General features: G+C 69.9%; 101 protein-coding genes and 2 tRNA genes (1 of these 103 only partly in view). 44 read left to right on the forward strand and 59 right to left on the reverse strand.

The features are described from left to right. Positions 1-45: 45 nt before the first annotated feature. From CVO96_RS00005 to CVO96_RS00020, 4 genes are all read right to left on the reverse strand, one after another. Positions 46-1,446 carry a hypothetical protein gene (locus CVO96_RS00005; RefSeq protein ID WP_103308944.1) on the reverse strand — a complete coding sequence of 467 codons (1,401 nt, stop codon included), beginning with the start codon at positions 1,444-1,446 and terminating at the stop codon, positions 46-48. Further along, the gene (gene nudC, locus CVO96_RS00010) at positions 1,443-2,360 is read right to left on the reverse strand and encodes an NAD(+) diphosphatase (protein WP_103308947.1); all 918 of its coding nucleotides are present in this window, start codon (positions 2,358-2,360) and stop codon (positions 1,443-1,445) included. The genes CVO96_RS00005 and nudC overlap by 4 nt, the downstream gene beginning before the upstream one ends. Further along, the gene (locus CVO96_RS00015) at positions 2,357-3,484 is read right to left on the reverse strand and encodes a vWA domain-containing protein (RefSeq protein ID WP_103308950.1); all 1,128 of its coding nucleotides are present in this window, start codon (positions 3,482-3,484) and stop codon (positions 2,357-2,359) included. The genes nudC and CVO96_RS00015 overlap by 4 nt, the downstream gene beginning before the upstream one ends. Positions 3,485-3,578: 94 nt before the next feature. Continuing rightward, entirely contained in the window at positions 3,579-4,601 is a 1,023-nt protein-coding gene (locus CVO96_RS00020; protein ID WP_103313196.1) for an ATP-binding protein, read from the reverse strand. A 339-nt stretch (positions 4,602-4,940) separates the two neighbouring features. Here CVO96_RS00020 and CVO96_RS00025 point away from each other — a divergent pair, with 339 nt between their 5' ends. From CVO96_RS00025 to CVO96_RS00035, 3 genes are all read left to right on the forward strand, one after another. Further along, a complete protein-coding gene (locus CVO96_RS00025) occupies positions 4,941-8,210 on the forward strand; it encodes a heterodisulfide reductase-related iron-sulfur binding cluster (RefSeq protein ID WP_103308953.1) in 3,270 nt (1,089 codons plus the stop codon). A gap of 99 nt (positions 8,211-8,309) precedes the next feature. Next, entirely contained in the window at positions 8,310-9,155 is an 846-nt protein-coding gene (locus tag CVO96_RS00030) for a DegV family protein (protein ID WP_103308955.1), read from the forward strand. 19 nt (positions 9,156-9,174) lie between these two features. After that, positions 9,175-10,392 (forward strand): serine hydrolase, encoded by a 1,218-nt coding sequence (locus CVO96_RS00035; RefSeq protein WP_243398078.1) that lies wholly within the window; start codon positions 9,175-9,177, stop codon positions 10,390-10,392. Between the two features lie 117 nt (positions 10,393-10,509). Here the strand turns inward: CVO96_RS00035 and CVO96_RS00040 are convergent, their stop codons facing one another. Then, a complete protein-coding gene (locus tag CVO96_RS00040; protein ID WP_103308957.1) occupies positions 10,510-11,520 on the reverse strand; it encodes a DHH family phosphoesterase in 1,011 nt (336 codons plus the stop codon). 87 nt (positions 11,521-11,607) lie between these two features. On the opposite strand from CVO96_RS00040, the gene CVO96_RS00045 reads away from it, so the two are divergent. The 3 genes from CVO96_RS00045 (at position 11,608) to aceA (ending at position 14,706) form a co-directional block, all read left to right on the forward strand. Continuing rightward, positions 11,608-12,270, forward strand: coding sequence for a hypothetical protein (locus tag CVO96_RS00045; protein WP_103313198.1), 663 nt, complete (start codon positions 11,608-11,610; stop codon positions 12,268-12,270). Positions 12,271-12,405: 135 nt separating this feature from the next. After that, a complete protein-coding gene (locus tag CVO96_RS00050) occupies positions 12,406-13,050 on the forward strand; it encodes an HAD family hydrolase (protein ID WP_103308960.1) in 645 nt (214 codons plus the stop codon). Between the two features lie 291 nt (positions 13,051-13,341). After that, a complete protein-coding gene (gene aceA, locus CVO96_RS00055) occupies positions 13,342-14,706 on the forward strand; it encodes an isocitrate lyase (protein WP_103308962.1) in 1,365 nt (454 codons plus the stop codon). 407 nt (positions 14,707-15,113) lie between these two features. Here aceA and cdd read toward each other — a convergent pair whose 3' ends face one another. Both cdd and CVO96_RS00065 read right to left on the reverse strand, forming a co-directional pair. Continuing rightward, positions 15,114-15,551: a cytidine deaminase gene (cdd, locus tag CVO96_RS00060; RefSeq protein WP_243398079.1), complete on the reverse strand. Its 438-nt coding sequence runs from the start codon at positions 15,549-15,551 to the stop codon at positions 15,114-15,116. Then, complete coding sequence (locus CVO96_RS00065; protein ID WP_103308967.1) at positions 15,544-16,884, reverse strand: hemolysin family protein; 1,341 nt, start codon at positions 16,882-16,884, stop codon at positions 15,544-15,546. The genes cdd and CVO96_RS00065 overlap by 8 nt, the downstream gene beginning before the upstream one ends. 589 nt (positions 16,885-17,473) lie before the next feature. Between CVO96_RS00065 and CVO96_RS00070 the strand changes: the two genes are divergently transcribed. Continuing rightward, positions 17,474-18,481 carry an MDR family oxidoreductase gene (locus CVO96_RS00070; protein WP_103308969.1) on the forward strand — a complete coding sequence of 336 codons (1,008 nt, stop codon included), beginning with the start codon at positions 17,474-17,476 and terminating at the stop codon, positions 18,479-18,481. 19 nt (positions 18,482-18,500) lie between these two features. Here the strand turns inward: CVO96_RS00070 and CVO96_RS00075 are convergent, their stop codons facing one another. Further along, the gene (locus tag CVO96_RS00075) at positions 18,501-20,675 is read right to left on the reverse strand and encodes a S8 family serine peptidase (RefSeq protein ID WP_243398080.1); all 2,175 of its coding nucleotides are present in this window, start codon (positions 20,673-20,675) and stop codon (positions 18,501-18,503) included. Positions 20,676-20,774: 99 nt separating this feature from the next. Here CVO96_RS00075 and CVO96_RS00080 point away from each other — a divergent pair, with 99 nt between their 5' ends. Next, a complete protein-coding gene (locus tag CVO96_RS00080) occupies positions 20,775-21,290 on the forward strand; it encodes a metal-binding protein (protein WP_103308971.1) in 516 nt (171 codons plus the stop codon). Positions 21,291-21,752: 462 nt separating this feature from the next. Here the strand turns inward: CVO96_RS00080 and CVO96_RS00085 are convergent, their stop codons facing one another. After that, positions 21,753-22,553, reverse strand: coding sequence for a YkgJ family cysteine cluster protein (locus tag CVO96_RS00085; protein WP_103308973.1), 801 nt, complete (start codon positions 22,551-22,553; stop codon positions 21,753-21,755). 33 nt (positions 22,554-22,586) lie between these two features. On the opposite strand from CVO96_RS00085, the gene CVO96_RS00090 reads away from it, so the two are divergent. From CVO96_RS00090 to CVO96_RS00115, 6 genes are all read left to right on the forward strand, one after another. Then, the gene (locus CVO96_RS00090; protein WP_103308976.1) at positions 22,587-23,612 is read left to right on the forward strand and encodes an HD-GYP domain-containing protein; all 1,026 of its coding nucleotides are present in this window, start codon (positions 22,587-22,589) and stop codon (positions 23,610-23,612) included. A 40-nt stretch (positions 23,613-23,652) separates the two neighbouring features. Next, complete coding sequence (locus tag CVO96_RS00095; RefSeq protein WP_243398081.1) at positions 23,653-24,501, forward strand: aminoglycoside phosphotransferase family protein; 849 nt, start codon at positions 23,653-23,655, stop codon at positions 24,499-24,501. A 31-nt stretch (positions 24,502-24,532) separates the two neighbouring features. Continuing rightward, positions 24,533-25,156 (forward strand): uracil phosphoribosyltransferase, encoded by a 624-nt coding sequence (gene upp, locus CVO96_RS00100; RefSeq protein ID WP_103308979.1) that lies wholly within the window; start codon positions 24,533-24,535, stop codon positions 25,154-25,156. An 81-nt stretch (positions 25,157-25,237) separates the two neighbouring features. Beyond that, on the forward strand, positions 25,238-26,401 hold the full coding sequence (locus tag CVO96_RS00105) for a glycosyltransferase family 4 protein (protein ID WP_103308981.1): 1,164 nt from the start codon (positions 25,238-25,240) through the stop codon (positions 26,399-26,401). Continuing rightward, on the forward strand, positions 26,398-27,552 hold the full coding sequence (gene wecB / locus CVO96_RS00110; protein WP_103308983.1) for a non-hydrolyzing UDP-N-acetylglucosamine 2-epimerase: 1,155 nt from the start codon (positions 26,398-26,400) through the stop codon (positions 27,550-27,552). Before CVO96_RS00105 ends, wecB begins: the two co-directional genes overlap by 4 nt. Positions 27,553-27,571: 19 nt before the next feature. Next, positions 27,572-28,498, forward strand: a complete 927-nt coding sequence (locus tag CVO96_RS00115) for a diacylglycerol/lipid kinase family protein (protein WP_103308986.1) — start codon at positions 27,572-27,574, stop codon at positions 28,496-28,498. A gap of 138 nt (positions 28,499-28,636) precedes the next feature. Here CVO96_RS00115 and asnS read toward each other — a convergent pair whose 3' ends face one another. The 6 genes from asnS to CVO96_RS00145 form a co-directional block, all read right to left on the reverse strand. Further along, positions 28,637-29,980: an asparagine--tRNA ligase gene (gene asnS / locus CVO96_RS00120; protein ID WP_103308989.1), complete on the reverse strand. Its 1,344-nt coding sequence runs from the start codon at positions 29,978-29,980 to the stop codon at positions 28,637-28,639. 135 nt (positions 29,981-30,115) lie between these two features. Next, positions 30,116-30,871 carry a triose-phosphate isomerase gene (gene tpiA, locus CVO96_RS00125; RefSeq protein WP_103308992.1) on the reverse strand — a complete coding sequence of 252 codons (756 nt, stop codon included), beginning with the start codon at positions 30,869-30,871 and terminating at the stop codon, positions 30,116-30,118. Between the two features lie 111 nt (positions 30,872-30,982). Continuing rightward, a complete protein-coding gene (locus CVO96_RS00130; RefSeq protein ID WP_103308995.1) occupies positions 30,983-31,342 on the reverse strand; it encodes an Imm51 family immunity protein in 360 nt (119 codons plus the stop codon). Next, positions 31,342-32,514, reverse strand: a complete 1,173-nt coding sequence (locus CVO96_RS00135) for a phosphoglycerate kinase (protein WP_103308997.1) — start codon at positions 32,512-32,514, stop codon at positions 31,342-31,344. The genes CVO96_RS00130 and CVO96_RS00135 overlap by 1 nt, the downstream gene beginning before the upstream one ends. Positions 32,515-32,603: 89 nt before the next feature. Continuing rightward, positions 32,604-33,596, reverse strand: a complete 993-nt coding sequence (gap, locus tag CVO96_RS00140) for a type I glyceraldehyde-3-phosphate dehydrogenase (protein ID WP_103309000.1) — start codon at positions 33,594-33,596, stop codon at positions 32,604-32,606. 250 nt (positions 33,597-33,846) lie between these two features. Further along, entirely contained in the window at positions 33,847-34,401 is a 555-nt protein-coding gene (locus CVO96_RS00145) for a YceI family protein (protein ID WP_103309003.1), read from the reverse strand. A gap of 401 nt (positions 34,402-34,802) precedes the next feature. Here CVO96_RS00145 and CVO96_RS00150 point away from each other — a divergent pair, with 401 nt between their 5' ends. After that, positions 34,803-36,239: an aspartate kinase gene (locus CVO96_RS00150; protein ID WP_103309006.1), complete on the forward strand. Its 1,437-nt coding sequence runs from the start codon at positions 34,803-34,805 to the stop codon at positions 36,237-36,239. A 52-nt stretch (positions 36,240-36,291) separates the two neighbouring features. Here the strand turns inward: CVO96_RS00150 and CVO96_RS00155 are convergent, their stop codons facing one another. After that, entirely contained in the window at positions 36,292-36,972 is a 681-nt protein-coding gene (locus CVO96_RS00155) for a phosphatase PAP2 family protein (protein ID WP_103309009.1), read from the reverse strand. Between the two features lie 256 nt (positions 36,973-37,228). Here CVO96_RS00155 and CVO96_RS20940 point away from each other — a divergent pair, with 256 nt between their 5' ends. Further along, positions 37,229-37,405 carry a hypothetical protein gene (locus CVO96_RS20940; RefSeq protein WP_165795158.1) on the forward strand — a complete coding sequence of 59 codons (177 nt, stop codon included), beginning with the start codon at positions 37,229-37,231 and terminating at the stop codon, positions 37,403-37,405. A 124-nt stretch (positions 37,406-37,529) separates the two neighbouring features. On the opposite strand, the gene uvrC is transcribed toward CVO96_RS20940, so the two are convergent. The 6 genes from uvrC to CVO96_RS00185 form a co-directional block, all read right to left on the reverse strand. After that, on the reverse strand, positions 37,530-39,383 hold the full coding sequence (gene uvrC / locus CVO96_RS00160; RefSeq protein WP_103309011.1) for an excinuclease ABC subunit UvrC: 1,854 nt from the start codon (positions 39,381-39,383) through the stop codon (positions 37,530-37,532). 159 nt (positions 39,384-39,542) lie between these two features. Next, positions 39,543-40,748 carry a Gfo/Idh/MocA family protein gene (locus CVO96_RS00165; protein WP_103309014.1) on the reverse strand — a complete coding sequence of 402 codons (1,206 nt, stop codon included), beginning with the start codon at positions 40,746-40,748 and terminating at the stop codon, positions 39,543-39,545. After that, a complete protein-coding gene (locus CVO96_RS00170) occupies positions 40,745-41,812 on the reverse strand; it encodes a dipeptide epimerase (protein WP_103313201.1) in 1,068 nt (355 codons plus the stop codon). The genes CVO96_RS00165 and CVO96_RS00170 overlap by 4 nt, the downstream gene beginning before the upstream one ends. Beyond that, on the reverse strand, positions 41,809-42,708 hold the full coding sequence (locus tag CVO96_RS00175) for a C40 family peptidase (RefSeq protein WP_103309017.1): 900 nt from the start codon (positions 42,706-42,708) through the stop codon (positions 41,809-41,811). The genes CVO96_RS00170 and CVO96_RS00175 overlap by 4 nt, the downstream gene beginning before the upstream one ends. Positions 42,709-42,744: 36 nt before the next feature. Beyond that, positions 42,745-43,758 (reverse strand): dipeptidase, encoded by a 1,014-nt coding sequence (locus CVO96_RS00180; protein ID WP_243398082.1) that lies wholly within the window; start codon positions 43,756-43,758, stop codon positions 42,745-42,747. Beyond that, complete coding sequence (locus tag CVO96_RS00185; protein ID WP_103309020.1) at positions 43,755-44,471, reverse strand: HAD family hydrolase; 717 nt, start codon at positions 44,469-44,471, stop codon at positions 43,755-43,757. Before CVO96_RS00185 ends, CVO96_RS00180 begins: the two co-directional genes overlap by 4 nt. Positions 44,472-44,660: 189 nt before the next feature. On the opposite strand from CVO96_RS00185, the gene CVO96_RS00190 reads away from it, so the two are divergent. Next, entirely contained in the window at positions 44,661-45,809 is a 1,149-nt protein-coding gene (locus CVO96_RS00190) for an alanine--glyoxylate aminotransferase family protein (protein WP_103309022.1), read from the forward strand. 174 nt (positions 45,810-45,983) lie between these two features. Here the strand turns inward: CVO96_RS00190 and CVO96_RS00195 are convergent, their stop codons facing one another. After that, the gene (locus CVO96_RS00195; RefSeq protein WP_103309024.1) at positions 45,984-46,688 is read right to left on the reverse strand and encodes a metallophosphoesterase family protein; all 705 of its coding nucleotides are present in this window, start codon (positions 46,686-46,688) and stop codon (positions 45,984-45,986) included. Positions 46,689-46,743: 55 nt separating this feature from the next. Here CVO96_RS00195 and lnt point away from each other — a divergent pair, with 55 nt between their 5' ends. Next, positions 46,744-48,249, forward strand: a complete 1,506-nt coding sequence (gene lnt / locus CVO96_RS00200; RefSeq protein ID WP_103309027.1) for an apolipoprotein N-acyltransferase — start codon at positions 46,744-46,746, stop codon at positions 48,247-48,249. Positions 48,250-48,260: 11 nt separating this feature from the next. Here the strand turns inward: lnt and CVO96_RS00205 are convergent, their stop codons facing one another. Next, positions 48,261-49,307 carry a tyrosine-type recombinase/integrase gene (locus CVO96_RS00205; RefSeq protein ID WP_103309029.1) on the reverse strand — a complete coding sequence of 349 codons (1,047 nt, stop codon included), beginning with the start codon at positions 49,305-49,307 and terminating at the stop codon, positions 48,261-48,263. A 142-nt stretch (positions 49,308-49,449) separates the two neighbouring features. On the opposite strand from CVO96_RS00205, the gene CVO96_RS21680 reads away from it, so the two are divergent. Beyond that, positions 49,450-49,758, forward strand: coding sequence for an HNH endonuclease (locus tag CVO96_RS21680; RefSeq protein WP_112778671.1), 309 nt, complete (start codon positions 49,450-49,452; stop codon positions 49,756-49,758). A 127-nt stretch (positions 49,759-49,885) separates the two neighbouring features. Here the strand turns inward: CVO96_RS21680 and CVO96_RS00215 are convergent, their stop codons facing one another. Next, positions 49,886-50,887, reverse strand: a complete 1,002-nt coding sequence (locus CVO96_RS00215) for a diacylglycerol/lipid kinase family protein (RefSeq protein ID WP_243398084.1) — start codon at positions 50,885-50,887, stop codon at positions 49,886-49,888. A 142-nt stretch (positions 50,888-51,029) separates the two neighbouring features. On the opposite strand from CVO96_RS00215, the gene CVO96_RS00220 reads away from it, so the two are divergent. From CVO96_RS00220 to aspS, 3 genes are all read left to right on the forward strand, one after another. Next, entirely contained in the window at positions 51,030-51,302 is a 273-nt protein-coding gene (locus CVO96_RS00220) for an IPT/TIG domain-containing protein (protein WP_341476150.1), read from the forward strand. A gap of 145 nt (positions 51,303-51,447) precedes the next feature. After that, positions 51,448-52,800, forward strand: coding sequence for a histidine--tRNA ligase (gene hisS / locus CVO96_RS00225; RefSeq protein WP_103309038.1), 1,353 nt, complete (start codon positions 51,448-51,450; stop codon positions 52,798-52,800). Continuing rightward, positions 52,797-54,536, forward strand: coding sequence for an aspartate--tRNA ligase (aspS, locus tag CVO96_RS00230; RefSeq protein WP_103309041.1), 1,740 nt, complete (start codon positions 52,797-52,799; stop codon positions 54,534-54,536). The genes hisS and aspS overlap by 4 nt, the downstream gene beginning before the upstream one ends. Positions 54,537-54,664: 128 nt before the next feature. Here aspS and CVO96_RS00235 read toward each other — a convergent pair whose 3' ends face one another. From CVO96_RS00235 to rho, 7 genes are all read right to left on the reverse strand, one after another. Then, on the reverse strand, positions 54,665-55,414 hold the full coding sequence (locus tag CVO96_RS00235) for an alpha/beta fold hydrolase (RefSeq protein WP_103309044.1): 750 nt from the start codon (positions 55,412-55,414) through the stop codon (positions 54,665-54,667). After that, positions 55,411-56,136, reverse strand: a complete 726-nt coding sequence (locus CVO96_RS00240; protein ID WP_243398085.1) for an alpha/beta fold hydrolase — start codon at positions 56,134-56,136, stop codon at positions 55,411-55,413. The genes CVO96_RS00235 and CVO96_RS00240 overlap by 4 nt, the downstream gene beginning before the upstream one ends. 158 nt (positions 56,137-56,294) lie before the next feature. Beyond that, positions 56,295-56,900, reverse strand: coding sequence for a pyridoxal 5'-phosphate synthase glutaminase subunit PdxT (pdxT, locus tag CVO96_RS00245; RefSeq protein ID WP_103313204.1), 606 nt, complete (start codon positions 56,898-56,900; stop codon positions 56,295-56,297). Between the two features lie 43 nt (positions 56,901-56,943). Beyond that, positions 56,944-57,834, reverse strand: a complete 891-nt coding sequence (gene pdxS / locus CVO96_RS00250; RefSeq protein ID WP_103309050.1) for a pyridoxal 5'-phosphate synthase lyase subunit PdxS — start codon at positions 57,832-57,834, stop codon at positions 56,944-56,946. A gap of 140 nt (positions 57,835-57,974) precedes the next feature. After that, on the reverse strand, positions 57,975-58,382 hold the full coding sequence (locus tag CVO96_RS00255) for a response regulator (protein ID WP_103309052.1): 408 nt from the start codon (positions 58,380-58,382) through the stop codon (positions 57,975-57,977). A 54-nt stretch (positions 58,383-58,436) separates the two neighbouring features. Next, a complete protein-coding gene (locus CVO96_RS00260) occupies positions 58,437-59,855 on the reverse strand; it encodes a peptidoglycan DD-metalloendopeptidase family protein (RefSeq protein ID WP_243398086.1) in 1,419 nt (472 codons plus the stop codon). A gap of 29 nt (positions 59,856-59,884) precedes the next feature. Next, on the reverse strand, positions 59,885-61,162 hold the full coding sequence (rho, locus tag CVO96_RS00265; protein ID WP_103309054.1) for a transcription termination factor Rho: 1,278 nt from the start codon (positions 61,160-61,162) through the stop codon (positions 59,885-59,887). A 714-nt stretch (positions 61,163-61,876) separates the two neighbouring features. Between rho and CVO96_RS00270 the strand changes: the two genes are divergently transcribed. From CVO96_RS00270 to CVO96_RS00280, 3 genes are read left to right on the forward strand one after another with little or no spacing between them, the layout of a single operon-like run. Further along, complete coding sequence (locus CVO96_RS00270) at positions 61,877-62,206, forward strand: DHCW motif cupin fold protein (protein WP_243398087.1); 330 nt, start codon at positions 61,877-61,879, stop codon at positions 62,204-62,206. A 49-nt stretch (positions 62,207-62,255) separates the two neighbouring features. Further along, on the forward strand, positions 62,256-65,471 hold the full coding sequence (gene ileS, locus CVO96_RS00275; protein ID WP_279326984.1) for an isoleucine--tRNA ligase: 3,216 nt from the start codon (positions 62,256-62,258) through the stop codon (positions 65,469-65,471). Continuing rightward, entirely contained in the window at positions 65,471-65,830 is a 360-nt protein-coding gene (locus CVO96_RS00280) for a tRNA-binding protein (RefSeq protein WP_103309058.1), read from the forward strand. Before ileS ends, CVO96_RS00280 begins: the two co-directional genes overlap by 1 nt. A gap of 68 nt (positions 65,831-65,898) precedes the next feature. Here CVO96_RS00280 and CVO96_RS00285 read toward each other — a convergent pair whose 3' ends face one another. Further along, positions 65,899-66,741: a DegV family protein gene (locus CVO96_RS00285; protein WP_103309062.1), complete on the reverse strand. Its 843-nt coding sequence runs from the start codon at positions 66,739-66,741 to the stop codon at positions 65,899-65,901. Between the two features lie 220 nt (positions 66,742-66,961). Between CVO96_RS00285 and bshA the strand changes: the two genes are divergently transcribed. Next, positions 66,962-68,083, forward strand: a complete 1,122-nt coding sequence (gene bshA / locus CVO96_RS00290) for an N-acetyl-alpha-D-glucosaminyl L-malate synthase BshA (RefSeq protein WP_103309064.1) — start codon at positions 66,962-66,964, stop codon at positions 68,081-68,083. A 542-nt stretch (positions 68,084-68,625) separates the two neighbouring features. On the opposite strand, the gene CVO96_RS00295 is transcribed toward bshA, so the two are convergent. The 3 genes from CVO96_RS00295 to sucC form a co-directional block, all read right to left on the reverse strand. Further along, entirely contained in the window at positions 68,626-69,192 is a 567-nt protein-coding gene (locus tag CVO96_RS00295; protein WP_103309068.1) for a hypothetical protein, read from the reverse strand. Between the two features lie 122 nt (positions 69,193-69,314). Next, a complete protein-coding gene (gene sucD, locus CVO96_RS00300; protein ID WP_103309072.1) occupies positions 69,315-70,220 on the reverse strand; it encodes a succinate--CoA ligase subunit alpha in 906 nt (301 codons plus the stop codon). Continuing rightward, positions 70,220-71,380 carry an ADP-forming succinate--CoA ligase subunit beta gene (sucC, locus tag CVO96_RS00305; RefSeq protein WP_103309074.1) on the reverse strand — a complete coding sequence of 387 codons (1,161 nt, stop codon included), beginning with the start codon at positions 71,378-71,380 and terminating at the stop codon, positions 70,220-70,222. Before sucC ends, sucD begins: the two co-directional genes overlap by 1 nt. A gap of 226 nt (positions 71,381-71,606) precedes the next feature. Between sucC and CVO96_RS00310 the strand changes: the two genes are divergently transcribed. The 4 genes from CVO96_RS00310 (at position 71,607) to CVO96_RS00325 (ending at position 74,466) form a co-directional block, all read left to right on the forward strand. Beyond that, a complete protein-coding gene (locus CVO96_RS00310; RefSeq protein WP_103309079.1) occupies positions 71,607-72,656 on the forward strand; it encodes a M24 family metallopeptidase in 1,050 nt (349 codons plus the stop codon). Further along, positions 72,653-73,147 carry a septal ring lytic transglycosylase RlpA family protein gene (locus tag CVO96_RS00315; RefSeq protein ID WP_243398088.1) on the forward strand — a complete coding sequence of 165 codons (495 nt, stop codon included), beginning with the start codon at positions 72,653-72,655 and terminating at the stop codon, positions 73,145-73,147. Before CVO96_RS00310 ends, CVO96_RS00315 begins: the two co-directional genes overlap by 4 nt. Positions 73,148-73,296: 149 nt before the next feature. Continuing rightward, positions 73,297-73,764: a type III secretion system chaperone family protein gene (locus CVO96_RS00320; RefSeq protein WP_103309084.1), complete on the forward strand. Its 468-nt coding sequence runs from the start codon at positions 73,297-73,299 to the stop codon at positions 73,762-73,764. 168 nt (positions 73,765-73,932) lie between these two features. Further along, positions 73,933-74,466, forward strand: a complete 534-nt coding sequence (locus tag CVO96_RS00325) for a hypothetical protein (RefSeq protein ID WP_103309086.1) — start codon at positions 73,933-73,935, stop codon at positions 74,464-74,466. A 166-nt stretch (positions 74,467-74,632) separates the two neighbouring features. On the opposite strand, the gene pepF is transcribed toward CVO96_RS00325, so the two are convergent. After that, a complete protein-coding gene (gene pepF, locus CVO96_RS00330; RefSeq protein ID WP_103309088.1) occupies positions 74,633-76,441 on the reverse strand; it encodes an oligoendopeptidase F in 1,809 nt (602 codons plus the stop codon). A 189-nt stretch (positions 76,442-76,630) separates the two neighbouring features. Between pepF and CVO96_RS00335 the strand changes: the two genes are divergently transcribed. Beyond that, complete coding sequence (locus CVO96_RS00335) at positions 76,631-77,872, forward strand: sugar efflux transporter (RefSeq protein ID WP_103309090.1); 1,242 nt, start codon at positions 76,631-76,633, stop codon at positions 77,870-77,872. A gap of 43 nt (positions 77,873-77,915) precedes the next feature. Here CVO96_RS00335 and CVO96_RS00340 read toward each other — a convergent pair whose 3' ends face one another. The 7 genes from CVO96_RS00340 to CVO96_RS00370 form a co-directional block, all read right to left on the reverse strand. Then, the gene (locus tag CVO96_RS00340; protein ID WP_165795159.1) at positions 77,916-79,718 is read right to left on the reverse strand and encodes a diguanylate cyclase; all 1,803 of its coding nucleotides are present in this window, start codon (positions 79,716-79,718) and stop codon (positions 77,916-77,918) included. A gap of 607 nt (positions 79,719-80,325) precedes the next feature. After that, entirely contained in the window at positions 80,326-81,126 is an 801-nt protein-coding gene (gene trpA / locus CVO96_RS00345) for a tryptophan synthase subunit alpha (protein WP_103309094.1), read from the reverse strand. Continuing rightward, entirely contained in the window at positions 81,123-82,406 is a 1,284-nt protein-coding gene (trpB, locus tag CVO96_RS00350; RefSeq protein WP_103309096.1) for a tryptophan synthase subunit beta, read from the reverse strand. The genes trpA and trpB overlap by 4 nt, the downstream gene beginning before the upstream one ends. Positions 82,407-82,465: 59 nt before the next feature. After that, positions 82,466-83,356: a tRNA glutamyl-Q(34) synthetase GluQRS gene (gene gluQRS / locus CVO96_RS00355; RefSeq protein WP_103309098.1), complete on the reverse strand. Its 891-nt coding sequence runs from the start codon at positions 83,354-83,356 to the stop codon at positions 82,466-82,468. A 133-nt stretch (positions 83,357-83,489) separates the two neighbouring features. Continuing rightward, positions 83,490-83,984, reverse strand: coding sequence for a hypothetical protein (locus tag CVO96_RS00360; RefSeq protein WP_133161714.1), 495 nt, complete (start codon positions 83,982-83,984; stop codon positions 83,490-83,492). Next, the gene (locus CVO96_RS00365; protein WP_103309102.1) at positions 83,981-84,253 is read right to left on the reverse strand and encodes a hypothetical protein; all 273 of its coding nucleotides are present in this window, start codon (positions 84,251-84,253) and stop codon (positions 83,981-83,983) included. Before CVO96_RS00365 ends, CVO96_RS00360 begins: the two co-directional genes overlap by 4 nt. A 1-nt stretch (position 84,254) precedes the next feature. Then, positions 84,255-84,908, reverse strand: coding sequence for a ParA family protein (locus tag CVO96_RS00370; protein ID WP_103313207.1), 654 nt, complete (start codon positions 84,906-84,908; stop codon positions 84,255-84,257). A gap of 68 nt (positions 84,909-84,976) precedes the next feature. On the opposite strand from CVO96_RS00370, the gene CVO96_RS00375 reads away from it, so the two are divergent. After that, positions 84,977-85,207 carry a hypothetical protein gene (locus CVO96_RS00375; protein WP_103309104.1) on the forward strand — a complete coding sequence of 77 codons (231 nt, stop codon included), beginning with the start codon at positions 84,977-84,979 and terminating at the stop codon, positions 85,205-85,207. A gap of 255 nt (positions 85,208-85,462) precedes the next feature. Then, the gene (locus CVO96_RS00380) at positions 85,463-86,293 is read left to right on the forward strand and encodes a PIG-L deacetylase family protein (RefSeq protein ID WP_103309106.1); all 831 of its coding nucleotides are present in this window, start codon (positions 85,463-85,465) and stop codon (positions 86,291-86,293) included. Between the two features lie 146 nt (positions 86,294-86,439). On the opposite strand, the gene CVO96_RS00385 is transcribed toward CVO96_RS00380, so the two are convergent. The 4 genes from CVO96_RS00385 to CVO96_RS00400 all read right to left on the reverse strand — a co-directional run bounded on the left by CVO96_RS00385 (position 86,440) and on the right by CVO96_RS00400 (position 90,775). Continuing rightward, positions 86,440-87,084 (reverse strand): type 1 glutamine amidotransferase family protein, encoded by a 645-nt coding sequence (locus CVO96_RS00385; protein WP_243398089.1) that lies wholly within the window; start codon positions 87,082-87,084, stop codon positions 86,440-86,442. Beyond that, positions 87,081-87,278 (reverse strand): hypothetical protein, encoded by a 198-nt coding sequence (locus tag CVO96_RS00390; RefSeq protein ID WP_103309108.1) that lies wholly within the window; start codon positions 87,276-87,278, stop codon positions 87,081-87,083. The genes CVO96_RS00385 and CVO96_RS00390 overlap by 4 nt, the downstream gene beginning before the upstream one ends. A 10-nt stretch (positions 87,279-87,288) precedes the next feature. Next, positions 87,289-87,690 carry a DUF3208 domain-containing protein gene (locus tag CVO96_RS00395; protein WP_103309110.1) on the reverse strand — a complete coding sequence of 134 codons (402 nt, stop codon included), beginning with the start codon at positions 87,688-87,690 and terminating at the stop codon, positions 87,289-87,291. A gap of 115 nt (positions 87,691-87,805) precedes the next feature. Further along, a complete protein-coding gene (locus CVO96_RS00400; RefSeq protein WP_243398090.1) occupies positions 87,806-90,775 on the reverse strand; it encodes an AAA family ATPase in 2,970 nt (989 codons plus the stop codon). A gap of 167 nt (positions 90,776-90,942) precedes the next feature. Between CVO96_RS00400 and CVO96_RS00405 the strand changes: the two genes are divergently transcribed. After that, entirely contained in the window at positions 90,943-91,647 is a 705-nt protein-coding gene (locus tag CVO96_RS00405; RefSeq protein ID WP_103309112.1) for a tetratricopeptide repeat protein, read from the forward strand. Between the two features lie 79 nt (positions 91,648-91,726). On the opposite strand, the gene CVO96_RS00410 is transcribed toward CVO96_RS00405, so the two are convergent. Further along, on the reverse strand, positions 91,727-92,107 hold the full coding sequence (locus tag CVO96_RS00410; RefSeq protein WP_103309114.1) for a hypothetical protein: 381 nt from the start codon (positions 92,105-92,107) through the stop codon (positions 91,727-91,729). A gap of 121 nt (positions 92,108-92,228) precedes the next feature. Here CVO96_RS00410 and CVO96_RS00415 point away from each other — a divergent pair, with 121 nt between their 5' ends. The 3 genes from CVO96_RS00415 (at position 92,229) to CVO96_RS00425 (ending at position 94,441) form a co-directional block, all read left to right on the forward strand. Continuing rightward, positions 92,229-93,116, forward strand: a complete 888-nt coding sequence (locus tag CVO96_RS00415) for a PhzF family phenazine biosynthesis isomerase (protein ID WP_103309116.1) — start codon at positions 92,229-92,231, stop codon at positions 93,114-93,116. Positions 93,117-93,178: 62 nt separating this feature from the next. Then, positions 93,179-93,973, forward strand: a complete 795-nt coding sequence (locus CVO96_RS00420) for a Cof-type HAD-IIB family hydrolase (protein WP_103309118.1) — start codon at positions 93,179-93,181, stop codon at positions 93,971-93,973. Positions 93,974-94,021: 48 nt separating this feature from the next. Then, the gene (locus CVO96_RS00425) at positions 94,022-94,441 is read left to right on the forward strand and encodes a DUF1622 domain-containing protein (protein WP_103309120.1); all 420 of its coding nucleotides are present in this window, start codon (positions 94,022-94,024) and stop codon (positions 94,439-94,441) included. Here the strand turns inward: CVO96_RS00425 and recQ are convergent. The 3 genes from recQ to CVO96_RS00440 form a co-directional block, all read right to left on the reverse strand. After that, entirely contained in the window at positions 94,422-96,629 is a 2,208-nt protein-coding gene (gene recQ / locus CVO96_RS00430) for a DNA helicase RecQ (protein WP_103309122.1), read from the reverse strand. The genes CVO96_RS00425 and recQ overlap by 20 nt on opposite strands. Positions 96,630-97,184: 555 nt before the next feature. After that, complete coding sequence (locus tag CVO96_RS00435) at positions 97,185-98,141, reverse strand: hypothetical protein (RefSeq protein ID WP_243398091.1); 957 nt, start codon at positions 98,139-98,141, stop codon at positions 97,185-97,187. A 99-nt stretch (positions 98,142-98,240) separates the two neighbouring features. Continuing rightward, positions 98,241-98,771 (reverse strand): GNAT family N-acetyltransferase, encoded by a 531-nt coding sequence (locus tag CVO96_RS00440; protein ID WP_103309124.1) that lies wholly within the window; start codon positions 98,769-98,771, stop codon positions 98,241-98,243. 108 nt (positions 98,772-98,879) lie between these two features. On the opposite strand from CVO96_RS00440, the gene CVO96_RS00445 reads away from it, so the two are divergent. Beyond that, on the forward strand, positions 98,880-99,305 hold the full coding sequence (locus CVO96_RS00445) for a GNAT family N-acetyltransferase (RefSeq protein ID WP_103309126.1): 426 nt from the start codon (positions 98,880-98,882) through the stop codon (positions 99,303-99,305). A 57-nt stretch (positions 99,306-99,362) separates the two neighbouring features. Here CVO96_RS00445 and typA read toward each other — a convergent pair whose 3' ends face one another. Continuing rightward, complete coding sequence (gene typA / locus CVO96_RS00450) at positions 99,363-101,144, reverse strand: translational GTPase TypA (protein ID WP_103309128.1); 1,782 nt, start codon at positions 101,142-101,144, stop codon at positions 99,363-99,365. A 280-nt stretch (positions 101,145-101,424) separates the two neighbouring features. After that, the gene (locus tag CVO96_RS00455) at positions 101,425-103,662 is read right to left on the reverse strand and encodes an ATP-dependent Clp protease ATP-binding subunit (protein WP_103309130.1); all 2,238 of its coding nucleotides are present in this window, start codon (positions 103,660-103,662) and stop codon (positions 101,425-101,427) included. A 253-nt stretch (positions 103,663-103,915) separates the two neighbouring features. Here CVO96_RS00455 and CVO96_RS00460 point away from each other — a divergent pair, with 253 nt between their 5' ends. Beyond that, positions 103,916-104,338, forward strand: a complete 423-nt coding sequence (locus tag CVO96_RS00460; RefSeq protein ID WP_103309132.1) for a carboxymuconolactone decarboxylase family protein — start codon at positions 103,916-103,918, stop codon at positions 104,336-104,338. Here the strand turns inward: CVO96_RS00460 and CVO96_RS00465 are convergent. Continuing rightward, positions 104,335-105,003, reverse strand: coding sequence for a hypothetical protein (locus CVO96_RS00465; RefSeq protein WP_103309134.1), 669 nt, complete (start codon positions 105,001-105,003; stop codon positions 104,335-104,337). The genes CVO96_RS00460 and CVO96_RS00465 overlap by 4 nt on opposite strands. A gap of 243 nt (positions 105,004-105,246) precedes the next feature. Here CVO96_RS00465 and CVO96_RS00470 point away from each other — a divergent pair, with 243 nt between their 5' ends. From CVO96_RS00470 to CVO96_RS00480, 3 genes are all read left to right on the forward strand, one after another. Beyond that, on the forward strand, positions 105,247-106,008 hold the full coding sequence (locus CVO96_RS00470; protein WP_103309136.1) for an electron transfer flavoprotein subunit beta/FixA family protein: 762 nt from the start codon (positions 105,247-105,249) through the stop codon (positions 106,006-106,008). Next, on the forward strand, positions 106,005-106,955 hold the full coding sequence (locus tag CVO96_RS00475; RefSeq protein ID WP_103309139.1) for an electron transfer flavoprotein subunit alpha/FixB family protein: 951 nt from the start codon (positions 106,005-106,007) through the stop codon (positions 106,953-106,955). The genes CVO96_RS00470 and CVO96_RS00475 overlap by 4 nt, the downstream gene beginning before the upstream one ends. A 197-nt stretch (positions 106,956-107,152) precedes the next feature. Continuing rightward, a complete protein-coding gene (locus CVO96_RS00480; RefSeq protein ID WP_103309142.1) occupies positions 107,153-107,914 on the forward strand; it encodes an SDR family NAD(P)-dependent oxidoreductase in 762 nt (253 codons plus the stop codon). Between the two features lie 53 nt (positions 107,915-107,967). On the opposite strand, the gene CVO96_RS00485 is transcribed toward CVO96_RS00480, so the two are convergent. Then, a tRNA-Met gene (locus tag CVO96_RS00485) sits at positions 107,968-108,044 on the reverse strand. 301 nt (positions 108,045-108,345) lie between these two features. Between CVO96_RS00485 and CVO96_RS00490 the strand changes: the two genes are divergently transcribed. Further along, positions 108,346-109,950: an NPCBM/NEW2 domain-containing protein gene (locus tag CVO96_RS00490; protein WP_243398092.1), complete on the forward strand. Its 1,605-nt coding sequence runs from the start codon at positions 108,346-108,348 to the stop codon at positions 109,948-109,950. Between the two features lie 315 nt (positions 109,951-110,265). Here the strand turns inward: CVO96_RS00490 and CVO96_RS00495 are convergent. From CVO96_RS00495 to CVO96_RS00505, 3 genes are all read right to left on the reverse strand, one after another. Next, positions 110,266-110,341, reverse strand: a tRNA-Ala gene (locus tag CVO96_RS00495). A gap of 79 nt (positions 110,342-110,420) precedes the next feature. Further along, positions 110,421-111,095 carry a TrmB family transcriptional regulator gene (locus CVO96_RS00500; protein WP_103309148.1) on the reverse strand — a complete coding sequence of 225 codons (675 nt, stop codon included), beginning with the start codon at positions 111,093-111,095 and terminating at the stop codon, positions 110,421-110,423. 37 nt (positions 111,096-111,132) lie between these two features. Then, positions 111,133-112,311 carry a class I SAM-dependent rRNA methyltransferase gene (locus CVO96_RS00505; RefSeq protein ID WP_103309150.1) on the reverse strand — a complete coding sequence of 393 codons (1,179 nt, stop codon included), beginning with the start codon at positions 112,309-112,311 and terminating at the stop codon, positions 111,133-111,135. A gap of 262 nt (positions 112,312-112,573) precedes the next feature. Between CVO96_RS00505 and CVO96_RS00510 the strand changes: the two genes are divergently transcribed. Next, positions 112,574-112,848, forward strand: partial view of a hypothetical protein gene (locus tag CVO96_RS00510; RefSeq protein WP_103309152.1) — the 5' portion only. Its footprint extends 277 nt past the window's final position; the window shows 275 of its 552 coding nt (coding positions 1-275); the start codon lies at positions 112,574-112,576; the stop codon falls past the right edge of the window.

A 112,848-nucleotide genomic window follows, 5' to 3' on the forward strand; every position in this document is an offset into this window, starting at 1 on the left:
CGCTGAATTTCAGGCCCCCCAGCGGCGGGCGGATGTCGGCGCCCGTCATGGGGCCGCCCCGACCTCGGCGCGCACGCTGGCGTCGGCATCCCAGCGCAGCTGTTCCTGCAGCCCGGGCGGCAGGTCGCCCCGGCCCGCGACCGCGAGGCGCACGCCGTCGTCGGGGTCGCTCGCCAGCGCCGTCAGCAGCCCGGCGGGCAGGCCGGGATGTCTCGCGGCGGCGCGGCGCACCCCGGCGTTGGCATCGCGCGCCAGCCGCGTCAGGGTGGCCGGCCCGGGATCGGTGGCGTAGGCCACGGCGCGGCGCACCTCGGCGCTGGGGTCGCCGGCCAGCACGCCCAGGCGCGCCTCGCCCAGATCGGGCCGCACCGCCAGCACCGTGCGGACGGTCGTGTCCTCGTCGCTCAGGAGCACTTCCAGCACGGCGGGGGCGAGCCCCTCGGCACTGGCCACGTGCAGGCGGATGTCCTGTTCGGGGGCGCGGGCCAGGATCAGCACCGCTTCCTCGGGCAGATCGGGGCGTTCCAGCACGGCGCGGCGCACGGCCTCGGACTCGTCGGCGGCCAGGCGGGCCAGCAGCGCCGGCGAGGCGTCCGGGCGGCGGGCCAGGGCGGCGCGCACATCCGGATCGGCGTCGTGCTCGGCGCGTTGCAGCCACGCGGGGGGCACAGTCCAGGCCTGCAGCGCGGCGGCGCGCACCAGGGGCGCCTCGTGGATGGCCAGCCAGCTCCGCACCCCCGCGGGCAGATCGACCCGCCGCGCCAGGGTGGCGAGCACGTCCGGGTCGCCGTCGGCGGCCAGGGTGATCATGCAGTCCAGCGGCAGATCCAGCCGCCGCGCCACCCCCGAGCGCACCAGCCCGTGGCCGTCCACCACCAGCGCGCGCAGCACGTCGCCGGGCAGGTCGTCCCGGATGGCCACGGCCTTGCGGACGTCGTAGTCGTCGTCGGTGGCGAGTTGCCGCACCAGAGCGCCTGGCAGCACGGCCCGGCGCGCCACCGCCTCGCGGATCTGCCAGCCGGCGTCCTGGGCCAGGGCGCGCACCCGCTCGTCCGGCAGCCCCGGCCTCGCGGCCAGCACGGTGCGCACCGTGTAGTCCTCGTGGCGCATGGCGCTGTCGAGCACCCAGTCGGGCACCTCCGGCAGGCCCAGCAGGGCCACCATGGCGTCGGCCGGGAAGGCGCCCAGCAGGTTGGGGCGGGCCAGCCGCATCAGGGGCAGCCCCGCGTTCGCCAGCACCTCGCGCGGGTAGTCGGCGGCGAGCGGGCCCAGCACCTCGACCGGCGTGTTGGGATGCCGCGCCACCAGGGCGCGCACCCGGGCGTCCGGGTGGGCGCTCAGGCCCGAGAGGGTGTCGGCGGTGGCGCGCGGCGAGGCCGCCGCTTCCAGCGCCTCCTCCACCCCCAGGATGGTCAGCGTGCGCGGGTCGAGTTCAGACGATGTCATGGCCCCGATGATGGCCCCGCCGATGCTGTGGCGTCCAGGGCGCGGCTCACCGCCTCGTCGATCAGCCGCCGCGCGATGCTGAAGGCGGGCGGCAGGGGGGGCAGGGCCGTGACCGGAAACCACGCCGCGTCCTCGATCTCGCCGGGCTGCGGCACGATCTCGCCGCCCGCGTGTTCGGCGGTGAAGCCGATCATCAGCGAGTGGGGAAAGGGCCAGGGCTGGCTGTGGTCGTAGCGCAGATCCGTGATCCGCACGCCGACCTCCTCCAGCACCTCGCGGTGGCACGCCGTCTCCAGCGTCTCCGAGGGCTCCACGAAACCGGCCAGCGCGGAATACATGCCCGGCGGAAACTGCGGCCCACGCGCCAGCAGCAGTTCGCGCCCCGCTCCCCGGCCCCGCCCGATTAGCACCATGACCACCGGGGCCACGCGCGGGTAGACGGTCAGGCCGCACTCTGGGCAGGTGCGCGATAATTCACTGGATGCATGGCGCGTTTGCTGGCCACAACGTCCACAAAACCTGTTTGTGAGATTGAACTCGGCAATTTGGTAGGCGTAGCCCGCCAATCCAAACTCCTTTTCTGAGAGAACACCTAATGCCTCACGCATGGAGAGGGTTTTCCAGCCTTCCGGTTGAAGAATTGAATGCCACTTCTCTAAATGAAAGGGGACGCTTTTGGGAACATACTTCCAGGTTCGGTCGGTCGGGACGCCAACACACACGGTGCGTCCGTTCAAATTTCCCAGGGTCAGTATTTCGCATTCCCAGGGAATAGGGCTTTTCCCAGTTGGCAGTTTATTTTCTGTAGTCAGTAAAAGGCGTGAGCCGGAAAAATAGAAAATAAGTTGATCGTTTCCTGCGGCGTTTGATGAACGCACGAACCCCTTAGGCGTGCTTGTCGCCCGGCCGCTCATTCCTCCAGCCTCAGCACTTCGCCGAACGGGAAGCCCTCATCCTCCAGCCCGCCCGGAGGCACCACCCACAGCGTCGAGACGGACGGGGCGACGGGCGGGAAGTCGCCGTAGCCGTCGGTGAGGTAGATCAACACGTCCGGCTCGTGGGCGTCCAGCAGCGCGAACACGGGGCGGAAGTCCGTGCCGCCGCCCCCCTGTGGCGGCGGAATCTCGCTTCCCGCCGACAGCTCGTGGGGGCCATACGCCTCGGTATCGGCGTAATAGAGCGTGGCCTTCACATGTGGATAGGCGCCCAGCACGCCCTGTACTTCGCCCACCAGCGCTTTCACGGCCTGGTCGTCCACGCTGCCCGAGGTGTCCACCGCGATCAGCGCGCTGAGACTCTCGTCGTCCAGCGCCTCCAGGTAAAGGCCGCGCCCGACGAAGCGGCGGTCGAAGCCGCCGAAATCGACCGGCGTGCGCGCCAGGAAGCGCCACAGGTGCGCCCGCCAGTCCAGCCGCGCGGGCGCGAGCCGCATCAGTTCCCGGTGCATCCCCAGCGGGTCGTCGCCCTTGCCGGCCATCGCCTCGACGCTGCGGGCCTGGGCCAGCGCCTGCTGCCACTGGCGCGCCGCCTGGGCGCTGGGTTTGCCGTTCTTCGGCGGGGCGTCGCCCGGTGGCCCGTCCAGCAGGTCGCCTTCGTCCTCGTCGCCGTCCCCCTCGGCCTCGCCGTCCAGCGAGGTGTAGACCTCCTCGACGCTCAGCTTCTCCAGGTGCTCGTCGCGGCGGGAACTGGGCGGGGTGGGCAGGCCGGCGGCGTCCACCATGCCGTTCACGATCAGGTCAGCCGAGCGGTTCCAGCGCTTCTTCTCGCGGGGCCCGCGCCGCTGGGTGTGCGAGAGCGCCGCGTGCAGCACCTCGTGCAGCAGCAGCCCGTCCAGCACATCGGGCGCCAGGCTGGCCGCGACCTCCGGGTTCACGTACACCCGCTCGCCGTCCGTGCCCGCCGCCGCCACCTCCCGCGAGGGCACGATCTCGGCGTGCAGCAGCAGCGTGGCGAAGAACGCCGACTTGCCCCGGATGCGCACCCGCGAGCCGGAGATCAGGCGCTGGAACTCGGGGGTCGGGGTCAGGGGGCCGGACATGGGGCCTCCTGCGGGGAGAGTTGATGGTTGATGGTTGATGGAAAGGGATTTTGAACTTCTCTATCAACTATCAACCATCGACCATCCACACCCCTCACCCCTCCGCCAGGCTCAGCGTGCCCTGTACCAGCGCGGCGAGGCGTTCGTCGCGGCCCACCAGGCCGGCCAGGTCGCCCAGCTGGCCGATGGCCTGGAACTTGCTGACCAGCGTTGAGACGTACAGCTGCAGCCATTCCGGCCCGGCGGCGCCGCCCAGCCACGTGAAGGCGTGGAAAGCCTCCTCGGCGTCGGCGGCGCGGGCGGCCAGACCGACCACGGCGGCGTAGCGCACGCTGGGTTCGTCGGGCAGCCTGAGGCCCGCGCCCTGGCCCTGCAGTACGATGCCCAGGTCGGGCAACTGCTCGTACAGCCGCACGAAGGCGCTGAACTCGGCCCCGGCAGCCTCGCCGATGGCGGGCGCGGCGTCCAGGCCGGCGCGGTGCAGGCTCGCCGCCATCTCCCAGGCGCGCGGGCTGGGCCAGGCGGGCTGCAGCGGGTCGAGGCGCCAGAGCAGTTCGGGCCGGAAGGTCAAGAAGGCGATCACGTGCTCGTGCAGGCCGCGGCCCAGCGCGTAGGATCGCCAGGAGTCGAAGTCGGGGCGCACCGCCAGGTGCAGGAAGCGGTTGGCGAGCGGCGCGGGCATGTCGAACACGGAGGCGCGGTCTTCCTTGCGGTTGCCGGCGGCCCACACGAACCAGCCGTCGGGCAGGATGTACGAGCCCACCCGGCGATCCAGGATCAGCTGCTGGGCCATGCCCTGCATGGTGGGCGGCGCCATGTTGACCTCGTCCAGAAACAGGACGCCGTGGCCGCCGCGCGGCAGGAACTCGGGCGGATACCAGCGGCTCACGCCGCCGCCCTGGCCGTCGGCCTCGGGCACCGGCAGGCCGCGAAGATCCGTGGGCGCGAGCTGCGAGAGCCGCACGTCCACGAAGTCCAGGCCGTGGCGCCCCGCCACCTGGGCCACCACGCTGCTCTTGCCCACGCCGGGCGGCCCCCAGATCATGGTGCTGAGTTTTAGCTCACCCGTCACCAGGGCGCTCAGGTACGTCTGCAGTTCGGTCGGGGTCAGGCTCAACTTCATTCACTCCTTGGTGGCGCGGTGGTGCCTCGGCTGGCTGTCGTCGCGCCGGGGGTCGATATGGCCCCCGGTCAGGCCGCCTTCAGAGGTACGAGGGTAGCGTGCCCACGTTCCTCCTGCCGCGTCTGTAAAGGGTGTACCGGGTGGGGAAGACCTCGCCGGAGGCGTATGCTGGCCCCACTTCTTCCCGTGCTGGACAGGGCTGCCGGAAGGACACCCGCCACCGGCCGACCCCGCTATACTTGAACTCAGTCTAAAGTTCTTCGTCTGCGTCCAGCCCCCGTCTCTGTTTCCTGCCCGGCCCCGTGCCACCCTCACCCCCGGAGGACTCGCGCCTTGCTGCCCCTACCCCACAAGATCACCTTCTTCCTGTTTGCCCTGGCGGCCGGTCTGTTCGGCCTATGGGGGTTTGTCCGCCTGTACCGCCGGATCCGCCGTGGCGCGCCCGCCAGCGAGGCCCGCTTCGACCGGCCCGCAGCGCGCCTGCTGTACGCCCTGCGTACCTCCCTGACCCAGGAGCGCACCTTCCGCCGCCGCACGGTGATCTCCACGCTGCACGCCTTCATCTTCTACGGCTTCGTGTACTACCTGCTGGTCAACGTCATCGACGGGCTGGAAGGCTACCTGAACTTCCACATCGATTCGGCCGCCAACCCGCTGTTCGCGCTGTACAACGTGCTGGCCGATGTCATGAGCTTCCTGGTGCTGGTCGGGGTGATCAGCCTGGTCGTCCGCCGCCTGTTCCTGCCCAGTCGGCGCGACTTCCGCTTCACCGAGAAGACCCTGCTCCACCCGCTGCTCCGGCAGAACTACATGCTGCGCGACGGCCTGATCGTCTCGGCCTTCATCACCTTCCACGTGGGCAGCCGCGTCATCGGCAACGCCGCCAAGATGGCCCAGGAGGGCGGCGACGCCTTCCAGCCCTTCAGCACGCTGATGGGCACCGTGTTCTTCGGCGGTCTGTCCGAGGCCACGCTGCAGGGCTGGCGCATCTTCGGTTACTGGGGCGCGCTGGGTTCGGTGCTGGCCTTCCTGGCCTATTTCCCCTACACCAAGCACATCCACATCTTCATGGCGCCGCTGAACTACGTGCTCAAGCGGCCGGTCGGCTCGGGCGTGCTGCCGCCCATGAAGGGCCTGGAAGCGGCCATGGAGTCCTACGAGCCCAGACTGGGCGTGGAAAAGCTGGAGGAGCTGGAGTGGCCGAGACTCCTCGACGCTTACGCCTGCATCCAGTGCAACCGCTGCCAGGACGTGTGCCCGGCCAACGCCACCGGCAAGGCGCTCTCGCCGGCCGCGCTGGAGATCAACAAGCGCATGGAGCTGAACGTGATCGCGGCGCACCCCAGCCCGTTCACCCTGAAGCCCGCGCCCTTCGAGGGCGGCGCCTCCACGGCCCACCCGCTGCTGGAATTCGCCATCAACGAGGAGTCGGTGTGGGCCTGCACGACCTGCGGCGCCTGCATGCAGGTCTGCCCGGTGCAGGACGAACAGATGCTCGACATCATCGACATCCGGCGCCATCAGGTCATGGTGGCCGGCGAGTTCCCGCCGCAGCTGCAGACCGCCTTCCGGGGCATGGAGCGCGCCAGCAACCCCTGGGGCATCTCCCGCGACAAGCGCCTGGAATGGGCCGAGGGCCTGAAAGTCCCCACCATCGACGAGAACCCCGAGCCCGACGTCATCTACTGGGTGGGCTGCGCGGCCGCCTACGATCCCGGCGCCCAGAAGGTGGCCCGCTCCTTCGTGCAGCTGCTGGACAAGGCCGGCGTGAACTACGCCGTGCTGGGCAAGAAGGAAGCGTGTACGGGCGACTCTGCGCGCCGCTCGGGCAACGAGTTCCTGTACCAGACGCTGGCGCAGGAGAACGTCGAGACGCTGAATGCCGTGCGCCCCAAGCTGATCGTGGCGACCTGCCCGCACTGCATGAACGCCATCGGGCACGAGTACAAGCAGCTCGGCGGGGACTACAAGACCATCCACCACACCGAGTACCTGGAAACGCTGGTCGCGGCGGGCCGGCTGCCAATGGCACAGCTCTCCGAGCACGTGACCTACCACGACCCCTGTTACCTGGGCCGCCACAACGGCGTGTACGACGCCCCCCGCACTCTGATCACGCAGATGGCCGGCGAGGTGCTGGAGCTGGAGCGCAGCCGCGAGAACTCGTTCTGCTGCGGGGCGGGCGGCGCCCAGTTCTGGAAGGAGGAGGAGGAGGGCCGCGAGCGCGTCTCGGACAACCGCTTCCGCGAGATCCAGGCGCGGCTGGACGGCGCCAAAGCCGCTTCGGACGAGTTCGAGCGGACAGGTGAGCAGCCGGGCAAGGTGCTGGCGGTCGGCTGCCCCTTCTGCAAGGCCATGATGAACTCCTCGCCCGAGAAGCAGAGCCGCGACGACATCGTGGTCAAGGACGTGGCCGAGCTGATGCTGGAGAGCGTGCAGCGCGCCGACGGCACCTTTGCCCAGCCCACCGGAGCCCAGCCCACCGGCCCGCTGCCGGACGCCACGCCGCTGGAGCAGCCCGAATACGCGAGTGCGCCGAACGCCCAGCTGCCCATGCACCGCACTGGCACGCACCCTGGCAGTGGCGCGCCCGCTGCGGTGGTCGGCCAGACCTCGGCGGACGTCATCAACGCGCAGCCCGGCAGCCCGGCCGCGAACGCCGACACGCAGCCCGAGGGGCAGGCCGCGCACCCCGAGGCGGCGACCGCCCGCAAATCCTGGAAGCCGAAGGCGGCGGACGACATGCAGGCCGCGGACGCCCCTCCCTCCACACCCGCCGAGGCCCCTGCCCGCAAGAGCTGGACTCCCAGGGGCGGAGACGACGTGAGCGCGGCGCCCGTCTCCGCCGCGCCGGCCCCCGACCCCTCGCCGGTGCCGACCCCGCTGAGCCCAGCGGCCTCCGACCCCTCGCCCACCCGCAAAGCCTGGGCGCCGAAGGCGAAACCGGCAGCCAGATCAGCAGACGACGTGAGCCCCGCTCCGGTGCAGACAGCGCCCGCCCCGGCCGCAGCTCAACCCGAGTCTTCAACTACGCCCACCCGCAAGGCCTGGGCCCCGAAAGCGAAGGCGGCCGAGACGCCGGCTGCGGACGCTCCGGTGCCGATCCCCGCGTCCAGCGCGGCAGCGGCCACTCCGCCCGCCCCGCTGGCTGAGGCTCCCGCCACGGGCGAGCGCCGGAAGTGGACTCCGGGAGCCGCGAAGGTCGCCCCTCAGACCGAGCCCTCCTCCGCTGACCCACTCCCCGCTGATCCTGTGGCTGTATCCACCGACCCCGCCCCCTCACCTGTAGGGCCGTCCGTCCAGACCTCGTCCCCTGAAGCGGCCGCCCCCTCGGACAGCGCCGCTCCAGCACAGGCGGTTCCTGCGGCCCCAGGCGAGCGCAAAAAGTGGGCACCGAAAGCGGCCGCCCAGGCGACTGCCCCGGTTCCCACGGCGCTGGACACCCCGGCGCTGGACACCCCGGCGCCAGCCGAGGCCGCGCCCATCACTGAGCACGTTCATCTGGAGCAGGTCGGGGAGAACGCGCTGGAGGAAGGGCAGCGGGCCACGAGCGAACCCGGCGCCGGGGGCCGCAAGAAGTGGGAGCCCCGGAAGAAGGACTGAGAAGCGGATAGATACGCGGGTCGGGCCGCCCCGGGCTTCGGGGCGGCCCTCCTTGGCCTTTACCACAAAGAGTGGTCTGGCTCACGCTAGTATTAACGAATGACCATCGCCATCGTCACTGATTCGACGAGTGACCTGAATACGCATCTGTGTGCCCGCCACGGCATCGAGAGCGTGCCTCTATACGTGCTGTTCGACGGCAAGATGCACAAGGACGGCCTGGAGATCACCCCGCCGGATCTGTTCGCGGGTCTGAAAGCGGGAAAGAAGACCCCCAGCACCAGCCAGCCCAGTCCGGCCGAATTTGCTGGGGCCTACTCGCGCGCCCTGGAAAAGGCCGATCAGGTGCTCAGCATTCATATCAGCGGCCTGCTCTCGGGCACCGTCGGGAGTGCCCGGCTGGCGGCCCAGGAATTCGATGGCCGGGTGACCGTGCTGGACACGGCCTCGGTCAGCATGGGTCTGGGGATGCGGGTGCTGCGCGCCGCCGAGCTGGCGGCCCAGGGGCGCAGCGTGCCCGAGATCGTGGAGGCGCTGGAGCGCGTCGGCTCACAGGCCGACCTGCGGTTTACGGTCGACACCCTGGACTTCCTGCGGATCAACGGCCGGATTGGCGGGGCCCAGGCGCTGCTGGGCGGCCTGCTGAACATCAAGCCCATCCTGGTGGTCAAGGGCGGCCGGGTGGAGTCGGGGGGGCGGGTGCGCGGCCACAAGAAGGCCATTCAGGATCTGGTCGAACATGTCCAGAAATACGCGGCAGCCCACGCCGGCACGCGGGCCGCCTTCCTGTACACCGTGGGCGGCGAGGCCTTCGTTCAGGAGGTGCGCTCGGGCCTGAGCGGCGTGGCCTTCGACGATCTGGGCGAACACTCGATCGGGGCGGTCGTGGCCACCCACGCGGGGCCAGGGGCGGTGGGCGTGGCCCTGGAACCGCTGAGTGCCTGAACGCCGGCAGGTGAAGCCGGTGCCCCTCCATTCAATCCTCTGCGCTTCCCCGGCCCGCCCCGGCTGGCTGCTGGCGCTCCTGCTGCTGCTGGGCCTGGGCAGCGGCTGCCGGCCCAGGACGGTGGGGGAGGGCGGCACCACGCCCGGGCGCGTGATCCTTCCGCGCGCCGCCGTGCCGGCCACACCCGAGGTCAGCCCCCCCGCGGGGCGCTCCCGGACCTTGCGCCGCACCGACGGCTGTCTGGAGCCGGCGCCGCGGGTGGCCAAGGCGCCTCCGCCCCCGCTCGCGCTGAGCGGCCGGCTGGGGCTCTGGGTGGCGCAGATCGATCCGCGCACGCTGGAGCCGGTTCGCGCGGTCGGCACCAACCCCGACAGCGTGTTCCCGCTCGCCAGCGCCTACAAGCAGGCGGTGCTCTGGGCGCTGCTGCGCGAGTTCGACCAGGGGCGGATTTCCCCCACGGAGCGCTTCACCGTGACCCGCCAGAACCAGTCGCTGGGGGCCTATCCCTTCGACGGCACCAACGTCCGGGCGCTGTCGGAGCGGATGATCCAGTCCAGCGACAACACGGCCACCGACATCCTGCACCGCCGGGTGGGTCTGCAGCGTGTCCAGAGCGTGGCCGACGATCTGGGCCTGTGCCTCACGCGGCTGATCCTGCCGACCCGCGACTGGTGGGTGGCGCAGTCGGGCCTCTCGGCGACCTTCAACGGCACCCGACAGTGGGCCGGGGCGCGCGGCGAACAGCGGGCCGCGCTGGCCGGGCGGATCGACCAGGACGCCCGGAAGTACCGTGCGGATGACGTGCAGCGCAAACTGGACGTGTATTTCGACCACCAATACACCCCGGACGACGATCTGCGCGCCCACAACATCAGCACTCCCTACGAGTTCTCCACCCTGATCGCCCACGAGTTCCTGCGCCCCGGCCTCTCCAGCCGCGCCCAGGCCTGGCAGCGCGAGGTGATGGCCCTGGGCCTGGGCCGCTCGGCGCTCCGGGCCGGCCGGGAGGGCAGGGTCGCTTGGTTCGGCGGCAAGGGCGGCAACGGCTGGCGCATCCTGAGCTACACGGGTTATTTCCGCACCAAGGATGGCCGGCATGTGGTCTTCGCCTTCATGCAGCACGGCGCCGACCAGACCTACACCATGCCGAACAGCCGCCGCGCCTTCGCCTGGATCAGCGCCGGAGTGGACGCCGTGCTGGGTTCGGAAGGCGCCCCACTGACGGCCAAGCGCTGAGGGGTGGGCCAGTCCGCGCCGCCTCCCGCGCTGCGCGTGAACGACACCCCCTCACCCTCCGCAAGCTGCTGGAGGTCGCCGCGATCGTCTGGGCCATTCTCTGGATTCGCCCGGCAGTCAGACGGCGGAGGCGTCGGCCTGCCGCAGCTCGGCGGCCAGCGCGGCGTCGAGGCGCTGCCGGACGCTGGCGTAGCTGCCCGCCACGCTGGCCCCGGCGGCCGACACGTGCCCGCCGCCCCCCAGCGCGACGGCCACGTTCTGGGCGCTGACCCCCCCCAGCGAGCGGATCGACAGCTTGACCTGCTCGCCGAAGTCCTTGACCATCACGGCCAGCTCGGCACCCTCGGCGCTTCGCAGCAGGCCCACATAGGATTCCACGTCCTCCCAGCTCGCGCCGGTTCGAGTGAGCATGGCGTCGTCGACCCGGGCCAGCACCACCCGGCCGCCGTGCAGGAACTCCAGCGTGCCCAGCACCTCGCGCAGCAGGCCGTAGTAGGTGCGCGGGTGTCGGCCCAGGTGCTCGTTGAGCCAGGCCAGCCGCGCGCCCTGGCGCAGCAGGTGGGCCGCGCACTCGAAGGCCTGCGGGGTCACGGAGCTGAAGCGGAAGCTGCCGGTATCGGTATTCAGACCCAGCATCAGGGGCGTGGCCACGGCCTCCGTCCAGGGGAGGCCCATGGCGTCGATCACGTCCGAGACGATCATGGCGGTCGCCGGGGTGGCCGGATCGACCACGCCGGCGGCGGCCTGGCGGCGGTTGGTGCCGTGGTGGTCGATGTTCACGACCGGGCCGCGGAAGGTGGTCAGGTCGGCGCCGGCCACCCGCGCGGGGTCGTTGTTGTCCACGTCCAGCACCACGGCCAGCGCGCCCTGCGGCCACTCGTCCAGCGGCTCGCACAGTTCGCCCGGCTGGGTCAGGAAGCGCAGGTAGCGGGGCACGACCATCGGCGCGAGCACCGTCCGGCCCTGGCTCCGCAGGGCGCGGGCCAGCCCCAGGACACTACCCAGCGCGTCGCCGTCGGGATTTTCATGGGCCAGGAGCACCAGCGGCCCGGCGTGGGCGTTCAAGGTGGCCGCGACATTCCGCACATCGTCGGCGTAGCCCGCATTGGAGACATTCTGCGGAGTCATCCCGCCGAGTATAGACGCCGCGCCGCCGACTGGGCGCGGTGGGGGGGAGTGCTGATCCGGACGCCGGCCGACGCTATCCTGCGGGGCGTGGCCCTGTCTCTGAATCTGGCGGCCCTCACCGACGAGGAGCTGCATCTGCTCTACGGAGACGAGCGGGCCCTGGCGGTGCTGCCCGAGGTCAGCCGCGCGCGCCTGAGCCGGCGTCCCGAGCCCGGCCCCGCCCTGCCCGCTTCCCTGGAGTTCCGCCCCCTCGCCGAGCGGCTGTGGGGTGCCACCCCCGAGCAGTCCCGCCTGCTGTCGGCCCTGGATCAGTCGCTGGGAGCCAGCGGCGCCGCCGCGCTCTCCGCCGTGGCCTGGGCCGAGGAGCCCAGCGGCGACTACCTGATGCCCTACCTGCTCCCGCCCGACACGGCCACCCTGCTGCGCTGGAACGAGACCGCCGGGACGCCAGGCGCCGTGCTGGAGGCCCTGACCTGGCTGCGCGACCAGGCCAGCGGCTTCTCCGGCGTGCTGACCACCAGCCGCCTGCGTGCCACCGTGCCCGCCCCGAGCGAGGAAATCGACGTCCACCACCATCCCGGACTCTCCACGGGGGAACTGCTGGAAGCGCACGCGGGCTACGTGCTCCGGCACGGCCGCACCCAGAAACGGAGTGCCGACGCCGACTGGTGGGCGCCCTGGCAGCAGCTGTATGCGCTCAACCTGACCGCCTGGGAGCGGCGCGGCCTGCTCCTGCAGCGGCCCGGCTGAGGGGCGGGGCAGGGCTTCAGGCTGGGAGGCAGTCTCCGAGCAGCCCGCTGAACTACCGTGGATATCTCTCGATATTTGAGTGGTATCTGAACAGCGCTGCCCCGGCCCCGCGGCCAATAGGCGACAATCGCCCCCATGACCGATGCCCCGACCGCCGAACCACACGCCCAGCAGCGATCCGGAGACCGGCACGTCGCCTTCGACTGGGGCGGGGTCTTCACGGTGGGCACCTTCGACGGCCGCAGCACCCAGAACGTCGCCGACCTGAGCGGCGTTCCGGTGGACACCGTTCGAGAAAGCTATTTCCGTCACGTCCGGCAGCTGGAGGTGGGGGCCTGGAGCCTGCCACAGTTCTGGGACGTGCTGCGGGGGGAGACCGGCGTGGCGCTCCCGTATCCGGAGTTCGAGGCCCTGTACCTGGGCAGCATCCACGACAACGGGCCGATGTACACCACCCTGGCCGAGCTGCCCCCTGGGGTAAAGGTCGGCCTGCTTAGCAACAACTATCCCGTGGTAAGCGACCACCTGCGCCGCGACCCGCGCTTCACCCGGTTCGACGCCCTGGTCTTCAGCAACGAGCTGGGCCACAAGAAACCGGCGCCCGAATCCTTCGCCGCGCTGCAGCAGGCGATGGGCGTGCCGGCCGCTCAGGTGGCCTTCGTGGACGACGTGCAGGAGAACATCGACGCCGCCCGGCAGGCTGGCTTCTATGGCCTGCTCTACCACCACGACTTCCACGCCGACTTCGAGGCCCGACTGCGGGAGTGGTTGGCTGGATAGCTGCTGACGCTCAGTCGACTCCGAGTGTGGCTGATGCTGAGAGCTGGGCCATGCGCCCCCAGGTCGCTGTCGTCCGGCCCTGGGACTGACCCCCGCAGCGGTCGTGGTGGTGTACCTGCGTTGGTGGTGTACATCGGGGTGACACAGGTACACCAGGGTTAAATCCCTATGTCCTGGGTCACAATGACCCCATCAGCCCGACCCGCCGCCCCGAGCGCGGCCCAGCCCCCCTCATCCGCCGGCTTCAGCCCCAGGATCGAGGACAGCGTTCCGCACCCCAAGGAGCCCGCCATGACCCAGACCCCCCCCTCCAGCCAGACGCCCGATCAGACGCCCAGCCAGACCCATAGCCCCCGCACGCCCGCCGAGATCCTGGAAAAGACCTGGCAGACCGAGGAACGCTGGCAGGGCATCCAGCGCACCTACTCCGGTGAGGACGTGGTGAAGCTGCGCGGCAGCCTGCCCATCGAGCACACGCTGGCCAAGCACGGGGCGGTCAAGCTCTGGCGCGCCATGAAGGAGGAGCCCTTCGTGAACGCCCTGGGCGCCCTGACCGGCAACCAAGCCATGCAGCAGGTCAAGGCGGGCCTGAAGGCCATCTACCTGAGCGGCTGGCAGGTGGCCGGTGACGCCAACAACGCCGGGCAGATGTACCCGGATCAGAGCCTCTACCCGGCCTCCAGCGTGCCCGATGTCGTCAAGCGCATCAACAACACGCTGCGCCGCGCCGACCAGATCCAGCACTCGGAAGGGAAGCACGACATCGACTTCTTCGTGCCCATCGTGGCCGACGCGGAGGCGGGATTCGGCGGCCCGCTGAACGCCTTCGAACTCATGAAGGCCATGATCGAGGCGGGCGCGGCCGGCGTGCACTTCGAGGATCAGCTCGCCAGCGAGAAGAAGTGCGGCCACCTGGGCGGCAAGGTGCTGGTGCCCACGGGCCAGTTCATCCGCACCCTGAGCGCCGCCCGGCTGGCCGCCGACGTCAGCGGGGTGCCCACCGTCCTCATCGCCCGCACCGACGCCGACGCCGCCAACCTGCTCACCAGCGACATCGACGACAACGACAAGGCGTTCACGACCGGCGAGCGCACCCCCGAGGGCTTCTTCTACGTCAAGCCCGGCATCGAGCAGGCCATCTCCCGCGCCCTGGCCTACGCCCCCTACGCCGACGTGATCTGGTGCGAGACCTCAGTGCCCAACCTGGAGGACGCCCGCCGCTTCGCCGAGGCCGTGCACGAGAAGTTCCCCGGCAAGCTGCTGGCCTACAACTGCAGCCCCAGCTTCAACTGGAAGAAGAACCTCGACGACGAGACCATCGCCAAGTTCCAGGTGGAGCTGGGCCGGCTGGGCTACAAGTTCCAGTTCATCACGCTGGCCGGCTTCCACTCGCTGAACCACTCGATGTTCGAGCTGGCCTACGGTTACGCCCGCAACCAGATGACCAGTTTCGTGGAGCTGCAGGAAAAGGAATTCGCGGCCCAGGAACGCGGCTTCACCGCCGTCAAGCACCAGCGCGAGGTAGGCACCGGCTACTTCGACCTCGTCTCGAACGCGGCGGCCGGCGGGCAGAGCAGCACCACGGCCCTGGCCGGCAGCACCGAGGCCCAGCAGTTCGGCAAAGCGGAGAAGGCGCTGGCTGCCGCGCACGACTGAAGCCTGAGGTCGGGCGCAACCGCGCCGACGTCCAACGACGACAGGGAGCCTTGTGATGGGCTCCCTGTCGTCGTCTTGAGACGGATTCGCGGCCTTCGGGCGGGCTCGCCCGCACCCTGGTCTCCATCCTGGCCGCGACGGGCCCACCTGCTCTCCGCACCTGAGCAACCTTCGACCCTGCCGGCCACTTCCACCTTCATCGGTAGACGTGCCATCGTCGTTCGTGGCTTCGCCCAGCCGCCCCGGAACGTGGAGGAGCATTGGACGCTCCGGCAGACTACCTCCACAGTGCGCTCCGCCCTACCCACCTGGAAGGCGCCGGGGACGGTCCGCCCTCGCCATTTGGGACGGGCTGGTGGTGCCTTGCTACGTCCCCATACCGGGACGTCGGAACTGGCTCCATGTTCCTACCCCGGCAGCTTGCCGTCGTCGCGCTGCTCCAGCCGGAAGCCGTGGGGCAGGAAATCCTTCACGTAGCCGCTAACCACGTCGCCGTGCTGGTTCACGCAGACCACGCGGGCGTCCGGCGCGAACTCGAAGAGCACCTGTCGGCAGGCGCCGCAGGGACTGGCGGGCGGGGTCGCCTCGGAATACACCACGACGTCCGTGAACTCCCGCGCGCCGGCGGTCGCCATGGCCTGCACGGCGCTCTGCTCGGCGCAGCGTCCCAGGCCGTAGCTGGCGTTCTCCACGTTCACGCCCGCGAAGACCTGGCCGTCCGGGGTCCGCAGGGCGGCGCCCACCCGGAAGCGGCTGTAGGGAGCATAGGCGCGGGCAAAGGCGGCCTTCGCCTGCGCCAGCAGTTCCGGATCCGGGCTCACGTCCAGGGCGTTGGGCTTACTCACTGGCGGCCTCCTGGGGCTCGTGGAACTGGTCATTGGTCGAGAAGCGCTCCACCAGCACCCGCGTCACGCGGCGCTGGTCGGCGGCCTCGACGGTGAAGGCCCAGCCGTTGTGGTTGAAGGTGCGCCCGACCTCCGGGATGTCGCCGAAATGGCTGGTCATGAAGCCCGAGAGGGTGTCGAACTCGCCCTCGCCGTCCTCCAGATTGCTGCCCAGGCGCTCCTCGGCCTCGTGAACCGTCAGGCTGGCGTCCATCAGGTAGCGGCCCTCGCCGAGTACCTCGATCTGGGGCACCTCCTCCTCGTCGGTCTCGTCGTAGATCTCACCGACGATCTCCTCGAGGGCGTCTTCCAGCGTGACCAGCCCGGTGGTGCCGCCGAACTCGTCCACGACGATGCTCAGGTGGCTCTTCTTCTCGCGCATCTTGGCCAGCAGATCCTTGATCTTCATGCCTTCGGGCACGAAGAACACCGGCCGCATCAGGTCGGCGATGGTCGTGTGGTCGAGCGCGTCCAGATGGGCCAGCACGTCGCTGGTATGCGCGATGCCCACGATGTTGTCGGCGGAGTCCTGAAAGACCGGCACGCGGGAATAGGCGTGCTCGGTGTTCAGCTCCAGCAGCCGCCGCAGCGGCGAGGCGCCGTCCACCACGATCATGTCCATGCGCGGGGTCATGATCTCGCGCACGGTGGTGTCCGAGAGGTCGAAGACGTTGTACACGAGTTCCTTCTCGGAGTCCTCCAGCACGCCTTCCTGGCTGGACGCCGAGACGATCATGCGGATTTCCTCTTCGGAATAGGCCGTGTGGTGCCCGGCCACCGCCTTGAGGCCGAATAGCCGCAGCACGATGCCGCCCAGCGCATTGAGCCCCAGGATCATCGGCCGGAAGATGGCCGTGAAGGCGATCAGCGGCCGCACCAGCGACATCGAGAGCTGTTCGCTGCGCTGCAGCGCGGCCGATTTGGGCACCAGCTCGCCCAGCACGATATGGAAGGTGGTCGCAAGCACGAAGGCCAGCGTGAACGACACCGGGCTCAGGTAGGCCCGGGGCAGCCCCGCGCTCACGAACAGCGGCTCGACCAAGTGGGCGATGGCCGGCTCCGAGACGAAGCCGATCAGCAGGCTCATCATGGACACGCCGAGCTGGACGGCCGCGATGTAGAGGTCGAGGCGGCCCAGCACCCGCTGGACGGCCAGGGCGGTCTTGTTGCCTTCCTCGACCAGCTGGTCGATGCGGGTTCGCCGCACGCTGACCAGCGCGTATTCCACCGCCACGAAGTAGCCGTTGAGCAGCACCAGCACGAGCAGGGCGACGATTCCTAGATAGTCATTCATGTATGGGCGCGCTCCAGTATCCGCGCCCCGGTCATCCGCTTGGCACATGCTGCCCGCCAACCAGCCAGGAGGCTGGGGCGTCGGTTTCCGGTCGATGGTGCTGGCCACAGCGAAAACGCCGCCCTCAGGCGGTGTTCACCGGGCGTTTTTTGAGAGCCAGAACTAGGAGGCTCCATAGCAGAAAAGAGTGTAACACGCCCCGGGGGCCGGCATGGGGGCACCTCCATCAATGTCCAGGCGACTGCACAGCTCTGCTTGGCCGCCTTTCGAAGCCGCCGGTCTGGAGCACCTACCCTCAAGACGACTGAGGTGCAATCAGACACATCCACTCTAGGGCGGAGGAAGAGCCACAAGGGCGCGACTTCCTCAGCTCCCTTTGACCCGGAAAGCCCGTAGAGAGGCGAGCAGACTGGCCGGCTTGGCCCTGCAGGAACGGGGTCGCCTTCCGCCCAGGCGTCAAAGGCAGACCATGCGGCAGTGCGGTTGCCCGGCTTCCAGCATCGGCGCCCGGGGGTCTCCGCTCGCCTGAAGGCAGGTCAGGCGCTACCGTACAGGCCACCGAGTTCAGATCTTCCCAGGAGGCACCCCCATGACCAGCGCCGAACTGCCCCAGACCTTCCAGGCCCTGAGGGCCATCCGCGAAGGCGAGACCTTCCGCACCGAACTCCAGACCCTGCCCACCGCGAGTCTGCCGGAGGGCGACACCCTGATCCGGGTCACGCACTCCAGCCTGAACTACAAAGATGGCCTGGCCGTCTCCGGGAAACCGGGCGTCCTGCGCTCCACGCCCATGACCCCCGGCATCGATCTGGCGGGCACGGTGCTGGAGGATCAGACCGGCCGCCTGCCGACCGGCGAGGCCGTGATCCTGACCGGCTGGGGCATCGGCGAGCGGCAGGACGGCGGCTACGCCACCCTGGCGCGGGTGCGTTCGGAGTGGCTGGTGCGCAGCCCCGCCGGTACCGATGCCCGCTGGGCCATGAGCGTGGGCACCGCCGGCTTCACGGCCATGCTGGCGGTGATGGGCCTGGAGGAGCACGGCCTGACGCCCGGCAGCGGCGAGGTGCTGGTCACCGGGGCCGCCGGGGGCGTGGGCAGCGCGGCGATCGCGCTGCTGGCCGCCGCCGGTCACAGCGTGACGGCCAGCACCGGCCGCGCAGAGGAGGAGCCCTACCTGACGGCCCTGGGCGCCACCACGGTGATCCCGCGGGGCGACTTGCCCGCCCTCCGGCGACCGCTGGAAAAGGAGCGCTGGGCCGGGGTGGTGGACACCGTGGGCGGCGAGACCCTGGCCGGGGCCTACGCCTCGACCCGGCTGCACGGCAGTCTGGCGGTCTGCGGGCTGGCGGGCGGCAGCGACCTGAAGGCCAGCGTGTTCCCCCTCATCCTGCGCGGGGTCAACCTGCTGGGTATCGACTCCGTGAGCTGCCCTACCCCCCGCCGCGAGGCCGCCTGGCAGCGTCTGGCCCGCGACCTGCCGATGTCCAGGCTGGAGGCCATGACCCAGGTGCGCGGACTGAGCGAGGTGCCCGCGCTGGCAGAGCAGATCCTGGCCGGTCAGGTGCGCGGGCGAACGGTGATCGACGTCCAGCGCTGAGGGCCGCGCCCTCCGGCGCTCAGCGAGGCTGCACCGTCAGGTCGCCCAGATCGCCGACGGGGGTCGCTGGCCCCAGCACCGCCTCCTTCTCGATCCCCGGCTCCCCAGCCTCGCCGAAGACCCCGTTGGCGTTCAGGTCGCGCCCGGCGACCGCCCGGTAGCTCCCGTCGCCCAGGAAGGCCCGGAAGGAGCCCTGGGCGTCCAGCGGGGGCTGGAAGCTCCGCCCACGGGCGTCCTGCAGGCGCAGGCCCAGCGTGTCGCTCACGGCCGGCGCCCCCAGCGCGGCGGCGGCATTGATCATGCCGAAGCCGAAGGCCTCGTCGCGGCCAGCGGCCCCGAGATCCGTGGCGGTGGCCACCAGGCGGGCCAGGGTGCCCGGCGCGTCCGTGGTCACGCCCTTGCTGAGCAGCAGCGCGGCCAGCGCCGAGACCTGCGGGGCGGCCTGACTGGTGCCGGACTCGACCTCGTAGTTGGGACGATCCTGCACGTAGTCCCACCCGGTCGAGATCACGGCGTCCAGGAAGCGCTCCGGGCTGCCGTCGCCCTGCGGATCCCAGGACATCCCGTTGTAGGTGGTGGGTTCCTGGAAGGGATCCGTGCCGCCCGGAGCGCTGAGCTGCACGGCCGGGTAGGCGCTGCTGTACACCGCCCGGCGGGGCGCGCTGGCGCCCGACAGGGTCACGCTGCCCACGGCCACCGCCGCCGGGCAGGCCGCCGGGTAATACGGCGCGCTGCCGTAGCCGTTGCCGGCGGCCACGACCACCAGCGCGCCGGCCTGCGAGGCTGCCAGCACGGCGTCGCACATGGGCTGCGCGGTCGCGGCGTCGATCTCGCCCCCCAGACTCAGGTTGATGACCTGGGCCGGATGTGGACTGGTGATGGTCACGCCGTCCAGCGTCACGGACAGCCCCGCCGCGTAGCGCAGCGCGGTGACGACCTGGGCCACGTCGGTCTCCCCCTGGGCGTCGATGGCGCGGATCGGGAGCACCTTCACGGCGGCGCTGGAGACCGCGCCCACCACCCCGCTGCGGGAGCAGCCGGCGCAGCTCTCGCCGTTGTCGCCCCAGCGCGCGGCGATGATCCCGGTGACGTGGGTGCCGTGGCTGCCCAGCGTGCGGCCCGGCGTGCGCGGATCGGTCGGATCGCGGTCGGGGCCGTCGCCGTCGCCGTTGTCGGTCGCCTGGGCGCTGTTCAGGAAGGTCGGCAGCACGTCCAGCGCGCCCTCGCTGGGCCCCCATAGCCGGCCCGCCAGATCCGGATGGTCGAAGCGCACGCCGCTGTCGATCACCGCGACCGTAACCGGGCGGGTGTAGGCACCGGCCTCCATGTCCCGCCACACCGCCCCATAGCCGAGCAGCCGCAGGGGCCACTGCAGGGGCGCGTATTGGTCGGCCGGTTCTACTGGTCGAGCCAAAGGCCGGATCGGCCGTTCAGAGGCCGCCTGGGTTCGCAGCACCGCGTTCGGCACGGCGGATTCCACCGCCGGGTCGGCCCGCAGGACACTCAGCGCGGCCGCCACATCCGAGACCTGCAGCGCCGCGCTGCGCTCCGACAGGGCCTGCACCCGGCGCACGCCCACGCCCGCCGCCTGCAGCCGGGTGATCCCCCGCTGGGCCGCGAGAGGGCCGTGCGCGGTCTGGGCCGTCAGCCCGGCGGCCGTGGGCGCTTGGGCGCGGTACTTCACGATGACCCCGTGGGCCGGGGCGTCCGCCCTGACTGCCGGACGCTGGGGTGGCTGCAGATCCTGCCCCAGCACGGTCACCGGCTCCACGATTCGTCCGCGCAGCTCGAACTGATCCGCCTTCACCGTCCAGACCGCCCGGCCCGAGCGCGCCGCCGCGCCCGTGCCCGATGTCCAGCTCAGGGCCAGTTTCCCGCTCAGGGTCGCCTGGTCGGCGGCCAGCGGCGTGTTCCCGGTTCGGTCGGCCGTGACCGTGAAGCGCACGTTCCCGGAGCCCGAGGCCGGGGCCACGGTCAGCCACGCGGGCTTCTCCTCGACCTTCCACGAGCCGGTGAAGCTCTGGGTGACCTGCTGGCTCTGCGCGTGGCCCAGCGACAGGGTGGCCTCGCCCAGCCGGTTCGGCGTCAGGAGCTGGTCGCAGGCGGTGGACAGCAGGCCGCAGAGCAGGGCACTGAAGCAGAGGGGGGCACGCCACATGGGCGTCAGCATGGCGTATTCCAGCTGACCGGACATGAAGCTCCGGCGGGGGGGGATGCCCCCGCCTCCCGCCAGCCCCCGTGAACCTTCCCGGGCGTGGCAGCCGCCGTCACCCACTGTCAGAATGGACGTCTGATGCCCAGCGGCCGCGTTCACAACCTCGTCAACATCGGTGCCTACAGCCTGCTCTCCGCCGTCGCCCTGATCGGCAGCCGTCAGGAGCTGTTCACGCTCACCCCCGCCCAGGCGCTGACCTTCACCCTGGGCTTCGCCGTGGGCACCTTCCTGCTCTCGCCCGATCTGGATCTCGCCGAGGGGCGGGTCGACAGCAAGCGGCACTGGGGCCTGCTGGGTGTGCTGTGGGTACCCTACGGCATGCTGTTCAGCCACCGGGGCCTCTCGCACACCTGGCTGCTGGGCCCGCTGACCCGCCTGGCCTACCTGGCCCTGATGGTGGCGCTGGTGGTGGGCCTGCTGAGCTACGTGGCGCCCTCGGTGACCCTGCCGGAGCTGCCGCAGCCCATCAGCCTGAAGGTGCTGGCGCCGCTGATCCTGGGGTACTACCTGAGCCAGTGGCTGCACCTGATCGCCGACGGCGTGCGGCCCGACCACGGCGTCCGGCGCAGCTACCGCAAACTCCGGCGGCGCTGAATCGGCCGGACTCCGGCCCCATCCCGTCTGTCCGGGATTCAATCGGAAGACTGAAGTCCAATGGTGCGGACACTTTCATAACACGATGATTTGGGAAGTAGAGTTCCGCCGTCTGGGACGCTCTGCCTGTTCACCCCTCCGTTGCACAGCTCTGAGAGCCCCAACCTCCCTCACCAAGGGGGAGGGGCAACAACGGCGTGTCCATCGCCAGAGGAGCACCCCGATTTGGAAAGGGTCCGCACCATTGCTGAAGACACGGATTCTGGGGGTGGACGACCCTCCGGTACCCTCCCGTACGCACTGCGCTCCATTCCGGAACATCCAGGAAAGCACCGGATGTTCCTCCATACCGCACAGCACGTACTTTTTGCTCCTCCCTCCGGTCGGGTGGGATCGCTAAAACTTTAGCGATCCCACCGCAATTGGTACCGGGTAGTCGGGAACAAGACGGAATCCGGTCGATCAACCGATTTCCAGCACGGCGCCGTGGGCGAGCTGCAGCCGCGCGGCCACCTGCCACGCTCCCCTGGCCCGGCCGCGCCCGATCTCGGCCATGAACTCGGCGCTCCGGGCCAGGGTGGTGAGCACCCAGAAGTCGCCCCAGACCTCCAGACCCCACTGCTGGCGCATGGCGCGCGCCGCCGCCACCCACACCGGCTCGGAGAGGTGTTCCAGCGGCGCGATGAAATGCCATTCGCCGTCGGTGCCGGGGGTGCGGGCGACCTCGCGGTGGTAGGTGGCGCGTTCGCGGGGGGTCATGCCCTCCAGCGTGCCCACCGCGCAGTACACCGCCGGAAAGGCGCTGAAGGTGTCGCGGCAGCGGGTGGGCCGGGCGTCGTAGGCGGTGCAGGCTCCGCTGGCCCGGTCGAGCAGCGGGCAGAAGCCCACCTGTTCGCGGTGCCGCTGCACGTACTCCTCATCCGAACGGGCGCTGCGGGCGTTCCTGATCACGGCCTCCGCGTGCGCGGCCATGCCGGCGGCCCGCACGGGCGTCAGCGCCTGGGCCGTGACCAGCGCCTCGGCGAGGCTGACCCGGATCGGCATGTTGCAGCAGGCCGAGCAGCCCGCTCCGCAGAACACCCGGCCGCCCTGCTCCTGGTAGCGCCCGATCCAGGCGCCGGCCTGCCGGGCGTAGCGGGCGTAGGCCTGCTGCACGGGCGCGGTCACGGCGGCAGCGGTCGTCCTGTCCGTCACCGGCCCCGTGACCGGCCCTGGCCCGGCCGCCGCCCGCCCTGCCTGAGTGTGTCCCCGCCGCTTGGTCATGGCGCCAGAGTAGCGTGCGTATACTGTCGGAAAATGTTCCGCCGACCCCGCCCTCAGCCCCCGACTCCTCCCGGCGCCGACTCCCGGGCCGGTGCCGACGCCCGCTTCGGCGCCGGAGCCTCCGGCGACGTCGTGCGGGTGCTGGGCGAGCTGCTGGCGCGGCCCACCCAGGAGGGCATTCTGGAAGCCGCGCTGGCACACGCGGCGGGGCTGCTGGGCGGCCGGGTCGCCGGCTTCGCCATCCTGCGGCGCGGCCAGGACCGGGTCTGGGCCGTCCACAACTACTCCAGGGCGCTGATCGGCACCCCCCTCTCCGGCCCCTGGGCCTCGCTGCGAACCCGCGTCCTCTCGGACGGCGCCCGCGAACTCTACGACCTCAACCCGCCCGAGATCCAGGCGATCCTGACGGAATGCGGGATGCAGGCGGTGACCGTTTCGCTGGTCGTGCCCATCAGCGACCGGGGCCGCTACCTGGGGGCGCTGGTGCTCGACCGCGAGACCCCGGAGGGCATCGCGCCGGGCGCCCAGGAGGCGGTCTCCAAATGGACGGCGGCCATCGCCCCGCTGCTGGGCATCCTGGACAACCGCGAGGACTGGAAGCACGCCGCCCGGCAGATCACCGGCGCGCTGGTGGAGGCCGTGGAGAGCCGCGAGTTCGACGCCCTGGGGCATTCCCAGGCGGTCGCCGACATCAGCCTGAAGCTGGGCGCCCTGGTGGGCCTGGCCGACCGCGAGCTGGACGAGCTGTGGTACGCGGCGATCCTGCACGACATCGGCAAGATCCACGGCGAGTCCGGGCACGCCCAGGTGGGGGCCAACTTCCTGCACGGCGTCGGCCATCTCACGGAGGCCCAGCGCGCCATCCGCCACCACCACGAGCGCTGGGACGGCCAGGGCGAGCCCGAGAAGCTGACCGGCGAGGACATCCCGCTGTACGCCCGTATCCTGGCGGTCGCCAACGCCTACGTCCGGCTGGGCGACGCCCACCTGGTGCGGGCGCAGGCCGGGCGCGCGCTCGATCAACGGATCGTGGCCCTGCTGGAGAAGTTGCCGACGTGACGCTCTGCCCTCCCCGGTCGGCCCCGGCCCGGGGCGCACCGTGACCCGGCCCCCCGCCCGCAGCGCCTCCGCCGACCTCCGCTTCCCGGAGCTGGAGGCGCGCTTCGGATCGCTCACGCCCATGGACTCCGGGATGCAGAGCCGGGTCTACGGCGCCCGGGACGGCGAGGTGGTGGTCAAGGTCTACCGCAACCAGCGCGGAGACCACCGCCTGGAGGCCGCGAACATGCGCCGCGCCGGCATGGGAGAGTGGGTGCTGGACGTGGTGGAGGCCGACGGCATCGAGGCCCTGGTGATGCGCCGCTTCCCCGGTCAGCCGCTGCGGCCCCAGGACGTGCCCCGCGCCCTGCCGCGCCTGCGCGAGATCGTGCGGACGCTGCATGCCCGCCCCCAGGGCCCCCCCACCCCGCAGGTCAATCTGGGCAAGGTGGCCGAGCGGTTGCGCCGCTTCCGCAGCGCCCTGGCCGCCTCCCCGCTGGACGACCTGTTCGAGGCGGTCGAGCGCCCGCTGGAGGAGGGCCTGCTGGCCCACCCGGCCTCGTTTTGCCACCTCGACATGTGGCACGACAACATCCTGATCTCGCCCGCCGGGGACGTGCTGCTGATCGACTGGACGAAGGCCGGCGAGGACGACCCTCTGCGCGACCTGGCCCTGCTCAAGACCGGCACGCTGGACCTGCTGCCCCCCGACGAGAGCCTGCAGGCCGCGCTGTCCTTCCTGCCCGACACCGAGGCGCCCACCCTGGCGCGCTACCGGGCCTACATCGCCATGACCACCCTGCACGACCTGTACTGGTTCCTGATGAACGAGCCCTACGAATTCGGGGCCCAGCGCAGCCGCAAACTGCCGCGCGCCCGCCACGTGCTGGCCCGGCTGCCCGAACGCTGAGCGAAGCCGACTCGGGCGTTACCATGTGAGCATGGTCACGGTCGTCACCCACCCCCTCGTCCAACACAAACTGTCCCACATGCGCGACGTCCATACCGGCGTCAAGGAATTCCGGGAGCTGGCCGCAGAACTCAGCCTGCTGCTCGCCTACGAGGCGATGCGCGACCTGGAGCTGGAGCCCCACCGCCTGAGCACGCCCCTGGAAAGCGGCGAGTTTCCCATGCTGACCGGCAAGAAGCTGGCGCTGGTGGCGATCCTGCGCGCCGGGCTGATCATGACCGACTCGATCGTGCAGCTCGTGCCCGCGGCCAAGGTCGGGCATATCGGCCTGTACCGCGATCCCCAGACCCTGCAGCCGGTGGCCTACTACAACAAGCTCCCCACCGACATCGCCGAGCGCCGGGTCTTCCTGACCGATCCCATGCTGGCCACCGGGGGCAGCGCCTCGGCCGCCATCCAGAGCCTCAAGGACGCCGGCGCGGCCTCCATCAAGCTGATGAGCATCCTGGCCGCCCCCGAGGGCGTCGCCGTCATCGAGCGCGACCATCCGGACGTGGACATCGTGGTGGCCGCCGTGGACTCGCACCTGAACGACCACGGCTACATCGTGCCCGGCCTGGGCGACGCCGGCGACCGCATCTACGGCACCAAATGAGCCGCCGCCTGAGGCCCGGCCCCTCCCTGCGACTTCCGGACGACCCCTCCTGGCCGGCGAGCCTTTAGAATCCCGTCAGCTATGGACTTTCTAAGGGCGCTCGCCGCGCAACTGGGCATCGCCGACCTGCTGGGTCGGGGCTTTCTCAGCGTCATCATCACGTTCGCCACCGCCTGGGTCTTCACCTGGCAGTTCATCCCCCGCCTGCGCGAGTTCGCCGTGGAGGTCGGCTGGGCCGATCAGCCCAACGAACGCCGACTGAACAAGGAGCCCCTGCCCAACGCGGGCGGCCTCGCCATCTTCGCCGGCTTCCTGATCAGCGTCGTGCTGGCCTGGGCGCTGCGGCCCATCGTGGTCGAGATCGTCAACATCCAGGTGCTCGCCATCCTGCTGGGCGGGGCGCTGCTGGTGCTGGTGGGCTTCATCGACGACCAGTACGGCCTCTCGCCGGCCTTCCGGCTGGGGGTGCAGGCGCTGGCCGCCCTGCTGCTGCTGGTCAACGGCCTGAAGATCGACGTGGCCTCGCTGCCCCTGCACCTGCAGCTCTCGCCCGCCGTCAACGTGGTGCTCAGCGACCTGCTGACCCTGCTGTGGATCGTCGGCCTGACCAACGCCGTGAACCTGATGGATGGGGTCGACGGCGTGGTGGGCGGCGTGGGCTTCGTGGTCAGTACGGTGCTGCTCGCCACCGCCGCGCAGTTCCCGGACCGGGCGGCGGCCGTGATCCTGCTCGCCGGCCTCTCGGGCGCCGCGCTGGGCTACCTGCGGCACAACTTCAACCCCAGCCGCATCATCATGGGCGACGCCGGCGCCTACCTCTTCGGCTACACGCTGGCGGCCGTGAGTCTGCTGGGCACGCTGAAATTCAGCGCCGGGGCCAGCCTGCTCGTGCCGCTGATCGTGCTGGCCCTGCCGGTCGTGGACACCACCCAGGTCGTCATCGGGCGCCTGGCGCGCGGCATCCGCAACCCGCTGGGGCACCCCGACAAGACCCACATCCACCACCGCGTCCTGGCCCGCACCGCCAGCGCCCGCCGCACCGCCGTGATCCTCTGGGGGGTCGCGCTGGGCTGCGGCATGTTCGGCATGGCCCTGCAGGGCGTACATGGGGCCGTGATCCTGGCCACCGGCCTCTTCATCGCCCTGTGCCTGTTCTTCGTCGCCTACCGCCGCGTCCGCGCCCAGAACATCGAGACCCAGAACATCGAAACCGCCCGCACCCCCGCCGAGGACTCCGACGCATGACCACCCCCGACCCCGCCCCCGACAAAGTGATGGTTCTGGCCTTCGGCACCCGCCCCGAGGCCACCAAGATGGCCCCCGTCTACCGCGCCATCGAGGCGTTTCCCGGCCTGCGGCCCCTGATCCTCTCGACAGGCCAGCAGCGCCAGATGCTCGACGGCGCCCTGAATGTCTTTGGCCTGACCCCGGACCGCGACCTGAACGTGATGACCGACCGGCAGACGCTGGCGGGCCTCACCGGGCGCATCGTGCCGGAGTCCGGACGCACCCTCAGGGAGATGGGCGCCGACATGGTGCTCGTCCACGGCGACACCACCACCTCCTTCTGCGTGGCGCTGAGCGCCTTTTACGAGGGTATCCCGGTCGGGCACGTGGAGGCCGGCCTGCGCTCCGGCAGCCTGCAGGAGCCCTTCCCGGAGGAGGCCAACCGCCGCCTGACCGGCGTGCTGAGCACCCTGGACTTCGCCCCCACCGGCGGCAGCAAGGCCAACCTGCTGCGGGAAGGCAAGGCCCCCGAGCGCATCGTCGTGACCGGCCAGACCGCCGTGGACGCCGTGCGCGAGGTCGCCGGCCGGGTGCCGCTGCGCCCCGCGTGGCAGGCCCGCCTGGACGCCGGGCAGCGCCTCGTGACCGTGACCATGCACCGCCGCGAGAACCAGCCGCAGATGCCCGAGATGGCCGCCGCCCTGGCCCGCGTGGCCGCCGCCCACCCGGACGCCCACTTCATCTACCCGGTGCACCTCTCGCCCGCCGTGCAGGAGGCCGTGCGCCCCGCGCTGGGGGCGGTGCCCAACTTCGAACTCACCGAGCCGCTGGACTACTCCGACATGGCCCCGCTGATGGCGGCGTCCGTGCTGCTCGCCACCGACTCCGGCGGCCTGCAGGAGGAGGGGGCCGCCCTGGGCGTGCCGGTCGCCGTGCTGCGCAACGTCACCGAGCGCCCCGAGGGGCTGGAGGCCGGTGTGCTGAAACTGGCGGGCAACGACCCGGCCCAGCTGGAGGCCGTGCTGTCCGGGCTGCTGGCTGACCCGCAGGCCCTGGAGGCCATGCGCCGCGCTCGCAACCCCTACGGCGACGGCCACGCCTCGGCGCGCATCGCCCAGGCCATCGGCTGGCACTTCGGGCTCGCCGCGCGGCCGGACGACTGGAGCTGAGGAGGTGAGTGGCGGCGCAGTGGATAGCCCTCTACCGGGCACAGCCCGCCGCTACGCCGTCGTCCTCAATCCGCACGCGGGCGGCGGCCTGGCCCTGCGCCGCTGGCCCGAACTGGAGCAGGAGCTGCGGCGCCGGGCCCTGGCCTTCGAACTGATCCGCGAAGCGACAGGCTCGGCTGCCCTGGCCCGCCTGCAGGCCCTGCCCCCGGAGGTCGCCGTGCTGGCCGTCGGTGGAGACGGCACAGTGGGCGCCCTACTGCCTGCCCTCGTGGGCACCGGCCGCGCCCTGGGGATCGTTCCGCTGGGCACCGGCAACGATTTCGCCGGTCTGCTGCGCCTGCCCCCGAACGACTTCGGCGCGGCCCTGGATCGTCTGGCCCACCAGCCCCGACTCGTGGACGCCCTGGACGTGCAGATTCAGGCAGGAGACGAGGTCGGACAGCGCTTCGTGCTCCTCAATGGCCTGGGCATGGGCTTCGATGCCCAGGTGGCCGCCACCATGACCCGCGCCCCGGCCCGGCTGCAGGGCTTCGGCCGCTACCTGTGGTCGGCGGTCGCCACCCTGCGGGAACTGTCGCTCGGCACGGTCACCGTCACGGTCGATGGCGTGCGGCTGCACCACGGCCCCAGCGCCCTGGTCGCGGTCATGAACGGCACCCGCTACGGCGGCGGCTTCCAGATCAGCCCCCTGAGCGACGCCCAGGACGGCCGGCTCAACGTCCTGGCAAGCGGCCCCGTCACTCGCCTGCAACTCCTCGGCCTGATGGCGAGGGTGCTGCGCGGCGCGCATCTCGGCCATCCTCTGGTGCACCACCGGGCCGGGCGGGAGGTCGAGGTGGTCTGGAATCGCCCCACCGATCTCCACTTGGACGGCGACCTGCACGGTCAGGTCACGCGGCTGAGCACCCGGGTGCTCCCGGAAGCCGTTCGCCTGCTGAACGCCTAAACAGAGCAGGAGATATGTTGAGACCAAACAAATAATTCACGATCATGTATTATCGTGAAATGATTCACTTACCTATCCACGTACCTGCATCACTAGAAACGGGGGAGGGCGCCGTCGCACACCCTCCCCCGCCTGTCCTCAGGGCCGCATGCGCGTCAGCATCCGCGGGAAGGGAATCGCCTCGCGGATGTGCTCCGCGCCGGTGATCCAGGCGATCACCCGCTCCAGCCCCATGCCGTAGCCCGCGTGCGGCACGCTGCCGACCCGGCGCAGGTCGAGGTACCAGTCGAAGGCCTCCAGCGGCAGCCCCTCGTGCTCGATGCGCGACTTGAGCAGCTCGTAGTCGTGAATGCGCTGGGAACCGCCGATGATCTCGCCGTAGCCGTCGGGGGCGATCATGTCGTCGCACAGGGCCACGCGCGGGTCTTCGGGATCGGGCTGCATATAGAAGGCCTTGATGGCCGCCGGGTACTTCTCGACCATCACGGGTCGGTCGAAGTGGTGGCCCAGGATGGTCTCGTGCGGCGCCCCCAGGTCGTCGCCCCACTCGACCGGCTGCACGTCCTCCTGCACGTTCGGAGGCAGGTCACGATCTTCGATGTGCTTCCGCACGATCTCCAGCGCCTCGGTGTAGGTGATGCGCGGGTAACTCCCCTCGGCCGCGCCCCGCAGCTTGCTCACGTCCCGGCCCAGCAGCTCCAGCTCGGCCGCGCACTCCTCCAGCACCCGCCGCACGATGAACGACACCATGCGTTCCTGCAGATCCATGTTCTCGGCGTGGGTGCTGGGCGCGACCTCCGGCTCGATCATCCAGAATTCCAGCAGGTGCCGCCGCGTCTTGCTCTTCTCGGCGCGGAAGGTCGGCCCGAAGGTGTAGACCTTGCCGAAGGCGAAGGCGCCGGCCTCGGCGTGCAGCTGCCCGGTCTGCGAGAGGTACGCCTTGTCCTGGCCGAAGAGGTCGATCTCGAACAGCTCGGTGGTGCCCTCGGCGGCGTTGGGCGTGAAGAAGGGCGCGTCGAAGCGGATGAAGCCCTCGCCGTGGAAGAAGTCGGTAATCGCGCGCTGCACGGCGTCGCGCACGCGCATGACCGCCCAGGGCCGGCGGTGGCGCAGCCACAGGTGCCGGTGATCCATCAGGAACTCGATGCCGTGCTCCTTGGGCGTGATCGCGTACTCGGCGTGGTTCTCGGAGATGGGGGAGAGCCCCCGCACGCTCAGCTCGACCCCGCCCGGCGCCCGCTCGTCGGCCCGCACCTCGCCAGTGATGGTGACCGCCTGCTCCTGCGTCAGCCGTTTGGCCGCCTCGAACACGTCCTCGCTGACGTCCCCCTTGAACACCGTGCCCTGCACGAAGCCGCTGCCGTCGCGCAGTTTCAGGAACTGGATCTTGCCCTTGCCGCTCTTGTCGGTGAGCCAGGCGTGGACGGTAACGGTCTGGCCGACGTGGCTCTTCAGGTCGTGAATACTGGAGTGAACGCTCATCGGCGGTCAGTATAGGCAGAGCATGACAGAGATGCGGAGAGCCGAGTCGGCAAAAAATTCACGAATGCGCAATATCGTGAATAAAATCATATGATGTTTATGGTACCTCCCCGCCTGTCACAGCGGGGAAGAGGCTCAGGCCGATCTCAGGGCGTCATTCATACCCAGCACGTCCTCGACCTTGAGGCTCGCGCCGCCTACCAGCGCGCCATTGACATTCGGCTTCGCACAGATGCTGGCGATGTTGTCGGGCTTGACCGAGCCGCCGTACAGGACGCGGATCTCGGCCGACTTGTCGCCGTACCGCTCCACCAGCGCGGCGCGGATGGCGGAGGCCAGTTCCTCGGCGTCGTCGTCCGTGGCGGTCTTGCCGGTGCCGATGGCCCAGACCGGCTCGTAGGCGACCACGACCTCCGGCCCCACGCCCTCCAGGCTGCCCGCGAGCTGGGCCAGCGTGTAGGCCACGTGCTCGCCCTTCTCGCGCACCTCCAGGCCCTCGCCCACGCAGACGATGGGCGTCAGTCCGTTTGCCTGGGCCTGCCCCGCCTTGGCGGCCACGACGGCGTCCGTCTCGCCGTGGTACTCGCGCCGCTCGGAATGCCCGACCACCACGTACACCACGCCCAGATCGGCCAGCATCGCCGCGCTGATCTCGCCCGTGTAGGCACCCGATTCATGCGCCGACACGTCCTGCGCGCCCACGTCCACGCCGCCCGGCAGGGCTTCCCGCAGGCCATGCAGGTGCGTGGCCGGGGCCATGACCGCCAGTTCGGCGTCGCCACGGGTGAAGCGCTGCGCCAGCTCCCGCCCCCAGATCCGCGCCTCGGAGGGCGTCTTGTTCATCTTCCAGTTCAGTGCCAGCAGTGTGCGCGGCTTGGTAGTACTTGTCATAGGTTCTCCTTTGCAAGGACGCCAACTGTCAACGGTCTACAGCGACCACTGGCTGTCGGCTGTTGACCCCTTTGACCCGATTCCACGGGAACGGGGTGCTCAGGCCCAGGCTCAGTCGTAGTCGCTGAGGTTCACGCGTCCCAGCGCCTGATCCAGCATGGCGTGATCACTCTGCGCCTGACGAATCAGCTCGGCCAGATGCAGGAGCGCCGCCCGGTCGGTGCTGTAGGCCGCAAACATCGAGCTTTCCGGGTCGTATTGGAGACGCCCGGCCAGTTCTGGGGCGTGCTCCTCAACCAAGCCCACGCACGCGGCGTGCCAGGCGTAGCCCCCGGCCTCCGAACCGTGATTCTCAAAGACGCTCGCGCTCGGCCCGAAGTCGTCGAAGATCAGGCTGTAGCGCGGGGATTGCTCACCATGCTCGACCAACCGGGACGAAAAAAAATCATCATGCTGGCTGGCCACGTCCATTATTTCATCGCCTCCACGCCCGGCAGCGCCTTGCCTTTCAGCAGCTCCAGGCTGGCACCGCCGCCGGTAGAAATATGGTCGATCCGATCCGCCTGCCCGCTCTTGTTGATGGCGCTCACCGAGTCCCCGCCGCCGATCACCGTGTAGGCGCTGGCACTCAGGTCGGCCACGGCCGCCGCGATGGCGTTGGTGCCGCCCGCGAATTTCTCGAACTCGAACACGCCCAGCGGCCCGTTCCAGAACACGGTTCTGGCCCCCTGCAGCGCGTCCCGGTAGAAACGGATGGTTTCCGGCCCGGCGTCCAGCCCCTGCCAGCCGTCTGGGATCTGCCCGCTGGGCACGACCTGGGTATTGGCATTCGTGTCGAAGGCGTCGGCCGCCACCACGTCCACCGGAAGCAGGATCTTGCCCCCGTACTCGGCCAGAAGCCGGCTCGCCAGTTCTAGCTGGTCATCCTCGTGGATCGAGTCGCCGATCTTCCCGCCCTGCGCCTTGATGAAGGTGTAGGCCATGCCGCCGCCGATCAGCAGACGATCCACTTTGGGCAGCAGGTTCTCAATGACCTTGATCTTGTCGCTGACCTTGGCCCCGCCGATGATGACCACGTAGGGGAGCTCTGGAGAATTGAGCAGCCGATCCAGCGCCACGACCTCGCGCTCCAGCAGCGTGCCCGCCGCGTGGGACAGCAGCCCCGCCACGCCGCTGACCGAACTGTGCGCCCGGTGCGCGCTGCCGAAGGCGTCCAGCACGAAGGCGTCGCCCAGCCGCGCGAAACGCCCACTGAGGCCCGCGTCGTTCTTCTCCTCGCCGGCCGAGAAGCGCACGTTCTCCAGCAACGCGACCTCGCCCGGCCCCAGCGCCCGCACCGCCGCCAGCGTCTCGTCCGAGTCGGCCAGCCCGCCGATGAAGGTCACGGGTCGGCCCAGAACCTTCTCCAGCACGGGCGCCACCGGTTTCAGGCTGTACCTCTCCTCCGGCCCACCTTTGGGACGCCCGAAGTGGCTCATCAGGATCACGTTCCGGGCGCCCGCCTCCAGCAGCGCCGCTATGGTCGGCAGGCTCGCCGTGACGCGCGTGTCGTCCTGCACGGCGCCGTCCTTGACCGGCACATTGTAGTCCACGCGCACCAGCACGCGCTTGCCCTGGACGTTCAGTGATTTGAGGTTCTGCATAGGTCTCCTTGTGTGGGGGGCAGCTATGAGCTATGGGCTATGAGCAACACCGTGTCCGCTCATAGCCCATAGCTCAGCGCTCAGAGCCCTCAGCCCTTCTGCTGTACCAGTTCCACCAGGTCGACGATGCGGTTGGAGTAACCCCACTCGTTGTCGTACCAGCTGAAGAACTTCACGAGGCTGCCCATCGCCATGGTCAGGCCGCCGTCGATGATCGCCGAGTGCGGGTTGCCCACGATGTCCTGCAGCACGATGGGGTCTTCGGTGTACTCGATGATGCCCTTGTGGCTGCCCTCGGCGGCGGCCCGGAACACGGCATTGACCTCGTCCTTCGTCACGTCGCGTCCCAGAATGACCACCACGTCGCTGATCGAGCCGACCGGCGTGGGCACGCGCAGCGAGGTGCCGTCGAACTTGCCCTTCAGCGCCGGGTACACCTGCGAGACGGCCTTGGCCGCGCCCGTGGAGGTCGGGATGATGTTGATGGCGGCGGCGCGCGAGCGGCGCAGGTCGCTGTGCGGCAGATCCAGCACGCGCTGGTCGTTGGTGTAGGAGTGTACCGTGGTCATGATGGCCTTCTCGATACCGAAGGCCTCATCGAGCAGCTTCATGGGGGCGCCCAGCGAGTTGGTGGTGCAGCTGGCGTTGGAGATGATGTGATGGTTGGCGGGGTCGTAGTCCTGCTCGTTCACCCCCAGCACGATGGAGAAGTCCTCGTTCTTGGCGGGAGCGGTGATCAGCACCTTCTTCGCGCCGCCAGCGATGTGCTTGCTGGCTCCCTCGCGGTCGGTGAAGATGCCGGTCGACTCGATCACGATGTCGGCGCCCAGTTCGCCCCACTTGATGTTGGCGGGATCGCGCTCGGCCAGCGCGTGGATCTTCTTGCCGTTCACGGTCAGCGAAGCTTCGTCGTACTCGACGGTGCCGTCGAATTTGCCGGCGGTGGAGTCGTACTTGAGCAGGTTGGCCAGGGTCTTGTTGTCGGTCAGATCGTTGATGGCGACCACCTCGATGCCGCGCGCCACCAGGATGCGGAAGACCAGACGACCGATGCGGCCGAAACCGTTGATGCCTACTTTCATGCGTGCCTCCAATCAGAGGGCCTTTCCACGTTTGGGAAAGCCTGCCCCGCGTGAGCCAGTCTACGCCGACCGCCCGCCGCCCGGTTCGTGTCCTCTGGACACCAAACTAGAGTGTCAGTTAAGACATGGCACTGGCGAGGAGAGGGCAGCGTGCCGAGAGGGCACCGACGCGACTAGGAGAAAGTGGGTGCCAGACTCCGACTGGTGGGCAGCCACATCCCAGCCATTCCGAAGCGCGGCAGACCCGCTCCTATTTCGCGGCCAGCACGAACGACACGTCGACCGCGACGCTCGTCGCGCTGCCCGGATAACGGACATCGAAGTCGTAGGGGTTGAACTTGAACTGGGTACTTACCCTGATCTGGGCGCCGCTGAGCGTGGCCTTCACAGGCACCGAGATCGTCCGCGTGGTGGCCTTGACGGTCAGCGTACCGGTGGCCGTCGTGGCCAGCGTCGTGCCCTCGACCAGCCGGCCGCCCGTGAGCCGGCCCAGCGTGAACACGGCGTTCGGATACTTCTCGGCCCACAGCGCGACCTCGCTCCTGGCATGAGAATCCCGCAGCCCGTTGCCGGTCTTCAGATTCACCAGCGGCACCGTGACCCTCCCGGTCGTGGCGGCCAGATCGGCGCTGTCCACGTCGGCCTCGGCGCTCACCCCCTCGATCGTGCCGCGAACCGGCACCAGCAGCACCCGGATATCGAACGTGGCGCTGCCGTCGCCCGCACTGTAGCCCACCGGGGCGGCACTGGCGGGCAGCATCAGGAGGGCGCAGAGGGCGATCAGACGGCGGGGCAGGGGACGCATGGTTCATCGTGACTGGACGGCGTGAGAGACGCCGTATCAATGGGCACGGAGCCGCCCTGGCCGGGCGCGGCGGCATTGTTCGTGGCGGGCCTGACGGTTTGGCCGCCGCCCCTCAGCACCAAGGGGGAAGTCGGCTTTCATCCACCTCGCTCGCCCCAAGCCACCTGTTCAATGCTGATGACCGTGCTGGACGGCCCTCCATCATCCGTGATGGCTTCCGTCCAATCCATTAGCTAAGCAGAGATAATGATGAGCAGAGAACAGGAAATTCACGTGCCCCAATTATCGTGAATCATTTCACTTGCAGTGCCTTGGCCTTGACTCCGTTCCCTCCCGAGCAGAAGGCCATTTGCCCAGACGCGCCCGGCGGCCCCCTCTGATCAACCGGCATACTGACCTCCATGAGTGCATCCCTCCTCGTCATGAAATTCGGCGGCACCAATATGCAGGACGCCCGCGCCATCCGCCACAGCGCCTCGCTGGTGGGCCGCAGCCTGAAAGAAGGTGTGCGGGTCGTGGTGGTGGTGTCGGCCATGGCCGGCGTGACCAACCAGCTGCTGCAGCTGGCCGACGCGGCGCAGGCCGGCGACATCGCGCGGGCCAACGACGAGATCGCGGTCATGCGGACGCGCCACTTCACGGCGGCCCAGGAACTCGGGGCCGTGCCCGACAGCGAGACGGTGCGCGAGCTGCGCGAGATGCACGAGACGCTGCGGCAGGCGGTGTACGGCGTGTATCTGCTGCGCGAACTGACCCCGCGCAGCCGAGACCTGATCGTCGCGTTCGGTGAGCGGCTCTCGGCCCCCCTCATGCGCCTGGCACTGGAACAGCAGGACATCCGCGCGCACCACCTGACCGGCGGCGAGGCGGGCATCCTGACCGACTCCCATTTCGGCAACGCCAAGCCGCTGCCCAGCGCCTACGAGCGGGTCAGAGACCGCCTGAGCGCGGTGCTCTCGACCGGCGTGACCCCGGTGGTGGCTGGCTTCATGGGCGAGACCGAGAAGGGCGCCCTGACCACCCTGGGCCGGGGCGGCACCGACTACAGCGCCACCATCATCGGCAAGGCGCTGGGCGCCGACGAGGTCTGGGCCTGGAAGGACGTGGACGGGGTGATGAGTGCCGACCCCCGCGTGGTGAAGGACGCGCTGAACATCGAGCTGCTCAGCTACGGCGAGGTCATGGAGCTGGCCTACTTCGGCGCCAAGGTGCTGCACCCGCTGGCGGTCACGCCCCTGCAGGAGAGCGGCATTCCGCTGCGGCTGAAGAACTCCTCCGACCCGGACTTTCCCGGCACGCTGGTGCAGTCGCACCCCCGCGACGACGCCGGCCACCCGGTCAAGGCCGTGACCGCCATCCGCAACGTCAGCCTCATCAATGTCAGCGGCGCCGGCGTGCTGGGCATTCCCGAGGTGCTCGCCAGCGTGTTCGACGCCATCGCCCGCGAGAACATCACGCTGCTGATGGTGTCCCAGAGCAGCTCGATGAGCAACGTGTCGCTGGCCGTGCAGAGCGTGGATGCCGAGCGCACCCTCAGCGCCCTGCGGGCGGGCGTCAGCAGCGAGCTGAAGGTCGATGAACAGCCGGGCACCGCCGTGCTCGCCATCGTGGGGAGCGGGATGCGCGGGCAGCGCGGGGTCTCCGCCCGCATGTTCACCGCCCTGGCCGACCACGACGTCAACATCCTGATGATCTCGCAGGGCAGCAGCGAGCTGAACGTCAGCGTGGCCATCGAGGGGGGTCACGTCGACGAGGCCACCCGCGCGGTGCACGCCGCCTTCGGGCTGGGCTCGGCGGCCCAGGAAGCCGTGGGGGCGGCCGAGCCCTTCAGCGGCTGACCGAAGGTTCCTCCGCGGAGTCCTGCGGCTCCAGCGGCGGCTCCGCGGCCCCCTACGGCGGCGCGGGCTGGTTCAGCACCCGCCAGCGCTTCCTGACCACCAAGTAGAGCCCGACCACCCAGGTCACGCTGCTGAGACACCCGACCAGGACATCGGTGGGGTAGTGCACGCCCAGATAGTTGCGGCTGATCCCCACCAACAGGCCCCAGCCCACGCCCAGCAGCGCCGCCGGCCAGCGGGCCCGGCTGTGCCAGAAGACCAGGCACAGCGCCATGCCAAACGCCATATTGCTCATGGCGTGACCGCTCGGGAAACTGAAGCCGGGCTCGTTGAGCACGGCCACCAGCTCGCCGGGCCGGGCTCGCTGGAAGGCGACCTTCGCCAGCCCGTTGAGCACTGTCGCGCCGCTCACGGCCAGAATGAGAAACCAGGCGTGGGCCCGGGTTCGGAAGCGCGCCAGCACCAGCGCTATGCCCAGAGTGATGATCGGCAGCGCCGGTACCCCGCCCAGCACCGCCAGGACGCGGGCGAGCAGTGTCAGCCCCGGCGTGCGGTGCGCCGCGTACCACTCCAGGATGGCCTGATCCCAGGAGAAGCCCCCATCCCGGAACACCTCCTCGGTCAGTTCGGCGATCAGCACCAGCGGGGCCAGCACGCCCAGCAGCACCAGCAGGATCAGCCGCCAGTGCAGTCTCAGGAGCGGCAGCGCGGCCGTCCTCAGTGCCCTCCACATCCCGCCATTACACCCCGGCGACCGCCCACTGGCCGGCGGCGCCGCTTTCGACAACTTTCACGGACGCCCCTCCCGGCGGCCCGGGAGGCGCTCTCGGCCGGCCCGACGCGGCCTGAGGCGGGCTAAGCCACTCCCACTAGGCCGCCCTGCGCCACTCGGAGGATGTGGCGAGGGTTCCCTGAAGCGCACCATAAGCCCAGAGGAAGAAGACCGAGCAAGGATGCCAGCGCGGCAGCGGCTTCACCCGGGGAGCACCATGAATTCCAATGTCCACTCCCTCGCCCAGTCCCTCGCGGTGTACCGCGTGGAGGATCTCCACCGCGAAGCGGCCCAGCAGCGGCTCGTGAATCAGGCCCGCCAGGCCCGGCCCAGCGGCGACCCCCGCCCCGGGCTGAACCTCCGCGCGCTGCTCGTCCGGCTACACCTCGCATGAGACCGCCGGCCCCATTTCCCCACGACGCCGCCTGTTCGTAAGACCAGGCGGCGCTCTTCTGTGTGCGGTCGATCCGGGCCAGGGGAGAGGGGAGAACCGACTTCTGTCCCTCCAGCGACCCTGGTCAGTCCGCCACGGGCTGGGCGTTGCGGTCACGATCCGCCAGGAAAGTCTTGACGCTCTGCGCGGCCCGCCCGGTCATGCCCGGCACCGCCGCGATCTGATCCACACTGGCCGAGGCCAGATCCTCCAGGCTGGTGAAGTGCTCCAGCAGGGCGTCGCGCCGCTTCTGCCCGATGCCCGGCAGGTCGTCGAACACGCTGCGAAGCATCGTCTCACCGCGCAGCTTGCGGTGGTAGGTCACGGCGTACTGGTGAACCTCGTCGCGCACCCCGATCAGCATCCGCAGCGCCGGGTGGGTGTGGGGCAGCAGCAGCTCGCGGTTCACGCCGATCTCGCTGCCCAATTCCAGCCACCACTGCGCCCCGAAGCGGCCCGGCAGGATCAGACGCTCCTCGCGCTTGGCGAGCCCGACCACCGGCACCTGCACGTTCGCCTCTTTCAGCGCGTCCAGCGCGGCGTTCACCTGACCGCGCCCACCGTCGATCAGCATCAGATCGGGCAGCGGCAGTTTGTCGGAGAGACTGCCCGTGAAGCGCCGCAGGATGGTCTGTTTCATGCTCGTGTAGTCGTCCGGGTGATCCAGGCCGCGCACCTTGAAGCGCCGGTGCTCGCCGCGCCGCGACCTTCCGCCCTCGAAGACCACCATCCCCGAGACGATGTTGGTGCCGAACAGGTTGGAGTTGTCGTAGCCCTCGATGCGCCAGGGCCGTTCGGGCAGCGCCAGCACCTCGCGCAGCGCGTCCAGGCCGGGATGGTCGCCGCGGCGCTCCAGCAGCGCCATCTCGGATTCCAGGCCGGTGTGGGCGTTGCGCTGCGCCATCTCGACCAGATCGACCTTGTCGCCGCGTTTGGGGGTGCGCATCTCGATCTTCCGTCCGGCCTTCTCCGAGAGGAACCGGCTCCACACCGGCGCGTCCTCGAAGTCGGCGGGCAGCAGGATCAGCGGCGGCACATGGGTCGCCTGCGTGTAGTAGTCCTGCACGAAGGCCTCCACGATCTCGCCCAGCGTGCTCTCCTCGGCGTTGGTCAGGAAGCGCTTGTCGCGGCCGACCACTCGCCCGGCCCGCATCCGGAAGAGCTGCACCATGGCGAACTCGCCCGCCTGCGCCGCCCCCAGAAAGTCCAGATCGGTCTCGTCGCTCACGAAGGCGTGCTGCTCGGTGCCGAACAGTTTCTCGACCGCCTGCACCCGGTCGCGCAGCCGGCCCGCCTGCTCGAAATCCTGCCCCTTCGCGGCCAGTCCCATGTCCACCCGCAGGCGGGCGACCACCGGCGCGGCGCGCCCCTCCAGCAGCGCCCGCACGTCGTCCACGATCTGCTGGTAGGCGATGGGGTCGGCACGGTCCACGCACGGCCCCAGGCAGCGGCCCATGTGGAAGTTCAGGCAGGGGCGAGGCTTTTTCTGCATGGGCAGCCCGCTGTTCTTGCGCAGCGGGAACATGGTGTCGATCAGGTGCTTGACCCGCCGCACCGCCGAGGCGTCCGGGTACGGCCCGTAGTACTGCGCGCCGTCCTTGAGCACCCGCCGGGTGACGATCAGCATGGGGAAGGCTTCGTTGGTGAGCTTCAGGAAGGGGTAGTGCTTGTCGTCCTTGAGCAGCACGTTGTAGTGCGGCCGGTGCTGCTTGATGAGGTTGGCCTCCAGCACCAGCGCCTCGACCTCGTTCCTGGCGGTGATGAATTCCAGCGTCTCGGCCAGCCGCGTGAACTTGCCGCTCTTGCCGCCCGCCTTGAAGTGCTGCCCGACCCGTGAACGCAGGTTGTTCGCCTTGCCGATATAGATGGGCACGCCCCCCTTGCGGAAGATGTACACGCCGGGCGTGGTCGGCAGCACGGGAAGATCGTCGAAATGCACGTCCCCAGCATAGTGGAGGCGTTGCGTGGACACCGGGCCTTCCGGCACGAAGCGCGCCGGCAGGACGGAGCACGACGACCGTCAGAGAGCAGGCAAACAACGATTTCACGATCCTGGATTATAGTGAAACTATTCACTTACTCTCTTTGATATGAGAATTTACAGCACTTCAACCGTCTGAGACACCCTGGAACGCTCCGCCGCGAACGCCATCCGGTGCGAATCGAGCGACACCGACAGGGGAGAGGGCCACTCCGCCTCGCCCGCCAGCGCGGCGACCCAGGCGCGGCTGATCCCGAAGTCGCCGCCGCCGTGGTTTCCGGCCGTGTCGACCACCCAGTGGGACGACGTGCCGGACGCGAAGTCATGGAGTTCCAGCTCGCCCCACTCCATGTGCCCACGCAGTTCGCCCCGGCTGCCCAGGAGCTTGAACGTCCGGGTGTTGTTGTGGGTGAAGGCGCTGACTGTGAGCTGCGCCGTGACCCCGTTGCCGAACGCGACCGTGACGGCCTGATGATCCACCACGTCGTTGCGGCCCAGGTACACGCACTCGCCGTACGGCCCACGCTCCAGCGCCTCGTCCAGGGACACGCCGCCGGCCGTGAGCACCGTGTTCGGCCAGACGTCCAGGGGCCGAGAGGGATAGATCCGCCGGGCGTCGGAGGGGCAGTCGACCACTGGGCAGGTCACGCAGCGATCCGAGGCCCCCGGCGGGGCGTTCTCGGGGCGGAAGTGATGGAGCGCGCCCTCGCTGGACACCCACACCGGAGGCGAGCCGGCGAACCAGCGCAGCAGGTCGAGGTCGTGGCCGCTCTTGGCCAGCACGAAGGGCGCGGCCGGCGGCGACTGTCGCCAGTTGCCGCGCACGTAGGAATGCGCGTAGTGCCACCACGCCACGTTCTCCGCCCACTGGATGCCAACCAGCTGCCCCAGCGACCCGGCGTCCAGCACGCGCGTGACCTCCTGGAAGAAAGGGGTGGCCCGCAGCACGTGGCAGACGGTGACCCGGCCCGCCGACCCCGCCTCGGCCTCCAGCAGCCGCGCGATGTCGGATTCCTGCAGGCAGACGGGTTTTTCCAGCAGGACGTGGTAGCCCAGCGCCAGGGCCGCGAGGCACGGCTCGACATGCTGGTCGTCCGGCGTGGCGATCACCACCGCGTCGGCCACGCGACCCAGCGCGAAGAAGGCGTCCCAGTGAAGGAAACACGCCTCTGCCGACAGACCGAAGCGCCGTGCCACCTCCTGCAACCGTGCCGGACGCGGCTCGACCAGCGCGGCGATCTCCACGCCCAGTGAGCGCAGGTGCAGCCCATAGACATCGGCCCCCCGGTTGCCGCAGCCGAGCAGGGCGACCCTCAGCGTCATGCCCGGGAGACCCCCCACCCTGGCCCCGTGGGCCGCGCCAGCGTGCCGGCCTGCCACTCCAGCCCGCTGAAGGGGTCGTCGGCCAGCAGCAGGGCGCCGTCCAGATCGGCCCAGTCGCACAGCCCCGCGAGGTGGGCGGCGGCGGCGATGCCCAGGCTGCTCTCGATCATGCAGCCCATCATGACCTGCAGGCCGTGGGCGCGCGCCAGCCGTAGGGCCCGCAGCGCTTGGAGCGGCCCGCCCAGCTTGGCGAGTTTGAGGTTCACCCCGTCGAAGGCGTTCGCCAGGGCCAGCACGTCCTGGACATGGTGCAGGCTCTCGTCGGCCACGATGGGGACGCGTGCGTGCGCCCGCAGCTGCGCGTGCCCCTCCAGATCCCCGGCGGCCAGCGGCTGCTCGACCAGTTCCACGCCCGCCGCGTCCAGCACCCCCAGCATCCGTTTGGCCCGGGGGCGCGTCCAGCCGGCGTTGGCGTCCACCCGCAGCGCGGCGTGCGGCGCCTCCTCGCGCAGCGCCTCGATGATCGCCTCGTCCCGATCCGTGCCCAGCTTGACCTTAAGGACGCCGTGGCCGCGCTGCACAGCTTCACGGGCCTGCCGGCGCATGTCGGGCAGCTCGGCCAGGCTCACGGTGAAACTGCTCTCCGGAAGGGGAGCCGGCGAGAGGCCCAGCAGCTGCCACACCGGCCGCCCCACCGACAGGGCGCACCACTCCAGCGCCGCCATCTCCAGGGCGCACTTCACGCTGGGATGGTCGTGGGGCATCCGATTCGAGAGCCGCGCGCCCAGCCCGTCCCAGTCCCAGGGATCCCTCAGTGCGTCCGAGAGCAGCGGCAGGACGGCTTCCACCGTGCCGCGCGTCTCGCCGTAGAAGGCGTTGGGGGCCGCCTCGCCACGCCCGGTCAGGCCGTCCTGGGTGAACGACACGAAGGTGCGTGGATAGACCGAATGCGTCCAGCGCGCGATCCCGAACGGCTGCGCGGTATGGAGTTCCAGCGTCTCCCAGGTAACGGCGCCGGTCTGAGGAGCGGGGGCCGGTGTCGAAGACGTCTGGGCCGTGGTCACCCGTTCCACCGCCCAAAGCCTGTGCAGGACGCCTCCAGCCGCTGCCCATAGGCTCCCTCGCCCAGCGTCTCCACGGTCACGCGCATGTGGGTGGCGTTGGCGTGTACCAGCCGCCGCTCGTCCAGCATCAGGCCGACGTGGCCGGGGAAGAACACCAGGTCGCCGCGCTGGGGCCGCGCGACCGGCGTCAGGAACTCCTGCTGCTGGTCGGCGTCGCGGGGGATGGCGTGCCCGAAGGCGGCGGAGACCACCTGCGTCAGCCCCGAGCAGTCCAGCCCCCAGGCGCTGCGCCCGCCCCAGACGTAGGGCGTCTCGAGAAAGCGCAGGGCCAGCTCGGCCTTCAGATCGGCCCTCAGATCGGCGGGGTCGCCGTCCGGCAGGGGAGAGACCGTCACCTCCTGCACCCAGGCGGCCGCCCCGCCCGGCAGCACCACCGGCACCCAGCGGCGCAGGTTCTCCTCGACGACCTCGCCCTCACCGCGCCCCAGCACGCTGCCCAGGCACAGCTCCGCGCGGATCGGGCGGCTGATCTTCGGGCCGGCGAAGGCGTGGGCGCGAAGCGCCGTGACCTGCAGGGAGGTGTCCGCCGACCCGGCGTCCACCAGACCCGCGGCCCGCGCCCAGCCCAGGTAACCGTCGGTCTGGACGCGGACGTAGACCCAGCCGTCCGGCCCGTCCCAGAGCCGGTCGATTCCCTCACCGGGCAGGGCCTCGCTGACCTGGGCGGCCTCCGGGTCGGGGGCGGCGCGCAGGCTCAGGCGCTCCGCCCCGGCCTGGGCGGGCCAGGCGCTCACGAAGCTCCAGCCGGGCTCCGGCAGCAGCGCCCGCAGGCTGTCCTCGGCCACGCGGGCGTCCGGGTCGAAGGCGTGGAGGCGTGGGTCTAACTCGGTGATCACGGTTCCAGGGTACCGCTCCGCCGGGGGAGTCGCCCATCACAGGTGCGTGCTCAGCCAGCGCGCCCAGTTCCCGCCCAGCACCCCGGCGTTCTCCCCGGCGGGCAGGTGCTCGCCCAGTGCGAAGACGTCCCGGTACCGCCCCACCCCGGCCGGCGTCTTCTCGGCGCCGAAGCCGCCGTCCATGTCGCTGCCCAGGGCGACCCGCTCCCAGCCCACCAGCCCGGCGTAGTGCGCGGCGTGGCGGGCCAGTCCGGACAGCGGCGTGCCCGCCTGACCGTCCTGCCAGCCGTCCTCGATAAAGGAGCTGAGGTACACCAGCCCGATCACGCCGTCCGTGGCCGCCACGGCGCGCGCCATATCGTCCGAGAGGTGCCGGTTCCCCCGCACCAGCGCGCGGGCGTTGCTGTGCGAGGCGATCAGCCGCGGCCCGATCTCCACCGTGTCCCAGAACGCGGCGTCGTCGAGGTGCGAGGCGTCCACGGTCAGCTGCAGGTCGCGCAGGGCGCCCACCAGCTCGCGGCCCAGGGCGGTGAGCGGCCCCGGCGCGTCCGTCCCCCCGGCGTAGCGCGTGGCCCCCCACGCCGGCCCGACGATCCGCACGCCCTGCCCTGCCCACCACGGCAGGTCGTCCGGCGTCCGGAGGGGGTCGGCGCCCTCCATGAGCAGCACCACGCCCAGGGGCGCGGCCCCGTCATGCAGGCTGTCCAGGCTCTCCAGATGGCCCACGACGTCCTTCCTCGAGCGCAGCAGCCGGATCAGGCCCTCGTCCTCCCAGCGGCGATACTGCTCCAGCTGGGCCAGGGCCTGGGCCCGCGCGCCCGCCGCGTCGGTATAACCGTGGGGGCTGTCCGGCGTCTGGGGCAGGGCGAACAGGGTGCCCAGACACAGCCCCAGGCCCGATGTCCGCAGTTCGGGGAAGCTGACCGTGGCGATCTGCCCCTGCACGGGATCGCTGGCCCGCAGGGCCTCCAGGGGCAGACGCAGATCACGGCCATTCAGGCCGTTGTAGGCGAGGTCGAGGTGGCCGTCGATGCGCAGACGCGGATTCACCGCGCGGCCGTCAGCGCGGCATCCTGACCGGCGCCGTTCACGCTGTCCACCAGACCCAGCACCTCGGCCAGATCGTGGATCGCCCCCTCGGTCTCGCCCCGCAGGTCGATCAGCCGCGCCCGCATCCCCAGCGCCAGGGCGGCCTCGACGTTCTCCAGCTTGTCGTCGATGAACAGGACAGCCTGAGGAGACACTCCCAGCGCCCCGGCCGCGTGCAGGAACGCCCCGGCATTGGGCTTATGGACGCCCAGGGTGCAGCTCGCCACCGCCACGTCCACCAGATCGCGCAGCCCCACCGCCTCCAGCGTGCGGTCGATGCTGGGAAGCGTGTTGCTCAGCACGCCGACCTTCAGCCCCCGCGCCCGCAGGCCGCCCAGCACCTCGCGGGCGCCCGGCACCGGCTTCATGTAGCGCTCGTAGGGGTAGGTCTCCATCCATTCGCCGGCCGCCGCTGGCGGGAGGCCCAGGCGCCGGGCCAGTTCCTCGCCGTAGTCCGTCCAGAAGGTGGCCTCCTCCTCCAGCGTCCGCAGGTGCCACCAGCGCGCCATGGTGTCCGTCCACTGCGCCCGCAGGGTCTGCCCGACCTGGGCGGCATCGAGCCCGAAGCGCCCGGCGGCCCAGAGCGCCGCCTCGCGGTAGATCTGCGGGTCGGTGAAGACGATGGTGTCGTCCCGGTCGAAGAGCACGGCCAGCAGCGGGGTGGGGAACGTCATGCCTCCATGCTAGTGAATCTGGCGCGCCGCACGTCCCAGGCACCCCTGGACGGCGCCCATCAGCCGGCCCAGCGCCCGAAAGATCACGCCTGGAGTATGTTCGCGCAATTCTATTGCTCTCATCTACCCGTTTAGGGGACTGGGGGCAATATCGTTGCGCGCCACGCCCTGATCCGGTAGATTGAGGCCATGTTCGATGACCTCCACCTCGACCACATCCTGCTGACCCCCGGGCCCACGCCGATCCACCCCCGGGCCCAGCGGGCCCTGATGCGCGGCATGCTGGGTCACATGGATCCCGAGGTCTTCGCCCTGAACCGCGAAATCCAGGCCGACCTGCGCGTGATGTATGGCACCCGGCCCGACGACTTCACCGCCGTGCTGGCCGGCACCGGCAGCCTGGGCATGGAAGCCGGCTTCGCCAATCTGGTGGAGCAGGGCGACGAGATCCTGGTCTGCGCCAACGGCTCCTTCGGGCGTCGCATGGCCGAGATGGCCGCCCGCTACGGCGCCCGCGTGCGTCTGGTCACCGCGCCGCTGGGCGAGGCGATCCGCCCGGAGGACGTGGCCGCCCACCTGGACGGCGTGCAGATGGTCGCCGTGGTGCACGGCGAGACCAGTACCGGGGTGCTGAACCCGGTGCCGCAGATTGCCGAGCTGGTTCGCGGCAGCGGCGCCCTGCTGACCGTGGACGCCGTGACGACCGCCGGCATGGAGCCCTTCCACATGGACGAGTGGGGCGTGGACTACGCCTACACCGGGGCGCAGAAGTGCCTCTCGGCCCCGCCCGGCCTGGCCCCGGTGGCGATCAGCGAGCGCGCCTTCGCCCGCTACAGCGCCCGCCGCACGCCCACGCCGCTGTGGTACTGCGACTTCGAGGGCCTGCAGGACTACTGGACGCGCCACACCTACCACCACACCGTTCCGGTGAACCTGCATTTCGCCTTCCACGCCGCCCTGCAGGCCGCCCTGGAGGAAGGCATGGAGGCCCGCGTGCGGCGCGTGCAGGAGGTCGGCGCGGCGATCCTGGCGGCGCTGGCGCCCCTGGGCTTCTCGCACTATGTCCGGCGTCCCCAGGATCGCCTGCCCACCGTGCTCGCCCTGCGGCTGCCCCAGGGCTTCGACGACGCCGGTGTGCGCCTGGCCCTGCGCCAGCGCGAGATCAGCGTCACGGGCGGCCTGGGCCCGACCGCCGGCATGATCTGGCGCCTGGGACTGATGGGCGAGGCGGCCCGCCCGGCGCCCTACCGCGCCCTGATGTACGCCCTGGAGGGCATCCTGGGTGAGTCCCGTCTGGTGGCCCGCTTCGACGAGGCGCTGGAGGGTGTCCTGGCCTGAGGGTCAGACCGCTCGATCAAAATGCGGCGGCCTCACTGGGCCGCCGCATCTTCTGATACGGACTCCGTCCAATTCCCTTGCTCCCGTTCGTCGGATTGAACCCAAACAGACGGGATGGGGTCGGAGTCCGTATGACTTATCTCCCGTCTCCGCAGTCCTCCGACAGCGCCCGCCTCAGCCCATCCGCCCCGTCTTGATCACGTCGGCGATGACCGGCGGCAGGTTCCAGGCCATGATGTCGAAGGCGCTGGAGGCGAAATCGTAGGTGACCTTGTGCAGGGAGACCTTGGGCTTGCGGCCCACGCAGTCCACGATGGCCACGTCGGCCCCCGGCTCGTGGTTGAGGGTCAGGCCCACGGAGCCGGGATCGAGGAAGGTGGTCTCCCCGATGGTGCGGGTAAAGGGCACGTGTGAGCCGCCGATCACGACCACCCGGGCGCCCAGCGATTCGGCCAGGGTTTCCAGGTCGCGCTCGTTGGCCATCAGATCCAGGCGCTGCTCCGGGTCGTGCGGGCTGCCGTGGAAGAAGCGCACCCGCCCGACCGGCGTGGTGATCCGCCCCCCCGGCGGCAGGCGGCGCAGGAAGTCCATCTGCTCGGGCGTGAGCATCTTCTTCGTCCAGGCCAGCACCTGATCGGCCACGCCCTTGCGGTCGTTGCGGTCGCCCAGGTCGATGGCCACGCGCATGTCGCTGGAGCCCAGGCCGGTCAGCCAGCCCTCGCGCTTCACGAAGTCGATGACCGGGCCGGGGCTGGCGCCGTAACCCACCAGATCGCCGACCACGACCACCTGATTCACGATGTTGTCGGACAGAAAGCGCTTCACGGCCGTGAGCGCGTGAATGTTTCCGTGGATGTCACTGATAAAGGCCACTCTCAAGGTAAGAGCATCCTAGACCAAAGGGACATGCCCTGTCCGCCCCACACCCCCTATCATGGCGCACGTGTCTGTCCTGTCCCGCCTGAGCATCCCCCTGCAGGCCGCGGCGCTGGGGGCCCTGCTCGCCGCCTGCAGCCTGCCCCTGGCCTGGAGCGCCCTGGCCGCCCTGCCGCTGGCCGGCGTGCTGTACTTCGCCGCCCAGCCCCGCAGCCCCCGGGAGGTCACGGGGCGGCTCTTCTGGTCGGGCCTGGGCCTGTTCACGGTGCACCTCTGGTGGCTCACGGCCTTCCTGGGCAACATTTTCGGCGTCCCGCTCCTGGGCGTGCTGGCCTTCGCCCTCTACGCGCTGGAGGGCGCCTTTCTGGCCGTCATGGCCTACCCGCTGGCCCGCCTCCTGAGCGACCGGGCGGCCCGCGTCTGGGCGCTGGCGGGCGGCTGGGTCATCCTGGAGTTCCTGCGCTTCCTGGGGCCGCTGGCCTTTCCCTGGCCCACGCTGGGCTATGGCCTGCTGCCCACGCCGGCCATCCAGATCGCCGACCTCGGCGGCGTCCTGCTGGGAAGCGTGCTGGTGGCCCTGAGCGCGGCGAGTCTGGCCCATTTCTTCATCTCCTCACGCTGGACGTGGGGGAGAGGGCGTCCGCTGATGCTCTCGGCCCTGGCCTGGGCGCTGGCCCTGGGCTACGGCCTGACCCGCACGCCGGGCGCGGGGCCGGAGCAGCCGGTGCAGTTGTTGAGGACGACGTTTCCAGCCTTCAGCCGCGCCTCCGGTGAACTCAGTCCAGACGAGGAAGTAGAGGTTCAGCGGAATGCCTCCCGCGACCAGCGCCCCGGTGAGATCACCATCTGGAGCGAAACGGCCCTCCTGGCACCGACCAGACCAGACATCCTTCCGACTTTTCCAGGGCCGGGGATCAGCGGCGTGGGCGCGCGCGGCGCGAATCCGCAGGGGTCTCCCAACTTCAATGCGGTCGCGGGCATCGACGCCACTGGAGGGGTCACCTCCTGGAACGAGAAGGCCAAACTGGTTCCCTTCGGCGAATACTTTCCGCTCTATCAGGTGTTAAGGCCAGCTTACGGGATCATTGAGAACTCGATCGGCTTCATCCTGCAACCGATTAATCCCAACAGGAACCCCCGCCCCCTGACCCTCGGCGGCGTGCGCTACGGCGCCTACATCTGCTACGACTCCGTGTTCCCCTGGGTGGCGCGGAACCTGGCCCGGCAGGGCGCGCAGCTGCTCGTCAATCCCAGCAACGACGGCTGGTATCAGGGCTGGGGCGTGCAGCAGCACTTCAACATGGGCCGCGTGCGCGCCATCGAGACCCGGCGCTGGATCGTGCGCTCGGTGAATCTGGGCGTGGCGGGCAGCGTGAACGACCTCGGGCAGCCGGTGCAGACTGTGAGCACGGGGGAGACCGTGCGGGCGCTGCACGTCCGGCCCCGCCTGCTGAGTGGTCAGACACTGTACATGCGCGTAGGCGACCTACCCGCGCTGCTGCTGGCCGCGCTGATGGTGGCCTTCGGCTTCCGGCTGGAGCAGCAGTCCCGGCGCCGCTGGTAGGGCCGGGGGGTCTAGGGTTCGGCGTCCCTGAGTTTCTGCACGGCCTCCAGCGCCTCGCGCCGCACCTCGGTGTCCATCTTGGCGTAGATCGCGGAGGTGGTGACCGACGAGTGGCCCAGCAGGTCGGCCACCACGTGCAGGTCGCGGGTGGCCCGGTACAGGTGGGTGCCCGCCGTGCGGCGCAGCGTGTGCAGGCCCCACATCTCGGGCGGCAACCCCAGCGCCTTGTAGTAGGTCGCGGCGATGTCCCGGCCGCCCTTGGTGGTGAGCCGGCCCCCATAGTTGCGGTGGGTCAGCGACACCAGCAGCGCCTCCGTGTGCAACAGCCCCTCGGCCTGGATGGCGGCGCGCGACACCAGCCAGCGCTGGGCCAGGGCCACCACCTGCCGGGTCAGGGGCACGATCCGCTGTTTGCCCCCCTTGCCCCGCACCTTGAGTTGACCCAGGTTCAGCTCGATATCCGCGGTGTCCAGGCCCACCAGCTCCGCGGCGCGCAGGCCGACGCTGCCGCCCAGTTCCAGCAGGAGCTGATCCCGGTTCGCGCGGATGCTGTCCTCGCGGTGCAGCGCCAGGGGCAGGTTCAGCAGTTCCTTGAAGGTGCCGACCGGAATCGCCCGTTTCCTGGCGTGGGCTGGCGTGGCGTCGGAGGGCGGCCTGACTCCGGCGCTTGGATCGTGGTCGAAGACGCCAGCCCAGACCAGGGCCTTCATCATGTTCCGCACGCCGTACAGGTGCCGCTTCACGCTGGACGCCGACAACCCTTCGGACTGCATCTCCAGCAGCCAGACCTCGAAGTCCTCGGTGGTCAACTGGTTCAGCGCCCGCGTGGGCGACTCCGGAGGCCCCGTGAACCGGAGGAAGCGCCTCACGGACTCCGCGTAATGATCCAGGGTCAGCGAACTCGTGCGGGCCCCCCGGCTGGACTTGAGCCGCATGTACGTCCAGAGCAGGTCGCACAGCACGTCGGCGTCCTGCGAGTGAGCGGCGCGCAGGCCCTCGCGGCGGCGGTTGGCGGCGTTCGACCAGCGAGAGGCCAGCACGAGGGCGGCCTGAGTCATGGCTGGCCGCCTTCGTGACTTCTATGTTTCATAAGTGGAATTATAGAACATATAGAATGGGGATGACAGAGCCGCTCGGGCCCTGACCTGAGTGTGAGGTCAGGAGCTTAAGCTCTAGCGTCGGCCTGGATGTCCATAGCGCTTGCTCTGCCGGAAAATCGACCGCAGCCAGAGTGCCAGCATCGCCAGACATTCCAGGGGCGACCTCAGCGTCCACGCCACCGTCAATCAACTCGTCGCCCTCATCACCTCCGCCGCAGCGTGCGCCTACTGCCACGGCTCCCTGGATGAATTCGGCTGCGCCATCGACCACGTCATCCCACTGAGAAGCGGCGGAACTCACGATCTGTCTCATCTGGTCATGGCCTGCAAGCCCTGCAACCGCGCAAAGTGGGATCGGAGTGAATCCGACGTCAGGAGGTGGCTTCACGGCGCCGCGTCCAGGCTATAGAACCCCTCGGCAGTTCGCCGAGGCCCCTTCCTGGCCTTCCTGTGAGGAAGTTCGAAAAAATACGTCCCAGTCGGCATCCAGAGCCGGCTGGGAGCATTCGGGGAGGAACAGGACGCTCCAGCCGGGCTCAGGTGTCCAGATCCTGCTTTTTCGCGGCCGTCAGGTACCGCACGGCGCCGGGCAGGATGCGGGCCGTGAAGGGCGTGGTTTCCTCGTGCAGTTCGCCGTCGTACTGCAGGGGGAACGGATCGGCGGCGGTCACGGTCACCTCACGGGCCTCGACGGTCTCCAGATTGCCGCTGAACAGCGGGTCGCCCAGGTTCAGCTTGGCGCGCACCGAGTCGATCAGGTTCGGCACCAGCCTCAGGATGTTGCCGGCCTTCATCAGGATGACCGTGAAGCGGCCGTCGCTGGGGCTGATCTCGCTGGTGATCGGCAGACGGTAGTTGGCCATCCCGAAGTTCGCGACCATCACGCCGATGCCCTCGAACTCGCGCGGCTCGCCGTCGACGATCAGGCTGAAGGTCGTCTTCTTCGGGTTGAGCTGCTTCATGGCGCTCATGACGTAGGCCAGCGCGCCGAACTTGCCTTTCAGTTCCTCGCTGTCACGGATCATGGCGGCGTCGGCGCCGGCGCCGGCCAGCATGGCGAAGCCCCGCTTCTCGCCGCGCACCTCCACCTCGCCCATGTCGACCCGCACGGCGTGTCCCTCGGCCACGACCAGCGCCAGTTCGCCCGGCGTGGTCGGCAGGTCGAGGTTCTGCGCGATCAGGTTGGCGGTGCCGGCGGGATAGGCCAGCAGCGGCACGTTCTTGTAGCGGCCGGCATACGACACCGAGCTGACCGTGCCGTCCCCCCCGGCGGCGACCACGGCCTGAAATTCCTCGATATCGCGGACGAATTCACTCATGGGCGTGTCCGAACTGAGCTCGCGCTCGACCAGTTCGGCGCCTGCATCTCTCAGGAGCTGGTTGAAGGCGGGCAGGCCGCTGTCGCCGCTGCCGCTCTTGGGGTTGAAGATGACCAGCACGCGTTTGCCGCTCATGGACGGGATCGACACCGGGGACGCGACGGGCTCGGTGGGGGCGGTCTGGGTACCGTCGTTGGGGGGGGGAGTTTGACCGCTCATATCAAAGGTCATTAGACTGCCGCTGGAGGCTGTTGCTATGCTGCGTTGCTTTGTTGCTTCTTTACTGTTCGCCGGGGTGCTTGCGTCCTGTGCGCCTCGTCAGCAGGTTCAAACCGCCGACCAGATGGTCACCGTTACGCCCATGCTCGTGAAGGTCTCCGAAGCGGCGGCCCGGGGCGGTCAGGTGACCATCCAGGGCCGCTATCTGGGCGGGCCGACCATCGGGAAAGTTCGCCTGGGCGCCTCGGAAACCGGTGAGGGCGGCTTCGTCTTCCCCGCCGCCGCCATCGTCTCCTGGACGGATACGCAGATCGTCCTCACCATCCCCAGCGACGCCCCCGTGGGCGGCAGCTGGCTGTTCGTCGAGGTCGGCAGCAAGCGCTCGACCGGCCTGCCGTACAGCGTCCGCCAGTGATGCGGCACTAACCAGAGCTGAGGGGGGGCGGCTGGCTTTCGGGCTGGCCGCCCCCTTTCCTGTCGCCGCGCGGCCGTTCCTGTCCTCTCTGCAGGCCGTCTGGCGGACGTGAAGGCCGGCGCCCACACGCTACACTCCTGAAGTTATGGCGATACAGCGCCCCAAGGGGACACAGGATCATCTGCCGGAGGGCAGTCCCAAACTCAGCCTCGATACCCGCGCGTCGGCCTTCGTGCATGTGCAGGATGTGGCCCGCCGGGTACTGGAGCGGGCCGGGGCGAGGTTCATCGCCACGCCCCTGTTCGAGGAAGCCGAGCTGGTCAGGCGCGGCGTCGGCGGCAGCACCGACATCGTCCGCAAGGAGATGTTCACGGTGTTCTACTTCGGCGACCACGGGGGTTACATCCTGCGCCCGGAGGGCACGGCGAGCATCGTGCGGGCCTACCTGCAGAACGGCCTCAAGCAGTTGCCGGCTCCCCTGAAGCTCTGGACGCACGGGCCGATGTTCCGCGCCGAGAATGTGCAGAAGGGCCGCCTGCGCCAGTTTCATCAGGTGGACTACGAGGTGCTGGGCAGCACCGACCCGCTGGTGGACGCCGAGGCGATCCGGCTGATGGTGGAGGTCGTGCAGGCGCTGGGCCTCAGGGGCGTGCGCGTCAAGCTGGGCAGTATCGGCGACCCGGCCGACCGCGACGCCTACAACGCCTATCTGCGGACACTCTTCGGCGCCCACGTGGATCGCCTCTCGGACGATTCGAAAGACCGCCTGGAACGCAACCCGATGCGGATTCTGGACTCCAAGAGCGCGGGCGATCAGGCCCTGATCGGCGAACTGGGCGTGAGGCCCATGCTGGACTTCCTGGGCGACGAGGCGCGGGCGAATTTCGAGGCGGTGCAGGCGTACCTGAGCGCCTGGAACGTGGATTTCGACATCGACCCCAGCATCGTGCGGGGGCTGGACTATTACCGCCGCACCGCCTGGGAACTGCACCATGAGGGCGTGGGGGCCAAATCCGCGCTGGGCGGGGGCGGCCGCTACGACGGGCTGGCCGAGCAGCTGGGCGGCGCGGCCGTACCGGGCATCGGCTGGGCCTTCGGCATCGAGAGATTGCTCCTGGCGATGGAGGCCGAGGGCGTGGCCGTGCCCGCCGCACCCGGCCCGGAGCTGTATGTGGTCGCCCTGGATGAGGCTTACGTGCCGCAGGCCGCCGCCGTGGCCATGACCGCCCGCCAGTGGGCACGCAGCGAATTCGCCTACCGTGCCCAGAAACCCGGCAACGCCTTCCGCGACGGCGAACGTCGGGGAGCGCGGCTGGTGGCCCTGATCGGCTCCGACGAGGCCGCGCAGGGCACCCTCAGTATCAAAGACCTGGCGAGTGGGGTGCAGACGAACTTGCCCACGGCCGACCTCGCCGCCTTCCTTCACGAACAAGGCCTTCACGACCAGGGCCGGCAGCCCCAGGCCGCCCTGTCCCCCACCGCTCAGGAGAACGCATGAAACGCACCGCCTATATCGGCCAGCTCACCGAATCGCACGTCGGCCAGACCGTGACCCTGCAGGGCTGGGTCAACCGCCGGCGGGATCTGGGCGGCCTGATCTTCCTGAAACTGCGCGACCGCTCCGGGCTGGTGCAGGTGCAGGTCGAGCCCGATTCCCCCGCCTTCCCCCAGGCCGATCAGCTGCGCGCCGAATATGTCGCGGAGATCGAGGGAACGTACCAGCTGCGCCCGGAGGGCCAGCGCAAGGGCGGACTGGCCGACTTCGAGGTCATCGCCTCGCGGGTGCGCGTCCTGAACACGGCGAAAACGCCGCCTTTCGAGCTCGACAAGGGCGAGTCGGTGGCCGAGGACATCCGCCTGAAGTACCGCTACCTGGACTTGCGGCGCCCGGAGATGCAGCGCCACCTGCTGCTCCGGAGCAAGGCGGTGGCCGCCATCACGGCCTTCCTGGACACCGAGGGCTTCGTGCAGGTCGAGACGCCCATGCTCACCAAGTCCACGCCCGAGGGTGCCCGCGACTTCCTGGTGCCCAGCCGCCTGAATCCGGGCGAGTTCTACGCCCTGCCGCAGTCGCCGCAGCTGTTCAAGCAGCTCCTGATGATCTCGGGCATGGATCGCTACTACCAGCTGGCCCGCTGCTTCCGCGACGAGGATCTGCGCGCCGACCGCCAGCCGGACTTCACGCAGCTGGACATGGAACTCTCGTTCGTCGAGCAGGATGACGTGCTGGAGCTGAACGAGCGGCTGCTCTCGCACGTGTTCCGCGAGACCCTGGGGGTGGAACTGCCCCTCCCCTTTCCCCGGCTCTCCTACTTCGAGGCGATGGATCAATACGGCTCGGATAAGCCGGATCTGCGCTTCGACTCGGCCTTCGAGGACGTCACCGGGCTGTTCCGGGGCGGCGAGTTCGCGGCCTTCGCCTCGGCCGGGTGCGTCAAGGTGCTGGTGGCCCCCGAGCTGACGCGCAGGCAGATCGACGAACTGGAGCGCGTCGCCAAGCAGAACGGGGCGCGCGGCCTGGCTTGGCTGCGGCGCGAGGGCGAGGGGTTCACGGGCGGCATCAGCAAGTTCGTGGGCGCGCAGACGGCGGAGCTGCTGGCCCGCACCGGCGTTCAGGACGGCGGCACCCTGCTGTTCTCGGCGGGCGAGTGGAAGGGAGCCGTGTCGGCGCTGGGCGCCGTGCGCCTGGCCCTGCGCGACCTCTTTGACCTGACGGCCGGCGGCCCCCGCTTCCATGTCGCCTGGGTCATGGAGTTCCCGCAGCTCGACTTCGACCCGGAGAGCGGCACCTGGACGTACATGCACCACCCCTTCACCGCGCCGCACCCGGACGACGTGGCCCTCTTCGGCACCGAGCGCCAGGGCGAGATCCGCGCCCAGGCCTACGATCTGGTCTTGAACGGCTTCGAGGTGGGGGGTGGCAGCATCCGCATCCACGATCCGCAGGTGCAGGCGCAGATGTTCGGCGCCATCGGTTTCACGCCCGAGCAGGCGCAGGACAAGTTCGGCTTCTTCATGGACGCGCTGGCCTACGGCACCCCGCCGCACGGCGGCATCGCCTGGGGCTTCGACCGCCTGATCATGGTGATGACGGGCGCCAGCTCGATCCGCGAGGTCATCGCCTTCCCCAAGAACAACCGGGGCGCCGACCTGATGGCCCTGGCGCCCTCCCCTGTCGAGGCCGCTCAGCTGGGCGAGGTCGGCCTGCAGGTGCAGACTCCGGAACGGGTCTGAAGTAGGAGAGGGAGCCTCAGATCGGAGATGGTTTGAGCCCCCTCTTTGATCTGAGGCTCTGCAATAACTACACAGAACAAAGCAAGTGAAATCATTCACGATAATGCCGAATCGTGAAACTTTTGTCCTCAGCAGTCCGCATCCTTCAGGAAGTCGAGGCTGTAGCGGGCCACCGTGCGTGGAAAGGTGTCGGTCAGGGCGTGGGTGCCGCCGCGGATCTGCCGGATCACGGCGTCCGGAATGGCGGTCTGGATGGCCTGCACCGTCCAGGAACGGATCACGGGGTCGTACAGGCCGTCCAGCAGCAGGGTGGGCGCGCGGATCTGACCGAGCAGGGGCCCGGTGTCGTGCCGGGCCTGATCGCCCGCCAGCTCCAGCATCCGGCGGGCCCCACACCGGGCGTAGGCGTGGAGGCCAGGCAAGACCAGGCCCAGGCGTTCCCTGGGCAGATCCCGCAACAGGCGGGCCACCTGCACGGGCACGCTGGGATTCTCCGGGATGCCGGTGGGCGCGCAGGCGATCAGGGCGCCCGCGCAGCCCGGATAGCGCGCCATCAGGTCGAAGATCACTTCACCGCCCAGCGAATGGCCGAAGATGGCCGCGCGGTGCAGGCCGGCCACCTCCAGCCAGGCGGCGAGATGATCCGTCAGATCCTCGATGGTGGCCGGGTAGGCGCGGCTGCCCTCGCTGTGGCCGTGGCCAGGCGGGTCGTACACATAGACCCGGCGTTCACGGGCCAGTTCACGGGCCACCCGCACGTACATCCACGAGGCGCAGCCCAGGCCCGGCACGATCACCAGGGGTCGGCCCTCTCCCCTCACCCAGGCGTGCGTCTGCAGTCCCCGAACCTGCAGGAACAGGGCGTGGACGCCGCTCACCCGGTGCCTGTGGGCTGGCTGGTCGGGTGCTCGGCCCCGGATCGGGCGGCCTCGCCGATGAAATCCAGCACCAGGGTGTTGAAGCGCTCCGCGTCGTCCACCATCACGATATGGCCGGCACGCGGGATGACCTCCAGGCGGGCACCCCGGATGGCCCCGGCCAGCATCTGGCCGACCGGCAGCGGCACCAGCGCGTCGCGCTCGCCCCAGATGATCAGGGTTCGCGCCTGAATCTCCGGGAGGATGTCCTGCACGCTGTCCTTGAGCAGATCGCGGCCGCTCCGCAGCAGGTTCAGCGGGCCGGCGCGCAGGGCGTCTCCGAACACCTGCGGCAGGAAGCGCTTGCGACCCGAGACCAGGGCGCGGGGCAGGTTCAGGACGCTGCGGTAGAGCGGCACCTTGAGCAGGCCGCTGGCGCCGGCCAGGATCAGGGTGTCCACCCGCTGCGGCGCCAGGGCCGCCACATGGATGGCGATATGCCCGCCCATGGAGTGGCCGATCAGGGTCACCTCGGTCAGGGCGCTCTGCCGGAGCCACTCGGCGACGATCCGGGCGCTGGCCCGCACCCCCAGCGCCCGTTGCCGGCGCGCCGAGCCGTAGCCGGTCAGGTCGAGCACGAAGACCTGGTGCTCACGCGTCAGGGCCGACAGGTTGCGGCGCCACCAGCGGCTCGAACCACTCAGGCCGTGGATCAGCACGATGGGGCGGCCGCGGCCGGTCACGCGGACGTGGAGCCTCGCCCCGGCATATTGGAAGACTGTCCTGACCACGGCAGTCAAGATACGCCGGCGCCCGCTGTCCCCTGCCCTGTCCCAACAAGCCCTAAGTAGTAAGTGAAATTATTCACGATAAACCGGATCGTGAATCTTCGAGCCACTTTTTATCGAACTGCCACAGATTGGGCCTCGGTGATCTGCCCGAGAAAGGCGGCGTGGAGCCGGCCGTCCCTGGTCAGCTCGGGGTGGAAGGCGCTGGCGAGCACCCGGCCCTGACGCACCATCACTGCCTGTTCCCCCAGCCGGGCCAGCACCTCCACGCCTGCCCCGACCCGCGAGAAGGCCGGGGCCCGGATGAACACGGCCTCGACCGGGCCGTCCAGACCGGCGATCTCCAGCGGGGTGGTGAAGGAATCGACCTGCCGCCCGAAGGCGTTGCGCTGCACCGTCACCTCGAGCAGTCCCAGGCTGCGCTGGAAGCCGCCGTCCTGCGGAGGGGCGCCCAGCACCTCGGCGGCCAGCAGGATGGCGCCGGCGCAGGTGCCCCACAGGACGCCGCCCCGGCGATAGAACGCCGCCAGTGGCTCCCAGAGGGCATACTCGCTGAGCAGCCGGGCCATGGTGGTGCTCTCCCCGCCGGGCAGGATCAGCCCCACCAGCCCGTTGAGATCGGCCGGCAGGCGAACCTCGCGCACCTCGGCGCCCAGGGCCTCAAGGTGACGCCGGTGCTCCCGGAAGGCGCCCTGGAGGGCCAGGACGCCGACCTTCAGGGGCCCGGGCTGCCCGGAGGCGGGCTGGTGGGCGCCCGGGGCCTTACCAGCCACGGCTGGCGAGCCGCTCGGCGGGAATCAGGCTGTCGATGTTGATGCCGGTCATGGGGGCGCCCAGATCCTCGCTGATCTCGGCCAGGACGTCGGCATTCTGGTAGTGGGTGACCGCCTTGACGATGGCCCGGGCGCGGCGTTCGGGGTTGTCGCTCTTGAAGATGCCGCTGCCCACGAAGACGCCGTCCAGGCCCAGCACCATCATCAGGGCCGCGTCGGCGGGGGTGGCGACACCGCCGGCCGCGAAGTTCACCACCGGCAGGGTGCCGTGCTGGTGCACCCAGCGAACGAGTTCGTAGGGCGCCTGCAGGTCGCGGGCCACCGTCATCAGTTCCTCGGCAGGGCGCGCCTGGATGGCGCGGATTTCTCCCAGCACGGTGCGGGCGTGGCGCACGGCCTCGACCACGTTGCCGGTGCCGGCCTCGCCCTTGGTGCGGATCATGCTGGCGCCCTCGCCCACGCGGCGCAGCGCCTCGCCCAGATTCTTGGCGCCGCACACGAAGGGCACCTTGAACTCGCTCTTCAGGATGTGGTACTGCTCGTCGGCCGGGGTCAGCACCTCGGACTCGTCGATGAAGTCCACGCCCAGGGCCTGCAGGATCTGCGCCTCGACCACGTGCCCGATCCGCACCTTGGCCATCACGGGGATGGTCACGGCGGCGATGATCTCCTTGATCATCTTGGGATCGCTCATGCGGGCCACGCCGCCGTCCACCCGGATATCGGCCGGCACCCGCTCCAGGGCCATCACGGCGGTGGCGCCGGCCGCCTCGGCGATGCGCGCCTGATCGGCGGTCACCACGTCCATGATCACGCCGCCCTTGAACATCTCGGCGAAGCCCTGCTTGAGCTGGGGGGTTCCGGTCTGGGAGTCAGTCATGGGCCGAGTGTAGCCAGAAACTGACCCCACGGGTAGGGCCAGAGGGCGCTCCTCGATGGGGTCAGTTTTAGAGGCTGAGCAGAGGACGCGTTCCGGCCACTGTCGCCCGACCGGAGGCGGCCGGACACAGGCCCCAGACCTCAGGCGGAGTCTCCCCGGGTGAGCGCCCAGAGCTGTTCGATGGCCGCCACCAGTTGCGAGGGCCGGAAGGGTTTGGCCAGGTAGTCGACGCGCAGCGCCGGCCCCAGGTCGGGCAGGGTGTCGGGGCGGTTCAGGCCCGACAGAAACACGACCGGGGGAAGCCCCCCGGCGGCCTGCCGCTGCAGCTGACGCACGGTCTCGAAGCCGTCCCAGGGCGTCATCAGGACGTCCATGACGATCACGTCGATGGGGGATTGGGCGGCCACGTCCAGGGCCTGCGGGCCGCTGGAGGCTGTCTGCACCAGATAGCCCTGCATGGAGAGGGTCAGATCGAGCAGTTCCAGGATCTGCAGCTCATCGTCCACCACCAGCAGCCGCAGACCGGGGGTGGCGGTCGGCGGCGTCATGCTCCACCCGCGCTCACCACGGTTCGGTTCCGGCCCTTTCGGCCCTGGCCACGCTCATGGCAGGACGGCCAGGGGGTTGATGGCCTGCTGCCCGGCCCTGACCTCGAAATGCAGATGGGGGCCGGTACAAATGCCGCTGCAGCCGACATAGCCGATCAGTTGCCCCTGGGCGACGGTCTGGCCGGCGTAGACCGCCACGCGGCTCATGTGGCCGTAGACCAGGGTGGTCGCGCCACTGACCGTGAAGACGTTCAGGCCGTAGTCCCCGTACCCGCTCCGGCTGACCTGCCCCGCCGCCGCCGCGTACACGGGGGAGCCGTAGGGGGCTGCCAGATCGATGCCGCCGTGAAAGACCTGCTGGTGGAAGGCGATGTCCTGCTCGCCGAAGCGGCTGGTCAGCCGGTAGGAGCGCATCGGCCAGATCAGCGCGCCCTGGCCGGTGGAGGCGCGCTGCACGGTGGCGGCCGGCCGGGACGCGGCGGCGCGGGCCGCCTCGCGGGCGCGCTCGGCGGCGGCGGCCTGCGCCGCCTCCAGCTGGGCCTGGCGTTCGTAGGCCCGGATCCTGGCCTGCCGCTCCTCGCTGCGCTGCCAGGCGAGGTAACGCTCGTACTGCGCCTGGCGCTGGTACAGCGCTTCCAGACGGAGGCGCTCCTGGCCCTTTTTCCACAATACGAAGCGCTCGTATTTCTTCTGTCGCTCGCCGGCCAGGGCCGCGCGGCGCTGGGCCTCCCGGCGGGCCATGAGCTGCTGCTGGTAGCCCTCGGCCCGCAGCCCGGGCAGCAGGAGTTCGTCGCCCACGCTCATCTCGGTGGGCAGCACCCCGTTGGCCTGCGCGGTGGCCACCAGGTCGGCGCCGTAGCCCGCGATCAGCGACAGCGCGCTCTGCCCGGGCTTGATGCGGATCAGCACGCCGCGGGCGCCGACCGGCACGTTCAGGGTCTCGCCGACATGCACGCGGTCGAGGCTGGGGCGATCCAGATTGACGCTGAGCAGATCCACGACCGGCAGGCCGAAGCGCCGCGCGATCCCGGCCAGGGTGTCGCCCGGCTGCACGGCGTAGGTCTGCACGGAGGCGGGACGCAGGGGGGCGCGCGCCATGACGGCCTGCGCCCCGGTGCGGGGGTAGGCCACACGGGCCAGGCGCGTCCGGCCCTGGGGCGGCAGCAGCCGCACGGCACCGGCGCTGACGCCGTACCGCCGGGCCAGTTCCGCCGCCCTGATCTGGGGCGCCACGACCAGGGTCAGCGCCCGTTCGCCGGCGTCCCGCCGCAGGACGAGGTCGGGCGCGGGGGCCAGCAGCCTGGAGGGCTCCTGCAGGGGCGCCAGGACGCTCAGGCCGGCCAGTGCTGCAGGAGCAGGTGCTGAAGGGGCGGGTGCGGGCGAGCGGGCCGAGCCGGACGCGGACAGGACGAGTGCTGCACAGAGGCCCCAGGACATCAGGGGGCGAACCACACGGGGGAAACGGACGGACAAATTCAGCTCCAGGGGGAAAGGGCGGGGCGTCAACCGCCCGCGAGCCCTTGCAGGAATTCCACGTTGTTGCGGGTCTTGCCCATGCGCGAGAGCAGCATCTCCATGGCGTCGGCGGGATCCATGTCGCTGATGACCTTGCGCAGCAGCCACATCTTCTTCAAGACCTCGGGCTGCAGCAGCAGCTCCTCGCGGCGGGTGCCGGACTTCAGGATGTCCAGGGCCGGGAAGATGCGGCGCTCTTCCAGGCGGCGCGAGAGCACCAGTTCGGCGTTGCCCGTGCCCTTGAACTCCTCGAAGATCACGTCGTCCATGCGCGAGCCGGTCTCGACCAGGGCGGTCGCCAGGATGGTCAGCGAGCCGCCCTCGCGGATGTTGCGGGCCGCTCCCAGGAAGCGCTTGGGCCAGTGCAGGGCGTTGGAATCCAGGCCGCCGGAGAGCGTGCGACCGGTGGGCGGCGTGACCAGGTTGTTGGCGCGGGCCAGCCGGGTGATCGAGTCGAGCAGGATCACCACGTGTCCGCCCTCCTCGACGATGCGGCGGGCGCGCTCGTGTACGAACTCGGCCACCCGGACGTGGTGCTGGGGCGGCTCGTCGAAGGTGCTGGCGACGACCTGCGCGCCCTGCACGCTCTCGCGGAAGTCGGTCACTTCCTCGGGCCGCTCGTCGACCAGCAGCACCATCACGGTCACGTCGGGATAGTTGCGGGTGATGGAGTTGGCGATCTTCTTGAGCAGCGTGGTCTTCCCGGCCTTGGGGGGCGCCACGATCAGGGCGCGCTGCCCCCGCCCGATGGGCACCAGCAGATCCACCACGCGCAGGCTCAGGCCGTCGTCGGTGCCGGGTTCCTCCAGCACGAGCTGGGCGTCCGGGAAGGTGGGGGTCAGGTCGTCGAATTTGGGGCGCCGGCGGGCGGCGTCCGGATCGAGGCCGTTGACCGCCTCGACCTGACCCAGCGAGCCGTAGCGCTCGTTCTCGCGGGCCTTGCGCGCCCGGCCGATGATCTGGTCGCCGGTTCGCAGATGATACTTCTTGATCACACCGGCCGGCACCAGCACCGAGCGAGACTGCTGGTCGAGCAGATCGGACTGCAGGAAGCCGTAGCCGTCGGGGCTGATCTCCAGGTAGCCCTGGGCCAGCAGCTGGCCCTCGGCGTCGGCCTGGTGCTGCATGATCGCGAGCGCCAGCGCGTCTTTCTTCAGCTTGCGGTAGTTCTCGATGCCGTAGCCTGCGGCGATCAGGTGCAGTTCGGGCAGAATTTTCTGCTGCAACTCGTGGAAAGGCAGAGTCTGGTGGGCGGCGTCGGTCATGACCGCGGCCCCGTGCCCGCGCTGGCACACGTCTCGATGGCCACACCGGGTCGGCCGTCCCAGGCGCTTGATTCACGGCTTCCAGACCGGATCGCCGTATTCCTGAAGCTGTTCATGGTCATCTCCTGAATGTCGATTGTAACCGGCTTTCCTGTAAAGGTGCGGGGGGAAGGACACAGGACACCGGCCGGATCGTTGCCGTGAACCGGGTGAACGCGTCTGATCGCTGTTTGAATAATCCTTTTTGAACTGAGATGAACCGAGACTCGCCGGGCGATCCGGGAGCGGCCCTGGGGGCCGGGTGTGGTTCTTCCCTGGGACAGGCGTTCAGGGCGACCGGCCACCTGGCGCATTGACCCGGTGTGTCCGGCGACCTACCATACATCCAGCTCCAGCGGTCTTTCGTGGGGCGAAGCAGCATCCAGGCGACCGAGAGGACAGTAGGTCGGGACGGGTGGCCACAGCGAGCCGGGGACAGTGAGAGCCCGGCGCCCGCCCCCCGCACTGAAGATCACCTCCCGCGCCGGCGGAAGAACGGCCCCCCCAGGCCCACTAGACCCGCCCGGACGCCCCCCGACAGAGGGCCTGCAACGAGGCTCCTGTGAGGAGTGAAGTTGGGTGGTACCACGCGCCGGCAGGCCGCGTCCCAGCACACGCTGAGGCGCGGCCTGCCGCTGCGGCACCGACCCCACTCCCGGAGGCACGTCCATGCACATGACCAGTATTCCCTTCGGCACCACCGACTGGGCGGCCGTCGAAACCACCGTCCACGCTGGGGAAACCGGGCAGGCGCTCTGGCGCACCCAGGTCTTCGGCGACAGCCAGATCCGCGTGCGGCTGGTCGAGTACTCCGCCGGATACGTCTCGGATCACTGGTGCCACAAGGGACATGTGCTGTTCGTGCTGGACGGCGAACTCCACACCGAGCTGCAGGACGGCCGCACCTTCACCCTGACGCCCGGCATGAGCTATCAGGTCGCCGACGGCGCCGAGGCCCACCGCTCGCGCACCCGAACCGGCGCGCGGCTGTTCATCGTGGACTGACCCGGCGGCCGACCTCCCCCACCCCTTTCCCACCCACCCAGGAGCCCCCATGACCACCCAGGACACCCCCCACCTCCCCGGCCAGACCATGTTCACGCCCGTTCAGCCGAACCCCAGTTTCCCCAGGATGGAAGAAGAGCTGCTGACGTGGTGGCAGGAGAAGCGCATCTTCGAGCGCTCGATGGAGGCGACCAGGGGCGGCCCGAGCTTCACCTTCTACGAGGGGCCGCCCACCGCCAACGGGGTGCCGGGCATCCACCACGTCGAGGCGAGATCCCTGAAGGACCTCTTTCCGCGCTTCAAGACCATGCAGGGCTACTCGGTGCCGCGCAAGGCGGGCTGGGATACCCACGGGTTGCCGGTGGAGATCGCTGTCGAGAAGAAGCTGGGCCTGAAGTCCAAGCGCGAGGTGGAGGCCTACGGCATCGACCGCTTCAACGCCGAGTGCCGCGCCACGGTCTTCGAGTACGAGCAGGACTGGCGCAAATTTACGGAGCGCATGGCCTACTGGGTCAACCTGGACGAGCCCTACATGACGCTGCACCCGAACTACATCGAGAGCGTGTGGTGGAGCGTCAAGCGGCTCGACGAGAAGGGCCTGCTGTATAAGGGCTTCCGGGTCGCGCCCTACTGCCCGAAGGACGGCACGACGCTCTCCAACGCCGAGGTCAGCGAGGGCTACAAGGACATCCAGGATCCCAGCATCTACGTGACCTTCGCGCTGCGCGATCCGGCGGCCCTGGGGCTGGACGCGGGCGCGGCCTTCCTGGTCTGGACGACCACCCCCTGGACGCTGCCCTACAACGTGGGCGTGGCCCTGCACCCGGACTTCGAGTACGTGGCGGCGAAGGACAGGGAGGGGCGCACGCTGATCCTGGCGCGCTCGCTGCTCGCCGAGGTGCTGGGCGAGGACGCCGAGGTCGTGAAGATGTTCCGGGGCACCGAGCTGGAGCGCGTGGCCTACGAGCCGCCCTTCACCGAGGCCTACGAGGCCGAGGGCGAGGGCCGGCCGGTCTGGATGAGCGGCCTGGACACCTACGTGTCGGATTCCGACGGCACCGGCATCGTGCACACGGCGCCGGCCTTCGGGGAGGACGACATGCGCCTCGCCCGTACCTACGGCTTTCCGGTGATCGTGGGGGTGGACGAGACCGGCAAGCACCGCTTCGGGCCGTGGGCGGGCGTGTTCTTCCGCGACGCGAACACCGAGATCGTGCGCGACCTGCGGGCGCGGGGGGTGATGTGGAAAGAGAAGAACTTCATGCACTCGTACCCGCACTGCTGGCGCTGCGGCACGCCGCTGATGTACTACGCGACCGAGAGCTGGTACCTGAACAACACCTCGATGAAGGCCCGCCTGATCGAGCTGAACCAGACCATCGACTGGCACCCCGCGCACATCAGGAACGGCCGCTACGGCGGCTGGCTGGAGAACCTGATCGACTGGAACCTGAGTCGCAACCGCTACTGGGGCACGCCGCTGCCGATCTGGGAGGCCGAGGACGGCGAATACCGGGTGATCGGTTCGTATGCCGAGCTGGCCGAGCTGAGCGGGCGCCCCGAGGTGGCCGGCCCCGACTTCGACCCGCACCGCCCCTACGTGGACGACGTGACCTTCGAACAGGGCGGCAAGACCTTCCGGCGCGTGCCCTACGTCATGGACGTCTGGTACGACTCGGGCTCGATGCCCTTCGCGCAGCACCACTACCCCTTCGAGAACAGGGAACTGTTCGAGGGGGGCGGCTTCCCGGCCGACTACATCGCCGAGGCCATCGACCAGACGCGCGGCTGGTTCAACTCGCTGCACCAGATCGGCACCATGGTCTTCGACTCGGTGGCCTACAAGTCGGTGATCTGCGCCGGGCACTTCCTGGACGAGAAGGGGCAGAAGATGTCCAAGTCCAAGGGGAACGTGCTGAACCCCTGGGACGTGTTCGAGGCGTACGGGGCCGACGCGGCGCGCTGGTACACCTACGTGTCCGCGCCGCCCGAGCTGTCGCGGCGGGTGGGCCTGAACGTGATCGGCGAGTCGTTTCGCTCGTACTTCCTGACGCTCTGGAACACCTACTCGTTTTTCGTGCTGTACGCGAATCTGGATCGGCCCGATCTGGACGCCGCGCCGCCCGCCGCCGAGCGGCCCGAGGTGGATCGCTGGCTGCTCGCCAAGGTGCAGGCGCTGGTGAAGACGGTGACGGGCGCGCTGGAGAACTACGATCCCACCACGTCCAGCCGGGCGCTGCAGGAGTTCGTGGTCGAGGACCTCAGCAACTGGTACGTGCGGCGCAACCGCCGGCGCTTCTGGGCCGGGGACGGGCAGGTGGACGTGAGCGCCTACGCCACGCTGCACACCGCGCTCGTCACGGTGACGCAGCTCACGGCGCCCTTCACGCCCTTCCTGGCCGAGACGCTGTACCAGAATCTGGTGCGCAGCGCCTCACCCGGCGCGCCCGAGAGCGTCCATCTGGGGTCATGGCCGCTGGTGGACGACTCGCTCAGCGCGCCCGCGCTCGTGGGCGAGATGGACGCCGTGCTGCGGGTCGTGAGCCTGGGCCGGGCGGTGCGGGGGCAGACCGGCCTGCGACAGCGCCAGCCGCTCCCTAAGGTGATGCTGCGGGCCCGCACGGCCGAGATGACCCGCGCCCTGGGCCGCTTCGAGGGCCAGATCCGGGAGGAGCTGAACGTCAAGGAGGTCGAGTTGCTCGACCAGTACGCCGAACTCGTGAGTTACCAGCTGCGCCCCAACCTGGCGCTGCTGGGCAAGAAGTTCGGCAAGGCCGTGCCCCAGGTGCGCGCGGCGCTGGCGGCGGCGGACGCCTCGGAGGTCGCCCGCGCCGTGCGCGACGGCAAGTTCTTCGAGGTGGTCAGTCCTGAGGGCGAGCGCTACGAGCTGGGGCCGGACGAGGTGCTGGTGGACGCGAAGAGCCCCGAGGGCTTCGCCGCCCAGGAGGAGGCGGGCTATCTGGTCGCCTTCGACACCACCCTGACCCGCGAGCTGGAGCTGGAGGGCCTGGCCCGCGACCTGGTGCGCGGCATTCAGGACGGTCGGAAGGGCGCCGGCTTCCAGGTCTCCGACCGCATCACCCTGCACCTGGAGCTGGACGGCGACGCCCGCGAGGCCGCCGAGGCGTGGCAGGAGTACCTGATGTCGGAAACGCTGGCCGAGACGCTGGTGTTCGGAGTCGCCGAGGGCTTCCGGGCCGAGGTCGAGGGCGGCGCGGCGTATCTGGCGAAGGTGGAGGCCAGCGGCCTGACCACGGACGCCTGATGGCGACGGAACTCAAGCCCGTGGTCACCGCCGAGGACACCCTGGAACGCCTGGACATCCGGCTGGGCCGGGTGGTGGAGGTTCAGCCGGAGCCGGGCGCAGCGAAAGCGTCCTACCGCCTGACGGTGGACTTCGGGAAGTTCGGGCGGCGTCTCAGCGTGGGGCGCTTCACGGGCCACACGCCGGAGGAGCTGCTGGGCCGGCAGGTTCTGGGTGTGTTGAATTTCGAGCCGCGCGCCGTCGGCACGGCGATCTCGGAGGTGCTGATCCTGGGGGTTCAGTTTCCGGGAGCGGCCAGTGGCGAGGCGACGTTCCTGACGCCGGCGGTGGAGGCGCGGCTCGGCAGCAAGGTGTTCTGAGGCGAGAGGGAGCGGGGCGATGTCTGATGGAAAGACACCGCCCCGCTCCCCCGATACCGACGCGGGCTCTACGCCATCGGGCAGGCCATGAAGCCGTAGGTGCCGGGGCCGACGTGGGCGCCGATCACCGGGCCGATCAGCTGCACGCGGCCCTTGCGGACGTTCAGGCCGCTGGAGGCGACCGCCGTGCGCAGCGCGTTGATGCGGCCCGAGTCGCGGCCGGCGTGGGCGATGGTCACGGAGATGGGCTCGTGGCCGAAGCGGGCGCGTAGCTGCTCCAGCATGTCGCTGGAGGCCTGATCCGCCTTGATGCGGCGCACGGCCTTGAGTTCGCCGTGGCTGAACTGCAGGATAGGCCGCACCCCCAGCATGTTCGCCATGAACTCCTGCGCCCGGCCGATGCGCCCGCCCCGGCGCAGGTACTCCAGCGAGGCCACGCTGAATTCCGCGAACATCTCCTCGCCCACGGTCTGCACGGCCTGGACAGCATCCAGGTGGGAGCCGCCGCGCTGCACGGTGGCCTGGGCAGCCATCACGGCCTCGGCCAGCGGCGTACTGGCCAGCTCACTGTCGACCACGTGGATGCGGTGGCGGCCGTCGAGGCTGCGGGCCGCCTGCTGGGCGTGGCGCACGGTATCCGACAGCTTGCCCGAGAGATGGATGCTCACCACGTGATCGTGGGTCTGCAGCAGTTCCTCGTATTTGCGGACGAAGGCCTCCACCTCGACCGGGGCGGTGGTGGCCATGCCGCCGGTCTTCATGTGGTCGTACACGGCGTCCGGGTCGATCTCCTGCCAGTCGAGCATCCGGCGTTCACGCAGACTGACCGTCAGGGGAAGCAGATGGATGCCCAGCTGCCGCGCACTGTCCGGGGGCAGGTCGCACGTCGAGTCGGTCAGCACAGCGATCATACTGAGAGTCTGATGTGCAGAAAAAAAGTTTTCCGTGAGATATTCTGCGTCTTCACTTCACACAGCTTAATGAAGTAATTGGTGACAATGGTGAAAGAGGGTCGCCTGGCCCGGGGCTCCTGCCCGGTTCCCCCTGGAATTACGGACGGCCCCCCAGGCGGCCTCTATACTCCGCAGTCATGACCGCTTGCTCTCATCCGTCTCCGGCCGGGCGCCGCCGATGAAGGTGGCCGTGCTCTGCCACGCCAGTGCCGGCGGCTCCGGCGTGGTGGCCACCGAACTGGGCCTGATGGTGGCCCGCGCCGGACACGAGGTTCACTTCGTGGGCTCGGCCCAGCCGTTCCGGCTCTCGGGTCACGGGGGCATGGCCGGCCCCTACTTCCATCAGGTCAGTTCGTTCGCCTACGCCCTGTTCGAGCAGCCCTTTCCCGAACTGGCCGCCGCGAACACCCTCACCGAGGTGATCCTGGAGCACGAGGTCGAGCTGTCGCACGCGCACTACGCGATTCCGCACGCGACCGCCGCCATCCATGCCAAGGCCATCACCGGCCGCTCGCGCGTCATGACCACCCTGCACGGCACCGACGTCACGCTGGTGGGCGCCGAGCCCGCCTTCCGGCACACGACCCGCCACGCCATCGAGCGCAGCGACCACGTGACGGCCGTGTCGCACTTCCTGGCCCAGCAGACCCAGGAACTGTTCGGCACCGGGCGCGAGATCGAGGTGATCCACAACTTCGTGGATGCCGAGCGCTTCCAGCGCATTCCCGACCCGGCGGTGCGGGCCCGCTTCGCCCACCCGGACGAGGCGCTGCTGGTGCATGTCAGCAACTTCCGCCCGGTCAAGCGGGTCGAGGACGTGGTGCAGGTGTTTTCCCGCGTGGCGAGCGAGATGCCCGCCCGCCTGCTGATGATCGGCGACGGCCCGGATCGCCCGCGCGCCTTCGAACTCGCGCAGCAGCTCGGGATCATCGGCCGCACCCACTTCCTGGGCTCGTTTCCCGATGTCGAGACGGTGCTGGGCATCTCCGACCTGTTCCTGTTGCCGAGCAGCAAGGAGAGCTTCGGGCTGGCCGCGCTGGAGGCCATGAGCTGCGAGGTACCGGTGGTCGCGGCGCGGGCAGGCGGGATTCCCGAGGTGGTCGAGAACGGCCTGACGGGGGTGCTGTGCGCGGTGGGCGACGTGGACGGCATGGCCCACGCGGCGCTGAGGATTCTGCGCGACCGCGACCTGTACCTGCAGATGGGCCGCGCCGGGAGGCAGGCCGCCCTGACCCGGTTCCACCCGAACCTGATCGTGCCCCAGTACCTCCGGGCCTACGAGCGGACGATCACGGGCTGATCCGGGTCAGGCGGACGCGGAGGCGCGTTCGGCCACGGCTCAGGGTGCCCGGATCACCTGATCCGGTGCGCCGCCAGTGGAGGCCGCCGAGTCCAGAGGACGCAAGTCGGAACGTAGCCAGCCTCAGCCGCTCACAGGCGACGCCCTCGTTCCCCTTCCCGTCATGGGACGCGTTTGGAACGGTTGCGGAGAGGGTGTTGGGGAGGGATGCTGACAGTCTCGTAACGCGGTCGCTGAACAACTCGGTTGGTGCTGTCCGGGACGCCATCTAAGTTCTTCCCCGCTGCTGCGCAACTCTCCGAGTCCCAGCCTCCCCCGCCAGGAGGGAGGAGCCAAAAACCTCGTGGTCATCGCCTTTGGAAAGGCACTCAGCCGAGACAGTCCGGACTCCTGGTTGGAGAGGATGAGGGTCAGGGGGGGGAGGAAGCCAGTCCAGTTTCAAATCCTCACTTCTCGGCGGAGGGTCTCCTCGTACCAAATAACAACAGGCCCCGCCGGGGGGCCTGTTCAGGCTCTGTGAATCCGATTTCTTGAATCCGACTTCAGCGGCCCATGCGGACGGACACGGCGCGGTCGTCTGTGAAGGGCGTGACCTTGACCGCCCGGCCGACGTCCACGATATAGGCGTTCCAGCCGCGTTTGAGGGCGGCCTCGTAGCCCTTGTTCGCCGTCACCTTGACGTCGGCGTTCACCCAGACCACGAACAGGGTCGCCTTCCCCACGTTCGGCGCGACCTCACGCAGCGTTTCGGCGTCGTCGTGACGGCCGTTCTGGTTCTGATCCTGGTAGGCGAAGAATTTCAGCTCGGCCGACTGCACCGGGGCGCTGACGGCCACGGGGTCGATCACGCCGGGCCAGGAGACGTTCTGCGGGGTCAGGTTGACCTGGGCGCGGGCGGTCGGGGCCGTGGCGGGCAGCTCCAGCCTGAAGCGGCCGCCCTCGACCGGCACGCTCACGACCTCCTGCAGGGGCTGACCAAAGGGGGTGACCACGAAGCCGCTGATCCGCGTATCGGCCCCGGCCCCCTCGACCGTCCCCGTCACAGTGAGGGCGGCCGCCTGACCGGCAGTCAGGGTGAGCAGGAACGGAACGAGCAGACGGCGGTTCATGGCCTCAGTGTACGCAGGGGGCTGACCCGCATGTGACCCGAGATGACGATTTCTTCATGCTGCGTGAACGGCGGTGGGGGGACGACGCCCCCTGGGCACCGTCCCCCCATCCTGAGCTGTCTTTACAGCTTCAGCGCCTGCTTCACCAGATCGATGATCTGGGGCATGGTGTCGGCCACCGGCACGTTCGCGGCCCCGAAGGCGGCGAGCTTACTCTCCGGCGTGCCCACGTTGCCCATGATGATGGCGCCGGCGTGGCCCATGCGCTTGCCCGCCGGAGCGGAGCGGCCGCTGATGAAGGCCACGACGGGCTTTTTCATGTGCGCGGCGATGTACTCGGCCGCCGCTTCCTCGTCGGCGCCGCCGATCTCGCCGATCACGATCACGGCGTCGGTGTCCGGGTCGGCCTCGAACATGGGGAGTACGTCGGCGAAGGTCGTGCCGATGACCGGGTCGCCGCCGATCCCCACGGTGGTGCTGGTGCCCAGGCCGGCGTCGTTCAGCAGCTTGGCGGCCTCGTAGGTCAGGGTGCCCGAACGGCTGATCAGGCCGATGCGGCCCGGCTTCTCGTAGATGCGGTTGGGCATGATGCCCACCTTGGCTTCCCCGTTGGTGACCAGACCGGGGCAGTTGCCGCCGATCAGCCGGATGCCCTGGCCGCCCCCGGCGCGGCTGGCGGCGTCCAGCGCCTTCACTTCCTGCACGGCCTTCATCATGTCGATGGTCGGCACGCCCTCGGTGATCAGCACGATCAGCGGGATGCCAGCGTGGGCAGCCTCCAGCACGGCGTCGGCGGCGCCCGCGGGAGGAACGAAGATGATGCTCACGTTGGCGCCGGTCGCGGCCTTGGCCTCGGCCACGGAGTTAAACACTGGCCAGCCCTCGAAGTCCGTGCCGCCCTTGCCGGGGGTCACGCCCGCGACGACCTGGGTGCCGAATTCCTTCATGGCGCGCGAGTGGCTCGCCCCTTCACGGCCGGTCATGCCCTGCACGATGACCTTGCTGTCCTTGTTGACGAGAATGCCCATTATTTGGCCTCCGAGGCGTTGGCTTCCTTGGCGGCCTCGTCGGCGGCCTCGAACATGGTGGAGTACATCTGGATCAGCGGGGAGTTGACCTCGGCCAGCAGGGCCTTGGCCTCGTCCTCAGCGGTGCCGGCGATCCGCATCCGCACGGGCTTGGTCAGGATGCCGTCTTTCAGCGCCTGGATGACGCCCTTGGCGACCTCGTCGGCGCGGGTGATGCCGCCGAAGATGTTGATGAAGATGGCCCTGACGTCGCTGTCCTTGGAGACCAGCTTGATGGCGTTGTACACGATGTCGGCCTTGGCGCCGCCGCCGATGTCGAGGAAGTTGGCGGGCTTGGCCCCGGCGCGGTTCACGACGTCCAGCGAGGTCATCACGATGCCGGCTCCGTTGCCCAGCACGCCGACGTTGCCGTGGTCGAGCTTGACGTAGGCGAAGCCGTACTTGCTGGCCTCGATCTCCAGGGGGTGCTCGGCTTCCAGTTCGCGCCAGTCGGCGAGATCCTTGTGGCGGTACATGGCGTTGTCGTCGATCTCGAACTTGGTGTCCAGCGCCAGCGGCACGCCGTCCGGGCCGACGAACAGCGGGTTGATCTCGACCAGCACGGCGTCGCGGGCGAAGGCGGCCTCGCTCATCTTGACCATCATGTCGGCGATCTTGTTCAGGTTGCCCTTGAAGCCCGCCTTGATGGCCACCTCGCGCGCCTCGTAGGGGCGCAGGCCGGTGACCGGATCGACGCGGTGCTTGATGATCTTCTCGGGGGTCGCGGCGGCCACTTCCTCGATCTCCATGCCGCCCTCGGCCGAGGCCATCAGCGTGAAGCTCTGCTCGTTGCGGTCGACGATCATGCCGACGTAGTACTCGGTGCCGGCGTCGATGTCCACGGCCTTGGTGACCAGCACCTTGTTCACGGTCAGGCCCTTGATGTCCATGCCGAGAATCTTTTCGCCGTTCTCGAAGGCCTTGTCGGCGTCCGGGCTGAATTTCACGCCGCCCGCCTTGCCGCGCCCGCCCACGTGCACCTGCGCCTTCACCACGACCGCCTGACCGTAGTCACGGGCGATCTGACGCACCTCGTCGGGGGTCTGGGCGACCCGGCCGTCCTGCACGTTCACGCCGAACTGGCGCAAAATGTCCTTGCCCTGATACTCGTGAAGTTTCACGGTCTTGCCTCCTGAGGGTTGTATGAGGGGAGTTCTCTGAGTTGCTGGCCGCCTCGCGGGCCGACTGCTGTTCTTTCCCGAAGAACGAGTATAAGCGTGGCCCCGCGAAGCGGAGGCGTCTTGTCCCTGATCCGGGAACAGCCGCGGCCGTGCCGCGCTCCTCTCCCCCACCCCGCGCCCCCAGCGCCACTTCTCCCGCGGCGAGGTGGCGTGTTAGCTTGCCGGGATGACGCAACTGGACTCTTTACGGGCCGCCCTGGGCCGCGCCGGCGTGGACGCCCTGTGGATCAGCGACCCGGCGAACGTGCGGGCGGTCAGCGGCTTTACCGGCGGCAAGGACGGCAAGGTGCTGGTCGCCGGGGACGGGGCCACGCTGTACACGGACGCCCGCTATACGGTGCAGGCCCAGGAGGAATCGGCGCTGCCCCAGGTCATCGCCCGGCCGCCGGAGACCTACCGGCACGCGGCGGGCGCGCTGCAGGGCCTGCGGGTGGGCTTCGAGGCCGACCGCCTGACCGTGGCGGAGCTGGACGACCTGCGGGAACACTGGCCCGGCGCCGACCTCGTGCCCACGCGCGGGCTGGTGCAGGCACTCCGCCGCCGCAAGTCAGGCGCGGAACTCGCCCACATCCGGGAGGCGCAGCGCATCGCAGACGCCGCCTTCGCGGGGGTGCGCCCCTCCATCCAGGCGGGCGCGCGGGAACTCGACATCGCCCTGGAGCTGGAGCTGGCGATGCGTCGCGCGGGCGCCCAGAGCGCTTTCGAGATCATCGTGGCGAGCGGGCCGAACGGCGCCAGGCCGCACGGGGTCGCGTCTACGCGGGTCATCAGGGACGGCGAACTGGTCACGGTGGACATGGGGGCGCGGGTGGGCGGCTACCACAGCGACATGACCCGCACGGTGGCGGTGGGCGATCCGGGCGCCGAACTGCGCCGGATGTACCGGGCCGTGCTGGAGGCCGAGGAAACGGCCATCGCGGCGGTGCGCCCCGGCGTCCGGGCGGCCGATCTGGACAGGGTGGCCCGCGACCTCCTGACCGGGCACGGGCTGGGCGAGGCGTTCGCGCATTCGCTGGGGCACGGCGTGGGGCTCGACGTCCACGAGGGGCCCAGCCTGCGCGACGTCAGCGAGGACGTGCTGGAGGCGGGCATGGTGATCACCATCGAACCCGGCGTGTACGTGCCCGGCGTGGGCGGCGTGCGGATCGAGGATCTGGTGCTGGTGACCGAGACCGGCCACGAGGTGCTGAGCACGTCGGTCAAGGAGCGGCTGTGAGGGGCTGGATGCTGGGTCTGGCCCTGCTGGCCTCGGCCGGGGCGCAGGGCTACACGGTGCAGCCGGGCGACACCTTCTGGGAGCTGGCGCAGCGGTACGGGGTCGCGGTGGCGGCGCTGCAGGCGGCCAATCCGGGCGAGCTGCGGGCCGGCCAGGTGCTGCAGCTGCCGGGCGCCGCCCCCCGCGCCAGCGCCGACGACGCGCCTGTGCCCGCCGCCACGGTCTTCCAGCGTGGTCAGGCCGTGTACTACGGGGGCCGGCGCGACGCCCGCACGGTCATGACCGCTGCCCACCTGAGCCTGCCGATGGGCACCTGGGTGCGGGTCGTCCACCAGCGCTCGGGCCGCAGCGTGGACGTGCTGATCAACGACCGGGGGCCGTTCGGCATCCCGTCGCGCATCATCGACCTCTCGGACGACGCGGCGCGGGTGCTGGGCATCCTGAGCGAGGGCATCGCCCCCGTGACGCTCACCATCCTGTCCAGGCCGTGAAGGCGGGAAAGGCGGGAAAGAGGCCGACCCCCGCCGATATGAAGACCATTGACCGGAGCCGGCTCATGACCGGTGTTAGAATCTTCCGGGTCTCAAGCCACACACGGTTACACCTGATGTGTTTCACCCCACCGAGGAGGATGGTTTAAATGACGATGGACACAGCCCTGCTGACGCTGGACACGCTCGCCAAGTACCTGAAAGAGAAGGAAGTCCAGCTGGACATGGAAGACAACAACGGCCAGCGCTTCATCCGCATGGGCTGGCGCTTCGAGATGGGCGACGCCGCCGTGCTGGTGAGCGTCAACGACGGCCCGAACAACACCAGCCGCCTGGAGATCACCTGCGTGACCCAGAAGCAGTACAACGAGCGCCGCAACGAGGTCGTGAACATGCTCAACGACCGCAACCGCGAGCGCGCCTTCGCCCGTTCCATCGACGCCGACGGCAACGTCTGGCTGGAATACGTGGGCTTCTACCCCACCCTGGCCGAGATGCCCCAGGAGACCTTCGACACGCTGTTCGGCGGCGTGCTGATGCACTTCCAGGACGACTACGGCTCGCTCGAGGGCGTGACGCCCGGCGGCGGGATGCAGGTTCAGCAGCCCCAGGCCTGAGCTTCCACCGGAGGGCGGGTCGATCCTGCCCTCTTGCTTATCCGTAGTAAGTGAATTGTTTCACGATAAATCGCGCCCGTGAATTTTTTGTTGAATCATTCGCCTGATTCTCTGCCTTCTCCTGGCTCCTGCTTCCCTTCTGACGGATTTCAGGTGCACAGTGGGGACATGCGACGCCTCCTGAGCCTGATCTGTGCGGCCAGCTGCTCGGCCCTGGCCCACCAGCCCCTGTTCAACGCCGGCCCGGCCACGCGTGAGGCCCCCTACGTGATCTCGCAGGTGGCCGTGTCGAAGGTCATCACGGCCCAGAGCCGGGGCGCCGGGCAGCACTGGTACCGGCTGACGGTGCCGGACGGTTTCGTGCTGGACGCCACGCTCTTTGTCGGTGGCTCCTGCGCTGCGTCGTTCGCGCCGAAGCTGTGGCTGGTCGGGCCGGGGCTCGCACAGGAGTCGGCCCCCTTCGAGACGGGCTCAGACGGCGCCGTGACCGTGCCGGGACGCTGGGCGGCGTACCAGGGACATGGCCTGACGGCACGCAAAGGCGACACGCTCCGGCGCACGCTGAATGCAGGGAGCTACTTTCTGGTCGTCGACCGGGGCGACACGCCAGGGTGGGTCATGCTGTCGCTGGGGGGGCGCGAGGAGGCCGGCGGGACGGCGGAGGGACGGGCCGCCCTGGGCCGCTTCAACCGCTGCCAGTGATGGGGCGTCCGTCTCCTTCTGATGTCCGAATCCCTGGAAGGGCACTGCTGAGATCGTCCATCGCCCATGAGTCCGGCTGGTCTCCGGCCCTGCCTAGCCCTTCTGCTGGCGCCGCTGGTCGGATCGAATCCTGCAGAGACCGGCCTGGGTCGGAGTCCGCCCTCGCTCAGCCCCGCCCGTCGAGCAGTTCCTCCAGCCGATCAACGTAGCCTGCCAGGGTGCGGAAGGTCGCCTCTACGGGCCCGGGGCTCAGCATGTCCACCCCGGCCTCCCTCAGGGCGTCGATGGGATCGAGGCTGCCGCCGGACTTGAGGCAGCGCAGGTAGGTCTCGCGGGCAGTGTCCGGGCCGGCCGTGAACTGCTCCAGGAGCTGGTGCGCGGCGCTGATGCCGGTGGCGTACTGGTAGGCGTAGAAGTTGGCGTACAGGTGCGTGGAGAACTGCGCCCACATGATGCCGCTGCGCTCACGATCCATGCTCACGCCGTCGCCGTAGCCCTCGGCCAGCAGGTCGGCGGTGAGCGAGATGAGATCCGGGGCGCTGAGGGTGCCGCCCGCCTCGATGCGGCGATAACACTCCAGCTCGAAGGCCGCCAGGGTCGGCATGATGAAGAAGTAGCGGTGGAAGTTCGACAGCGCCTCCTCGATGATCTGCACCTCGAACTCGGTGTCTCCGGCGGCGCGTGCCCGTTCCAGCAGGTGCGCCCTGACCATCGCCTGATTGAAGTTGCTGGCGACCTCGGCGTGGAACAGCGTGTAGCGCGGCACGGAGAAGGGGTGCTCGCGGGTCGAGAGCAGCGAGTGCATGGAGTGGCCGATCTCATGGGCCAGCGTGGAATACGAGTTCATGGTGCCGTTCCAGGTCATGAAGATGAACGGCTTGACCCGCCCGCCGCCGTTGGAATAGGCGCCCTGACGCTTGCCCTGGTTCTCGGCGTAGTCGACCCAGCGCTCGGTGGTCAGGCCCCGGCGCATTTCGGTCACGTACTCGTCGCCCAGCGGGGCCATGCCCGCACAGATCCAGTCCACCGCCTGCCCGTAGCTCACCTCACGGCTGGGCACCAGGGCGGCCTTGACGTCGTATTCGCGCAGCTCGTCCAGGCCCAGCCACGCGCGGCGCACCTTCCAGTAGCGGTGCCAGGTGGGGGTGTGGGCGCGGTAGGTGTCCAGCAGCGTGGTCACCACGCCGACGGGGATGTTGTCCGGAGCGAGGCTGGCGGTGATGGCGTCGGGGTAGGAGCGGGCCTGGGCCAGGAAGGCGCTCTGCCGGACATTGGTGGCGTACATGGCGGCCTGGGCGTGCCGCACGGCCAGGTGGGCGTCGGCGTAGCCCTCCCAGGCCTCGCGGCGGGTCTCGCGGGCGCCGTGGCTGGTCAGGCGATCCACGTTGCCCTGGGTGACCTCCTCGCCACCGGCCGTGCCGAAGCGCAGATCCATGTTCGCCAGGGCCGGGTGGATGCCGCGCCCGGAGGCGAAGGGGGCCTGCACGGCGCCCAGCAGGGCCTCAACCTCGGCGGAGCGGACATGCGGCTTGTTGCGCAGCAGGCGCGTGAGGCGCACCCGCTGGTCGGCGAAGTCCGGGCGCCCGAGCCACCCGGACAGGGTCTCGTCGGGGAGAGCCAGCAGTTCAGGCTGGGCGAAGGCGGTCACGGTGCCCAGGCGGGCCATGAGGCCGGTGGCGCGGTCGCGGCGGGCGGCGGCCACGGGGTCTCGGCCGTCCACCGAGGCGGACATGCTGGCGTAGGAGAAGAAGCGCTGCGCCCGCAGCTGAACCTCATCGAACTGGTTCAGGAAGGTGAGGGTGGCCTCGGGCGATTGCAGGGTGCCCGCGAAGGGCGCCAGGGCGTCGATGACGGCCGGGAGCGCCTCGGCCTCCTGCTCCCAGGCGGCGGAGGTGGGATAGAGCGCCTCAATGTCCCAGGTCTGCTCGCGGGGAGCGTCGGCGCGGGTGGGCAGGGGCTGGACGTGGGCGGTCATGGCTGAGGCTAGCACCTGTCCTGTACAGGCCCAGCATGACCTGCAGCGAGGAACTGCAAACCGAGAGCATCCGTCTCGACGTGCTCCAGGCTCGGGGACACACCGCGGCATGGGGCTCACCTAAGATTGTCTGAATGGATTCAGAAGCCTGCGGGTTTAGGGTGGATTCAGGATGACGAGTTCCCACACATGACCAGCACCGCCCCCCCTCCCACCGCCCTGCTGCCCACGCTGATCCGGGCGCCCCACTTTCTCGGACTGGCGGCCTCGGTGTTCTTCCTGGGCTTCGGGGTATCGCTGGCCGCGCCCTTCCTGTCGCTGTACGGCGTGAATCAGATCGGCATGACGCCGCTGCAACTGGGCCTCTTCCTGACGCTGAACGCGGTGAGCGCCGTGCTGATCAGCACCCGGCTGGCCCGCTGGTCGGATCGGCTGAACGACCGCAAACCGCTGGTGCTGGTCACGCTGGGGCTGGGGGCGGTGGGCCATGTGGCGCTGGGCCTCACGGAGTCGTACCTGGGCGTGCTGCTCATCGGCATGGCCATGCTGGGGACAGGGGCCGCCGCCTTTCCGCAGGTCTTCGCTTTCGCGCGCACCCAGCTGAAGGATCTGCCCGGCGATCTGGCCGAGCGCTCTCAGACCATCCTGCGCTCGATGTTCTCGCTGGCGTGGGTGGTGGGGCCGGGGCTGGGGGCGGTGGCGCTGGCCCGCTTCGACTTCGCGGGCGTGTTCTTCCTGGCCGCGCTCTGCCTGGCGCTGGCCGCCCTGCCGATCGTGCTGAGCCGGGCGGGACACAGGGCGAACAGTGCCACCCAGGCGGTCTCGTCGGGCCCGCACAAGCCCGCCACCCCCGCCCGGCCACTGCCCTGGGTCGCCGTGGCCTTCGTGCTGTACGGCATGAGCATGATCATGGCGATGAACATGTTTCCGCTGTTCATCACCAAGACGCTGGGGGGCACGACCGGCGAGGTCGGCTTTCTGGTCAGCCTGTGCGCGCTGCTGGAGATTCCGATCATGCTGGCGCTGGTCACGCTGCGCCGCCTGCCCTCTGTGGAGTGGCTGGTCAAGGGCGCGATGGGCCTGTTCGTGCTGCACTTCGCCCTGATGGCCCTGGCGCAGGAGATGACGCTGCTGGTGGTGACCCAGGTGATCCGCTCGCTGGTGCTGGCGATCCTGGCCGGGCTGGGCATGACCTACTTCCAGCAACTCATGCCGGGGCGGGTGGGCACGGCGACCACGCTGTTCTCGAACACCATGAACGTCGGGGGGATGCTGGCCGGCATCGTGTCGGGCGCCTGGGCGCAGGCCTTCGGCTACCGCGAGGTGTATGTGCTGTGTGCCGCGCTGACCTTCGCGGCCTGGGCGGTGATGCAGGTGATCACGCGGCCGGGGCGCCGGGCGGCGCGGGCTCCTCGGGAACGGAACGGGTGACCCGGAGCATGTCCGGCACGGCGGCGCCCGGCAGCCACGCCAATCAGGACGGCAGGGAACTGATCCGGGCGGGCGAGCCGGCGTCCGAGGGCACCACCCGGTTGCGTCCCGTGCGCTTGGCCTGATAGAGCGCGTCGTCAGCGGCGCGGGTCAGGGCCTGACCGGTCGCGATCCCGCTCCCCAGCCCCGCCACGCCGATCGACACGCTGACCGGGCCCAGCGGCATGCCCGCAAACTCCAGCGTCCAGCCGGCCACCTCCGACCGGAGGCGTTCGGCCAGTTCAAGAGCGGCTGGGAGCGGCTGGTCGGGCAGCAGGATGGAGAACTCCTCACCACCGGGGCGTGCGGCGAGCGCCGGGGCGGGGCTCAGGTCACGCAGCGCCGCCCCCATGCGGACGAGCACCATGTCGCCGGCCTCATGCCCGAAGGAGTCGTTCAGCCGCTTGAAGTGATCGACGTCGAGCGCGACCAGAGACAGCGGTTGCCCGGCAGCTTCGGCCGCCAGGACGCGCTGCTCGAGCTGCTCTTCCAGATGACGGCGGTTGAACAGCCCGGTCAGGGGATCGCGGATGGCCTGCTGCTGCAGGCGGTCGAGCAGCCGCAGGCCGGCCAGGGCCAGGGCCACCTGCTGGGCCACGTCCTCGGCGGCGGCGCGGGTGGCCTCACTCAGGGCTTCACCGCCCTGGGCCTGCAGCCGCAGGGTGCCCAGGGTCTCGCCGTGGGAGAACAGGGGCAGGCACAGGTAGCGCTGCTGTGGGCCGTGCAGGCAGGGCGGGGCGAGCACGCCGGCGTCCTGCCGCGCCTCGCCCCGCCGCAGGGCCCAGCAGTCGCCCGGTGAGCTGGGCCGGGCCTCGGCGCCGCCCCAGCTCACCACAGCGAGCAGGAGGTTGCGCGAAGCGTTGTGGTGGTGCAGGGTGCCCTGGGTGCCGGGCAACAGCGCGGGCAGGGCCCGCTCCAGAATGCCCGCCGCTTCCTCGAGCGAGCGGGCCGCCTGCAGCCAGTCGCTCAGTTCACCCAGGGTACGCATCCAGACGTTGCGCGCCGCCAGCTCACGGGCGTGTTCGTCGGCCTGTCGGCGGGCCTGGGCCAGGCGTCCGCTCATGTGATTGAAGGCCCGCGAGAGGGTCTGGATTTCGGCCGGACTGGCGCGGCGCTCGGCCAGGGTCACGGTCTCCCCCGCAGTCAGCCGCTCCGCCGCGTCGGTCACCGCGCCGAGGCTGCGCCGGAGCAGCGACGCCCCCACCAGGCTCGCCGCCACGCTGCCCAGGATGGTCAGGGCCGCCACCCCGTACAGGCTGAGCTGGAGGCTGCGCAGCTTGGCGGCGGCGGCGGTCTCGGCGCGCTGCAGCTGCTGCTGGCGGGCCTGCTGGTAGGCCTCGACCTCGGCCCGGATGGAGTCGAGGAGCCGTTTGCCGGTCTGCTGTTTCACGAAGGCGGCGGCCTCGCTCAGGCCCCGGGCGCGGGCGGCGATCTCCGGTTCGGCGACCGTGGTCTGCCAGCGCCCCACCAGGGCCTCCACCCGGTTCAGGTGGGCCAGAGGCGCCACCGCTTCGCGGGGATTGACCTGCTGGCGAAGGGTGAGCTGGAGCAGGGCGAATTCACCCGGCAGGGCCGCGCGCGCGGCCGTATAGGGTTCGAGAAACACCGGATTGCCGGCGATGACGAAGCCCCGCAGTCCGGTTTCCATGTCCACCACGTGCTGCATGATCCCGGCGACCTGGGCCAGTTCCTCACGCACGTGGGTGGCCCGGTTGGTGGCGACCACCCGTTCGTGCAGGGTGATCGAAAGCAGGCTGAAGGCGGCCACCATCAGCACCCAGAAGGGCAGCTGGGACAGCAGGAGCATCCGCCGTAGGGTCAACACGACCATGGTTTAGGGCAGGGCCTCGTGCAAGATTCTGACAGGCGCCCACGCGTGTGGGAGAGGGCGCAGATGCCCGCGTGCCAGGTGTGGAGCACCTCAGGCCGCCGAGAGCTGGATGGGCACCTGTGAACGGAGATCGGGAGGCGCGGCGGACGACCAGTCTCGTCTCCTGGCGAGGTGACCTGGAGACGCTGGAGGCTGGCCCTGGGCGTCCTGGCGGCTCAGGGGGCGTCGTGGGGCGCGGCGCTGTCCTGGGGCAAGATACGGTGGCGGATCACAGGGCCGGGCCAGATCACGGACTGCTCAAAGCTCAAAGCAAGCCCTCGACATTTGCGAGGACACCCTGCGCCGGCACTCCGGGGTGGTTGGATCGGTGGAGTGGGGGCCGATGGGGCCGGCGTTCTTCGCCACATTCACCGGCAAGCGAATGGTCGACTGGAAGGTTCAGGCCCGCTTCGTCCACCACGGCACGGCCACCCCCTTCTGGTGTCAAGGGGACGAGTCGAACGGTTCGCTGCGGGTGCTCGCGATCAGGCAAGAGTGAGGCGGGCCACCCCTCCGGCGCCCGCCCACTTCTCTCCCCTATGGCTCAGCGCTGGCAGCCGGCGGCGATGGCGTCGGCCACGGCCCCCACGTCCTGGCCGTTCTTCACGGCGTTGATGAAGGCGCTGCCCACCACCACACCGTCGGCGACCTCGGCGACCTGCCGGGCGGTGGCGGCGTCGTTCACGCCGAAGCCCACGGCGATGGGCACCCCGGCGTACTGGCGGGCCAGCGCCAGCATGGCGGGCACCTCACCCAGCGCGCTGCCCTCGCGGGCGCCGGTCACGCCGGTCACGCTCACGGCGTACAGAAAGCCGGTGCAGGCTTTCGCCACCAACTCGACCCGCGCGGCCGTACTGGTCGGGGCAATGAGGAAGGTCACGGCCAGCCCGTATTCGGCGGCCAGGTCGGCGATCTCGATGTCCTGATCGGGCGGCAGGTCGGGCAGGATCAGGCCGTCCACGCCCGCATCGGCGGCGAGGCGCATGAATTCGCGCGGGCCGACGGCATAGATGGGGTTCACGTAGGTCATCACGACGATGGGCGTGTCGTGGCGCCTGCGGAGTTCCTTGATCAGCCCCAGGGTGTGGCGGGTGCTGGTGCCGCCGGCCAGGGCCTGCTCGGAGGCGCGCTGGATGGTGGGGCCGTCGCCCAGCGGGTCGGAGTAGGGGATGCCCACTTCCATCAGGTCGGCGCGGGCCAGCAGGGCGTCCGCGACGGCCGGGAAGCCTTCGGCAGTGGGGTAGCCGCCGGTCATGAAGGGGATGAAGGCGGCACGGTTCTGGGCTCTTGCCCGCTCGAAGGCGGCGTGGATGCGGGCCACGCCCCGGGACTGCACGGCGGTCATGCCAGCACCTCCTTCTGGATGGCGGGCTTCTGGATGGCAGGCGTGACCGTGGGCGCGTCCTTGGGCACGTCCAGCAGGCGAGCCACCTCGGCCACGTCCTTGTCGCCGCGGCCCGAGAGGTTCACCACGATGACCTGTTCGGGGCGCATGGTGCGGGCCAGTTCCACCGCGTGGTAGATCGCGTGGGCACTCTCCAGCGCGGGGATGATGCCTTCCAGGCGGGTCAGCAGCTGCAGCCCCTCGAGCGCCTGGGCGTCGGTCACGGGCACGTACTCGGCCACGCCGGTCTCGCTGTAGTGGCAGTGCTCGGGGCCGATGCCGGGGTAATCCAGCCCGGCGGAGATGGAGTGGGGCGGCACGATCTGGCCCTCGTCGTCGTTCATCAGGTACATCATCGAGCCGTGCAGCACGCCCACACGGCCCCCGGCGACGGAGGCGGCGTGGCGGCCGGTCTCGACCCCTTCACCGGCGGCCTCGGTGCCGATCAGGCGCGGGCGCTGGTCTTTCGGCAGGTAAGCGTAAGGAGCGAAGATGCCGATGGCATTGGAGCCGCCGCCCACGCAGGCGACGATGGCGTCGGGAGCTTCCCGGCCCTCAACGGCCCTGAGCTGCCACTTGGTCTCCTCGCCGATGATCGCCTGGAAGTCGCGCACCATCGCCGGGTAGGGGTGCGGGCCAACCACGGAGCCCAGGATGTAGAAGGTGTCGCGCACGTTGGTCACCCAGTCGCGGATGGCCTCGTTGGTGGCGTCCTTGAGGGTGCTGGTGCCGGAGGTCACCTCGCGCACCTCGGCGCCCAGCAGGTTCATGCGGAAGACGTTCAGCGACTGGCGGCGGATGTCCTCGGCGCCCATGTAGACCACGCACTCCAGGCCCAGCAGGGCGGCGGCGGTGGCGCTGGCGACCCCGTGCTGGCCGGCGCCGGTCTCGGCGATCACGCGCTTCTTGCCCATCCGCACGGCGAGCAGCGCCTGGGCCAGACAGTTGTTGATCTTGTGGGCGCCGGTGTAGTTGAAGTCCTCGCGCTTGAGGTAGATCTTCGCGCCGCCGGCGTGGTCGGTCAGGCGCTGGGCCAGGTAGAGCGGGCTGGGGCGGTTCACGAACTCACGCAGCAGACGGTCGAGTTCGCTTAAGAAGGCGGGGTCGGTCTTGGCGGCGCGGTAGGCGGTGTCCAGCTCGTCGAGGGCCGGGATCAGGGTTTCGGGAACGTAGCGCCCGCCGAAGCGGCCGAAGCGGCCCCGGTCATCCGGCATCGGGTAGTGAGGAAGGGTCAGGGTCATTGGAGTCTCAGGGTAGGAGTCCCCATTCCGCTCCGTGCAGAAAAACTTAGACAACTGGTCTAAGTTTGTGTCGATGAAACGTTTATTAAGGGTGGTCTCATGGCCTTCCAGTGTGGCATCAGGTCGGCGGCCGACACCTCTTCGGGGACGTCCCAGCCGAGACTGAGGGCCAGCGACGAGAGCAGCTGACCCGGCGAGTCCCCCCGTTCTCGGTACGTCATCAGGGGCGGCGCCCCCGCACGCTTGGCTAGACGGGCGCCACCGAAGTCGGTCATCAGGGGGACGTGCAGGGAGCGGGGGGTGAGGTAGCCGAGGCTCTGCTGGAGGGCGATCTGCCGGGGCGTGGCCGTCCAGAGGTCGGCGCCGCGCACCACGTCCGTCACGCCCATCAGGGCGTCGTCGACCACCACGGCCAGGTGGTAGGCGAAGGCGCCGTCGCTGCGTTGCAGCACGAAGTCCCCGACCTCGCTGGGAAGGTGCTGGCACAGTTGCAGGCCGCTGAGGCTATCGGTGGCGCAGACCGTGATGGCGGGCACTCGCCAGCGCAGGGCGGCCGGGCGGCCCGGATGGCTGGTGTGCTCCCGACAGGTGCCCGGATACACGCTCTCCTCGCCGTGGGGGGCGCCGGCGCTGGCCTGCACGGCGGCCTGCACCTCCCGTCGGGTGCAGGTGCAGGGATAGGTCTCCAGGCGGGCCAGCGCGTCCCAGTAAACCTCCAGCCGCTCGGACTGCCGCGTTTCCTCGTCCCAGTCCAGGCCCAGCCACTCCAGATCGCGGCGGGTGGTGTCGTAGGCCCAGTCCCGGACGCGGCCGGTGTCCAGATCCTCGAAACGCAGCAGGTGGCGCCCCCCGAGCGAGCGCGAATGCAGCCAGGCCAGCAGCGCGGTGCGGGCGTTGCCCAGGTGCATGGCCCCGGTGGGGCTGGGGGCGAAGCGGCCGACGACTCCCATGGGGGCAGGCTAGAGCATCTGTCATAAAGATCTGTCCTTTATGACCGAGCGGAGCGAGCAAATTCCATCGAGCTTTTGGGAGAATGGAAGCGTCAGACGCTCTTTGTCTGACGCTGGAATTCGGACAAATGCCCTAGCGCAGCTCGTCCCAGACGGCCAGCAGCACCCCGGTCACGAAAGCGGCGAAGGCCAGGAAGACCACGAAGCGGCCCAGCGGGTCGGCCAGCGACAGGGCGTTCCAGCCGCCCAGGAGCTGCCACCAGTCGTGGGTGTCGGGGGCGCCGGTGATCAGGTCGAGCTGCCGGGTGGGGGCGTCGCGGATGTAAGCGGCCACGCTGGCCAGCGACTGCGCCAGCCAGAGCGTGAGCAGTCCGGCCGAGTAGCGATCCCTGCGGAGCAGGAAGGCGCCGATACAGGCGGCCGGAACGAGGAGCTGGAACAGGCTGCCGCCCAGGAGCATCACGGTCTCGCCCAGGACGCTCAGCAGGACGTGGCCAGCTTCGTGGAACACCAGATTCACGCCGTCCAGCGGGTGGCCCTGGAGTGGCCGCAGGGTGGCGGGCACGGTGATCATCAGGGCCACGGCCAGCCCCAGCCAGCGCCCCAGGCGGGCCAACGCCGGGGTCAACGCGTGCGCCCGCGCAGCCAGGCGAGCAGCAGGTCCTCGACGAGTTCGCTCAGGCTCTCGCCGCCGTCGCGCTTGACCTCGCGCCAGACCGCCTGCACGGTCTCGCGGCGCACGTAGACGGCCGCGACCCGTTCGCCCTCGGCCCGGCCCCGGTCGCGGGATTCGTCGGTGGGGGGCGGAGTGGTCGGGGGTTTGACCCTGGTCTTGCCCTTCTTCCCATTCCTGCCAGATTTCTCCAGATAGCCGAAGCGCGTCTTATCCTTGCCCACCTCAGACCAGCTCCCGCGAGAGGGCCAGGATGTCGTGCCAGGCGGCCGCCGCACGGGGATCGCGCACGTCGCGGGCCAGCACCCCCAGTTCGGCGGCCTTGGGGTAGGCGGCGTAGGAACGGATCAGGGTGTTGCAGACCTGCACACCGGCGTCGCGCAGCTCCTCGCGGGCGTCCTCGGCGGCGTGGCCCACCGGGGGCACCCGGCACATCACGACCCACAGCCGGCGTCCGGCCTCGCCCGGGCCGCCCAGATACTCGGCCAGCTCACGGGTGGCGCCCCGCTCCAGGGCGCTCACGCCCGTGGGCACCAGGATCAGGTCGGCGCGGCCCGCCAGGGCGCGGAGTTCCCTGCGCTTCGGGCGGCCCTCGGTGTCGATGATCAGGACGTCGCAGGCCGAGAGCACCCTGGGTTTCACGTCTGCGGGCGCGAGCACGGGGAACCCCAGCCCGCCCCGGCCCGCCCAGCGGAGCGAGCTGCCGACCCGCTCGTCCTCGTCGACCAGCACCGGCCTGAGCCCGCGCTCGGCCAGGGCGCCGGCCAGGTGCACGGCCAGCGTGCTCTTGCCGACCCCACCCTTCTCGGAGGTGACGGCCAGCACACGCGGCGCCTTCGTGGTGCTGGGCGGCTCCCGCTTCGTTGGCCCCTTCGGCATGGCCGGAGCGTACCATCCCTGCCGGCCCACGCCCACATCCACCACCCACGAGCCGGCATCATGGGGCCATGCCCGACCCGCACGCGCTGAAGACCCTGCTGGCCTCCGAACCGTACTGGACGGCCCTGGCGATGAAGACCCAGGGCAGCCGCTTCTTCCGGGCGCTGGGCGAGGCGCTGGACGCCGCCGACGCGCCCAACCGCCGCCGGCTGTACGAGACCTGGCCGGACGAGCTGCTGGAGTTCTACCGGCGTGGCCTGCGTCTGGAAGCGGCCGAATCGGGGCCAGGCGAGGGCTGAGAGAGGAGGGCCAGAACCGCCTCCCTCACGACTGTCCAGAGGGCCGCGCCCGGGGTGGCCGGCGCCCGGCGGGCCAGACGCTCCCGCCAGCGCCGCCGCATACGTCTACCCGAGGCCGGCGGCCTCCCGGGAGGCTGGAGCGTCAGCACCCTCAGCGCCTGAATCGCCAGTTCGCGGAGCATGGTCGTCAGCGGGCTCATGGCAGCAGTACGCGCGCCTACCGGGAAGGGTTGCCGCAGCCTCTAGACTGCGCTCATGACTGCCCAAGTCTCTCCTACCCTGCTGGTCGTGTTCGCCCACCCCGACGACGAGGCGTTTACAGGCGGCACGCTGACCCACTATGCCCGCAAGGGGGTGAAGGTCGTGCTGGCCTGCGCCACGCGCGGCGAGGCCGGCAAAATCACGGTGCCCGGCATGACCGTGGACGACCTGGGCGCCCAGCGCGAGCAGGAGCTGAGGCGGGCCTGCGAGGCCCTGGAGATTCCCGCGCCGGTCTTTCTGGACTACCACGACTCCGGCCGCTACGAACGCACCCGCCATGACGACCCGCTGGCGATGATGAACGTGAATCCGCTGGACGTGGAGGTCAAGGTGCGTGCGCTGATCGAGGAGCACCGCCCGCAGGTGATCCTGACCTTCGACCCGCACGGCGGCTACGGGCACATCGACCACCTGCAGATCCACCGGGCCACGGTCGCGGCCTTCTTCAGCACCGGGCACCTGGAGGGCGGCGGGCCCCAGCGCCTGTACTTCACGGCGCTGACCTCGCAGGCCGCGCAGGGCCTCGCGCGCATGGGCCAGGATCTCGATCCCCTGGTCTACGGCGTGTCGGACGACACCGTGGCCGTGAGGATCGACGTGGCGGCCTACGCCGACAACAAGAAGGCCGCGCTGGCCGCCCACGGCACCCAGATGGGCTCCGAGAGCCTGATGGGCAAGATGACAGGCGAGGAACGCGCCCAGATGGAGGAACGCCTGCTGGGCAGCGAGACCTTCAGCCTCGGCGGGACGCGCACGCCGATCGCAAGCTTTCCGCTCCGAGGGCTGTTCGACGGGGTTCGCGGCGGCGAGGGGCTGGACGGCTGAGCCGCCGGGCTATGCAGTCGGGGTACCGGGTGCGTTTCGACCGATGAACTCCGTCTGCCGCAGAGGAAATCAGTCAGGGTGTCATCTCGAACGAATTGAAAGCTTTGAACCCGCCCCGTCGAGGCCCTCCTCCACCGGAGGAAGCGTCAGGTCGACGTGGAGCCCAGCCGCCGGGCCGCGTCCTGCGCCGCCTCGGCGCCCCAGACCAGCCCGGCGACGTGCAGGGCGGCGTGCAGGGCCGGGAACCCCCCCGGCGTACTGCACAGGGGGCCGTCCAGCACGGTGGCGCCCGGCTCCACCTCCGCCACGCCGTAGCCCCAGAGGGTGTCGGCGAGGTCGGCGGGGCCGCCCACCCGGCGACCGTGCAGGGTGCCCGCCTCGCCCGGCAGGAGCAGGCCGCTGCCGCTGGCGCCGCTGGGCACGTCGGCGTGGGTGGCCAGGAAGGCGCGCAGGAGGGGATCGCGCGCGGCCTTCGCGGCGCCCGGCCCGCCCGGGATCAGCAGGGCGACCGGTTCGGGCAGGGCGGCGTACAGCACATGCGGCGTGGTCACGAGGCCCCCGGCGGTCACGATGCTGGCCCGCGAGCGGTTGACCGTGAGCGTGGCGCCCTCCCCGCCGCACAGCCGGCAGACCGTGACCATGAGGCCGAGTTCCAGTTCGCTGACCCCGGCATAGACGGGGATGGCGACCACCGGGCCGTCCCGCGCTCCGGCCGGCCCAGTGCTGTCAATCGGTGCTGGCCCGTCCGCCCGATTCAGGCTGTCCGGCAGGGCGGCGGGATCGTCGGTCATGCGGGCACGAGCGGGCGCAGGCGGTACGCGCGGCGGGCCATCGGCGGGCCGACCTCCCCCTGGGCCAGCAGGGCCGCGACCGCCTCCTCGGGCAGCCGCTCGACGCGCAACAGGTACTGGCGCACCCCCTCGGGGGTGTCGAAGCGCCGGGGGTGGGGATCGCCCTCGATCAGGACGTCCAGCCAGCGGATCACCGGGCCCCCACTACAGTTCCCTCAGGTCTTCCCAGAGCTGCCAGCCCACGCCCTCCGGGGTGCCGTCCAGCAGCGGATTGAGCACCTGACTGGCGGCGCTGGCGTCGGCGTGCAGGGCCTCGTTGCTGGGGCGCTCGTCGTACACGCGCAGCACCGTGAACTGGTAGAAGGTCTGGCTGGCGGTCGGCTCGCCGTTCTCGAAGAAGGCGAAGGGCGCGTTGACCTCGTCCCACAGCACGTGGGCACCCTCCTGATCGGCCGCCGTGAGCGCCGGCAGATCGAGTTCACGGGGCAGGAAGTGTTCCAGATCCACGTCGGCGGTCTCGGGGTGCCAGACATAGCCTTGCAGCAGACGAACAGCGGCGCGGCCACGCGGAGGCGGCGGGTCGGTGGGACTCACGCGACACAGCATACCTGCTCGGGCTGTGGGGCACGGCCCCGGGGCTGCCCCTCCGTCCGGGGCACTCCCTTCATGATCGGCGCTGTCGTGAGCCGCCGCAGGGCCACTGGCAGGGCCGCCGACAGGGTCAGTGGTCGGGGGCGGCGCGGGCGGCCAGCACCCGCAGGGCGTCGGGCGGCCGCAGGTCGTCCAGGGGGTGCCCGGGCGCGAAGGCCAGGAGCACCGCCCACGGGTCTGGGTGGCCGCGCTCCAGCGCCAGGCCGGCCTCGCGCCACACGCCGGGCCGGAAGGGGGCCAGCTCCCGCTCGCCCAGGGCGCCGCTCAGCCAGCTCAAGGTTCGCGCGCCCTCTTGGATGCTGGCGCGCGCCTCCAGGGCCAGGAGCTGGGCCAGCAGGCCGGGATCCGGGGGGCGCAGGCCGGCGTCCGGGCCGCCGGGCACGCCGGGGCCGGAGTGGACGCGGCGCAGCAGGGCGTGGGCGCGGTTGATGTCCAGCAGCGCGGCGTCGGCCTGGCCCGAGCGCAGCCGGGCCTCGGCGCGCATGGCGCGGGCCTGCGCCTCCTCGTAGGGGTGCGCCGTCATCTCCAGGGCCCAGCCAGCGTGTTCCAGCGCGCGCAGCGGCTCGGGCTCGGCCAGCGCGCGGCTCAGGCGCATGTCGAAGAGCAGCATCTGCTCGCGGTCGCTGCCGCCCGGGGCCTGGGCGATCAGGCCGTCCAGCAGCGTGCGGGCCTGCGCCAGATCGGGGTGATCGGCCTGGGGGCCACCGAAGGGCTGCAGGTACGGTACGCCCAGCCCCCGCGTGAGGTAGGCCAGCGCCAGGCGGTAGCGGGTGCGGCGCTCCCGGTAGGCGGTCTCGGCGGGGCGCAGGTCGCTGCGGCGCAGCAGGGCCAGCGCGGCGGCTCCCTGCGCCAGCGCCTCGTCCGGGCGGCCCAGCGCCAGCAGGATCGGCAGCCCCTCCGAGAGCAGGCGGGCGCGGGGCACCGCGTCCAGCCGGCGCCGGGGGTCGTCGGGCACGAGGGCCAGGGCGCGCTCCAGCTGCGCCTGGGCCTCCAGCGGGCGGCCCAGGCGGCGCAGGGCGGTGGCGCTGCGGGCCAGCACGCGGGCGCGCTCCTCGGCGGCGGCGCCCGCGCTCAGCAGCCGGGCGGCGGCGTCCTGCAGGGCGCCCAGGGCCAGCGTGGCCTGCCCCAGCCGCAGCCGCAGGTCGCCCTCCTGATAGCGGGCTCGGGCGGAGAGCAGGGGGCTGGAGGCCGGCACCGACTGCAGCGCCTCCAGCGCCTCCTGCCAGCGGCCGGCGTCCTTGGCGATCAGGCCGCGCCACAGCAGGGCGCGCGGCCCGCCGACCGCCGTGCGCGGATCGCCCGCGGCGCGGGTCGCGGCCACCAGATCGCCCTGCCAGCGGGCCAGCGCGGCCTCGACCAGCAGCGCGTCGGCCTGCGCGGCGACCGTCCAGGCGTCCAGGGGGGCGCGGGCCGCCACGATGGACGCCACCTCGGGATGCTGGAGCTGGCTGCGGGCGGCGTCCATGGCGCCGCCCTCCAGACTGCTCTCGGCCAGTTTGACCCGGGCCCAGGCGCGCACGGGGTCGCGGGAGGACTCCAGCAGCGTGAACAGCGCGTCGCGGATCCGCGACTCAGTGTATTCGCCCCGTCCGGCGTGGTGGCTGACCACCGCCCGCGCCAGCGTCTCGCGCTCGGTTCCGCCGGCCGACTGACGGATCAGGGGCCACAGTGGCGGCAGGTGGCGGCTGTCGTCGGGATGGGTGCCCACCCAGGCCGCCAGCCCCGCCCAGTCTCCCAGCAGCGCCATCGCCCCCAGCCGCACCGGCAGCAGCGCCTCCTGGTCGGCGGGCGAAGAGGGGTCGGCACCGGGTTCGGCGTCGGCCAGGCGTTCCAGGCCCCGCTGCCGGGCCTCCAGCGACACGGCCGGCCAGGCGGCCTGCAAGACCGGACTCGGCGACCAGCCGGCGTCCTCGGAGCCGCGCAGCAGGGCGCGGGCGTGCGGAGGCAGGCGGCGGGGCTCCTGGCCCAGCGCGGCGCGCAGCAGGGCGCCGGGCCAGGGCTGATCCCCCCGGCCCAGGTCGGCCGCGTGGAGGGCGGCGCTCGCCTCGACCAGCCGCCGGGTGTCGGGATCGGACAGCAGGTGGCCGGCGCCGGGATCGCCGGAGCGCAGACTGACCAGCAGGGTGAGCCGATCCAGATGGCGGCCGGTGTCGCGCACCAGGGCGTCGGCCTCCTGGGCGGGCACGCCGAGCCGGGCCATCAGGTACCGGCGCGCCTCGGCGCGGGTGGGCGGCGTCAGCTCGATGACCTCGTGCTGTAGCGAGTCCAGCCCCCGGCGGCTCTCCAGCGCCAGCAGCACGCCCACTCCGGCCGGCGCCCGCTCCAGCAGCGCGTCCACGGCCCAGCGGGCGGCCGGGATCGGGCGGCCCTGCAGGTCACGTGGGGGCTCGCCGGCGAAGTGCAGGTCGTCGGTGACCCGGATCAGCCAGACGCCGGCCTCCGGCACGGCCCGCCGGGCGGCGTCGGCCTGGGCCTGGGCCTGCACCGCGTAGGCCCCGCCCCGGCTCTCCCCCAGGGCCAGCGTCGGCGCCGCGTCGCCGGAGAGCGAGAGCCGCCGCACGGCCACGCCCGCGGCCTCCAGCGCCTGTGCCACGCCGCCCAGCAGCACCGTCTTGCCGGCCCCCGCGCGCCCGGTCACGATCAGGCGGGGGGCGCGGCCGGCCCGCACCCCGGCCAGGAACTGCCGGTAGGCGCGTTTCTTGCTGCGGCCCAGCAGTTCCAGCCCCTCGGGCAGCGCGGGGGGCGGGGCGGGCGTCACGGCGCCCGGCAGCGGGCGGCCCACCTCCTGGGCCAGCTCCGCCAGGATGGAGCGCAGCGCGGCCTTGTCCTGGGGGGTACCGACATCGCGGTACACGATGTTGCGAAGGGCGGCCGGGTTGGCGCCCTGGGCCAGCATCTCGGCCTCCAGCCAGCGCAGACTGCCGCGCACCTGCCGGCCGCTGGTGGGCGCCGGCAGATGCGCGCGCAGGTCGGTCAGCACCGCTCTCCAGTCCATCTCCGCGCCGGCCATCTCTGCGCCGGCCATCCCTGCAGCGTCCATGGTGTGCCGAGCGTAGCACTCCCGCAGGGCGTGCAAGCGCCGCTGCACCGGGTTCAGAAGAAGCTGAAGGCACCGTTCCTGACGGAAGCGTCAGGTTCTCGACAGACCCGCTGTGTATACTTCCGATCAGCTTTCAACCCAGCGTTCCCCACCGGAGGACACCCACTATGCGTAGATTTGCCCTGACCCTTGCCCTTGCCGTTTCCGTTTCCGCGTCTGCCCAGAGCCAGCAGGCCGCCCAGGCCCTCTACGACCAGGGCAAATGGCAGGAAGCTGCAGCCAGCGCGGCCGCCCTGAACACCAGCGCCGGTCTGGCCCTGGCCGCCGAGGCCACGACCGTCGGCGCCAGCCTGGTGGCCGACTCGCAGAAGAAGGCGCTGTTCACCCGCGCGCAGGAGTACGCCAAGGCGGCCATCGCCAAGGATCGCAACAACGCCGACGGCTACTTCGAGCTGGCGCGCGCCCAGGGCCGGCTGGCCCAGTTCGTGGGCGTGTTCCAGAGCCTGGGGCTCGCCAAGGACATGAAGAGCAACCTCGACAAGGCGATCTCGCTGAACGCCAAGATGGCCGGCGCCTACGTGGCCCTGGGCCTGTGGAACGCCAACCTGGACACCGGCGGCTTCAAGGGCGCCATCGCGGTGCAGGCGACCGGCGCCAGCGAGGCGAACGTGGCGCCCAACTTCGAGAAGGCCATCGCGCTGGAGCCGGGCGTGGCCGTCCACCGCATCGAGTACGCCAACGCGCTGCTGGTGCAGGGCAAGAAGGCCGACGCCGCCGCGCAGCTCGACAAGGCCGTGACCCTGCCCGCCGAGACCTTCTGGCAGAAGCGTGATCTGGAGCAGGCCAGAGCGACCCTCGCGAAACTGCGCTGAGCACCGGACAGTTCGCGACCAGCCCGGACTTGAACTGTCCGGGCTGGTCGCGTTTGGGTGGCCTCGTCCGGAGCCGGGTTCAGGCCTTCTGGTGGCGGTATTCCTGGATGTGGTCGTACACGTGCTGCGGGAAGTCCAGGTCACGGTACACGTTGCCCTCGTCGGGGTCGCCGGCCTCCGGGATGATCGGGAAGCTCTGCTTGCTCTGGTACTCCATGATCTTGGCGCGGCCGGGCGGGCTGTAGTCGTGCTCCTGCACCTGCTGCACCAGGTCTCTCGCCTGCTCCTCGTCGAAGTCACTGTCCTTGGCGAGCTGGGCGGTCAGGTCGTCCCCCTCCAGAAAGTGCCGGCCCACGATGGCGTAGACCAGCCGGCCGTAGTGCCCGATATCCTGGCCCTGCTCCAGAGCGTCGCTCAGGTGGGCCATCATGTGGTTCTTGCGCAGGTCTTCCATTGCCATAATCGTTCCTCCGTGATTAGCCTAGAGCGTAAGGATCGGGTCTGGATGATGGACCCGGCTTCGGATCTTCACGCGGGTTTCAGACGCCCGCAGGCGCCGCTTCATGCTCTAGATTGACCGTATGATCGCCTACAGCGAGGTCAGCGCCTTCACCAGCACGCCGGGTCAGGGAAACCGGGCGGGGGTGGTACTCGACGCCGCCGACCTCAGCGACGCCGAGATGCAGGCCCTGGCCCGCTTTCTGGAAGCCCCGGAGACCGTCTTCGTGACCCGCATGGGCGGGGGGCGGGTGCGCGTGCGCTACTTCACCCCCACCCAGGAGGTCGTGTTCTGCGGCCACGCCACCGTGGCGCTGGGCCTGATGCTGGCGCAGGCCGGCTACTGGCGGGGCGAGGCCCTGGAACTGGAGACGCTGGCGGGCCGCGTGCCGCTGCGGCTGGTCTCGGAGGCCGGGGTGCCGTCTCAGGTCTGGATGCGCCAGCGCCGCCACGAGACCCGCCCCCTTGCGCCGGCCTACCGCGCCCGGCTGGCCGAGGCCCTGGGCATCAGCGACCGGCTGATCCACCGCGGCCTTCCGATGGCCTCGGCGTCCTCGGGGCTGTGGTCGGCCTTCGTGCCGCTGCTCGACGCCGTGATCCTCGACTCGCTGGAGCCCGACCTCCCGGCCATCGAGGGACTCAGCCGCGAGCTGGACGTGGGCAGCCTCTACGCCTACGCGCCGATGGGCGTCAACCGCTTCGCCGCGCGGGATTTCGCGCCGCTGCTGGGCATCCCCGAAGACCCCGTGACCGGCAGCTCGGCCGGGGCGCTGTTCGGGCTGCTGGCCCAGCACGGCCGCCTGCCGGTGCGCGGGGGCCGCGCGGTGGGCGTGATCTACCAGGGCCACGCCGTCGGCTCGCCCGGCGAGGTCGAAATCGAGATCGAGGTGCAGGGCACCAACGTGGTCGCGGTGCACGTGGGCGGCTGCGCGGTGCTCGACCGCGAGGGCCACTGGCGGCGCGGCCTGTAAGACGGCACTGCCCCTGAGCCCGCGCCGCCCCGGCAGCCCGCCAGCCCCGTAGACTGCGCCGCATGCTTGGTCTGATCTGTGTGGATGTGGATGGCACCCTGATAGGCAGTGGGAACACCGTGCGCGACGATGTCTGGGCCGCCCTGGCCGACGCCCGCGCACGCGGGGTGCGGATCGCGCTGTGCTCCGGGCGCCCGGCGGTCGGCCACGCGCTGGCCTATGCCCGGCGCCTGGACGCCGACGGCTGGCACGTCTTCCAGAACGGCGCCAGCATCGTGAACGTGCAGAGCGGCGAGAGTCTGTCGGAGCCCCTGCCGGACGGGGCCGAGGAAGTGTTGCTGGCCCATGCCCGGCAGACCGGCCGGCTGCTGGAGGTCTACACCGACACCGAGTACGGGGTCACCCACCCCGGCGACCTGGCCGAGCGGCACGCCGCGCTGCTGGGCCTGCCCTACGACCCACGCACGCCGGAATCGCTGGTGGGCACGCGCGTGCGCGCCCAGTGGGTGGTGCCGCTGGCGCAGCAGCCGGAGATCATGGCCGAGCCGCACGACGGGCTCTCACTGCATCCCGCCGGCAGCCCGGCCATGCCCGACGTGATGTTCGTCTCGGTCACGCGCGCCGGGGTGGACAAGGGCGCCGCCGTGCGCCGGGTCGCCGCGCAGTACGGCCTGGAGATGGGCCGGGTGATGATGGTCGGCGACGGCGAGAACGATGTGGCCGCCATGCGCGTGGTGGGGCACGGGGTGGCGATGGGCAACGCCGAGCCCCTGGCCCGCGCGGCGGCGCGCCACACGGTCGGGCACGTGGATGCCGGCGGGCTGCGCGAGGCCGTGGAACTCGCCCTGACGCTGTGAGAGGCGCTGACGCTGTGAGGGGCGCCGACGCTGTGAGGCCGCCCGCCCATGCCTGAGACCCCGCTGCCCCTGGAGTCGCTGCGCGGCGTGGTGGGCCTGCTGGCCGAGGGGGTCGCCACGGTCGCCGAACTCGGGGCCGCCGTGATCGTGGGGGGCGCGATCCTGCAGGCGCTGTGGCTGAGCCTGCGCGCCGTGACGGGCCGGGGCGGCGACACCGACAACGACAAGCAGACGCTGCGGCTGCGGCTGGGCCGCTGGCTGGCCGTGTCGCTGGAATTCCTGCTGGCCGCCGACATCCTGCAGACCGCCATCGCGCCCACCTGGCAGGACATCGGGCAGCTCGGCGCCATCGCCCTGATCCGCACCGCCCTGAACTACTTCCTGCAGCGGGAGATCGAGGCCCACGACCGCCACACGGCGCGCGCGGCGGGGCCGCCGGGAGAGGGCGCTACGCCAGCGCCGCGTTGATCGTCTGCACGATCCGCTCACCGTAGGCCTCGATGCGCTTGGGCCCCAGGCCCGGCACCCCCTGCAGGGCCTCCAGACTGCGCGGCTGCCGGGCGGCGAGCGCCTCCAGCGCCGCGTTCGGGAACACCACGAAGGCGCTGTGGCCGCTCTCCCTGGACAGCTCGCGGCGCAGCTCCCGCAGGGCCTCCGCGACGCCGGGGTGGGGTTCGCCCGCTCCGGCGTCGTCCAGCAGGGGAAGCGCGGTGGGCTTCGGCTTCAGCAGCCCCAGCAGCACGCTGTTTTCGCGGGCTCCCCGCTCGGCCGGCGCCGGAACCGGCCGGGCGGCACGGGACTCGCCGCCGTGCTGCTGCACGAGGCCCAGCACCTCGTCGCCGAAGTCGGCCAGTTTGCGCACGCCCACGCCGGGCACGGTGCCCAGCGTGGCGTGGCTGCCGGGGCGCAGCTCCGCGATCACCTTCAGCGAGGCGTCGGTGAAGATCACGTAGGGCGGCACGGCCAGCTCACGGGCCTTGCCCAGCCGCCAGGCGCGCAGGGCCTCGAACAGCGGGGCGTCCTGGGCCTCCACCGGCACCCGGCCGGGGCGGGCCGAGCGGTCGCGCTCGCGTTTACTGGCGCGGGGCTGCAGGGTGTCCTCGCGCAGCAGCAGGGTCGTCTCGCCCCTGAGGAGCCCGCGCGCCTTGCCGGTCGCCATGAGGCCGTGATGCTCACCGGCCGCGAGGTAGCCCAGGCTGACGAGCTGGCGCAGCACCCCGCGCCAGGTCTTCTCGTCGTGGCCCTTGCCGACCCCGTAGGTGGGCAGGTGGTGGTGCCCCATCGAGATCACCTTCTCGGTCGCGTGGCCCATCAGCACGTCGGTCAGGTGGGCGGCGCCGAAGCGGTTGCCGGTGCGGATGGCGGCCGAGAGCGCCATCTGCGCCTCGCGGGTCATGTCGCGCACGCTCGGGGGCTGCAGGCAGGTGTCGCAGTTGCCGCAGGGCTCCGGCAGGTCTTCCCCGAAATACGAGAGCAGCACCTGGCGGCGGCACGTCCCCGCCTCGCAGTAGGTCAGCAGGGCGTCCAGCTTGCCGGCCTCCATGCGCTTGACCTCCTCGGGAGCGTCGGAGGAGGCCAGCATCCGGCGCACGTTCACCACGTCGGCCAGGCCGTACACCATCCAGGCGGTGCTGGGCAGGCCGTCGCGCCCGGCGCGGCCGGTCTCCTGGTAGTAGCCCTCCATGCTCTTGGGCAGATCCAGGTGGGCCACGAAGCGCACGTTGGGCTTGTCGATGCCCATGCCGAAGGCCACCGTGGCGACCACGACCAGCCCCTCCTCGTTCAGGAAGCGGTCTTGCGCCATGGAGCGCTCACGCGGCGGCAGCCCGGCGTGGTAGGGCACGGCGTCGATGCCCTGGGCCACCAGCCACTTCGCCGTCTCCTCGACCGACTTGCGCGACAGGCAGTAGACGATGCCCGCGTCGCCCGGGTGCTCGGCCCGGATGAAGTCGAGCAGCTGGGTCTTGGGGCCTTCCTTGTTCGCCACCCGGTACTGGATGTTGGGGCGGTCGAAGCTGGACACGAACTGCGGCGCCCCGTGCAGCGAGAGCACGCTGAGGATATCGGCGCGGGTGCGGTCGTCGGCGGTGGCGGTCAGGGCCACGCGCGGGATGTCGGGGAAGCGCTCGGGCAACGCGCGCAGCCCCTGGTACTCGGGCCGGAAGTCGTGGCCCCACTGGGAGACGCAGTGCGCCTCGTCGATGGCGAACAGCGCGACCTGTACCCGCGAGAGCAGCTCCAGCGTGCGCGGCAGCAGCAGACGTTCAGGCGCCACGTACAGCAGGTCGAGGTCGCCGGCCATCAGCGCGGCCTCGACCTCGCGCGTCTCGGGCAGCGACAGGCTGGAGTTCAGGAAGGCGGCCCGCACGCCGAGCGCCTTCAGGGTGTCCACCTGATCCTTCATCAGCGCGATCAATGGTGAGACGACCAGCCCCACGCCGGGCCGCAGCAGGCTGGGGAGCTGGTAGCACAGGCTCTTGCCGCCGCCGGTGGGCATCAGCACCAGCGCGTTGCCGCCGTCCACCACTGTGGTGACGATGTCTTCCTGCACGCCCCGGAAGGCGTCGTAACCCCAGACGGACTTCAGGAGCGACAGCGCCTGGCGGGTGACTGGGCTCGTCCCTGGAGGGGTCACTGAACGGGGGGCGACGGTCATCACCCCTGAGCATAGCGCGTTACGTGCAGGACGTAACCCGGTCAGGGGGCGACCTCAGGGCAACCGCAAAGTCGCAGGCTCTGTCCTTTATGCCTGGGCTGGGGGCGAACCCACTACTCCGCAGCTGTTCCAGTCAGTCACCTCCGGTGCCAGCTCCCCTCCCTGCGGGCTCTGCAAGGCAAGGGGAGCCAGGGATCCACTTGCCTCACCTTGAGCGCCCGATGTGAAATGAGAAGAACCGGCATCGGACACGGGATGGGAAATGAGCGTCCAGTACGAGGGCGAGCTTCGCCCGCCACCCCCCTCCCCAGCCCTCCCCCACACGGAGGGAGGGAGAAAAGGCAGTGACCCGGACGACTCCGTTCGCATTTCACATCAAGCGTCTTGAGGGGAGGTACTCGCACAGCTGCACAGCAGCGAGGTCATCCGAAGCGTATGCCTACTTACCACTTCGCAGACTTTGCAGTAGTCCTGCCGGCGACCTGCGGCCCCGTGACGCCGATGGCCGCCCCGGGCCACTCATCCATCGACGATCATTCATCACCCGTCCACTCTCTACACGTCCAGATCGGGCTTGACCTTCCGGAATTTGTCCTCCAGAAAGCGCTGGTGGGTCAGCAGCTCCTGGCCACCGCTCCTCAGGGTGCGGTCGAGGATGTCCTGCACGGCCGTGAGCAGCAGGTCAAGCTGTTCCATGAGCAGATCCTTGCCCGTCTTGCCCCCCTCGATGGGGGTCACGTCCGCGCGGGTGCGCGGCAGCTTGAGATAGGCGCCCACCGAGTCCGGCGCGTACTGTTCGCGGATCGTGCGGGCCAGATACTCGGCCTCGCTGCCGCCCTGGCCCTGGGCCTTCAGGTGGGTCAGCGCCTCCCGCGTCCGCAGGTCGAGGGCCACCAGCTGGGCGCGCACCTCGCCGGGCAGGCGGGCATCGAGTTGCAGGGCGGTGAAGGGGTCGGTCTGAGATTGTACGGGGCTGGACTGGGCTGAACTGGGCTGGGCCGCGCTGGCCTGGGCAACCCTCTGCGCCACGGGCACCGGCTCTGGCTCGGCGCCGAACGTCCCCAGCGGCAACCCCCCGGCCTGCCGGGGCAGCGCCTGAACCGGCGTCCCCTCGCCCCGTTCGGCGGCGTCCCGGCGACCGGCGGCCATCATCCCGCCCATCAGCGCCAGCATCGCCATCACGGCCAGCGGGAAGATCACCCAGCCGGCGCCCATCAGCATGAACAGGCCAGCGCTGAGCAGCACGGCGACCAGGGCCGGCCGGTCGTCGCGGCGGCGCCTGAAGGCCCGCGAGGCGAAGGCGCCCAGCAGCATCCCCGCCGCCGGATGCACCACCCACGTGGCGCCCAGCACGGCCAGCAGCGCCAGAATCCCGGACGCGTGGGCCACGTAGGCCGGCTGCTTCCCCCGGCGCGTGAAGATCACGGACGCGAAATGCGCCAGCGCGACCCCGGCCAGTGGGTGCACGATCCAGTCCAGAGGCCCGAGCAGGAAGGACAGGTCAGGGATCATGAGCGGCGCGTCCTGCCGGGGTCATCCGTGGCGATCGGTGGTGCCATGCCCGGAATACGGGGCCGGGCCGCCCACAGTTCCCGGCGAGGCCGGGCGCCTTCACGACTCTGGGTCGGCCTTCAGCGTCAACTGCAGGAACACCAGATCGAGCCAGCGGCCGAACTTGTGCCCGACCTGCCGAAAGTGCGCGACCTGCACGAAGCCCAGCGCCTCATGGAAGCGCAGGCTGCCGGCGTTCTCGGCGTCTACCCCGCCGATCAGGGTGTGCAGACCACGGGTGCGGGCCTGGGCGATCAGCGCCTCCAGCAGCGCCCGCCCCAGGCCCTGGCCCCGCCACCCGTCGCGGACGTAGACCGAATGCTCGGCCGTGAAGCGGTAGCCGGGCTTCTCGCGGAAGGGGCCGAAGGTGGCCCAGCCGGTGACCTCCTGATCCAGGATACTGACCAGCACCGGCCAGCCGCCCTCCTGCTTGTGCCCGAACCACTCCAGCCGCGACTCCAGACTCACCGGCTCCAGGTCGTACGAGGCGGTGGTGTGCAGTACGGCGTGGTTGTAGATCTCCAGGATGGCGGGTACGTCCGCACGGGTGGCAGGGCGGATGACCGGAGCGCTGGACAGGGCGGACGACATGGCGCACCGTAAGGGATCGCGATCAGCCATGCAAGGCCGGCCCGTGACGGCACGCTGAGCCATCCTGCCGATTCGCCCCCAGGAACCAGAGAGAGACAATCAGGGAACATGGCTTCCCATTCCCCTCATGCACTGACCTTCCAGACCTTCCTGCACGGCGTGACGCCCGACCACCTGCAGGGCTTCTTCGAGGGCTGGCCCCACCCGCCGCGTCCGGACACCCACCTGAAAATCCTGCGCGGCTCGCAGGCCCGCGCCCTGGCCCGGCTACCGGGCGGTCAGGTGGTGGGTTTCGTGACCGCCCTGAGCGACGGCGTGCTGAGCGCCTACCTGCCGCTGCTGGAGGTGCTTCCCGAGTGGCGGGGCCAGGGCGTCGCGTCCCGGCTGGTCGAGCTGGTGATCACCGCGCTGGGCGATCTGTACATGATCGACTCCGCCTGCGACGACGAGCTGGTGCCCTTTTACGAGCGCCTGGGCATGGTGCGAGGGAACGCCATGATCCGGCGGAAGGACTCGCGGCAGAACGGACGCTGACCCGACAGGAGAACCGGCCGGAAGCACACGCTCCCGGCCGGTCGGTCTCCCTTCCGCTTATTTGCGGAAGCTGGGGTTCAGCACTTTCTTCCGCAGGCGGATGGAGTGCGGGGTCAGCTCGACCAGCTCGTCCTCGGAGATGTACTCCAGGGCGTCTTCCAGACTCAGCTTGCGGGGCGGGATCAGGGTCAGGGCGTCGTCGGCGCCGCTGGAGCGCACGTTCGTGAGCTTCTTGTTCTTGCAGACGTTGACGTTCATGTCCTGCTCGCGGGCGTTCTCGCCCACGATCATGCCCACGTACACTTCCGCGCCGGCGTCGATGAAGAAGTTGCCGCGATCCTGCAGCTTCCAGATCGAGTAGGCGAAGGCCGGGCCGTCTTCCATGGAGACCAGCGAGCCGTTCTGGCGGCTCTTGATCTCGCCGGCCCAGGGGGCGTAGCCGTCGAAGATGTGGCTCATGATGCCCTCGCCCTGGGTCATGGTCAGGAACTGGGTGCGGAAGCCGAACAGGGCGCGGCTGGGGATCTTGAACTCCACGCGCACGCGGCTGCCCTGGGGCTCCATGTTCACCATCTGGCCCTTGCGCGAGCCCAGCACGCCGATCACGGCGCTGGACAGCGACTCGGGCATGTCGAGCACGAGGTGCTCGAGGGGCTCGTGCTTCTCGCCGTCGATCTCGCGGATGATGACCTGCGGGGCGCCGACCTGCACCTCGTAGCCCTCGCGGCGCATGGTTTCCAGCAGGATCGAGAGGTGAAGCTCGCCGCGCCCGGAGACCTTGAACTCGTCGGGGCGGATCTCCTCGACCTTCAGCGACACGTTGGTCATGACTTCCTTCTTCAGGCGGTCATTCAGGTGGCGCGAGGTGACGTATTTGCCGTCCTTGCCCGCAAACGGGCTGGTATTCGGCTGGAAGATCATCGACACGGTGGGCTCGTCCACGGTGATGATGGGCAGCGCCTCGGGATCGGCCAGGTCGGCCACGGTCTCGCCGATCTGGGCGTCCTCGACCCCGGCCAGCGCCACGATGTCGCCGGCGCTGACCTGATCGACCTCGATCCGGCGCAGGCCCATATGCGTGTAGGGCTGCACGATCCGCGACTTGGTCATGGTGCCGTCCTTGTGGATCAGCTGCACGAAGTCGCCCTTCTTGACGGTGCCGCGCTGGATGCGCCCCAGCACGATGCGGCCCATGTACTCGGAGTAGTCCAGGTTCGTGACCAGCATCTGGAAGGGAGCGTCCAGATCGGCAGCCGGCGCGGGGATGTGCTCCAGCACCATGTCGAACAGCTCGTGCATGTCGTCCTGGGGCTTGTCGAGTTCCTTGAAGGCCTTGCCCTCGCGGGCGATGGCGTAGAGGATCGGGAAGTCGAGCTGGTCGTCACTTGCGCCCAGTTCGGCCATCAGGTCGAAGGTCAGGTTGACGACCTCTTCCGGACGGGCGTCCTGGCGGTCGATCTTGTTGATGACCACGATGGGCTTGAGGCCCAGCTCGATGGCCTTGCGCAGCACGAAGCGGGTCTGGGGCATGGGCCCCTCAGCGGCGTCCACCAGCACCAGGCAACCGTTGACCATGCCCAGCACGCGCTCGACCTCGCCGCCGAAGTCGGCGTGGCCGGGGGTGTCCACGATGTTGATCTTGATGCCCTGGTACTCCACGGCCGTGTTCTTCGCCAGGATGGTGATCCCGCGCTCTTTTTCCAGATCGTTGGAGTCCATGGCGCGCTCGGTGATCTCCTCACCGTGGCCGAGCTTCAGGGTCTGACGCAGCAGCGCGTCCACCAGCGTGGTCTTGCCGTGGTCGACGTGTGCGATGATCGCGATGTTCCGGTATTCCATAGTTCAGCTCCCTTGTCTGGAGCATTCAGCTTTCAGCGCTCTGCTATCAGCCATCTGCTCTGTCCATCTGCACTGTTAGGCATGAAAAAGCCCGCCACACGACTCGGGGCGGGTCACCCAAACGGAGATTTTAGCACATCCCGAACGATCTGACGTGGGGGCCGGTCTGGCGGCCCTGCCCACGGGGAGCCGCCGACCGGCTCCGCCAGCGTTCCCGTCGCAACCCCTGCAACTGAAAACCACCGGGTTTAAATCCGGTGGTCACCTCAGCGGGCGAGCCTCAGGCCAGGATCTGCGGCGGAGCCGGCTGACCGCGTTCGAACTGCACGCCGTCGTCGCCCAGCACCACGCGCACTTCCTCGCCCTCGTTGCCGATCAGCTCCAGGGCCAGGCCGTCCTCGATCTCCTCGCGCACCAGGGTGCGGAGCTGGCGGGTGCTGCCGACCGCGTGCTTGGGGCCACGGGCCTTGAGCTTGCCCACCAGCCAGGAGGCGATGGCCGGATCGAAGGTCACGGTCAGCTCGCGGCTCGCCAGCTCCTCGCGCATCTCGCCCATGAGCTGCTGGGCCACGCGCACCAGTTCCTCCTCGCCCAGCGACTTGAAGCGGATCACCTCGTCCAGCCGGTCGAGGAATTCCGGGGTGAAGATGTTGCGCAGCGGCGCGTTGTTGTCGGGCGTGACCGGCGAGAAGCCCACGGTCGGGCCCACGTTGAAGCCGGTGTTGCTGGTCATGATCAGGATGGTGCGGCGGAAGTCCACGGTGCGGCCCAGACCGTCGGTGAGGCGGCCGTCGTCGAGCACCTGCAGGAAGGTGTTGTAGACGTCCGGGTGGGCCTTCTCGATCTCGTCGAGCAGGATCACCGAGAAGGGCTGGCGGCGCACGGCCTCGGTCAGTCGGCCGCCCTGCTCGTAGCCCACGTAGCCGGGAGGCGAGCCGATCAGCTTGCTCACCGAGTGGCTTTCCTGGAACTCGCTCATGTCCACGCGGATCAGGGCGCGCTCCGAGCCGAAGAGGCTGCGGGCCAGGGCCTTGGCCAGGAAGGTCTTGCCGACCCCGCTGGGCCCCACGAACAGGAAGCTGGCGGCCACGCGGGTGCGCCCGCCCAGGCCCACGCGGGCGCGGCGCAGGGCCGAGCTGAGCGCCTTGATGGCGTCGGGCTGGCCGTACACCTGATCCTGCAGTTCCTTGTCGAGGTCGGCCAGTTGGGTGGCCGTCTCTTCAGAGTAGATGCCGCCCATGGAGTTGATCACAGCCTCCATGTCCTCGCGGGTGACCATCGGTTCGCCGTCGTCGTTCTCGGAGACCGGCAGGCCGACGCTCATGTTCAGACGCACGCGGCTGGCCGCCTCGTCGATCAGGTCGATGGCCTTGTCGGGGAAGTTGCGGCCGGGCAGGGAGCGCTCACCGATCCGCACGGCCAGTTCCAGCGCCTGATCCGGAATCTGCACGCCGTGGTGCTCCTCGTACTTGGGGCGCAGGCCGCGCAGGATCTGCAGGGTCTCTGCGGGGCTGGGCTCCAGCACGATGACCGGCTGGAAGCGGCGTTCCAGGGCGGCGTCCTTTTCGATGTAGCGGTGGTACTCGCCCGTGGTGGTCGCGCCGATGACCTGGATCTCACCGCGCGAGAGCGCCGGCTTGAGGATGTTCGCGGCGTCCAGCGTGCCCTCGGCGCCGCCGGCCCCGACCAGGGTGTGCAGCTCGTCGATGAAGGCGATCACCTTGGCGTTGCGCAGTTCCTCGATGATCTGGCGCAGCCGCTCCTCGAACTCGCCCCGGTACTTGGTGCCCGCGACCACGCCCGAAAGATCCAGGCTGACCAGCCGGACGCCGTGCAGGTTGGGCGGCGTGCGCTTCTCGAAGATCGCCAGGGCCAGCCCCTCGACGATGGCCGTCTTGCCCACGCCCGGATCGCCGATGAGCACCGGGTTGTTCTTGGTGCGGCGGGTGAGGATCTGGGTCACGCGGCGGATTTCCTCGGAACGGCCGATCACGGGGTCGAGCTTGCCCTCGCGCGCCCACTTGGTCAGGTCGCGGCCGTACTCGTCCAGAAAGGGCGTGGCGACCGGCTTGGCGGGCTTGCTGCCGCTGCCCTCGCCCTGCGCCAGGATGCGCCAGCGGATGGTGTCCACATCCTTGGTCAGCTCCTGCAGGATCCGGAAGGCCACGCCGTCGCCCTCGCGGATGATGCCCAGCAGGATGTGTTCGGTCGAGGTGACCTGGGCGCCCAGGCTTCTCGCCTCGGCCGAGGCCAGTTCCATGACCCGGCGGGCCCGCGGCGTAATGCTGGGGGCGTCGTTCAGGCGGTTGCCCTCGCCCCGGCCGATGATCTCCTCGACCCGGCGGCGCAGGCCGTCCAGACTGGCGCCGAACTCGGTCAGGATGGTCGCGGCGGTGCCGCCCTCGCGCATCAGGCCCAGCAGCAGGTGCTCTGGCCCCACCATCGCGTGGCCCAGCCGGTTTCCCTCTTCTCTTGCGTAGTGAAAAACCAGGCGGGCGCGGTCGTCATATCTGTTCATGGGGAACCCCCAATGGCGGAAGCGCAGGTAGAAGCGCGGGGCTGACAGGAATCGGGGCGGGCCTTGAGACGCTGCAGATCGGAACTGCGGGCGGGATGTACGGACTCCATTCAGTCTAGAGTATCGCCAGGGCGCAGGTCACGGCGCATCCAAACTCACGTTCTCCACGACCCCTGCGGCACAGGCCCCTCCCGAATCCACTGTAGCGAGCCGGGCCTGACGCCCATCTTTCGGGAGCCCTTACATTGACCGCATGAGCAACGAACCCTCCTCACCACCGGCCAGAGACATCATCTTCGGCGACCAGCAGGCCCGCATCCTGAAGCGGCTGGAGGGGCTGGACGACGACCTGGCCGCCTACATCCGTGACTTCGCCTACGACACCGTATACGACCACCCGGGCCTCGACCTGAAGACCAAGGAGCTGATCGCCTGCGCCCTGCTGGTCTCGCTGGGCAGTCCGCCGGAGCTGCGAACCCACCTGCGCGGCGCCCTGAACGCCGGGGCCACGGAGGCCGAACTCAGGAGCGCGCTGCTGATGTGCATCCCGTATCTGGGCTTTCCCCGAACCGTGGCCGGCTTCGAACAGTTGCGAGTCCACCTGCACGCAGGAACAGACCACAAAAAGGGTGAACCAGCCAGTCCGCCGGTTCACCCTGAAGAGGTGGAGCTTTAGAAGGTGTACTTCACGCCGAGGCGGGCCTTGAAAGCCGTGCCTGGGCGAACAAAGCGGTCGCTGTAGGTCTTGTAGTCAGCGTCACTCGTTTCGTAGGTGGCGGTGTTCGTGCCACCAGTGGCCAGAGTGTTGACCTGGTTGATATTGGAGTTGAAGAAGTAGTCGAAGCCCAGATCGCCAACCAAGCTCAGATTGCCCGTCAGGGCATAGCTGGCCATCGAACCGAAGCCGATACCGAAAGCATTGGCCGAGTAGGTCGATTTGTTCGAGCCGTAGTCCTCGGTGCTCTTAAACATCCCGTAGCGGCCACCAGCGTACACCAGAGTATCGATCCCCGGCGCAATTTCTCCGAGGCCATAGGTGGCGTCCAGGGAGACGACCGTATGGCTGCCATATTCCTTGGCATCCAATCCGCCGGCTGAGGTGGGCCGTTTGGCATCCGCAAAGGTGCCCAGACCGAGATCGCTGCTGTCACGGATCGCGTCCACGGGGCGGGTGTAGGCCACGCCGACCTTCACGCCGACCGGGCCAATCACGTTGGGCGAGTGGACGAACACTTCACCGCTCAGGCCGTTGGCATAGCCGCCGGTCAGGCCGAGTTCGATGGTCTGTGCCCCGGCGGTCGCGGCGGTCACGAGGGCAGTCATGGCAATGAGTCTCTTCATGCCTGGACTATGCGCTGCCCACCGAGCGCCGCAGATGAGAAACGTGGCGAGGCGGGTTGGCACGTTTTTTATGATCTGGTGGTCAATTCTCACCGGTTCGTCAGATTCTGGGGGCCGAGCAGGGTTGCCCAGTCACCTACTCGGCGCGAAGTGAATGGTCTGCTAAACTTGTACTCGGTATAATTTGTCATGCTGAGGTGACCGCGACCGACCTGTTCCCTATCTGTCACCCACGGAGGCCCGATGAAAATATTGACGCTCGTAAGACAAGTTCCCGACGCGGAAGCGCGGATCAAGATTCAAGGTCAGACGGTCGATCTGGACGGCACCACCGTCGTGATCGACGGCATGGACGAGTACGGGGTCGAGGAAGCCCTGCGGCTGCGTGAGGGCGGCGCCCAGGTCGAGGAGATCATTGCGCTGGCCATCGGCCCCAAACGCAACGAGGACGCCCTGCGGACGGCCCTGGCGATGGGCGTCGACCGTGCCATCCACATCGAGACGGACGCCCGCTACGACGCCGTGTCGCTGAGCGCCATGGTGGCCCAGGTGGCCCAGCAGGAGGGCGCCGGCCTCATTCTGGTGGGCGGCCAGGAGGCCGACTGGGACTCGCAGGCGCTGGGCGCGGCCACGGCCGAGCGCCTGGGCTGGCCGCAGCTCACCTGGACGAACGAACTGAAGGTCGAGGGCGACACCCTGAGCGGCCGCCACGACGTGGACGACGGCAACGAGAGCTTCCGCGCCAGCCTGCCGGCGGTCGTGACCACCCAGCAGGGCCTCAACGAGCCGCGCTACCCGACCTTGCCCAACATCATGAAGGCCAAGAAGAAGGAACTCCGCAAGGACGACCCGGCGAGCTATCCCTCCCAGAGCGCGGTGAGGCTCGTGGGGGCCGAGATCCAGACGCGGGCGCGGCGCAACCACATGATCGACGGCAAGGATCCCCAGGCCGCTGCCGCCGAACTGCTGAACCTCCTGAGAAACGAAGCGAAGGTGCTCGCATGATCCTGATTGTGGCTGAACACAGTGGCGGCTCGCTCGCCAAATCGACCCTGGAGATGGTCACCGCGGCCCGTGCCTCCGGCCGTGAGGGCCCCGTAACCCTTCTGGTGCTGGGCCAGGGCATCGGCGCCGTGGCGAAGGAGGCGGCGGCCGTCGCCGATCAGGTGCTGGTGGCGGATCTGCCCGCGCTGGCGACCTACAACGCCGAACTCTGGGCCGCCGCCGCCGCGCAGATCGCCCAGGAGGGCGAGGCGAACACCGTGATCATCGGTGGCAGCCGCAGCGGCCGCGAATTCGCCCCGCGCGTGGCAGTCAAGCTGGGCGCGCCCTATCTGGAAGACGCCATCAGCCTGAGCAGCGAGGGCGCGGCCCTGCGGGCGCAGCGCTACACCTACCTGGCGCGCGTCACCGAGACCGTGGAGGCCGAGGGGCCGGTCGTGGTCGTGAGCGTCAAGCCGGGATCGTTCCAGGCCGCCGCGCCCGCCGCCCAGGCCGGCGAGGAATACGACGTGGAACTGGAGCTGCCGGCCCCCCGCGTGGAGATCACCGGCCGCTCGGTGGAGAAGAGCAGCCGCGTGGCCCTGACCGAAGCCGACGTGATCGTGACCGGCGGGCGCGGCGTGGGCAGCCCGGAGAACTTCGCGGCCTACGTCGAGGGCTTCGCCGACGCCATCGGGGCGGGGGTGGGGGCCACGCGCGCCGTGGTGGACGCCGGCTGGCGCCCCTACGCCGAGCAGGTTGGCCAGACCGGCAAGACCGTGCAGCCGGGGGCCTACATCGCCCTGGGGGTCAGCGGCGCCGTGCAGCACTTGAGCGGCATGGGCAAGAGCAAGAACATCATCGCCATCAACAAGGACGCCGAGGCGCCCATCTTCAAGGTGGCGGACTACGGCATCGTCGGTGACCTGAACCAGATCGTCCCGGCCCTGATCGAGGCGGCGAAGAAGTAGCACGGATCGGCGACCCGGATCCGAGGGGGAGAGGCGTCGTGCCGTCTCCCCCTTCTGCTGACGGCTCAGTGGGTGCCGGACGCTGCCACTGTTTGGACACCGCACGGTGCCAGCCCCACATCGCCCCTGCCCGGCCGGGCATTCACCCAGGGTTGTGAATCGAAGCCGATCCCGGAAGGCTGTCCGACACTGGAGACATGGCCACCACTCCCACTCCGTCTGTCCCCACGGTCGTCGTGACCGGCGCGGCCCGTGGCATCGGCCGCGCCATCGCAGAGCTGTACGCCGGGCGAGGCGCGCGGGTCATCAGCGTGGATCTCAACTTGCCGCCCGTCCTGCGGGGCCACGCCCGGCTGAAGGCGGACATCACCACCGCGCGGGGCCGGGCGCGCATCGCCCAGGCGGCGCGCGAGTCGGGGGGCGTTCTGGTGCTGGTGAACAACGCCGCCTACCAGGGCGCCCACGGCGGCGTGCTGGAGGTCAGCGAACGCGGCTGGGCGCGCACCCTGGAGGTGAACCTCAGCGCGCCTCTGCTGCTGGTGCGTGAACTGGTCGACCTGATGCCGCACGGGGCCGCCGTGGTGAACGTGGCCAGCGTGCAGGGCCTGTTCGCCGAGCAGGGCAACGCTGCCTATAACGCCAGCAAGGGCGGGCTGGTCAACCTGACCCGCGCGATGAGCCTGGATCTTGCGCCGCGCGGCATCCGGGTGAACGCCGTGGCGCCCGGAGCGATCGCCACCGAGGGCGTGCTGCAGTCGATCGAGGACAGCACCGATCCGGCCCAGACCCGCCGGGACTACGAGGATCTGCACGCCCTGCGCCGCCTGGGCCAACCCCAGGAGGTGGCCGAGGCGGTCTACTTCCTGGGCAGCGACGCCGCCAGTTTCGTGACCGGGGCCATCCTCCCGGTCGACGGCGGCATGACGGCCAGCTTCATGATGGCGGGCCGTCCGGTCTAGGACAGCCGACAGGCACACGAGAAAACCCGCCGGTCAGGCGGGTCTGTCTTGGATGGTGGCGATGCGCGGACTTGAACCGCGGACCTAACGATTATGAGTCGTTCGCTCTAACCAGCTGAGCTACATCGCCTGATCTGCCCGGCGCCGCGGCAGCGGCGAATCCCTGAGCCGCATCAGAGTAACGGTTCAGGGCGAATCGCACAAGCCCTGGCCCCTGCCGGATCCGGAACAGGCCACGGGCCCGGCGGTGCAGTTGGGTCGCACGTGCGAGTTTTGCCCCCAGCACACGGTTCAGGTGCTTTAGCCACCCCAGCATGGACGGTGCCTGACCAGCCCAATATGTCCAGCAGCCGGACGGCCCAGCGATGAAGACTCGCTCAAGCCCCGTGCAGCGAATGTTTTACGCCCCGACCGGCACCCTCGGGGTACCCATGACCACTCCCTCTGACTCTGGATCAGGAGCGTCCGGCCACGGCACAGGCAGGCCGAACCGGATCGCCCGCGCGGCCCTCGCCCTCACTCTCGCGGGCCTGCTGGGCGCCTGCGGATCGCCCGCAAACCCCGGTTCCGGCCCCTCCGGCGGCCCCGGGCCAGGGCCGACCGACCCCTATGCCGGCGGAAAGACCCACCCCTGGAGCGACGCCGATCCCATGGCAGCCGCAGTTCCCAGTGGCCTGCACGATCTGGACACCTTGCCTTCCCTCTCTGCCAGCAACAGCTGGGGGCCTATAGAGAAGAACCTCAGCAATGGCGAGCAGGGGAAAGGAGACGGCCGACCCCTGAGCGTGGGGGGCGAGACGTTCGCCAGGGGCCTGGGGATGCACGCCCAGGGCCAGATCCGCTACCGGCTGGACGGACGCTGCACGTCGCTGACGGCCAGGGTTGGGATAGACGATGAGGTGGGCAACCGGGGCAGCGCCGCCTTCCTGGTCTCCGGAGACGGCGTCAGACTGTTCGACAGCGGCCTTCGCCGGGGCGGCGAGAGAGCCCTGGGGCTGACCGTCAGGCTGAGCGGAGTCAGGGAGCTGACCCTGACAGTCACCGACGGTGGCGACGGGATCGCCTACGACCACGCGGACTGGGCCGCCGCGACCCTGGACTGCCGGGTCAGCCCCCCGCCCCCCGCGCCGAGCGCGTTCACGTACGCCGCCGTGGCCGCCCAGCCCGACCGGGTCTCCGAGGCCCAGGGCGAGGTCGTCGGCGGCCGGCTCTACGTGTTCGGCGGCTTCGACAGCCGCAAGCCCTGCTGCACCCCGACCGACCGGGCGCAGGTGTACGACCCGGCCACCGACGCCTGGACACCCCTTCCCGCCGTGCCCGGGCGGGGCATGACCCACGCGGGCATGACCACGGATGGCACGGACATCTTCTTCGCCGGTGGCTATGTGGCGAACAGCGCCTGGACGGCCCAGGTGTACGGCACGCGGGCCGTCTGGCGCTACAACGTGGCGGGCCGCAGCTACAGCCGTCTGCCGGATCTGCCGGTCGACACCGCCGCCGGCCAGCTGGAGGAGCTGAACGGCGACCTGCACTACTTCGGGGGCACGAATCCGGAGCGCACCAGGGATCTGGGCGACCACTATGTCCTAAAAGCGGGCACCAGCGCCTGGACACCGGCGGCGCCGCTCCCCCTTCCCCGGCACCACCTGGCGTCGGCGGTGGTCGGCGGCCGGATCTACGCCATCGGTGGGCAGGTCGGGCACGACTCCAAGCTGGTCACCCAGGCTGCCGCGCATGTCTACGACCCGGCCACGGACGCCTGGAGTGCCCTGGCGCCGCTTCCCCGCGCCCGCAGCCACATGGGCAACTCGACCTTCCTGCTGGCCGGGAGGATCGTGGTGGCCGGCGGCGAAACCAGCCACGACGTCCCCATGACCGACGTGACGGCCTACGACCCCGCAAAGAACACCTGGACGCCCATGAGTCCGCTGCCCCAGGCGCGGGCCTCGGGAGTCGCGGGCGCGATCGGGACGGGCTTCGTGTTCACGGGAGGCACCTCCACCGCCACCGGGTGGAAGGCCACGCCGACGCCCTGAGCGAGGTGGCCTCCAGACACTCTCCAGGAGATTCGAGCGCCGGCATCCCACGCACATTGGGGGGCCGGCGTCAGCTTTTCCCTTCTGCAGAGGTCGACCAGCTGGTTCCTGCGGCATGACTGCCTTCTGAGGCCCGACGGGGGCCGTGGAGGGCATCCAGGGACTCCGATTCCCCTTCACCAGTTCTGGCGACCTGAGCACTCACGAGGAGACCCTCCGCAAACCGCCGCCTCCCCGAGCGAGGTGCGAAGTCGGGAACAGAGTTGACATGAAAAAACGAACCCGGAGGCTTACCCTCAGGGTTCATTCTTCTTCTGGTGGAGCTGAGCGGGATCGAACCGCTGACCTTCTGAATGCCATTCAGACGCGCTCCCAGCTGCGCCACAGCCCCTCTTTTTCCTGCGCCCTTTCTTCGGGCTCAGCTAGGTTAACAGCGCCCCCCTAAGTTGTCAACAGGGCACGCAACCCGGTCAGGGGGCGACCTGGGCATGACGGGCAGCCAGCCCCACGTACCCCTCAATCAGGTGGATGATGACCGGGTTGTGGGTGTGGACGCCGTGCGCCTCGCCCACGCCTGTCTCGTCGATGAAATGGGCGATGACGGCGGCCTCGCCGTCGCGGGCCAGCAGGAAGGCGCGCTGGCCCTGGGCCGCGATGCTGGGCAGATCCGCGAGTGCGCTCACATGCAGATCCACGCCGCGTGGGGTCAGCCGTTCCAGGCGACCCGAAAGGGCCGTGTCGCCCGCCATATGCAGGCTGCGGCGGGCGTTGAGGGTCAGATCCTCACACAGACTGCGGATGGCGGCTTCCCCGTAGAGGTGGTAGACGGCTTCGGGGGCCGGGTCGGGGGCCAGCCGGGTCAGATCGCGCTCCAGGGCGCCCAGCCGGTCGTCGAAGGAGCGGCGGGCCCGCGACAGATATTCACGGGCGCTCAGCGGCGCGTATTCCAGGGGGTTCTGACCGACCTTGGCGGCCAGGCCCCGCCCTTCCAGTCGTTCCAGGGTCTCGTAGATCTTGGGGCGCGGAATCCCCGCCTGACGCGCGACCCGGGCCGGCACCGCCCGCCCGAGCGCGAGGAGCGCCGTGTAGGCGCGGGCCTCGTATTCGGTGAGGCCCAGCGCTTGAAGATGGATCACAGCACTCATGTGTTCCTTAGCATAAGCGATGAAGGCTGATCCCGATTCACACGCGTTTTCTGAGCAGCACGCTTTTCAGGTAGAGGCTCTCGGGCACGCTCAGCAGATGTGGGTGATCGGCCGGCTGGTAGGTGATCTGCGTGACCTCCGCGTCGCACCCGGCGGTCGCGGCGGCCACGCGGGCCGCGTCGAGCAGGTCTTCCACCCGGATGTAGTGGGCGCAGGTGCTGATCAGGAGGTGGCCGCCGGGTTCCAGCATGCCCAGCGTCAGGGCCGCGCCCTCGGTGAACACCCGCTTGGCGTTCGGCACGTCGTCGCGGCGTTTGGCCAGCGTGGGCGGATCGAGCACGGCGGCCTGGAACTGCCGCTTCTCGCGGCTCAGGCTGGTCAGCACCTCCAGGGCGTCCCCCCAGCGTACGCCCACGCTGACGCCGTTCAGGCGGGCGGCCTGTTCCAGCGCCCCCAGCGCCACCTGATCCTTGTCCACGGCGGTCGCCCTGGCGCCCGCGCGGGCCGCGTGCAGGCTGAAGCCCCCGGTGTAGGAATACACGTCCAGAAAGCCGTGTCCGGCGTTCACCAGACCCCGCATCAGGCGGCGGTTGTCGCGCTGATCGAGGAAAAAGCCGGTCTTCTGGGCGTCCATGGGCGCGAAATGCAGCTCCAGGTCGTCCTCGTGGAAGCTCACGCGCTCGGGGACGTCGCCCCAGAGGGTGCCGGTGGTCAGGTTCAGGCCCTCGCGGCGGCGCTCGCCCGTGTCGCTGCGCTCGAAGGCGGCGGCAGCGCCCGTCTCGGCCCGCAGCGCCTGCACGATCAGCCCTCTGTGGCGCTCCACGCCGGCATTCCGCAGCTGCACGCTCAGCACGCTGCCGAACTGGTCGGCCACCACTCCCGGCAGGCCGTCGGCCTCGGCGTGCAGCACGCGCAGGGCGTCGGTGCCGTGGATCTGCCCGGCCCGGCGATCCAGCGCCGCGCGCACCCGCCGGCGGTAGAACGCCAGATCGATCTCCTCGCCCGTCCAGGACAGCAGCCGCAGGGGCGTGGCGCCCTCCGGATTGAAGTAGCCGCGCGCCAGCACGGGGCCTGTGGGCGCCCGGACATCCACCACCTCGCCGGGCGCGATGCCGGGGTCGCTGCTGGCGATGTCGGCGCGGTGGCCGAAGGGATAGCGGCCCGTGATCCGCCTCACGGCGGCCGGGTTCAGGGTGACGGTAGGGCGGCGCTTCATGGGGGCAGGCTAGCAGAGCGTCCCTGCGGCCCACGCGGCGGCGCGCCGGGCCCGGCCGCACCGGCGGGCCCGCAATGGCCGCCGGTGCCCCGGCTTTACACAGCCCCGACTTCACACAGTCCTGAAGACCGCCGGAGGTCGGAAGCCCACACGGTAGGCTGGCAGACGTGCCCGTCGTGGCCGCGTGCTCTGGTTCCGCCAGATCGGCCTCCCGGACACGATCCCTGCCCACGTCCATCCCCGACCCTGGAGGTCACGATCCATGAAGACGCCCACCCACAGATCCGTAAAGGCCAGCCTGCCCCTGGCCGCCCTGCTCGCCCTGGCCTCCTGCGGGGTCATCCCCACCCCGCCGGTCGCTCTGCCGGACGCCACCATTCCGCTGGGCAACACGGCCCTCTCGATGGGTCAGGTCGTGTACATGGACCGTGACGTCCTGGGCGGCTCCACCCTGGCGGCGGCGCTGCAGGGCCTGAGCATCAGCGGGAACGCGACCTACGCGGCCACGGGCGGCACGCTGAGCAGCCTGAAGGTGTA

The organism is Deinococcus koreensis (assembly GCF_002901445.1).
GTDB classification, from domain to species: Bacteria; Deinococcota; Deinococci; order Deinococcales; family Deinococcaceae; genus Deinococcus; species Deinococcus koreensis.

Bases quoted from the DNA above. Each gene is read 5' to 3' on its own strand.
- CVO96_RS00340 (WP_165795159.1), bottom strand. From the start codon at position 79,718: ATGCTCCTGCTGTCCCAGCTGCCCTTCTGGGTGCTGATGGTGGCCGCC.
- rho (WP_103309054.1), bottom strand. From the start codon at position 61,162: ATGACCGACGCCGCCCACCAGACTCTGCCTTTCCACGAGTTGCAGCAG.
- CVO96_RS00050 (WP_103308960.1), top strand. From the start codon at position 12,406: ATGACCGATGCCCCGACCGCCGAACCACACGCCCAGCAGCGATCCGGA.
- CVO96_RS00370 (WP_103313207.1), bottom strand. From the start codon at position 84,908: ATGCCGAAGGGGCCAACGAAGCGGGAGCCGCCCAGCACCACGAAGGCG.
- CVO96_RS00155 (WP_103309009.1), bottom strand. From the start codon at position 36,972: ATGTGGAGGGCACTGAGGACGGCCGCGCTGCCGCTCCTGAGACTGCAC.
- CVO96_RS00205 (WP_103309029.1), bottom strand. From the start codon at position 49,307: ATGACTCAGGCCGCCCTCGTGCTGGCCTCTCGCTGGTCGAACGCCGCC.
- CVO96_RS00320 (WP_103309084.1), top strand. From the start codon at position 73,297: ATGACGATGGACACAGCCCTGCTGACGCTGGACACGCTCGCCAAGTAC.
- CVO96_RS00310 (WP_103309079.1), top strand. From the start codon at position 71,607: ATGACGCAACTGGACTCTTTACGGGCCGCCCTGGGCCGCGCCGGCGTG.
- CVO96_RS00130 (WP_103308995.1), bottom strand. From the start codon at position 31,342: ATGGACGTGGCCAGCCAGCATGATGATTTTTTTTCGTCCCGGTTGGTC.
- gap (WP_103309000.1), bottom strand. From the start codon at position 33,596: ATGAAAGTAGGCATCAACGGTTTCGGCCGCATCGGTCGTCTGGTCTTC.
- upp (WP_103308979.1), top strand. From the start codon at position 24,533: ATGGTCACGGTCGTCACCCACCCCCTCGTCCAACACAAACTGTCCCAC.
- CVO96_RS00270 (WP_243398087.1), top strand. From the start codon at position 61,877: ATGACCAGTATTCCCTTCGGCACCACCGACTGGGCGGCCGTCGAAACC.
- CVO96_RS00475 (WP_103309139.1), top strand. From the start codon at position 106,005: ATGATCCTGATTGTGGCTGAACACAGTGGCGGCTCGCTCGCCAAATCG.
- pepF (WP_103309088.1), bottom strand. From the start codon at position 76,441: ATGACCGCCCACGTCCAGCCCCTGCCCACCCGCGCCGACGCTCCCCGC.
- CVO96_RS00490 (WP_243398092.1), top strand. From the start codon at position 108,346: ATGACCACTCCCTCTGACTCTGGATCAGGAGCGTCCGGCCACGGCACA.
- CVO96_RS00325 (WP_103309086.1), top strand. From the start codon at position 73,933: ATGCGACGCCTCCTGAGCCTGATCTGTGCGGCCAGCTGCTCGGCCCTG.
- CVO96_RS00190 (WP_103309022.1), top strand. From the start codon at position 44,661: ATGTTCGATGACCTCCACCTCGACCACATCCTGCTGACCCCCGGGCCC.
- CVO96_RS00080 (WP_103308971.1), top strand. From the start codon at position 20,775: ATGCCCAGCGGCCGCGTTCACAACCTCGTCAACATCGGTGCCTACAGC.
- trpB (WP_103309096.1), bottom strand. From the start codon at position 82,406: ATGACCCTGACCCTTCCTCACTACCCGATGCCGGATGACCGGGGCCGC.
- CVO96_RS00295 (WP_103309068.1), bottom strand. From the start codon at position 69,192: ATGAACCGCCGTCTGCTCGTTCCGTTCCTGCTCACCCTGACTGCCGGT.
- CVO96_RS00445 (WP_103309126.1), top strand. From the start codon at position 98,880: ATGGCTTCCCATTCCCCTCATGCACTGACCTTCCAGACCTTCCTGCAC.
- CVO96_RS00335 (WP_103309090.1), top strand. From the start codon at position 76,631: ATGACCAGCACCGCCCCCCCTCCCACCGCCCTGCTGCCCACGCTGATC.
- recQ (WP_103309122.1), bottom strand. From the start codon at position 96,629: ATGACCGTCGCCCCCCGTTCAGTGACCCCTCCAGGGACGAGCCCAGTC.
- CVO96_RS00185 (WP_103309020.1), bottom strand. From the start codon at position 44,471: ATGACGTTCCCCACCCCGCTGCTGGCCGTGCTCTTCGACCGGGACGAC.
- CVO96_RS00150 (WP_103309006.1), top strand. From the start codon at position 34,803: ATGAGTGCATCCCTCCTCGTCATGAAATTCGGCGGCACCAATATGCAG.
- CVO96_RS20940 (WP_165795158.1), top strand. From the start codon at position 37,229: ATGAATTCCAATGTCCACTCCCTCGCCCAGTCCCTCGCGGTGTACCGC.
- CVO96_RS00435 (WP_243398091.1), bottom strand. From the start codon at position 98,141: ATGATCCCTGACCTGTCCTTCCTGCTCGGGCCTCTGGACTGGATCGTG.
- CVO96_RS00410 (WP_103309114.1), bottom strand. From the start codon at position 92,107: ATGGCAATGGAAGACCTGCGCAAGAACCACATGATGGCCCACCTGAGC.
- trpA (WP_103309094.1), bottom strand. From the start codon at position 81,126: ATGACCGCCGTGCAGTCCCGGGGCGTGGCCCGCATCCACGCCGCCTTC.
- pdxS (WP_103309050.1), bottom strand. From the start codon at position 57,834: ATGACTGACTCCCAGACCGGAACCCCCCAGCTCAAGCAGGGCTTCGCC.
- CVO96_RS00145 (WP_103309003.1), bottom strand. From the start codon at position 34,401: ATGCGTCCCCTGCCCCGCCGTCTGATCGCCCTCTGCGCCCTCCTGATG.
- wecB (WP_103308983.1), top strand. From the start codon at position 26,398: ATGACCACCCCCGACCCCGCCCCCGACAAAGTGATGGTTCTGGCCTTC.
- CVO96_RS00135 (WP_103308997.1), bottom strand. From the start codon at position 32,514: ATGCAGAACCTCAAATCACTGAACGTCCAGGGCAAGCGCGTGCTGGTG.
- CVO96_RS00280 (WP_103309058.1), top strand. From the start codon at position 65,471: ATGGCGACGGAACTCAAGCCCGTGGTCACCGCCGAGGACACCCTGGAA.
- ileS (WP_279326984.1), top strand. From the start codon at position 62,256: ATGACCACCCAGGACACCCCCCACCTCCCCGGCCAGACCATGTTCACG.
- CVO96_RS00070 (WP_103308969.1), top strand. From the start codon at position 17,474: ATGACCAGCGCCGAACTGCCCCAGACCTTCCAGGCCCTGAGGGCCATC.
- CVO96_RS00405 (WP_103309112.1), top strand. From the start codon at position 90,943: ATGCGTAGATTTGCCCTGACCCTTGCCCTTGCCGTTTCCGTTTCCGCG.
- CVO96_RS00500 (WP_103309148.1), bottom strand. From the start codon at position 111,095: ATGAGTGCTGTGATCCATCTTCAAGCGCTGGGCCTCACCGAATACGAG.
- CVO96_RS00505 (WP_103309150.1), bottom strand. From the start codon at position 112,311: ATGAAGCGCCGCCCTACCGTCACCCTGAACCCGGCCGCCGTGAGGCGG.
- typA (WP_103309128.1), bottom strand. From the start codon at position 101,144: ATGGAATACCGGAACATCGCGATCATCGCACACGTCGACCACGGCAAG.
- CVO96_RS00380 (WP_103309106.1), top strand. From the start codon at position 85,463: ATGACTGCCCAAGTCTCTCCTACCCTGCTGGTCGTGTTCGCCCACCCC.
- CVO96_RS00460 (WP_103309132.1), top strand. From the start codon at position 103,916: ATGAGCAACGAACCCTCCTCACCACCGGCCAGAGACATCATCTTCGGC.
- hisS (WP_103309038.1), top strand. From the start codon at position 51,448: ATGGCGATACAGCGCCCCAAGGGGACACAGGATCATCTGCCGGAGGGC.
- CVO96_RS00030 (WP_103308955.1), top strand. From the start codon at position 8,310: ATGACCATCGCCATCGTCACTGATTCGACGAGTGACCTGAATACGCAT.
- CVO96_RS00440 (WP_103309124.1), bottom strand. From the start codon at position 98,771: ATGTCGTCCGCCCTGTCCAGCGCTCCGGTCATCCGCCCTGCCACCCGT.
- CVO96_RS00085 (WP_103308973.1), bottom strand. From the start codon at position 22,553: ATGACCAAGCGGCGGGGACACACTCAGGCAGGGCGGGCGGCGGCCGGG.
- CVO96_RS00015 (WP_103308950.1), bottom strand. From the start codon at position 3,484: ATGTCCGGCCCCCTGACCCCGACCCCCGAGTTCCAGCGCCTGATCTCC.
- CVO96_RS00455 (WP_103309130.1), bottom strand. From the start codon at position 103,662: ATGAACAGATATGACGACCGCGCCCGCCTGGTTTTTCACTACGCAAGA.
- lnt (WP_103309027.1), top strand. From the start codon at position 46,744: ATGGCGCACGTGTCTGTCCTGTCCCGCCTGAGCATCCCCCTGCAGGCC.
- CVO96_RS00470 (WP_103309136.1), top strand. From the start codon at position 105,247: ATGAAAATATTGACGCTCGTAAGACAAGTTCCCGACGCGGAAGCGCGG.
- CVO96_RS00285 (WP_103309062.1), bottom strand. From the start codon at position 66,741: ATGATCGCTGTGCTGACCGACTCGACGTGCGACCTGCCCCCGGACAGT.
- CVO96_RS00105 (WP_103308981.1), top strand. From the start codon at position 25,238: ATGGACTTTCTAAGGGCGCTCGCCGCGCAACTGGGCATCGCCGACCTG.
- CVO96_RS00005 (WP_103308944.1), bottom strand. From the start codon at position 1,446: ATGACATCGTCTGAACTCGACCCGCGCACGCTGACCATCCTGGGGGTG.
- gluQRS (WP_103309098.1), bottom strand. From the start codon at position 83,356: ATGGGAGTCGTCGGCCGCTTCGCCCCCAGCCCCACCGGGGCCATGCAC.
- CVO96_RS00400 (WP_243398090.1), bottom strand. From the start codon at position 90,775: ATGGACGCTGCAGGGATGGCCGGCGCAGAGATGGCCGGCGCGGAGATG.
- tpiA (WP_103308992.1), bottom strand. From the start codon at position 30,871: ATGACAAGTACTACCAAGCCGCGCACACTGCTGGCACTGAACTGGAAG.
- CVO96_RS00165 (WP_103309014.1), bottom strand. From the start codon at position 40,748: ATGACGCTGAGGGTCGCCCTGCTCGGCTGCGGCAACCGGGGGGCCGAT.
- CVO96_RS00075 (WP_243398080.1), bottom strand. From the start codon at position 20,675: ATGTCCGGTCAGCTGGAATACGCCATGCTGACGCCCATGTGGCGTGCC.
- CVO96_RS00480 (WP_103309142.1), top strand. From the start codon at position 107,153: ATGGCCACCACTCCCACTCCGTCTGTCCCCACGGTCGTCGTGACCGGC.
- CVO96_RS00465 (WP_103309134.1), bottom strand. From the start codon at position 105,003: ATGAAGAGACTCATTGCCATGACTGCCCTCGTGACCGCCGCGACCGCC.
- CVO96_RS00255 (WP_103309052.1), bottom strand. From the start codon at position 58,382: ATGACGCCGCCGACCGCCACCCCCGGTCTGCGGCTGCTGGTGGTGGAC.
- CVO96_RS00040 (WP_103308957.1), bottom strand. From the start codon at position 11,520: ATGACTCCGCAGAATGTCTCCAATGCGGGCTACGCCGACGATGTGCGG.
- aceA (WP_103308962.1), top strand. From the start codon at position 13,342: ATGACCCAGACCCCCCCCTCCAGCCAGACGCCCGATCAGACGCCCAGC.
- CVO96_RS00090 (WP_103308976.1), top strand. From the start codon at position 22,587: ATGTTCCGCCGACCCCGCCCTCAGCCCCCGACTCCTCCCGGCGCCGAC.
- nudC (WP_103308947.1), bottom strand. From the start codon at position 2,360: ATGAGCGGCCGGGCGACAAGCACGCCTAAGGGGTTCGTGCGTTCATCA.
- CVO96_RS00220 (WP_341476150.1), top strand. From the start codon at position 51,030: ATGCTCGTGAAGGTCTCCGAAGCGGCGGCCCGGGGCGGTCAGGTGACC.
- bshA (WP_103309064.1), top strand. From the start codon at position 66,962: ATGAAGGTGGCCGTGCTCTGCCACGCCAGTGCCGGCGGCTCCGGCGTG.
- CVO96_RS00065 (WP_103308967.1), bottom strand. From the start codon at position 16,884: ATGAATGACTATCTAGGAATCGTCGCCCTGCTCGTGCTGGTGCTGCTC.
- CVO96_RS00215 (WP_243398084.1), bottom strand. From the start codon at position 50,887: ATGAGCGGTCAAACTCCCCCCCCCAACGACGGTACCCAGACCGCCCCC.
- CVO96_RS00375 (WP_103309104.1), top strand. From the start codon at position 84,977: ATGCCCGACCCGCACGCGCTGAAGACCCTGCTGGCCTCCGAACCGTAC.
- sucD (WP_103309072.1), bottom strand. From the start codon at position 70,220: ATGGGCATTCTCGTCAACAAGGACAGCAAGGTCATCGTGCAGGGCATG.
- CVO96_RS00395 (WP_103309110.1), bottom strand. From the start codon at position 87,690: ATGCTGTGTCGCGTGAGTCCCACCGACCCGCCGCCTCCGCGTGGCCGC.
- CVO96_RS00385 (WP_243398089.1), bottom strand. From the start codon at position 87,084: ATGACCGACGATCCCGCCGCCCTGCCGGACAGCCTGAATCGGGCGGAC.
- CVO96_RS00420 (WP_103309118.1), top strand. From the start codon at position 93,179: ATGCTTGGTCTGATCTGTGTGGATGTGGATGGCACCCTGATAGGCAGT.
- CVO96_RS00415 (WP_103309116.1), top strand. From the start codon at position 92,229: ATGATCGCCTACAGCGAGGTCAGCGCCTTCACCAGCACGCCGGGTCAG.
- aspS (WP_103309041.1), top strand. From the start codon at position 52,797: ATGAAACGCACCGCCTATATCGGCCAGCTCACCGAATCGCACGTCGGC.
- CVO96_RS00425 (WP_103309120.1), top strand. From the start codon at position 94,022: ATGCCTGAGACCCCGCTGCCCCTGGAGTCGCTGCGCGGCGTGGTGGGC.
- asnS (WP_103308989.1), bottom strand. From the start codon at position 29,980: ATGAGCGTTCACTCCAGTATTCACGACCTGAAGAGCCACGTCGGCCAG.